This window comes from Pseudomonas sp. ADAK7 (assembly GCF_012935675.1).
Lineage (GTDB): Bacteria > Pseudomonadota > Gammaproteobacteria > Pseudomonadales > Pseudomonadaceae > Aquipseudomonas.
In genome coordinates this window covers 4,638,878-4,752,575 of record NZ_CP052861.1, presented here as the reverse complement: position 1 = coordinate 4,752,575, position 113,698 = coordinate 4,638,878, and the positions used below count along the sequence as shown (strand labels likewise).

The following is a 113,698-nucleotide window of genomic DNA, read 5'->3' as shown; positions in this document are numbered from 1 at the left end:
TTCAAGGATTTCGCCATGAAGCGCCTGATCTCTTCCCTTGCCGCGCTCCTCGCGGTTGCCTGCCTTGTGTCGGCCTGTGGTCAAAAAGGCCCGCTGTACCTGCCTGACGACTCTCAGGATCCTGCCGAGCAAGCTCAATCCTCGCAAAAGCAGCCGTCCAAAGCACACAAGCACGACGTCTACCAATAATAAGGGAACGCCATGGACGCTTTTAATTACCGTGACGGTGAGCTGTTCGCGGAAGGCGTGGCCCTGTCCGCCATCGCCGAACGCTTCGGCACGCCGACCTACGTCTACTCCCGCGCCCACATCGAAGCCCAGTACCTGGCGTATGCCGATGCCCTGGCCGGCGTGCCGCACCTGGTATGTTTTGCGGTCAAGGCCAACTCCAACCTCGGTGTACTGAATGTCCTGGCCCGTCTCGGCGCCGGTTTCGACATCGTCTCCCGGGGTGAACTGGAACGCGTGCTGGCCGCTGGCGGCAGCCCGGACAAGATCGTGTTCTCCGGTGTCGGCAAGACCCGTGAAGACATGCGCCGCGCCCTGGAAGTCGGCGTGCATTGCTTCAACGTCGAATCCACCGATGAGCTGGAACGCCTGCAAGTGGTCGCCGCCGAGCTGGGCGTTCGCGCGCCGATCTCGCTGCGCGTGAACCCGGACGTCGATGCCGGCACCCACCCGTACATTTCCACCGGTCTTAAAGAGAACAAGTTCGGCATCGCCATCGCCGACGCCGAAGACGTGTACATCCGCGCTGCGCAATTGCCGAACCTGGAAGTGCTGGGCGTCGACTGCCACATCGGTTCGCAATTGACCAGCCTGCCACCGTTCCTCGATGCGCTCGATCGCCTGCTGGGCTTGATCGATCGCCTGGGTGAATGCGGCATCTACCTGCGCCACATCGACCTCGGTGGCGGCGTCGGCGTGCGTTATCGGGATGAAGAGCCGCCGCTGGTGGCCGACTACATCAAAGCCGTGCGCGAACGCTGCGAAGGTCGCGAACTGGCCCTGGTGTTCGAACCGGGCCGCTACATCGTCGCCAACGCCGGCGTGCTGCTGACCCAGGTCGAGTACCTCAAGCACACCGAGCACAAAGACTTCGCCATCGTCGATGCGGCCATGAACGACCTGATCCGCCCGGCGCTGTACCAGGCCTGGATGGACGTCACCGCCGTGCGCCCGCGCAATACCGCAGCGCGTGCCTACGACATCGTCGGGCCGATCTGCGAGACCGGCGACTTCCTGGCCAAGGAACGTGAACTGGCCCTGGAAGAAGGCGATCTGTTGGCCGTGCATTCGGCCGGTGCCTATGGGTTTGTCATGAGTTCCAACTACAACACCCGCGGCCGCACCGCCGAAGTGTTGGTGGACGGTGATCAGGCATTTGAAGTGCGTCGCCGTGAGACGGTAGCCGAGTTGTTTGCTGGCGAAAGCCTGCTGCCGGAGTAAAACCATGCTGCTGCGTTTTACCAAGATGCACGGCCTGGGCAATGACTTCATGGTCCTCGACCTGGTCAGCCAGCACGCGCACATCCTGCCCAAGCACGCCAAGCAATGGGGCGATCGGCACACTGGCATCGGTTTCGACCAGTTGCTGATCGTCGAAGCACCGAGCAATCCGGACGTGGATTTCCGTTACCGGATCTTCAACTCCGACGGTTCCGAAGTGGAACAGTGCGGCAACGGTGCGCGCTGCTTCGCCCGCTTCGTGCTCGACAAGCGCCTGACCGCCAAGCGGCAGATTCGCGTCGAGACCAAAAGCGGCATCATCGAACTGGATATCCGCAGCGACGGCCAGATCAGCGTCGACATGGGCGCACCGCGCCTGGTGCCGGCCGACATTCCGTTCGAAGCCGAAGGCCAGGCCTTGAGCTATCAGCTCGAAGTCGACGGCAACACGGTGGAACTGGCGGCGGTATCGATGGGCAACCCCCACGCCGTGCTGCGGGTCAGCGACATCAATAACGCACCGGTGCATGAGCTGGGCCCGAAGATCGAACACCATCCGCGCTTCCCAGCGCGGGTCAATGTCGGTTTTCTCCAGGTCATCGACCGCAACCGTGCGCAGCTGCGCGTCTGGGAACGCGGGGCTGGGGAAACCCAGGCTTGCGGCACCGGCGCCTGTGCTGCGGCGGTGGCCGCGATCAGCCAGGGGTGGATGGATTCGCCGCTATTGATCGACCTGCCCGGCGGGCGTCTGTCCATTGAATGGGCAGGCCCTGGCCAACCCGTCTTGATGACGGGTCCGGCAGTTCGCGTATATGAAGGACAAGTGCGTCTTTGAGAGAGCCAAATCCATGAAAGACAAGCCTCAGGTTCCCGCCCTACAGCCCGACGAATCCCCTTCCGAAAGCCTCGAGGCGGCGGCGATTGCCGCGTACCTGGAGGCTCATCCGGATTTCTTCGTCGAGCACGAAGAACTGCTCCCGGCCTTGCGCATTCCCCACCAGCGCGGTGACACCGTGTCGCTGGTGGAACGCCAGATGACCATCCTGCGCGACCGCAACATCGAGTTGCGCCATCGTCTTTCGCACTTGATGGACGTGGCTCGCGACAACGATCGCCTGTTCGACAAGACCCGTCGCCTGATCCTCGCGCTGATGGACGCCGCCAGCCTGGAAGACGTGGTGATCAGCGTCGAAGACAGCCTGCGCCAGGATTTCCAGGTGCCCTTTGTCAGCCTGATTCTGCTGGGTGATAACCCGATGCCGGTCGGCCGCTGGGTCACTCACGCCGAAGCGCAAACCGCCATCGGCGGCCTGCTCTCGGAAGATAAAAGCGTCAGCGGCAGCCTGCGTGAGCACGAACTGGACTTCCTGTTCGGTGAAGAACAGCGCAAGCAGATCGGTTCCACGGCCGTCGTCGCCATCAGCCACCAAGGCATCCACGGCGTCCTGGCCATCGCCAGCCGCGATCCGCAGCACTACAAAAGCTCGGTGGGCACGCTGTTCCTGAGCTACATCGCCGAAGTCATGGGCCGTGTACTGCCTCGGGTCAACAACTCCCTACGCTCGGTACGCTGATCGTGGAACGACAACTGGACGCTTACTGCGAACACCTGCGCAGTGAGCGGCAGGTGTCGCCGCATACGCTGTACGCCTACCGCCGCGACCTCGACAAAGTGCTCGGCTGGTGCGTCAAACAGAACATCGACAGCTGGGCCGCACTGGATATCCAGCGCCTGCGCAGCCTGATCGCGCGCCTGCATTCCCAGGGGCAATCGTCCCGCAGCCTGGCGCGATTGCTGTCGGCGGTGCGTGGGCTTTATCACTACCTGAATCGCGAAGGCCTGTGCGACCACGACCCGGCCAACGGCCTGGCACCGCCCAAGGGCGAACGTCGCTTGCCGAAAACCCTCGACACTGACCGGGCGCTGCAACTGCTGGAAGGTGCGGTCGAGGATGACTTTCTGGCGCGGCGGGATCAGGCGATTCTGGAGTTGTTCTATTCCTCGGGTTTGCGCCTTTCGGAGCTGACCGGGCTGAATCTGGATCAGCTCGATCTGGCCGACGGCATGGTCCAGGTGCTCGGCAAGGGCAGCAAGACCCGGCTGCTGCCAGTAGGCAAAAAGGCTCGCGAAGCGCTGGAGTTGTGGCTGCCATTGCGCGCCATGACCAATCCGGCGGACGACGCGGTGTTTGTCAGCCAGCAAGGCCGGCGCCTCGGCCCACGGGCGATTCAGGTGCGGGTCAAGGCTGCCGGCGAACGCGAGCTGGGACAAAACCTGCACCCGCACATGCTGCGGCACTCCTTTGCCAGCCACTTGCTGGAGTCCTCACAAGACCTGCGCGCGGTGCAGGAACTGCTCGGCCACTCGGACATCAAGACCACCCAGATTTACACCCACCTGGACTTCCAGCACCTGGCAACGGTCTACGACAGCGCCCATCCACGGGCCAAACGCATCAAAGGCGATGAGTCATGAGAATCCAGTTGATCACCTTCGACCTCGACGACACCCTGTGGGACACCGCCCCGGTGATCGTCAGCGCCGAAGCCATGTTGCGCGAATGGCTGACCGAACATGCGCCAAAGTTGGGCGCAGTGCCGGTGGAACATTTGTGGGGCATTCGTGAGCGGGTGTTGAGCAACGAACCTGGCTTGAAGCATCGCATCAGTGCCCTGCGTCGGCGCGTGCTGTTCCATGCGCTGGAAGATGCTGGTTACGATCACGAACAGGCTTCTGACCTGGCAGATCAGAGTTTCGAAGTGTTTTTGCATGCCCGGCATCAACTGCAGATCTTCCCGGAAGTGCAGCCGACCCTGGAAGCGCTGGCCAACCATTACGCTCTCGGCGTGGTCACCAATGGCAATGCCGATGTGCGTCGCCTGGGGTTGGCGGACTATTTCAAGTTTGCGTTGTGCGCCGAAGACATCGGCATCGCCAAGCCGGATGCGCGACTGTTTCATGAGGCCTTGCAGCGTGGCGGTGCGACGGCCGAGACGGCGGTGCACATTGGCGATCATCCGGGCGATGACATTGCCGGCGCCCAACAGGCAGGCTTGCGCGCGATCTGGTTCAACCCGACGGGCAAGGCCTGGGAAGCGGATCACTTGCCGGATGCGGAGATTCGCAGCCTGACGGATTTGCCGGCGTTGCTCGCGCGCTGGAACGCCGCCTCCGCCTGACCTACCGCTATCGCGAGCAAGCTTTGCTCCTACGGCGTGGTGCCACGCCTTTTGTTTCGCTCATGAAAAAGCCCGCAGCGACGGCGGGCTTTTTCAGCAAGCAAGCCAGTAGCAGGCGCTTAGATAGGCCGGCTGCCGTACTTGTTGTCAGGCTTCTTGGGCGGATCGGCGACCACGTTGGCCTCCACTTCCTGCACCTTGCCACCTTTGGCCAGGAACTCTTCCATGGCCTTGGCCAGGGCGTCGCGTTCCTTGTTTTTGGCTTCGACGCTTGGCAGCTCATCGACTGACACAGCAGCCTTGGCCTTGCCTTTGGCGGTCGGAGCCGGCGTTTCACCGCCGTCGTCGTCAGCAACGTCTTCCGCTGCTGCTTCCAAGCCTTCTTCGGCCTCGTCTTCGTCGCCTACTTCGAGGTCGTCGTTTTCCAGATCATCGTCGCTCATGTTCTACCTCATGACTTGCGAAAAGCAGATTAGTTATAGCCCAGCTTCGCCATCTGTCGAAGGCTGCCGGAAAAAATTCTACAACCGCTGGCAACCAGCGGTTTATGCCCCTTCACCGTGCACGGTGGCGAGGACTTTACGGGCACCGCCAAAATCACGGTGCTCGCCCAGATAAACACCTTGCCAGGTTCCCAACGCCAGTCGGCCTGCCGAGATCGGCAAACTGAGCTGACAGCCAAGCACGCTGGCCTTGAAGTGCGCCGGGAGGTCGTCCAGGCCTTCGTCGTTATGCTCATAGCCGTCTGTTCCTTGTGGGATCAGACGATTGAAAAATCGTTCGAAGTCGCGACGTACCGCCGGATCGGCGTTCTCGTTGATGGTCAACGACGCCGAGGTATGCTGCAGCCACAAATGCAACAGACCGACCCGACACGCCTTGAGTTCAGGCAAGCCGGCGAGTAACTCGTCCGTTACCAGATGAAAGCCCCGAGGCCTTGCCCGCAGGGTAATCAGAGTCTGTTGCCACATACAGTTCTCCGCACGTTCGGGGCGCATTCTAGCGCGCTCTGGGAAAAAACAAAGGCCCTAATATTCCTGCATTGCTGTAAGTTTTTCGCCCCAGAAAAACCCTCGTCGTAAACACGACTTAAGCCGTAGGAAAAAACCTTTCAGCTACCTCTTTAATGACAAATCCCGGACAAAAAAATGCCCGGCAAGCCGGGCAAGTTTTTTTCTGCGCGTCTTACAAGTTGTAGCCGCGTTCGTTGTGTTGTGCCAGATCGAGGCCGACCGCTTCTTCTTCCTCGGTCACACGCAGACCCATGACGGCGTCCAGGACCTTGAGAATGATGAAGGTGACGATCGCGGTGTAGATCACCGTGAAGCCCACGCCTTTGGTTTGAATCCAGACTTGTGCGGCGATGTCGGTAACGGTGCCGAAGCCACCCAGGGACGGTGCAGCGAACACACCGGTCAGGATCGCGCCGAGAATACCGCCGATACCGTGCACACCGAAGGCGTCCAGGGAGTCGTCATAGCCGAGTTTGCGTTTCAGGGTGGTGGCGCAGAAGAAGCACACCACGCCAGCGGCCAGGCCGATAACCAGCGCGCCCATCGGGCCCACGGTGCCAGCGGCCGGGGTGATTGCCACCAGACCGGCGACCACACCCGAAGCGATGCCCAGTGCACTTGGTTTACCGTGGGTGATCCACTCGGCGAACATCCAGCCCAGTGCAGCGGCGGCGGTTGCGATCTGGGTGACCAGCATCGCCATACCGGCAGTGCCGTTGGCCGCAGCAGCAGAGCCGGCGTTGAAGCCGAACCAGCCGACCCACAACATGGCCGCGCCCATCAGGGTGTAACCGAGGTTATGCGGAGCCATCGGGGTGGTCGGGAAGCCTTTGCGCTTGCCCAGTACCAGGCAGCAGATCAGACCGGCCACACCGGCGTTGATGTGCACCACGGTGCCGCCCGCGAAGTCGAGCACGCCCCAGTCCCACAACAGGCCGCCGTTACCGGACCAGACCATGTGCGCAATCGGTGCGTAAACCAGGGTGAACCAGATGCCCATGAAGATCAGCATCGCGGAGAATTTCATCCGCTCGGCGAAGGCACCGACGATCAGCGCCGGGGTGATGATGGCGAAGGTCATCTGGAAGGTCACGAACACCGCTTCAGGGAACAGCGCGGCCGGACCGGTGATGCTGGCTGGCGTGACACCGGCGAGGAACGCCTTGCCCATGCCGCCGAAGAACGAGTTGAAATTGACGACGCCCTGCTCCATGCCGGTGGTGTCGAACGCAACGCTGTAGCCATAAATGACCCACAGGATGCTGATCAGACCGGTAATGGCGAAGCACTGCATCATCACGGAAAGAATGTTTTTGGAACGAACCATGCCGCCGTAGAACAGCGCAAGGCCCGGAATGGTCATGAACAGCACGAGGGCTGTCGAGGTCAACATCCAGGCGGTGTCGCCGGAATTGAGGACTGGGGCCGCCACTTCGTCTGCCGCCATAGCCAGGCTGGGCATTACGAGGGACAACAGGGCTCCTAGCCCTGCGAATTTACGCAGAGTCATATTGTTTTCTCCTGGGGCGTTGGGTGTGTGGCGGCTTAGATTGCGTCGGTATCGGTTTCGCCGGTACGGATGCGAATCGCCTGTTCCAGATTGACCACGAAGATCTTGCCGTCACCGATCTTGCCGGTGTTGGCTGCCTTGGTTATCGCCTCGATAACCCGGTCAAGATCCTTGTCGTCAATGGCGACATCAATCTTCACCTTGGGCAGAAAATCGACCACGTACTCCGCGCCGCGATACAGCTCGGTGTGACCCTTCTGCCGACCGAAGCCTTTGACTTCAGTAACGGTAATGCCCTGCACGCCGATCTCGGACAACGACTCGCGTACATCGTCCAGTTTGAACGGCTTGATGATGGCAGTGACTAGCTTCATGAAAACTCTCTCCCGAATTGGTGGACTTGCCCCAGGAAAACAAACCCGTCTCAAGTCTAAGCGCAGTGCCTGGCTTTGTAACGCATCGTCGGCCCAACCTGCCCGTCCGACGCCAGCTAACCACTCCGTACGAAACTTCCCCGTTTCGTGTGGCGCACTGCATTCGTCACAGCGACTGCATCAGTGCATGGGTCAAGGGTGACTAAGCAGAAAGCTTGCCATCTCGCCAAAACCCACTGAATTCAATCTCTTGGCCGCTGCTGCAAGCCACTTCCCACCAACACCGATGACATTACGCACAACAACAGTGCGCTGCCGTCCGTCCGCCTGCGCGAAAAGCGTGCATCCCTGCCTGCGGATTTGACTATAGACACTGCGTGGTACACTGCCCGCCATTGTTTCCAGGACCTTTCCCATGCTCGCGCCCAAAGACTTCCTCGACGCCCTGAGCGGCACCGCCTCCCGCCTCTTTAGCGGCGAAACCCCGCTGCCGAAAAGCGAAATCGAAAGCCAGTTCAAGGCGTTGCTGCAGAGCGGCTTCAGCAAACTGGATCTGGTGAGCCGGGAAGAGTTTGATAGCCAGATGGTGGTGCTCGCACGCACTCGGGCACGGCTGGAAAGCCTTGAAGCGAAGGTCGCTGAGCTGGAAGCGAAGCTCAACCCGCCTGCCGACGCGGAGTAACTGATCGTTCCCACGCTCCGCGTGGGAATGCCGCCAGGGACGCTCCGCGTTCCGCTTTGTATATGTCCTGTAGGAGCTGCCGAAGGCTGCGATCTTTTGATCTCCAGCCTCGCAACAATCTCGGCAACGTCCTACAAAGATCACTACCGCCGTCCGATAGCGTCGCAAAGCGCCGGGTCCTAAGCTCATTCTCAGCTGACTTATTCAGCACTGGGTTTGGCGACCTGGAACCAAGCTATGCACGCAACCACATCCGATTATGGGTATCTCTCCCAATTCGAAATATGGCGGCTGCGTGTGGGAGACCTTCGGGTCTGCCGGTATTCGCTTGGCCGGTTCGCCAACCCGCACGCAGCTGCCACCCTTATTGTTTGGCGACGATAAGTGGCAGTGATCTATCAAGCGAATTTGAGAACTGTTTATGGACGACAACTATCTAGTCCCCCACGTCTTCACCCGCCACAAACTCCACCTCCACGCCCTCCTCCTCCAAAACCAACCCTGGTTCAGCGCCCGCGACCTCGGCCGCCTCCTGCGCCTCTACCTCGACGAACGCGCCGTGCGCAAACTCGACCCCGACCAACACCAAACCCTGCAAATGCTCATCCACGGCACCATCGAAAACACCCTGCTCATCAGCGAATCCGGTGTTTACGCACTCCTGATCTACCACTACTGCCCCGAATACCGAGGCCTGCGCGAATGGCTGACCCACGACGTAGTCCCAGCCCTCAGAGACGCCCAGCAACCGACCTCAGCCGAACGTCCGATTTTGAGCCTGCTGAACTGGCCAGAGATGTCGTTGAGCTTGCTGCACTGGAATAACCAGCCGTGGATTCGGTTGCAGGATGTCCCGCATATGCTGCCGGAGGGTGAGCGGCCACGGCGTGCGGTGAATGCGCCTTGGTGGAAGCGCGCTTCCCGGGTGTTGCAGTCCCTTTAACAACAATCTGCACCACACAAACTGTGTCTGTATGTCTGTTGGCAGCATTAGCCCACAACTAACGCTGCCATTTCCTACATCCGACCGCTTTTAATCTAACGCCCTTCAATAACCTAAGTACGGTCCTACAGAATGCGGCTCCCGCGCCTGATTACGTGACCACACTCCAGCCCTTTATCTTTCATCGTCCCGATCCCAACAGAACACGAACGATGAGAAGAAAAGGAAAGGGTACGGCGCTCCGCGACCAGACTCTTAAATCGAATGCACGCAAGCTAGCGCACAAAGCCTTCATCAAGGACTGTGCAGCTCAAGGTCTAGAGATAGATACGTCGGTGATAAGTTTTGATCCTATTACCTCTGTTGCGATTGATGCCTCTCATCAGTGGACAGAGGCAGTCATATATCCGTGGGATAGCATCCCGGACTGGAAGTGTAAGGACGCCAAGGGTTTCGATTTGGCGATCTGGTATTCACAGAAGCTATGTGGCCTGTGCTATGCGACCCCAAGAAGAAGTACTGTCTGCGTAAAGATCATCCTTTTACAGGGGCACCCAGACAAAACCCATCCACTTCGCGGGTGGATCGCCCAAATGGCGCTATTGGCGGCAGAGTTTTACGCGCGGATGCTGGGGTGCAAAGAGATCGAGATACAAGATCCTGACGCTAACGTTGTCTCCTACTATCAGGAGTTCGGATTCAATTTTGACGAGACCAACCGCCTTGTCATTTACGTGGATGGCCAATAACATCAACTCATGATCCAGACACACGAGGTGTCTATGAACCAGAAAAAACGAAAGGCTAAGCTGTTATTAGTTTATGAGCTTCATGCCGAGGCGCTCCGCCTTGCCGGTACTGTGTCTGCAAATCAACGACGCTTTCTTGAAGTCGGTGCAGCTCGTGGCAAAGAACTTGAGCCTCCGGGCCTGCTTGCCGGTGTGAGAGCCTGAACCCAGTCGCGGAGGACAGAGTCAGACGCTTGCCGGGATGATCAAATTTGCATAGGCTTCCCGTCGTGGGTGTATTTGTTGAGGAAGCGCAGGCCTCGGCCTCACCGAAGCCTGCAAATAAAAAACCGCCAACTCAAGGCGGTTTTTTTTCGCCTCCGATTCAGCTTTCGCCAACATCCTTCATCGATCCAGGCAACGTCCTACAACAACCTCATCCCGCGACTGATTACGTCGGCACTCCCCTCTCCCTTACGCTTCCCCCATCAGGAAGACACTCGCAACATCCTGCGAAAGTTTGGCACCTGCGCCGCCGCACGACCCGGCTACCCTTCTAAAACCGCAGGAAGCGGTTCCCGTGAAGCTCAAGGAATGACCATGTCCCTCTCCATCGTCCATAGCCGCGCCCAGATTGGTGTCGATGCGCCCGCCGTTACCGTAGAAGTCCACTTGGCCAACGGCTTACCGTCGCTGACGATGGTCGGTTTGCCCGAAGCGGCGGTGAAGGAAAGCAAGGACCGGGTGCGTAGCGCGATCATCAATTCCGGCCTGCAATTTCCGGCGCGACGGATCACGCTGAACCTCGCCCCGGCGGATTTGCCGAAGGATGGCGGGCGGTTTGATTTGGCGATTGCGCTGGGGATTCTGTCGGCCAGTGTGCAGGTGCCGACGTTGACCCTGGATGACGTGGAATGCCTCGGGGAGTTGGCACTGTCGGGCGCGGTGCGGGCGGTTCGCGGTGTGTTGCCGGCCGCGTTGGCAGCGCGCAAGGCCGGGCGGACGTTGGTGGTGCCGCGGGCGAATGCCGAAGAAGCGTGCCTGGCGTCAGGGTTGAAGGTGATTGCGGTGGATCATTTGCTTCAAGCGGTGGCGCACTTCAATGGCCATACGCCCGTGGAACCCTACGTTTCCGATGGCTTGTTGTACGCCAGCAAACCCTATCCCGACTTGAATGAAGTGCAGGGACAACTCTCTGCCAAGCGAGCGCTGCTGATTGCGGCGGCGGGCGCTCATAACTTGCTGTTCAGTGGGCCGCCGGGCACGGGGAAAACCTTGCTGGCGAGTCGTTTACCGGGACTATTGCCACCCTTGGCCGAGACGGAAGCGTTGGAAGTCGCTGCGATACAGTCAGTCGTCAGTTGTATGCCGCTGAGCCATTGGCCACAACGACCGTTTCGCCAACCGCACCACTCTGCGTCAGGCCCGGCGCTGGTCGGTGGCGGCTCAAAACCTCAACCCGGCGAAATCACCCTCGCCCACCATGGCGTGCTGTTTCTGGACGAACTCCCGGAGTTTGATCGCAAGGTATTGGAGGTTCTGAGAGAGCCACTGGAGTCCGGCCACATCGTGATTTCCCGCGCCAAGGACCGCGTGCGCTTCCCGGCGCGCTTCCAACTGGTAGCCGCGATGAACCCCTGCCCCTGTGGATATCTTGGCGAACCCAGCGGCAAATGCAGTTGCACACCGGATATGGTCCAGCGCTACCGCAACAAACTCTCCGGGCCGCTGTTGGATCGCATCGATCTGCACCTGACCGTCGCTCGAGAAGCCACGGCGTTGAATCCTTTGCCCAAACCCGGTGATGACACCGCCACCGCCGCCAAACGGGTCGCCGACGCAAGGGAGCGGCAACACAAACGCCAAGGCTGCGCCAATGCGTTCCTCGATCTGCCGGGCCTGCGCAGGCACTGCAAGTTATCCACAGCCGATGAAAACTGGCTGGAATCAGCTTGCGAACGACTGACGTTGTCACTGCGAGCAGCGCACCGACTGCTCAAGGTAGCCCGAACCCTGGCGGACCTTGAGCAAGTCGATGGCATTACCCGCGAGCATCTGGCCGAAGCGCTGCAATATCGGCCCACAGCGAGCTGACCGTGATCACTCCTTCGTCAAATCCACCAACGGCGCCTGCCTTACCTCAGTCGCCCGTCCACCCTGAATTTCATTCACCCGCGTCAACGCCTTATCCACAGCCCCTTTATCCGCCAACAAGCTGTAGCGAATCTGGAACTGTTTCTGCTCCTTCACCCCAATCGTCGGCACCAAACCCAGTGGCCGTTGATACCGGCGGTTGTAGGAAAAACTCGTCCCCGGCTCAAGCCCGGTGACATACCCCTGCCCTTGGGTATCGGTGTTTTTCCACAGGGAGAACACCGGCAACTGCTGGGTATTGAAACCAACCGACACCCCAAGGCTACCGGCCTTATTGTGCAGCACAGTCAGCGTGTCGCCCTTGGCATCGCCATACGGCACGACGTTGTAAACGGTTTCGTCGTAATCCTTGGTCGGCGCGCGGTAGGTTTGCCAGTCCGGCAAGTCGCCCTTGGCCTTGTCGTTGAATGGCGAGACCTGCTTCACCGGCGCGGCGAAGCGGGCGCCCTGTTCCAGGAACGGGGTGCTGAAGTTGCTGTGGTAGAGCGCCTGGTATTCCTTTGGATAGTCGCCGTTGTTGGTTAATGTGTCATTGAGGGCAAACGCAACACTGCCGGGCTCGGTGACCAGTTCGGTGAGCACCGAGAAGTCGACTTTCTTGAACGCCTGTTCCTTCAATTCGCCGCGCAGGCTGATGGCGTACGGTGGTTTTTCGTCGATGTGCAGGGTGACTTTGCTGGCCGGGATGTTGGCGGCGCGGCCGTGCAGGGTCAGCAGTTCGCCATTGTCCATGCCGGGGTGGCCGACCCATTCGTAGCCGCAGCGGGCGACGAGTTCGTTGAAACCTTCCAGCCAGCCCAGGCCGCCGCGACCATTGAGTTCGATAAAGGACGGATTGACCACGTCCTTGACCGGCGAATCCCAACCCATGCGCACATTGCCTACAGACGCTTGCAGGACGTTCATCCCGCGAGTCGGCACCACCGAGAGTTTCAGCGTGCCGTTGTCGATGTCGACGATGCTGACGCCCTCCTGCCGACCACCGTGCAAGGTGCGCAGGGTCACGGAGAAGGGCTTGTCGGTTTTCACCCCCAGTTGTTGGCTGGTGATTTGCCAGTTCTGCGCGGCTTTGTCGGTGTCGAGCAGGACGTAGTCCCAGGCCATGGCGTGGGAGGCAGTAGAGAGCGCACTGAGCGCTACGATGAGTTTGAGCGGGGACATGAGCGATGCCTTTCTTGGAGTTGTGGCATTTTTATAGTCTTGCAGAAACGATTCAGCAAGCTTAAAAACACCAACAACCAAGGCAATCGCCTAAAAGACGTTGATTCGGGGTTTGGGGATGAAACGAAAGTTGGGGTGATGCCATCGTGGGCAAGCCTTGCTCCTACAGACTCAAGGCTTGCCTTTTGATGTCAGCGGAACCGGTCAACCTCTTGGCGCAAGCCTGCCGCCAGCGATTCCAGCTCTTTGGCGGTGATCGCCAGATTCGACACAACTTCGCGCTGCTCGCTGTTGGCCAGGGCAATGCTTTGCAGGTTGCTGCTGAGCAAGGTCGCGGTGCTGCTCTGTTCCTGGGTCGCAGTGGTGATCGCCGCGAACTGCTGACCTGCCGAACGACTCTGCTCATCAATCCGCGCCAGGGCCGACGCGACGTTGGCATTACGCGACAGGCCTTCCTGCATCAGTACATTGCCCTGCTCCATGGTGCTGATGGCGTTGCCGGTTTCCTGCTGGATGCTCTGGATCATCCCGGAGATTTCATCCGTGGCTTCACGGGTACGCGACGCCAGGTTGCGCACCTCATCCGCGACTACGGCAAAACCACGCCCCTGCTCGCCGGCCCGAGCCGCTTCGATGGCCGCGTTGAGCGCCAGCAGGTTGGTCTGGTCGGCAATCGCGGTAATTACCCCGACGATCCCGCCGATTTCCTGGGAGCGCTGGCCGAGGGTGTTGATCACCGTCGCGGTGCTGTTCAGTGCGCCAGCGATTTGCTCCAGTGAAGAAGAAGCTTCCTGCATCGACGTACGACCAATCTGGGTTTGCTGTGCGTTTTCCTGAGCCATGCGCTGGGTGTTGCCCATGTTGTCGGCGATGTTCAGGGAAGTGGCGCTGAATTCTTCCACGGCGCCGGCCATGCTGGTGATTTCGCCGGACTGCTGCTCCATCCCTTCATAGGCACCGCCTGACAAACCGGACAAGGCCTGGGCGCGGCTGTTGACCTCTTCCGAGGCCTTGCGGATGTGTTCGACCATGGTCGACAGGGCCTGGCTCATCTGGTTGAACGCACGCGCCAACTGGCCGATTTCATCGTGACTCGACACGTTCAGACGCACGCTCAAATCACCGGCGCCCAAAGCTTCGGCCTGACGCACCAGATCGCCCAGCGGAGCCAGTTTGCTGCGCAACAGCCAGACCGCCGAACCCACTGCAATCAACATGGCCAACAAACTGCCGATGGCCAGTTGAATGCCCACGCTCCACGTCACGGCGCTGATTTCGTCTTGCGGCATGCTCGCCACGACCGACCATGGGCCGCCCTCGAACGGCACCGCGACGCTGTAGAACTCCTCGGATTTGTCGCTCCAGAACTCACCTTTGCCCGGCGTCTTCGCCAGTGCCGCGATGGCCGGGACTGCTTTGTCTAGTGCTTCCACGCCAGCAATCGGCACCAGCCATTTGTTTTGTTCGTCGAGCAGCGCCAGGGAGCCGGTCTGGCCGATGCGGAAGCGCTTGAGGTTTTCAAACTGCGCGTTCTGCGCGTCGGTGTAATCGAATCCTACGAACAACACGGCAATCACCTTACCGCCGCTGTCACGTACGGGGGTGTACTGGGTCATGTAGGAACGTTCGAACAACAAGGCGCGACCGACATAGCTCTGCCCCGCGATCAAGCGCGCGTAGGCCGGGTGGGCGTGATCGAGCAAGGTGCCGATGGCCCGAGTGCCGTCCTGCTTGCTCAGGGAGGTGCTGACCCGAACGAAGTCTTCGCCGCTGCGCACGAACAAGGTCGCGACGCCGGCAGTCATTTGCTTGAACTCGTCGACTTCCTTGAAGTTGTTGTTCAACACTTCGCCGCCCAGGTGCAAGCCCGGGGTTTGCACGCCCGCCACGGTCACCGGCTCATCCGGGTGCACGCTGAGGCCGGCGCTGAAGCGCTTCTCGAACAGACCGCTGAGACGCTGGGTGCTTTCGCGTAGCGTGCCGTGGAATGTGCTCAATTGGTCAGCGAGCAAGCGGGCCTCACTGGCCAGGTGCTCTTCGCGGGTGGCAAGGTTGGCGGTGTCCAGCGAGCGCAGGGCGAACACGGTGCTGCCGCTGATGACAATCGCCAGGATCACGGCAAGCGCGAGACCAAGCTGTGAGGCGATCCGGGCACGGGGTTGAGACATGACAGCTCCTGGCCAAGCGACCGGGATCCTCCTTGATCCGGCTCTACGCTCAGCAAAATTTCGAATAATGGGAATAACGCGAAACCGGCACGAAGGTTCCACTAGCAGATTTTCGGCGGCAAACCTGAATACTTGAGTGATTAACCCGGTTATAGCGCATGGCCACTATATCGTTTCAGCTCAACCGTTCAACATCCGGCAGTTCCATGGCCCGCACTTCTCCTTGCAGGAAATCGCTGAGCCGCCGCATGCGCTCACCGCCGGGGCGGGTTTTCGGCCAGACCAGGTAATATTTCTCACCGCTGGCAACGGCAGTCGGCCACGGCAAACTCAGACGACCCTGTGCCACATCCTCGGCCACCATCAGCAAATCCCCCATCGACACGCCATAACCCCGGGCGGCGGCGATCATGCCCAACTCCAGCGTGTCGAACACCTGCCCGCCCTTGAGCGACACCTGATCGGCCAGGCCCATGCGCTCCAGCCAGTTGCGCCAGTCGCGGCGGTCCGGTGCCGGGTGCAGCAGTTCGGTGGTAGCCAGCCGAGCGACGTCCCAGGGTTGGTCGTCCAGCAAATTGGGGGCGCCCACCGGGATCAGCTCTTCCGGGAACAGCAGCGTCGTCTCCCAATCCGGTGGGAAATTTCCTCGGCTGAGGATCACCGCGCAATCGAACGGTTCGTGGTTGAAGTCGACGGTGTCGATGTCCATCCAGGCGCTGGTCAGTTGCACTTCGTTGCCCGGTTGCAGATGCCGGAAACGGCTGAGCCTTGCGAGTAGCCAGCGCATGGTCAGGGTCGACGGGGCTTTCATGCGCAGGATGTCGTCTTCGGCGCGCAAGGTGTTGCAGGCACGCTCCAGGGCGGTGAAACCTTCACGAATGCCGGGCAGGATCAACCGCGCCGACTCGGTCAATTGCAGGTTGCGCCCGCTGCGGTGAAACAGCCGACAGGCGAAATGCTCTTCGAGCGTACGAATATGCCGACTGACCGCACTTTGGGTAATCGACAGTTCTTCGGCCGCGCGGGTAAACGAGCTGTGCCGCGCCGCCGCTTCGAATGCGCGCAGGGCATACAAGGGAGGCAGCCGACGTGACATGGAGAAAGCTCCTATAGCGGGATGAGGCCAACTTATCAGAAAGCTCGCTGGATGAGTTTTAATCATGCCACCCATCCTTTTTATCCCTTTGTGCAAACCCCGCAGAGCGCCGAGAATCGAGCCTTTCCTGTTTACTCTGCCAATGGAGCGTGATGACCATGCAGCATCCAGCACGTACCGAACTCTGGGCCATCCTGCGGCTGGCGGGGCCGTTGATTGCCTCGCAGTTGGCGCACATGTTGATGGTCCTCACCGACACCCTGATGATGGCGCGCCTGAGTCCCGAGGCACTGGCCGGCGGTGGCCTGGGCGCGGCGACTTACTCGTTCGTGTCGATTTTCTGCATCGGCGTGATCGCGGCGGTCGGTACGTTGGTGGCGATTCGTAAGGGCGCCAACGACATCGTCGGCGCCGCGCGGCTGACTCAGGCCGGTTTGTGGCTCGCTTGGTTGATGGCGCTGGTGGCCGGTTTGCTGCTGTGGAACCTCAAACCGGTGCTGCTGCTGTTTGGCCAGACCGAAACCAACGTGCACTCCGCCGGGCTGTTCCTGACGTTCCTGCCGTTCGCTTTGCCCGGCTACCTGAGTTTTATGGCCCTGCGCGGCTTCACCAGCGCCATCGGCCGGGCAACACCGGTGATGGTGATCAGCCTGTGCGGCACCGTGGCCAACTTCGTCCTCAACTACGCGTTTATCACCGGGATGTTCGGCTTGCCGAAAATGGGCCTGGTGGGGATCGGCCTGGTGACCGCGATTGTTGCCAACCTGATGGCCGTGGCGCTGGCGCTGCATATTCGGCGGCATCCGGCCTACGACGCTTATCCATTGCGCCAAGGCCTGTCGCGGCCGAACCGCCAGTACCTGAAAGAACTGTGGCGCCTGGGCCTGCCCATCGGCGGCACTTACGCGGTGGAAGTCGGGTTGTTCGCCTTTGCGGCGCTGTGCATGGGCACCATGGGCAGTACGCAACTGGCGGCGCACCAGATTGCCCTGCAGATTGTGTCGGTGGCGTTCATGGTACCGGCGGGGTTGTCGTATGCGATCACCATGCGCATCGGCCAGCACTACGGTGCCGGGCAACTGCTGGATGCGCGGCTGTCCGGCCGGGTCGGGATCGCGTTTGGCGGTGCTTCGATGCTGGCCTTCGCCATGGTCTTCTGGCTGTTGCCGAATCAGTTGATCGGCTTGTTCCTCGACCATAACGACCCGGCGTTTCGCCCGGTCATCGACCTGGCTGTGAGCCTGTTGGCGGTGGCAGCGTGGTTCGAGCTGTTCGACGGCACGCAAACCATCGCCATGGGCTGCATTCGCGGGCTCAAGGATGCCAAGACCACGTTTTTGGTGGGTTTGGGTTGCTACTGGCTGATCGGCGCGCCGGCGGCGTGGATGATGGCGTTCAATTTGAACTGGGGGCCGACGGGCGTCTGGTGGGGCTTGGCGCTGGGGCTGGCGTGTGCGGCCGTAAGCCTGACGCTGGCGTTTGAATGGAAGATGAAGCGGATGATTCGGCGTGAGCCTGCGCCGCAGCAGCGTTTCGAGGTCCCTCAGCCAGACTGAGATCCCGTGTAGGAGCGAGGCTTGCCCGCGAAGGCGTCGTGTCAGTTGACAACGATGTCGACTGACACGACGCCTTCGCGGGCAAGCCTCGCTCCTACAGGTTTTGCGTTAGCTCACGATTTCGAGGGCGGGCTGCTGGCTGGAACCGAAGGTCAGGTATTCAACCAACTCCGCCAACGGCAACGGCTTGCTGATCAAATACCCCTGCACCTGATCACAGCCAAAGCCGCGCAACAAATCCAGCTGCTCCGGCGTTTCCACGCCCTCGGCCACCACTTCCAGGTTGAGGTTGTGCGCCAGGTTGATCATCGCGTGCACCAGTTTGCGGTTCTCTTCCCGTTCTTCCATGCCGCCGACAAAACTCTTGTCGACCTTGAGCAAGGTGATCGGCAGGCTGTTGAGGTGCACGAACGACGAGAACCCGGTGCCGAAATCGTCGAGGGAGAAACGCACGCCGAGGCGTCCGAGGGCATCCATGGTCTGCTTGACCAGATCGCTGCGGCGCATCACCGCGGTTTCGGTCAGTTCGAATTCCAGCCATTGCGCTTCGACGCCGCGCTCGGTGATCAGCCGGCTCAACGTCGACAACAACTGGCTGTCCTGAAACTGCCGGAACGACAGGTTGATCGCCATGTGCAACGCCGGCAAACCCCGCTCGCGCAACGCCTGCATGTCGCGCAGGGCCCGGGAAATCACCCAGTAACCCAGCGGCACGATCAAGCCACTTTGCTCGGCCAGCGGTACAAACTCGCTCGGCGGCAGCAAGCCCCGCTCGGCGTGACGCCAGCGCACCAGGGCTTCGAGGCCAACGATCTGGCCGTCCTCAAGGTTCAGGCGTGGCTGGTAATGCAGTTCCAGCTCATCGCGACGCAAGGCCCGGCGCAGTTCGCTTTCGAGGTCGGCGATGCTGCGGGCGTTACGGTTGATGCGTTCGTTGAAGATGTGAAAGGTGCAGCCCTGAGTGCTCTTGGCCTGCTGCATGGCGATGTGCGCGTGCCACATCAATGGATCGGCACCGGCCTGGGCCCGGGCGTGGGCAATCCCGAGGCTGGAGCCGATCAACAGGCTTTCGCCGTCGATCCAGTATGGCTCGGACAGCGCCTCGGTTATGCGTTCGGCCATCCATTCGGCCCGTTGCGGTGCGCGGCGGGTGTCGATCAGCAAGGCGAATTCATCGCTGCCGAGGCGCGCCAGTTGATCGCCGGCCTCGAGCTGGCTTTTCAGCCGCGCGACCACTTGCAGGATCAGTCGGTCACCCGCCTGATGACCGAGGGCGTCGTTGGCGTGACGGAAGTTGTCGAGATCGAGGTGCCCGAGGGCCAGGCCACGACCGTCGTGTTCCGCCAAGCGTGCCGCAAGCAAGGTCTGGAAACCCTGGCGGTTGGCGATGCCGGTCAGCGGGTCTTGTTCGGCCAGGCGTTGCAGGGTGTTTTCCAGCACGCCGCGTTCGCGCACATGGCGCAGGCAACGGCGCAACATGCCGGGGTCGAGCAGATCACGCACCAGCCAGTCACTCACACCGTCGGGCGGGGTCAGCGGCTCGTGCTCGAGCAGCAACACCGTCGGCAGGCTGCAACGGCCAGGCAGAGGCTGAAGGGTCGGGATCGTCAACAACACCGCGCTGCGGTTGTCATCGAACAGACTGCTGACCGACTCCCAACTCGGGGCGCTGATCAGCACTGCCGAGCTCCCCATTGGAGCCAGACACTCGCGCAACAACGCTGCCCACGCCGGCTCTTCGGCCAGTAGCAGCAAACGCAAGGGTTCGACAGGCGTAGACAAGCTAGCTCCCTAGACTCTGCAATGATGTAGGCGGCGGGCATTATGCCGCGCCGGTAACCAATGACCAAATGACATCGGTTATCAAACACGGCTGTGCATCTGGAATACGAACATTAGCCGCAAATTCTCCGCGCATCCTGCGTGAAAGTAACAAAACCGGCAAATAGAGATCGCGTGCTGCGTCACAAGTCGGAGAGAGCAGCACAATTCGCTGAGCCTGTTAAAATGCCGGCCCATTTCGCAAATGACTCCCTGATTCCGTATGTCCCGACTCAATCCCCGGCAGCAAGAAGCCGTGAACTACGTCGGCGGCCCTCTATTGGTGCTCGCCGGTGCAGGCTCCGGCAAGACCAGCGTGATCACGCGCAAGATCGCGCACTTGATCCAAAACTGCGGCATCCGTGCCCAGTACATCGTCGCCATGACCTTTACCAACAAGGCCGCGCGGGAGATGAAGGAACGGGTCGGCACCCTGCTCAAGGGCGGCGAAGGCCGTGGCCTGACCGTGTGCACCTTCCACAACCTGGGCCTGAACATCATCCGCAAGGAACACGTGCGGCTGGGCTACAAGCCGGGCTTCTCGATCTTTGACGAGACTGACGTCAAAGCCTTGATGACCGACATCATGCAGAAGGAATACGCGGGCGACGACGGCGTCGACGAGATCAAGAACATGATCGGCTCGTGGAAAAACGACCTGATCCTGCCGCCCGAAGCCCTGGAAAACGCACGCAACCCCAAGGAACAGACCGCCGCCATCGTCTACACCCACTACCAGCGCACGCTGAAAGCGTTCAACGCGGTGGACTTCGACGACCTGATCCTGCTGCCGGTAAAGCTGTTCCAGGAACACGCCGACATCCTCGAAAAGTGGCAGAACAAGGTCCGCTACCTGCTGGTGGACGAATACCAGGACACCAACGCCAGCCAGTATTTGCTGGTGAAGCTGCTGATCGGCACACGCAACCAGTTCACCGTGGTCGGCGACGATGACCAATCGATCTACGCCTGGCGCGGCGCCCGCCCGGAAAACCTGATGTTGCTCAAGGACGATTACCCGTCCCTGAAAGTCGTCATGCTTGAGCAGAACTACCGCTCCACCAGCCGCATCCTGCGTTGCGCCAACGTGCTGATCTCGAACAACCCCCACGAGTTTGAAAAACAACTGTGGAGCGAGATGGGCCACGGCGACGAAATCCGCGTGATCCGCTGCCGCAACGAAGACGCCGAAGCCGAGCGCGTGGCCGTCGAGTTGCTGACCCTGCACCTGCGCACCGACCGGCCGTACAGCGACTTTGCGATCCTGTATCGCGGGAACTACCAGGCCAAGCTGATCGAGCTGAAGCTGCAACACCACCAGATTCCTTACCGACTTTCCGGCGGCAACAGCTTTTTCGGACGCCAGGAAGTGAAAGACCTGATGGCCTACTTCCGCCTGATCGTGAACCCGGATGACGACAACGCCTTCCTGCGGGTGATCAACGTGCCGCGTCGGGAAATCGGTTCGACCACCCTGGAAAAGCTCGGCAACTACGCCACCGAACGCAAGATCTCGATGTACGCCGCCACCGACGAAATCGGCTTGGGCGAGCATCTGGACACGCGCTTCACCGATCGCCTGTCGCGCTTCAAGCGCTTCATGGACAAGGTCCGCGAGCAGTGCGCCGGCGAAGACCCGATCTCGGCCCTGCGCAGCATGGTCATGGACATCGACTACGAGAACTGGCTGCGCACCAACAGTTCCAGCGACAAAGCCGCCGATTACCGCATGGGTAACGTCTGGTTCCTGATCGAGGCGTTGAAAAACACCCTGGAGAAAGACGAAGAAGGCGAGATGACCGTCGAAGACGCCATCGGCAAACTGGTATTGCGCGACATGCTCGAACGTCAGCAGGAAGAGGAAGACGGCGCCGAAGGCGTGCAGATGATGACCTTGCACGCCTCCAAGGGCCTGGAATTTCCCTACGTGTTCATCATGGGCATGGAAGAGGAAATCCTCCCGCACCGCTCCAGCATCGAAGCCGACACCATCGAAGAAGAACGCCGCTTGGCCTACGTCGGGATTACCCGCGCACGCCAGACGCTGGCCTTCACCTTCGCCGCCAAGCGTAAGCAGTACGGCGAGATCATCGACTGCGCGCCGAGCCGCTTCCTCGATGAACTGCCGCCGGACGACCTGGCCTGGGAAGGCAACGACGACACCCCCGTTGAAGTCAAAGCCGTTCGCGGCAATACCGCATTGGCGGATATACGCGCGATGTTAAAGCGCTAGAATCGACTACTTTTTAACCAGCCCTGGACGCACAGGCGTCCTTAGAGGAAAGCTTCATGGAAGCACTGCACAAGAAAATTCGCGAAGAAGGCATCGTGCTTTCCGATCAGGTCCTGAAAGTCGACGCCTTTCTGAACCACCAGATCGACCCGGCCCTGATGAAGCTGATCGGCGACGAATTCGCCACGCTGTTCAAGGATTCGGGCATCACCAAGATCGTCACCATCGAAGCCTCGGGCATTGCCCCGGCGATCATGACCGGCCTGAACCTCGGCGTGCCGGTGATCTTCGCCCGCAAACACCAGTCCCTGACCCTGACTGAAAACCTGCTGTCGGCGACCGTTTACTCGTTCACCAAGCAGACCGAAAGCACCGTGGCGATCTCCCCGCGCCACCTGACCAGCAGCGACCGCGTGCTGATCATCGACGACTTTTTGGCTAACGGTAAGGCGTCCCAGGCGCTGATCTCGATCATCAAGCAGGCTGGCGCGACGGTTGCCGGTTTGGGGATCGTGATCGAGAAGTCGTTCCAGGGCGGGCGGGCGGAACTGGATGCGCAGGGTTATCGCGTTGAGTCGCTGGCTCGGGTGCAATCCCTGGCTGGCGGCGTCGTGACCTTCATCGAGTAACCCTACACCGTCCATGATCGTTCCCACGCTCCGCGTGGGAATGCAGCCCGGGACGCTCCGCGTCCCATCCAAGCCGAACGCGGAGCGTCCGAAGTGGCATTCCCACGCAGAGCGTGGGAACGATCAGGCTTGCGCGGTGGCCTTGAGGCCCGTAAGCAACAACCGCTGAAACAAATCCTCCTTCAGCCCTTCCGGCTTCTCCAGTTGCATCCGCTCCAGATGCTCCGGGTATTGCGAAGCCTCCGGCGCATCCAGCGCAGCCTTGCCCAATTCCAGAATCTCGCTCAGCTTGAACTTGCTCTTCAACCAGTTCAGCGCCCGCAACACGTCCCGCTCCACCTCAGTGAAATCACAGCCCAGCGGATACTCTGGAAACAGGTTCGGGTGTCGCGCCTGAATGGCCTGCAAACGTTGCGGATTATTGTCGGCAAATCGCGGATCGAGGCGGAAATTCTTCGGCAGCTTGCCAACGTTCTGCGCCTGTTCGATCAACCCCGGCTGAAAGCGTGAATCGCTGATATTGAGCAACGCCTCGATCACCGCCGAATCGGTTTTGCCGCGCAAATCGGCGATGCCGTATTCGGTGACCACGATGTCCCGCAGGTGCCGTGGGATCGTGCAGTGGCCATACTCCCAGACAATGTTCGAACTGACCTCCCCGCCCGACTCGCGCCAACTGCGCAGGATCAGCACCGAACGCGCGCCTTCCAGCGCATGGCCCTGGGCGACGAAGTTGTACTGCCCGCCGACGCCGCTGAGCACCCGCCCGTCCTCCAGTTGATCCGCCACGCCGGCGCCCATCAGGGTCATGGTGAACACGGTGTTGATAAATCGCGCATCCAGGCGCTGCAAACGCTTGAGTTCTTCCTGACCGTACAACTCGTTGATGTAGCTGATGCGGGTCATGTTGAATTCGAGGCGTTTGCTCTGAGGAAAGTCGCGCAGGCGCTCGTAGAAACTGCGCGGCCCGAGGAAGAACCCGCCGTGCACCGAGATGCCGTCTGTTTGCGCGGCCTCGTCGAGGGTGCCGTCGTTGGCCTGTTGCTGGGTCGGCACATCCGGGTAAACCTTGCGCCGGATGATTCCGGCATCGGCCAGCACCAGCAAGCCGTTGACGAACATTTCGCTGCAACCGTATAGACCCGTGGCGAAGGGATCGACGCCGCCTTCGCGATCTATGAGTTGCGCCCATTGGCTGAGATTCAGATCCGCCAACAACGCTTTGTACCCGGCGTTATCGGCCTGGCGTGCGAGCAACGCCGCGGTCAACGCATCGCCCATGGAGCCGATGCCGATTTGCAGCGTGCCGCCATCGCGCACCAACGTACTGGCGTGCAGACCGATGAAATGATCCTGGAATCCCACCGGCATGTTCGGCGTGGAGAACAGTGTGGTGTTGTCTTTCTCGTCGATCAGCAGGTCGAACGCGTCCATGCCGACTTCGGCATCACCGGGCATGTAGGGCAAATCGTTGTGGACCTGGCCCACCAGCAGGATCGTCTCCCCCGCTTCTCGCCGTTTGGCGATCATCGGAAACAGATCGAGGGTGATGTCCGGGTTGCAGCTCAGGCTCAGCCGATCGGGATGTTCGCTATGGCTGGCCACCAATTGCGCCACCAGGTTCAAACCGGCGGCATTGATGTCCCGGGCGGCGTGGCTGTAATTGCTGCTGACGTAGTCCTGCTGGGCTTGGGCGCTGTGCAACAGGCTGCCGGGCTGCATGAAGAACTGCTGGATCTGGATGTTGGATGGCAGGCTGTCCCGTTGCAGTTCAGCGAGAAAATCCAGCTCCGGGTAATCGCCGAAAACCCGTTCGATGAAGGGTTCGAGAAAGCGCTTCTGCAGACCATCGCCCAATGCGGGACGACCGAGGCACAGGGCGGTGTAGATCGTCAGCCGCCGCTCGGGCAGTTGCGCGATGCGCTGGAACAGCGCATTGACGAAGTGGTTGGGTTTGCCCAACCCCAGGGGCAGGCCCATGTGAATATGCGCCGGCAACCGTGCCAGGACGTCATCGACCGCTTGCTCGATAGAACACAGCTGCACCATCTGATCCTCCCTTACATTCCGTGAATTGGGGTTGGACCGAGCTTGTCGGGCCTTTGCTGCAAAGAATAGTCCCCAAGGGTAAATCGCAGACACAAAAAAGCCGCTCGCAAGCGGCTTTTTCGCTGAAGATGAAGGCTTATTTCAGGCCGGACATCTTCTCGATTGCACCCTTCAGCTCAGGATCGGAGCAGTCGGCGCAGGTGCCTTTTGGCGGCATGGAATTGATACCGGAGATCGCTTTCGCGAGCAGGCCGTCAACACCACCTTCCTTCTTGGAGCGCTCGCCCCAGGCCGCCGCGTCACCAATTTTCGGTGCACCCAACAGGCCGGTACCGTGGCAAGCGTTGCAATGTTTTGCAATCACTTCATCAGGGGTCTTGGCCCCACCGCCGCCTGCCGAAGCAGCGACTTCCATCCCTTTGCACTCTTGACCCGTTACACAGACCTGGCCGACTGGCTCAAGGCGCTTGGCGATGTCGTCATTCGTTGCAGCTTGTGCGCTCACAGCCCAAAGGGCCAATACAGTTGCTGGTGCAGCCAGCATTTTCATAATTAGGTTCACGCGTTCACCCTCAATGGTGGCTATTCACGCCCACGGCCACGGTTCGCAGGCGGGCGCAAGTATAACGGCAAGCCCGCCACACTGAAACAACCCCAAAGTCGAAGGGGTCTTGTTGTGTGGCGTAAAACGGTTCGGGCGCCTTCGCAGTGCTGGCAGGACGCCTCTTTTCTTAGAAATTCGCTGGCGTGGCTGCGCTGATTAGTCGCGCAGGCGCGTCGAACGGATTCCGGAAACGGTGCGGCTTGGTACTTTCAAAGTAGTAGCTGTCGCCGGCTTCGAGCACAAAAGTTTCAGCGCCGACCACCAATTCCAGCCGACCTTCCACCAGAATCCCGGTTTCCTCGCCCTCATGGGTAAGCATCTCGTCACCGGTATCGGCGCCTGGCGGGTAGATTTCGTTGAGGAACGCGATGGCCCGGCTTGGGTGCGCCCGGCCGACCAGCTTCATGGTCACGGCACCGTCGGAAATATCGATCAGCTCGTTGGCCTTGTAGACGATCTGGGTCGGTTTTTCCTGCAGGATCTCTTCGGAAAAGAACTCGACCATGGACATGGGAATCCCGCCCAACACTTTGCGCAGCGAACTGATCGAGGGGCTGACGCTGTTCTTCTCGATCATCGAAATGGTGCTGTTGGTGACACCCGCGCGCTTGGCGAGCTCACGCTGCGAAAGACCTTTGAGCTTACGGATGGATTGCAGTCGTTCACCGACGTCCAATGCTGGAGCCTCCAAGGATTCAGGTTGTAGAAATATTGAGCGTTATCATGGCGACAGCGTTCAGTATTTACAACACTTTGGCCTGAATCCTGTTCGGCGCGGCGACTTCCGGCGCGCGGTGCTTCGGCTCAAGCCCCGGAATAGAGCAGCGGCACCCGGCGCAGGTTGCAGAAGATCTGGTACGGAATCGTGTCGGCGGCCATGGCCACTTCGCTGGCCAGGATGTTTTTGCCCCACAACTCGACGGTCGAACCGAGGCCGGCTTGCGGCACATCGGTCAGGTCGATGCAGAGCATGTCCATCGATACCCGGCCAAGCAATTGACTGCGCTGCCCGGCGACCAACACCGGCGTGCCGGTCGGCGCGTGACGCGGGTAGCCGTCGGCATAACCCATGGCGACCACGCCAATGCGCATCGGCTTCTGGGTGATGAATTTGGCGCCATAGCCAACCGGTTCGCCGGCCGGCAGTTCGCGCACACAGATGACTTTCGATTCGAGGGTCATCACCGGTTGCAGGCGCGACGCCACGGCGTTGGCTTCTTCAAACGGCGTCGCACCGTAGAGCATGATGCCCGGGCGTACCCAATCGCTTGGAATCTGCGGCCAACCGAGCACCGCCGGCGAGTTGCGCAGACTGACCTCGGCGGACAAACCCTGGCGTGCAGCCTCGAATACCGCGACCTGCTCGGCACTGGCCTGTTCGTGCAGCTCATCGGCGCGGGCGAAGTGGCTCATCAGCACGATTTTCGCCACTTTGCCGCTGGCCAGCAGCCGTTGATACGCGGCCTGGTAATCCTTTGGATGCAAGCCAACCCGGTGCATGCCTGAGTCGAGCTTGAGCCAGACCGTGATCGGCTTGCTCAGCGAGGCTTTCTCGATCGCTTCGAGTTGCCACAGCGAATGCACCACACACCAGAAGTCATGTTCGACGATCAGCGACAGCTCATCGGCTTCGAAAAAGCCTTCCAGCAACAACACCGGCGCCTTGATACCGGCGGCGCGCAGCTCCAGCGCTTCTTCGATACAGGCCACGGCAAAGCCGTCCGTCTCGGCTTCCAGCGCCTGGGCGCAACGCACCGCGCCATGGCCGTAGGCATCGGCCTTGATCACCGCGAGGGCCTTGGCCCCCGGCGTGACTTCACGGGCGATCTGGTAGTTGTGACGCAGGGCTTGAAGGTCGATCAGGGCACGGGCAGGACGCATGGCGGCAGACTTCTAGGCGGTCATGGGAATAAAAAACCGGCGCTGGCTGACGGCGTAAACCGCCAACAGCACCGGGAGAGGGATCGTTACAAGCGGTTAAGGCAGTGCGGCAACCACTGACAGCTCAACCAGGATTTCCGGTTCGCACAGCTTCGATTCAACCGTAGCGCGGGCCGGGGCGACGCCTTTTGGCAGCCACTTGTCCCACACCGCGTTCATGCCGGCGAAATCCGCGTCGATGTCTTTCAGGTAAATCGTCACCGACAGTAGGTGGCTCTTGTCGGTGCCGGCCAGATCAAGCAAACGCTCGATATTGGCCAAAGTTTCTCGGGTCTGCTGTTCAATCCCGGCGCTCATGTCATCGCCGACCTGCCCGGACAGGTACACCGTACCGTTATGGGCGACGATCTGACTCATACGTTCATTGGTGAGCTGGCGCTGGATTGCCATGTTTTGCGGACTCCTTGATTTTGCTGCCATAACGGGAAATATCGAGGCCTTCGGCGCTGATCTGCGGCGTTTTCTTCGCCATCAGGTCAGCCAGCAAACGACCGGAACCGCAAGCCATGGTCCAACCGAGGGTGCCGTGGCCAGTGTTCAGGAACAGGTTGCTGAACGGGGTCGCGCCAACGATCGGCGTGCCGTCCGGGGTGGTCGGACGCAGGCCGGTCCAGAAACTCGCCTGGGCCAGGTCGCCGCCCTGAGGATAGAGGTCGTTGACGATCATCTCCAGGGTTTCGCGTCGACGCGGGTTCAGCGACAGGTCAAAACCGGCGATTTCCGCCATGCCGCCAACGCGGATGCGGTTGTCGAAACGGGTGATCGCGACCTTGTAGGTCTCGTCGAGAATAGTCGAAGTCGGGGCCATCGCCGGGTTGGTGATCGGCACGGTCAGCGAGTAACCCTTGAGCGGATAGACCGGGGCCTTGATGCCCAGCGGCTTGAGCAGTTGCGGCGAGTAGCTGCCAAGGGCCAGGACGTAGCGATCAGCGGTTTCCAGCTTGCCGTCGATCCACACACCGTTGATGCGATCACCGGCGTAGTCGAGACGCTGGATGTCCTGGCCATAGCGGAACTCCACACCCAGCTTCACGGCCATTTCGGCCAGGCGGGTGGTGAAGATCTGGCAGTCGCCGGTCTGGTCGTTCGGCAGGCGCAGGGCACCGGCGAGGATGTCGGTGACAGCGGCCAGGGCCGGTTCAACCCGGGCAATGCCGGCGCGATCGAGCAGTTCGAACGGCACACCGGATGCTTTCAGCACGGCGATGTCTTTCGCGGCGTTGTCGAGCTGGGCCTGGGTGCGGAACAGTTGGGTCGTACCGAGGCTGCGGCCTTCGTAGGCAATGCCGGTTTCGGCGCGCAATTCGTCGAGGCAGTCACGGCTGTATTCGGACAGGCGGACCATGCGCTCTTTGTTCACCGCATAACGGTTGGCGGTGCAGTTGCGCAGCATCTGCGCCATCCACAGGTATTGGTCGATGTCGGCGGTGGCCTTGATCGCCAGCGGCGCGTGGCGCTGCAACAGCCACTTGATGGCCTTGAGCGGCACACCCGGCGCGGCCCACGGCGAGGCATAACCCGGCGAGACCTGCCCGGCGTTGGCGAAACTGGTCTCCATGGCAGCGGCCGGCTGCCGGTCCACCACCACCACTTCAAATCCGGCACGGGCCAGATAGTAAGCACTGGCGGTACCGATGACGCCGCTACCCAAGACCATAACGCGCATTTTCATATCCCTCATCGCGGCGTACCGCTGACGTGTGTTGTGCAAACCGAAGATGTGGGCAGTTTAAAAAAGATTAGCCAGTGCTTTTCACTATATAAGTGCCTATATTTGGCGACAATTCTCGGCAAAAACCCTTTTCACGGAGGCGCATCCCCTATGCGTACCAACACTCAGACCAAACGTGAGCTGGACAAGATCGACCGCAACATCCTGCGGATCCTGCAAGCGGACGGGCGCATCTCCTTCACCGAGCTGGGGGAAAAGGTCGGCCTGTCGACCACGCCCTGCACCGAGCGGGTCCGTCGGCTGGAGCGCGAAGGGATCATCATGGGCTACAACGCCCGCCTGAATCCGCAGCATCTGAAGGGTAGCCTGCTGGTGTTTGTCGAGATCAGCCTCGACTACAAATCCGGCGATACTTTCGAAGAGTTCCGACGCGCGGTGCTGAAATTACCCCATGTGCTGGAGTGCCATTTGGTGTCGGGGGACTTTGATTATCTGGTGAAAGCGCGGATTTCCGAGATGGCTTCGTACCGCAAATTGCTCGGCGATATCTTGCTCAAGCTGCCGCATGTGCGCGAATCCAAGAGCTATATCGTGATGGAAGAGGTGAAAGAGAGTTTGTGTTTGCCGATTCCGGATTGAGCCCAGCGGATCGTTCCCACGCTCTGCGTGGGTATGCAGCCCGGGACGCTCTGCGTCCCAAAAGCCGAACGCGGAGCGTCCGTTGAGGCATTCCCACGCAGAGCGTGGGAACGATCACACGAGGACTTGCCGGGTACTGGCCATGTACTCATGAATCTGCTTCTCCACCCGAGGATGAATCAGCTCCACCGGCCCGCGCCCGTTGGGGCATGGCAAGGTCTTGGTGGTGCCGAACAGGCGGCAGATCAGCGGCCGCTCGTCATACACGGTGCATCCGTTCGGCCCCAGGTGTACGCAGTTGAGTTCGTCCATCGCCGCATCCTGCTCGGCGCGGGTCTTGCGCGGCAGGCGCGACATTTCTTCCGGTGAGGTGGTGACCGGACCACAGCAGTCATGGCAGCCCGGCACGCACTCGAACGAGGGGATTTGCTGGCGCAGGGTGCGAATTTTCTGACTGTTGCAGCTCATCGAAACGGTGACCAAAAGCGGAATAGACCGGGATTCTGACGCATCCGGCCCATTCCATACAGCCGCAACCGACCAGTGTTGCTCGCGTCGAAAGGTCCGGCTTATGCTCCGTCCACTTTTTCAAACACAACAATCGGGAACACACGCATGAATGCCCCTGCCCGACACACCGCCTCTTATTACGCCGCCAGCAGCCTGCCGCAGCCCGAGCATCCACTGCTTCAGGGCGAGTTGACGGCGGATGTGTGCGTGGTCGGCGGCGGGTTCTCCGGGCTGAACACCGCGTTGGAACTGGCCGAACGCGGCCTCAGCGTGGTGCTGCTGGAAGCACACAAGATTGGCTGGGGCGCCAGCGGCCGTAACGGTGGGCAATTGATTCGCGGTGTCGGCCATGGCCTCGATCAGTTCGCCAACGTCATCGGTGCCGACGGCGTACGTCAGATGAAACTCATGGGCCTGGAAGCGGTGGAAATCGTCCGACAGCGGGTCGAGCGTTTTCAGATCCCCTGCGACTTGACTTGGGGCTACTGCGACCTCGCCAATAAACCCCGCGACCTCGAAGGTTTCGCCGAAGACGTCGCAGAACTGCGCAGTCTCGGTTACCGCTACGAAACCCGCCTGCTGCAAGCCAACGAAATGCATTCAGTGGTGGGCTCAGACCGTTACGTCGGTGGCTTGATCGACATGGGTTCCGGGCATTTGCATCCACTGAACCTGGCGCTCGGCGAAGCGGCAGCTGCGCAGCAATTGGGCGTCAAACTGTTCGAGCAATCGGCGGTCACCCGCATCGATTACGGCGGCGAAGTGAAAGTCCATACCGCCCAGGGTTCGGTCCGCGCGAAGACTCTGGTGCTGGGCTGCAACGCCTACCTCAACGGCCTCAACCCCGAACTCAGCGGCAAAGTACTGCCCGCCGGCAGCTACATCATCGCCACCGAGCCGTTGAGCGAAGAACAGGCGCACGCCCTGCTGCCGCAGAACATGGCGGTCTGCGACCAGCGCGTGGCACTGGATTACTACCGGCTTTCGGCAGATCGGCGCTTGCTGTTCGGTGGCGCTTGCCACTATTCAGGTCGGGACCCGAAAGACATCGCCGCGTATATGCGGCCGAAGATGCTGGAAGTGTTTCCGCAACTGGCCGGGGTGAAGATCGATTATCAATGGGGCGGCATGATCGGCATCGGCGCCAATCGCTTGCCGCAGATTGGCCGACTCAAGGATCAGCCGAATGTGTATTACGCCCAGGCGTATTCCGGGCATGGGGTGAATGCCACGCACCTGGCGGGCAAGCTGTTGGCTGAAGCCATCAGCGGCCAGCACAGTGGCGGGTTCGATCTGTTTGCCCAGGTGCCGCACATCACCTTCCCCGGCGGCCGGCATTTGCGTTCGCCGTTGTTGGCGCTGGGAATGTTGTGGCATCGGATGAAAGAGTTGGTTTGAGATCGTTCCCACGCTCCTGCGTGGGAACGATCATGACTAAATCCGCCAGAACGGCTTAAGCCCCTCCGCCAACGCCTCCTCCCGACTCAACCCGACATCCCGCAGTTGCTCCGGGGTCAGGTTCAGCAACGCCTTGCGCGTGTGCAGACGATGCCAGAACAGGTCCCAGCGACTGAGGCAGGACGGTGCGTTGCGCAGGGACGCCTCACGGGTGCCGTGGTTCTGCCCTGCCGCCAGTTCCTGACTGTGTAACGTCAGCCGCACATCGCTCAAGCCGTTCATGTTGATCGCTCCTGTTTACTTGGGTAGCCAGAGGTTTCATCATGCGCGGACGGCGAAAAGCATTACAGATTCAAAGCCACTGTATTATTTCCATACAGATTTAGCGCTCTAAGGTCTGAATCACGTATTTTTGCCCCATCTGTACCGGTTAACCGAATCACCTGCATCGAGGCTGCGCCATGACCCTTTACGTCAATCTCGCCGAATTGCTCGGCACGCGGATCGAACAGGGCTTCTATCGCCCCGGCGACCGGCTGCCCTCAGTCCGGGCGTTAAGTGTCGAGCACGGGGTCAGCCTGAGTACGGTGCAACAGGCTTATCGGGTGCTGGAAGACAGCGGGCTGGCAACGCCGAAACCCAAATCCGGCTACTTCGTGCCGGTCAGCCGCGAGCTCCCGGAACTGCCCGCCGTCGGCCGTCCGGCGCAACGCCCGGTGGATATTTCCCAGTGGGATCAGGTGCTGGAATTGATCCGCGCCGTGCCGCGCAAAGACGTGGTGCAACTCGGTCGCGGCATGCCGGACATCACCACGCCGACCATGAAGCCGCTGCTGCGCGGGCTGGCGCAGATCAGTCGGCGCCAGGACATGCCCGGCCTGTATTACGACAACATCCACGGCAACCTCGAACTGCGCGAACAGATCGCCCGGCTAATGCTCGATTCCGGCTGTCAATTAAGCGCCGCAGACCTGGTGATCACCACCGGTTGCCACGAAGCGCTGTCCACCAGCATCCGCTCCATCTGCGACCCCGGCGATATCGTCGCGGTGGATTCACCGAGCTTCCACGGCGCCATGCAGACCCTCAAGGGCCTGGGCCTGAAAGCTCTGGAAATTCCTACCGACCCGATCACCGGCATCAGCCTCGATGCGCTGGAGCTGGCCCTGGAACAATGGCCGATCAAGGCCATACAGTTGACCCCCAACTGCAACAACCCCTTGGGCTACATCATGCCGGAGGCGCGCAAACGGGCCTTGTTGAACCTGGCACAGCGCTTCGACGTGGCGATCATCGAGGACGATGTGTATGGCGAACTGGCCTACACCTACCCGCGCCCGCGCACGATCAAATCCTTCGATGAAGACGGCCGCGTGCTGCTGTGCAGTTCCTTTTCCAAGACCCTGGCGCCGGGGCTGCGTATCGGTTGGGTCGCACCGGGGCGCTATCTGGAACGGGTGCTGCACATGAAATACATCAGCACCGGCTCCACCGCACCGCAAGCGCAGATCGCTATCGCCGATTTCCTCAAGGGCGGGCACTTCGAGCCGCATTTGCGGCGGATGCGCAGCCAATACCAGCGCAATCGCGACATGATGATCGATTGGGTCACACGCTACTTCCCCGCCGGCACCCGGGCCAGTCGTCCACAGGGCAGTTTCATGCTGTGGGTCGAACTGCCGGAAGGCTTCGATACCTTGAAACTGAATCGTGCGTTGCACGACCAAGGCGTACAGATTGCCGTCGGCAGCATCTTTTCGGCCTCGGGCAAGTACCGCAATTGCTTGCGCATGAACTATGCCGCCAAGCCGACGCCGCAGATCGAGGATGCCGTGCGCAAGGTCGGCGCTGCGGCGATCAAACTGTTGGCGGACACGCCAAGTGATGGCTAACCCGCCCGGCAAACCACCTCGACGGTAGAGTAAGGCATGGACGATTCGGGGAGCCCGGAAGGGTCGACTTGCAAATGGCAGGGCTGGTCATCAGGCAGCATCACTTGCAGTCGAACTTCATCGGGCACATCGGCCAGGTACACCAGACCGGCGTCCACCACGCTGGTCAGGTACTCGCCCTGGCTGCCATATACCGATGCGCCTTTGGGTACCCAGTCACCCTCGGCTGTGCGTACGTGGAGCATCAACCGGCGTACCGAGCCCACGCTGAAATCCAGTCGCGGTACTGCGCCACGCCCGGCCTCGACCTCTTGATAGCCATTGAGCACGTCGAGGTGACGCGGCAGGCTGACGGTGTCGATTTCAATACGACTGGTCTGGTAAGCCGGCAGACTCGCCGCCACTGCCCGCCCGCCGCCATCCGTCCATACCGGGCCTTGCGGCGTGCTGACCTTGACCCCGGCGGCCTCGCCGACCTTGAGCAGGCCGAAAGTGTCACGCAGCGGATAGGGTGACGGCGTCAGCCCTTCTTCGTGGATCGCCAGGCCGCCGCGGAGCGTGAGGTCATAACTGCTGGTGCCGACGCCACTGCGCGAATAACCAAGATCAACGCTGGTGTAACGGGGCAAGGCATTAAGGCGTGCGTTGAAGTCGGTCCGACCATTGTCAGAGCGGTCTGCGCCGAGGCTGTAGCCCAAGGTATCGTTGACCTGTTCTGAGTAACGGGCACCGGTTCGCAGCCCGCTTCGCTCATCATGGCGCCCGTAGGTATTGAGGCTTCGGTTGCGCCCAAGGGGCACGCTGAGACTGGCATAGAGGCCCGTACCACGGGCATCGTCGCCGCTGTCGCGCTGCACACTCAACGACAGATTCGCACCCGTGAACGCCCGTGACCACGAGGCGCTGACACGCGAACGATCCTGCCCACCGCCCACCGCGTACCGGGTCAATGCTCCGGAAAACGCCCCCCATCGCGAGTCGGAATGCCTCAACGATGCCCCCCATTGGCGCTCGGAGCGGCTATCGATGTCGTCGGCAAACGACGCCAGTCCGGTGTCGGCCAAGTGTCGAAAGCCTTGGCTACGCTGGCCCGCCGTCAAACTGGCGGACAAGTTGGAGCTCAATGCCGCGCTTAACGTGGCCTGCCATTCCTGGCCCTGGCCGATTTGCGGAGTGCGCGAACTCAACTGTTGAACGCTCACCAGCGAGCTTCGCGTCAGCGCCTGCTGTACACCCCAGCCCAGGGATTGATATTGGCTCGCGCCCATCAATCCACCACTTAACTGAGTCGCAGGCCCCCACTGCCAGTCCTTGCTCACGGCCAAAAATGACGGCGCATCGCGCTCATCTCCGGCGAAACGTCGAACCTTGCCTGCCGCAATCCCATAACCGGGCAATGCCCCGACGCTGACGGGGCGCACGTTCGCCGCCGGCACGCGAAAGTCGCGTTGCTCGCCGCTCTCCTCGAACACGCTGACCTCAAGGTCCAGGCGATTGCTGAGCAACGGCAAGTCGCGCAGGACAAATGGCCCGCTGGGGACGAGGGTGGTGTAGATCACTACGCCACTCTGGCGCACTTCGACCCGTGCCGGTGAATAGGCCAGTCCTTGCACCTGCGTCCCGGCGCCGAGGCTTTCGCCGGTCCGAGACGCGAGGGCCGTTTCCGGAAGGATCTGCAGACCGGTGAACGCCTCTCCGGCAAACAGCGATGAACGCATGTTGAGCTGACCCAACTGCACGTTGGCCTGAAAGCGTTCCCAGGTCCGCGAAGCCTGGGTGTACAGCGTCTCGAAACGCTCCACACCCTGAAACGAGGTGTAGTTTTGCCGGCTGCGCACCACCCAATCGCCTGCGTTGAAACCCAACTCGGTACCCAGGTTGCGGAATTGGCTGGATTGCCCGGCGGCGGAACTTGTGAGCATTAGCGCGTCGTAGTTGAACAACCCGGCCGTACCGCCCGTGGCCCAGGTTCGCGGATGAGGCGCTGACGGGAGCAGCCACTCGGTTGGCACCCGTAACTGCACTTGCTGCTTGCCCGGATCGAGCTGAACCTGCACACCCGCCAGACCATCGATAGCCCGTAAACACTGCGTGCTGTCAGCGCTCAAGGGCAAACCCGATGGCGCGGCAATCCGGGCCTGATCTAGCAGATTCGAATCGAAGCACAACTGCCCCTCTTCATCGAAGGTCGCCACAACATGCCCCGAAGGTGCGCCATTGACCTGCAGCGCCACTCGACTGCGTCCTGCCGAAAAGCGTGGCGCGCGACCAAAGTGCTCAGCGACTTTCGGATCAATGCCGCGCGCCTTGAGCACCGACTGATCGAACTCGGTGAGCGCCTCTCCCCAGGCTTTTTCCATCGACACCGTGACCAGAATGAAACCACCGGCCAGATACCAGCCGCCGCCACGGCTCACTCACGCAAACTCAGCGGCGCATCGTAGCTGCCAACGGCAAACCCATAGGTCGTCGCGGGAAACAGCCGTACATGCGTGCCCAGGATTGACGGTGCCCCGAGGCTCAGCACCTCGCCCGGCAAGATATAGGTGCGACCCAAATCCAGCGTCGCACCACCGGGAATCAGGTTCACCGACCTGGCCAGCCGAACCACATAGGGGCTGGGATTGCTGACCTGTAGATGAGTGCCGGCGCCCGCCCAGACCAACCGCTTCCAGGGCATGCGCTCCACCGCAAGATTGGCCGGACGCAGGATGACCGGGATGTTCTGCCGGATCCCCAGGCTGACATGCGCATCGCTCGTGCTCTGCCGAGGCTTGATACCTTCCAGCACCACACGCTTGAGCCGTTCGGTTTCCAGGGGTTTGGCGCTACGCAGGATGAATCGCACTTGCTGGCTCTGACCCGGTTCCACTCGCGCCACTGGCGGATTCAGCAACAACAGAGGCTCGTCATCCTCGGCGATATGCTCGATTGAGCTGTACAGCAACGCGGGTTGATCGTCGGAGTTCCTGACGTTCAGGGTTGCCTCGCCCAGCGCCTGATCGACCACCACCACCGGCGTTTCCGGAATCATTCCGGCGGCATGGGTACTCGGATTCGTGAACAACAGGCACAACGTCGCGACAGCGCCGAGCGCTGTGAAAGGTTTAAGAGGGTGCATGAAAGTCTCCAAAAGACATCGACCGACCCTGTAAACACAGCGCCAGTCGAGGCCCGGTAATGCAATGGCATCCTGCCAGTGACCGTTTTTCAGGCAAGCCACCGCCCAGGTTCGCGCCAGGCGAACCCCGTCAATCAGGCAGGTTCAGAGCACAGTGACGCAGTGGTTGCGTCGGCTCAGAGGTAATACACGTCAAACGTGACCGAACCATCGAGCTGGAACTCGTCGGTGGTCGGTGGCAGTTCGGAAGTGGCGCGAATGGCCGCCGCCACTTTCATCGGGAATGTGTGCAGACGGGCAGCGGCCGGACCGGTTGCAGCACTCGGCCCCCAGGAATAGGAGATTGGCGCATTGGACACCAACCCGCTGACTGGAACGCGCCATACCGGATTATCCGGCGAACGCACCAGGAACATCTGTGGGTTGCCATCGGTCAATGGTTGACCGGTCAATAGACCGAATCCACCGATACCAACACCCTGGGTACTGCCCAGACCGTAGTAAAGATCGTTATTGGTGCGACCATTGAACGTCAGGCCCGGCACCTTGGTGGCGCCACGATTATCGGTGACGGCGATTTCCACCGCAGCCGGCGCATCGCAAGCGATCTTCAGGGTGATATCCCGTGGCGGCAAATCGTTTTGCGAGGTCGGGTTCAAGGTGGCGGCAAAGATACGACCCAGATCGACGTTACTACCGCCAGCAAAGGCCGGAATGCACGACGTCGGGATGACCGTGCCGGAGACCGTCAGATCTACACTGGCTGCTTGAACCGCAAAAGGCACCAATGCGACGACTAATGCACCTACCAATTTAGTTTTTTTCATCATCACTTACCTGTGAAATAGCTGGAAACATTGGAGCCCAAGAGCGTTCAAGAAAAACCCTGCTGCCTCTTGCTGCACCAAATGCCCGGCGATCATTCCTGTTTTTGTAGGACTTTTATGTAGGAAAAGGAGGCAAATAGAAGTGGCTTTATCTGCGGGATCTGTAATTTCTGAAAGCTCGCGGAGAACTATCTGACAACCAGAAACCTTTACCTCCTGCAAAAGTGATGAATCACAATGACGTGCCATACTTCGGCCTTTGCAATCACCTGAGACGATCCGATTTGAGAGTCAGTCCGGCCCTGCCCTTCGCGCTGTTGCTCGCCTTGCTGCTTAATGGCTGTGCGAGCCTCGACGCCTCCCGCGAGCCCAGCCAGGCATTGCCTGCGGCCAATTCGGCGTTCGGTCGCTCAATCCAGGCCCAAGCCGCGCCACACGAAGGGCAATCGGGATTTCGCCTGCTCTCCAACAGTACCGAAGCCTTCATGGCCCGGGCCGAGCTGATCCGCAACGCACAAACCAGCCTCGACTTGCAGTACTACATCGTCCACGACGGCATCAGCACGCGCATGCTGGTCGAGGAACTGCTCAAGGCTGCCGATCGTGGCGTGCGGGTGCGGATCCTGCTCGATGACACCACCAGCGATGGCCTGGACCAGATCATTGCGACGCTGGCCGCGCATCCGCAGATTCAGATACGACTGTTCAACCCGCTACATCTGGGTCGCAGCACTGGCGTAACGCGGACCATGGGCCGCTTGTTCGACCTGTCGCTGCAACACCGGCGCATGCACAACAAGCTGTGGCTGGCGGATAACAGCGTGGCCATCGTCGGCGGGCGCAATCTGGGCGATGAGTATTTCGATGCCGAGCCCAACCTGAATTTCACCGACATCGACATGCTCAGTGTCGGGCCGGTCGCCGAGCAGCTCGGGCACAGTTTCGACCAGTACTGGAACAGCGCCCTGAGCAAGCCGATCGACGAATTCCTCTCCAGCAAACCGACGGCCAAGGACCTGCAAAACACCCGCACGCGCCTGGAAGAATCCCTGGAAGAAACCCGCAAACAAAACCACGCGCTGTATCAACAGCTAATGATCTACGACAAGCACCCGCGCCTGGACATCTGGCGCCGAGAGCTGATCTGGGCCTGGAACCAGGCATTGTGGGACGCGCCGAGCAAGGTGCTGGCCAAGGGCGAGCCTGACCCGCAATTGCTGCTGACCACGCAATTGGCGCCGGAGTTGAGGGGCGTGAGCAAAGAGCTGATCATGATTTCAGCCTACTTTGTGCCCGGTCAACCCGGCCTGGTGTACCTGACCGGACGCGCCGATGCCGGCGTGACGGTGAGCTTGCTGACCAACTCACTGGAAGCCACCGATGTACCGGCGGTGCACGGTGGCTATGCGCCGTATCGCAAGGCGTTGCTGGAGCATGGCGTGAAGCTGTTCGAATTGCGCCGCCAGCCCGGTGAGGGTGGCGGTAGCGGGCCGCATCTGTTCCGGCGTTCGGCTTATCAGGGCTCGGATTCGAGCTTGCACAGCAAGGCGATGATCTTTGATCAGCAGAAATCGTTTATCGGCTCATTCAACTTCGACCCGCGTTCGGTGCTGTGGAACACCGAAGTCGGCGTGCTGGTCGACAGCCCGGAACTGGCCGCGCATGTACGTGAATTGGCCCTGCAAGGCATGGCGCCGCCACTGAGTTATGAGGCGAAACTGGAAGCTGGCAAGGTCGTCTGGGTAACCGAGGACGATGGCAAGTTGCATACCCTGACGAAAGAGCCGGGCAGCCTGTGGCGCCGGTTTAATGCGTGGTTCAGCACCACCGTCGGCCTGGAGCGGATGTTGTAGCTCACATCGCCAAGATCGCTGCCGAAGGCTGCGATCTTTTGATCTATGCCGGCTCGGCCACCGCGCCAAACGCCCCCTGACGCATCAGCAAAACCACCAACCCCAACGCCCCCACCGCCATCAGCAACGGCAACGCATGCCCGCTGATCCACTGGCTACCCGCCCCGGCCGCTAACGGTCCGACCAGGCAACCAATGCCCCACAACTGTGCGATATGGGCATTGGCCCGCACCAGCGCATCGTCGCGGTAGCGCTCGCCAATCAAAATCAGCGACAAGGTGAACAACCCACCGGCACTCGCACCGAACAGCACCCACAGCGGCCAGATCAACAACGTATCGATCAACAGTGGAATCGCCAGGCTCGACAGCATCAGCACCACCGCGCAACCCGTGAACAAACTGCGCCGGGACAGCCGATCCGCCAGCGCACCGATGGGCAGTTGCAGCAAGGCATCGCCGACCACCACGGTACTGACCATCGCCAGGGCGATTTCCGCAGTGAAACCCTGACGCAGGCAATACACCGGCAGCAAGGTCAGGATCATCGCTTCGAACGCGGCGAACAGCGACACCGCCCAGGCAATCGCCGGCAACCCGCGGCAGAAGGTCCATAAATCGCCAAATGTCACGCTGCTGGCTTCACTGCTCGGCGCACCGCTACGGCCCAGCAGCAACAACGGCGCTGTCAGCAGCAAGCCGACGCCGACCCAGAAACCGTAATCGTGCTCGGTGCCCAGCGCGCCCAACAGCAACGGTCCGCCCAGTTGGCTCAAGGCATAACTGCTGCCATACAACGCCACCAGCCGCCCGCGCCACTTTTCGACCACCAGTTGGTTGATCCAGCTTTCACCGAGGATAAACACCAGGGTCAGAATCACCCCGATCATCAGGCGCAACACCAACCAGATCGGATAACTCGGCAACAGCGCCAGCAAACCGATGGACACCGCGCCGGCCCACAGGCACAGGCGCATCAGATTAGCCGTGCCGAAATGCGCGGCCAGATGACTGGAAATCTTCGCCCCCAGCAGCACGCCAATGGCCGGCATCGCCGCCATCACACCAATTGCAAACGAACCGTAACCCCAGCTTTCCAGGCGAAACGACACCAGCGGCATGCTGACACCCAGGGCCAGGCCGACACTCAAGACAGACGCCAACACGGCGAAATAAGTCGCCCAACGCATGTTCCACGCTCCTGTGGATATTATTTTTCAAACAACAGAGACGACACAGCCGGAGCTTTCCCTGAGGAAAGTCCGGCTGCGGCGACAGACCTGTGGTACCGCGGCGCCCCGCCCTACGCGATCTCCATAGGAGCGAGGCTTGCCCGCGAAAGCGTCATCAGCAACACCACAGGCTTTAGCGACTTACAGCTTGATCCAGGTCGCCTTCAGTTCGGTGTACTTGTCGAACGCGTGCAGCGACTTGTCGCGACCGTTGCCCGACTGTTTGAAACCACCGAACGGTGCCGTCATGTCGCCGCCGTCATACTGGTTGACCCATACACTACCGGCACGCAGCGCCTTGGCGGTCAGGTGTGCCTTGGAGATGTCCTTGGTCCATACCGCTGCGGCCAGGCCGTACGGCGTGTCGTTGGCAATCGCGATGGCTTCTTCGGCAGTGTCGAAAGCGATGACCGACAACACTGGGCCAAAGATCTCTTCCTGGGCGATTTTCATCGCGTTGTTCACGCCATCGAAAATCGTCGGCTCAACGTAGGTGCCACCGGTTTCCTGAAGAATGCGTTTGCCGCCCGCCACCAGTTTGGCGCCGTCGGTGTGGCCGGATTCGATGTAAGACAGCACGGTATTCATCTGCTGGGTGTCCACCAGCGCGCCGACGTTGGTCGCCGGATCCAGCGGATTGCCTGGCTTCCAGGTTTTCAGCGCTTCGATGACCAGCGGCAGGAAGGTGTCCTTGATCGAACGCTCGACTAACAGGCGCGAACCGGCGGTGCAGACTTCGCCCTGGTTGAAGGCGATGGCGCTGGCGGCGGATTCGGCGGCAGCTTGCAGGTCCGGAGCATCGGCGAACACGATGTTCGGGCTCTTGCCGCCGGCTTCGAGCCAGACGCGCTTCATGTTCGATTCGCCGGAGTAGATCAGCAACTGCTTGGCGATCTTGGTCGAACCGGTGAACACCAGGGTGTCCACGTCGTTGTGCAGGGCCAGGGCCTTGCCGACGGTGTGGCCGTAGCCTGGCAGCACGTTGAGCACGCCTTTCGGGATACCGGCTTCAACAGCCAGCGCGGCGATGCGGATGGCGGTCAGTGGGGATTTTTCCGACGGCTTGAGGATCACCGAGTTACCGGTGGAAAGCGCCGGGCCGAGTTTCCAGCAGGCCATCATCAACGGGAAGTTCCACGGCACGATGGCGCCGACGACGCCCACAGGCTCGCGGGTTACCAGACCCAATTGGTCATGGGGAGTCGCGGCCACTTCGTCGTAGATCTTGTCGATGGCTTCGCCGCTCCAGCTCAGGGCTTGCGCCGCGCCGGGAACGTCGATGTACAGGGAATCGCTGATCGGCTTGCCCATGTCCAGGGTTTCAAGCAGGGCCAACTCTTCGGCGTGCTGCTTGAGCAGGCCGGCAAAACGAATCATGGTGGCTTTGCGTTTGGTCGGCGCCAGGCGTGACCAGACGCCGGAATTGAAGGTGGCGCGGGCGTTTTCCACGGCGCGCTGGGCGTCGGCGGCGTCACAGCTGGCAATCTTGCCCAGCAGACGGCCATCGACCGGGCTGATGCACTCGAAGGTCTCACTGGAGACGGCATCGGTGTATTCGCCATTGATGTAGGCACGGCCTTCGATCTTCAGATCGCGAGCCCGTTGTTCCCAGTCGGCACGAGTCAGGGTGGTCATTCGAGTGTCCTCCTCTTGTTGAATACGAGTGCCCCAGCGTTGGTCGCGGGTGCAGTCAGGAATTCTGCCCGGCCAGCCTGCTATCGGCCCAAGGCACCTGCCACCCTAAACCAGTGGCCGGGGTTGTTTCAATATATTTGACACAAGGTCGGCAAACGGCCTTGCAGTGTTCATTTTAATAAACATAGACTTTGGCCTTTCCAGCCACATACGCCGCAATCACGGGGGATTAGAACAAAATGAATATCCAGGATGTCGTCGACTTCAACCAAGCCACCACCCAGCCCGATCGCTATCGGCCGGACCCGGCGAAAGTCCTCAAGGGCGACCCCGAGCAAGCGGTGTACAACCACTACAACAGCCCCTGCGGGCAGATGAGCGCCGGCGTGTGGGAAGGCGAAATCGGCCAGTGGCTGGTGAATTACACCGAGCATGAATACTGCGAAATCGTTCAGGGCGTGTCAGTGCTGCGCGACAACGATGGCAACAGCAAGACGTTGCGGGTGGGTGATCGCTTTGTGATCCCGGCAGGCTTTCGCGGAACCTGGGAAGTGCTGGAAGCGTGCCGCAAGATTTATGTGGTGTTTGAACAGAAGGCTTGAGTCGAAACAGACGGTGACGATACCAGCAGGACACGGGCTGTCCTTCTGAGCGAAGCTTGCGGGCCGCGCCGAGTCATTCAACGTCAAGGTCAGTGGCGACACAGGATGTGTTGCCAGGTTTTGACCCTCGAGCGCCTTAACACTTGAACAAGCAAGGATGCATCATGACTGCCCAATGCAATATCAACGCCGCAACATTCGCCATCGGCCAAGTAGCCACCCCTGAAACCCTGGACGCCATTCGCCTGGCTGCCGGTGTGCAGAAACATCGCCTGGAACGGCCCGAGGATATGTTCAACCTCTTGCCCAAGCCTGATCGCGTAAGGGTGCTGGTCAACGACCGCAATGAAGTGCTGGAACTCATCTGCGGTTAAAGCGAAACCATCAAGCAACAAAAAAGGCCCGTATCTCGCGATACGGGCCTTTTTTGTAAGAGAGAAAGATCAATTACTTGATCTTGCCTTCTTTGTACATCACGTGCTTACGAACGCGCGGATCGAACATGCGCTTTTCGAGCTTGTCCGGAGTAGTACGCTTGTTCTTGTCGGTAGTGTAGAAGTGACCAGTACCGGCGCTAGAAATCATTCGAATCAATTCACGCATGATTAGCTCCCTTAGATCTTGCCGGCTTTGCGGATTTCGGCCAGCACGACAGTGATGCCACGCTTGTCGATAATACGCATGCCTTTGGCAGATACGCGCAGACGCACGAAACGTTTCTCTTCTTCAACCCAGAAGCGGTGATGCTGCAGGTTCGGCAGGAAACGACGACGGGTTTTGTTGTTTGCGTGGGAAATGTTATTCCCAGTCACCGGACCCTTACCGGTAACTTGACAGACTCTCGACATGCCTCAGCCCTCTAAAACCACATGCCCAACCCGGCATGGGTTGGCCGCTTAATCTCTCAGTCATTTGGCGCCAGGCGCCGCGTTTCTTTAGAGGTCTTACCGGCTACACCTACAGTGAAGGAACCGGGCCCCTAGAAAAGAGCGCTGCTTTATACCAGAAAGACCAGAGAGCAACAACATTCAGTGTGCGATGAATTCACAAAAAGCCCATTTTCCGGGCTACGAGCGCCTTGGACAAAGGCTATCGTCGATGGCGACCGCTCGTCGCAGAACATCGGCCAACACGCCAATCCAGGGCTTCGTGAAACCGCGCACACCCAAATAAGGCGCCTATAGTCGCCCCAAAATGAAAATGGGGATAGTCATTTGCAAAAGAGCCCACTAGGGTAGGCCTTTTCCAGACTGCACTTGCAGATGGGCCTTCGATCTGTAAAGGAATCCGACCATGCGCCTCGCTGCCCTACCGCTGCTGCTTGCCCCACTGCTACTGAGCCCGCTGGCCCAAGCCGCCGCCCTGACCGTCTGCACCGAGGCCAGCCCTGAAGGGTTCGACGTGGTGCAATACAACTCGCTGACCACCACCAACGCCTCGGCCGATGTACTGATGAATCGCCTGGTGGACTTCGATACCGCCAGCGGCAAAGTGGTCGCAAGCCTCGCGGACAGCTGGGAAGTCTCGCCCGACGGCCTGAGCTACGTCTTCAAATTGCACCCGCAGGTGAAATTCCACAAAACCGACTACTTCAGCCCGACCCGCGAGCTGAGCGCCGAAGACGTGAAATTCAGCTTCGACCGCATGCTCGACCCGGCACACCCGTGGCACAAAGTCGCCCAGAGCGGCTTCCCCCATGCCCAGTCGATGCAACTGCCGGCACTGATCAAAAAGATCGACGCCCTCGACCCTCTGACCGTGCGCTTCACCCTCGATCATCCGGATTCGACCTTCCTCGCCACGTTGAGCATGGGCTTCGCCTCGATCTATTCGGCCGAGTACGCCGACAAACTGCTGAAGGCCGGCACCCCGGAAAAGCTCAACAGCCAGCCGATCGGCAGCGGCCCGTTCGTCTTTACTCGCTTCCAGAAGGACGCGTCGATTCGCTACAAGGCCAACCCGGACTACTTCGGCGGCAAGCCGTCGGTGGACCCGCTGATCTTCGCCATCACCCCGGACGCCAACGTGCGCCTGCAGAAATTGCGTCGCAACGAGTGCCAGATCGCCCTGTCGCCCAAGCCGCTGGATGTGGTGGCCGCCAAGCAGGAGCCGACGCTGAAAGTGGAAAAGACTGACGCGTTCATGACCGCTTTCGTCGGCATCAACAGCCAGCATCCGCCGCTGGACAAGCCTGAAGTGCGTCAGGCGATCAACCTCGCGTTCGACAAAGCCAACTACCTAAAAGCCGTGTTCGAAGACACCGCCGAAGCCGCCAACGGCCCTTATCCGCCGAACACCTGGAGTTACGCCAAAGGCCTGCCGGGCTATCCGCACGACGTGGCCAAGGCCAAGGCATTGATGGCCAAAGCCGGGCTCAAGGACGGTTTCCAGACCACCATCTGGACCCGTCCTTCCGGCAGTTTGCTGAACCCCAACCCGAGCCTCGGCGCGCAGTTGCTGCAATCTGACTTGGCGGAAATCGGCATTCAGGCCGAAATCCGCGTGATCGAATGGGGCGAACTGATCCGTCGCGCCAAGGCCGGCGAGCATGACCTGCTGTTCATGGGCTGGGCTGGCGACAACGGTGACCCGGACAACTTCCTCACGCCGCAGTTTTCCTGCGCCGCGGTCAAGTCTGGCACCAACTTCGCCCGTTACTGCAACCAGGACCTGGACAAGCTGATCAGCGCCGGCAAGACCACCAGCGAACAAGGCGTGCGCACCAAGCTGTATGAACAGGCTCAGGCGCAGATTCAGCAACAGGCGTTGTGGCTGCCGCTGGCGCATCCGACTGCGTTCGCGTTGACGCGCAAGGATGTGCAGGGTTACTCGGTCAGCCCGTTTGGCCGCCAGGATTACTCGAAGGTCAATCTCAAGTAACCCCCCTGTAGCTGCCGAGTGAAACGAGGCTGCGATCTTTTGACCTGAAAAACAAAATCAAAAGATCGCAGCCTTCGGCAGCTTCTACGGGTGGAGAAGGCCAGCCAAGGTTTACATCCAGCCGTACTCGGCCATGGACAGCGGATCCCCATCCCCAACGATAAAGTGATCAAGCACCCGCACATCAATCAGCTCCAGCGCCTCTTGCAGGCGCTTGGTCAGCATTCGATCAGCCTGGCTGGGGTCGGTGTTACCCGACGGGTGGTTGTGGCACAGGATCAGCGCTGCGGCGTTGTGCGCCAGGGCCCGCTTGACCACTTGGCGCGGATACACGCTGGTGTTATCGATGGAGCCGCGAAACAGCGTTTCAAACGTCAGCACCCGGTGCTTTGAATCCAGAAACAGGCAACCGAACACCTCGTGGGGTTCATGGCGGAGCATGGCCTTGAGGTAATCACGTACCGCCACCGGGCTCTCCAGCACCGAATCCCGGCGCAAGCGCTCGGCCAGGTGCCGCCGGGCCATCTCCAGCACTGCCTGCAACTGCGCGAATTTCGCCGGCCCCAGGCCCAGTTGCCCGCTGAAGGTCCGCAGATCGGCCTCCAGCAAGGTGCGCAGACTGCCGAATTGACTCAACAAGTGTCTCGCCAGATCCACCGCGCTTTTGCCGGACACGCCGGTCCGTAGAAAGATGGCCAGTAGCTCGGCATCAGAAAGACTCGCCGAACCCTGCTCAAGAAGCTTCTCCCGCGGCCGCTCTGCCGCCGGCCAATCACGAATACTCATAACACCTCCCTGGTCTGTGGGCGCCGCTGTTCCGTAGCGGTCGCTGTGATATCGTAGCCCATCTTTTTTGCGGGCGATTTCACTCCTGGGGAGGGGGGTTCGCCACGCAGTCATCAACGAAATGAAAGGCAGACCTATGCAGCGGCTGTATCGGAAACGCATCGTTCTGGGCGTCGGCGGCGGCATTGCTGCCTACAAGAGCGCCGACCTGGTTCGCCGCCTGATCGACCAGGGCGCCGAAGTGCGCGTGGTCATGACCCGTGGCGGCAGCGAGTTCATCACCCCGCTGACCATGCAAGCCTTGTCCGGCCATCCGGTCCACCTCGACCTGCTGGACCCCGCGGCCGAAGCCGCCATGGGCCACATCGAGCTGGCCAAATGGGCCGACCTGGTGCTGATCGCCCCCGCCACGGCGGACCTGATCGCCCGTCTGGCCCAAGGCATTGCCAATGACCTGCTGACCACGCTGGTGCTGGCCACCGACGCGGTGGTCGCCGTGGCACCGGCGATGAATCAGGCTATGTGGCGCGATCCAGCCACCCAGGCCAACCTGCAAATCCTCGAAAGCCGCGGCATCAAATCCTTCGGCCCAGCCTCGGGCAGCCAGGCCTGTGGCGACGTCGGCATGGGCCGCATGCTCGAAGCCACCGACCTCGCCCAATGCGCGGCGGACTGCTTCCAGCGCCAGGCGCTCACCGGCAAACACGTGCTGATTACCGCCGGCCCAACCCAGGAAAACATCGACCCGGTGCGCTACATCACCAACCACAGCTCCGGGAAAATGGGCTTTGCTCTGGCCGAAGCCGCGGTGGAAGCCGGCGCCCGCGTGACGCTGATCACCGGCCCGGTGCACTTGCCGACTCCGGATCGCGTGACGCGCATCGACGTGGTCAGTGCCCGCGACATGCTCGCCGCCTGTGAAGCCGCGATCCCTTGCGACTTGTTTATCGCCTCGGCAGCGGTCGCGGACTACCGCCCGGAAGTCGTCGCACCACAGAAACTCAAGAAAGATCCTACGAACGGCGACGGCTTGTTGCTACAGATGGTGCGCAACCCAGACATCCTGGCCACCATCGCGACTCGCCCCGACCGTCCGTTCAGTGTCGGTTTCGCTGCCGAAACCGAACACTTGCTCGATTACGCTGCACGCAAGTTGAAAGACAAAAACCTCGATTTGATCGTCGCCAACGACGTCGCCAACCCGAGCATTGGCTTCAACAGCGAAGAAAACGCCTGCAGCGTGATCGACCGCCAGCTCCACGCCACACTTTTCGCCCAGACCAGCAAGAGCAAGATTGCTCGCCAGCTGATCACTTTTATCGCCGACCGTCTGAACCAGGTTTAATTTACATGCACGCTTTGCAAGCCAAGATCCTCGACCCCCGCATCGGCACCGACTTCCCGCTGCCGCAGTACGCCACCCCCGGCTCCGCCGGCCTCGACCTGCGCGCCATGCTGGAAAAAGACACCGTGATCAAGCCGGGCGAAACCCTGCTGATCCCGACCGGCCTGTCGGTCTACATCGGCGACCCGGGCCTGGCGGCGCTGATCCTGCCGCGCTCCGGCCTGGGCCATAAGCACGGCATCGTGCTGGGTAACCTGGTTGGCCTGATCGACTCCGACTACCAGGGTCCGCTGATGGTTTCGTGCTGGAACCGCAGCGACAAGGATTTCACCCTTGAAGTGGGCGAACGTCTGGCTCAGCTAGTTTTGGTTCCTGTGGTTCAGGCGCACTTCGAGATGGTTGAAGAGTTCGTCGAAACTGAGCGCGGTGCTGGTGGTTTCGGGCATTCGGGTAGCCATTGATCCGATAAATACACCTTTGTGGCGAGCGAGCTTGCTCGCGCTGGGCTGCGTAGCGGCCCCAAGATTCGGTGAGTGCTGCGCACTCAAGCGGGAGCAAGCTCCCTCGCCACAAGTGCTTTATATGCTCGAAATTGCACAGCCGTCATCTGGAAGGTTTACCACTGAAAATCAAGGGATTGGCCGGTCAAGTGCGCGCTGAAACCGGGGTCATGGCCTTTGCACACCACGAACTCTCTGTGGAAAACACCGTCATACCCTTCAGTTTGTGCCTGCCAACGAGTCATTCCCCGGCAGGTCCAGTCACTTTCGAAATGGAGCAATCCCACAGATGAGCAGTCCAGCCCAAGTCGCACCCAAGTTCCCCGACAGCATCTTCCGCGCCTACGATATTCGCGGCACCGTCCCGGAATTCTTGAACGGTGAAACCGCTTACTGGCTCGGCCGTGCCATCGGCGCCCAGAGCCTGGCTCAGGACGAACCCAACGTTTCCGTCGGTCGCGACGGCCGCCTCTCTGGCCCGGAACTGGTCGAACGCCTGATTCAAGGTCTGGCCGACAGCGGTTGCCACGTCAGCGACGTCGGCCTGGTGCCAACGCCTGCGCTGTATTACGCCGCCAACGTACTGGCCGGCAAATCCGGGGTGATGCTCACCGGCAGCCACAACCCGTCGAATTACAACGGTTTCAAGATCGTCATTGCCGGCGACACCTTGGCCAACGAACAGATCCAGGCCCTGCACGAACGCCTCAAGACCAACAACCTGACCAGCGGCAAGGGCAGCATCACCAAGGTCGAGATCCTCGACCGCTACAACACCGAAATCGTCCAGGACATCAAACTGGCTCGCCGCCTGAAAGTCGTGGTCGACTGCGGTAACGGCGCGGCCGGCGTGATCGCCCCGCAACTGATCGAAGCCCTGAACTGCGAAGTCATCCCGTTGTTCTGCGACGTCGACGGCAATTTCCCGAACCACCACCCGGACCCGGGCAAGCCTGAAAACCTCGTGGACTTGATCGCCAAGGTCAAGGAAACCAACGCTGACCTGGGCCTGGCTTTCGACGGCGACGGCGACCGCGTCGGCGTGGTGACCAACACCGGCAGCATCGTCTACCCGGACCGCCTGCTGATGCTGTTCGCCCGTGACGTGCTGGCGCGCAACGCTGACGCGGAAATCATCTTCGACGTCAAATGCACACGCCGCCTGACCCCGCTGATCAAGGAATACGGCGGTCGTCCGCTAATGTGGAAGACCGGTCACTCGTTGATCAAAAAGAAAATGAAACAAACCGGCGCCCTGTTGGCCGGCGAAATGAGCGGGCACATCTTCTTCAAGGAGCGCTGGTTCGGTTTCGACGACGGCATTTACAGCGCCGCGCGGCTGCTGGAGATCCTCAGCAAGGAAAAATCCACCGCGGAGGAGCTGTTTGCGACCTTCCCGAACGATATTTCTACGCCTGAAATCAATATCCATGTGACCGAAGAGAGCAAATTCAGCATCATTGATGCTCTGCACGACGCGAAGTGGGGCGAAGGCGCCGACCTGACCACCATCGACGGCGTGCGAGTCGACTACGCCAAAGGCTGGGGCCTGGTGCGCGCGTCCAACACCACACCGGTGCTGGTGCTGCGTTTCGAGGCTGATGACGAGGCTGAACTGCAACGCATCAAGGACGTGTTCAAAGTCCAGTTGAAGCGTGTTGCCCCTGATCTCCAACTACCGTTTTGATCTTCTGATTCACCCGGAGCCCTGAATGACCCTCGAACGCGAAGCCGCCGCCAACACCGCCAAGGTCCTGTCCGAAGCGCTGCCTTACATTCGCCGCTATGTCGGCAAGACGCTGGTGATCAAATACGGCGGCAACGCGATGGAAAGCGAGGAGCTGAAAACTGGCTTCGCCCGCGACATCGTGCTGATGAAAGCCGTGGGCATCAACCCGGTGGTGGTTCACGGCGGCGGCCCGCAAATCGGCGACCTGCTCAAGCGTCTGTCGATCGAGAGCCACTTCATCGATGGCATGCGCGTGACTGACGCGCAGACCATGGACGTGGTGGAAATGGTCCTCGGCGGCCAGGTGAACAAGGACATCGTCAACCTGATCAACCGTCATGGCGGCAGCGCCATCGGCCTGACCGGTAAAGACGCCGAGCTGATTCGTGCGAAGAAACTCACCGTTACCCGCCAGACGCCGGAGATGACCCAACCGGAAATCATCGACATCGGCCAGGTGGGCGAAGTGGTCGGCATCAACACCGACCTGCTGAACCTGCTGGTCAAAGGCGATTTCATCCCGGTGATTGCGCCAATCGGCGTCGGCGCCAACGGCGAGTCGTACAACATCAACGCTGACCTGGTGGCCGGTAAAGTGGCCGAAGCGCTGAAAGCTGAAAAGCTGATGCTGCTGACCAACATCGCCGGCCTGATGGACAAGCAAGGCACGGTCCTCACCGGCCTGACCACCCAGCAAGTCGACGACCTGATTGCCGACGGCACAATCTACGGCGGCATGCTGCCGAAGATCCGTTGCGCGCTGGAAGCGGTACAGGGCGGTGTGGGCAGCTCATTGATCATTGACGGTCGGGTGCCGAATGCGATTCTGCTGGAGATCTTCACCGATACCGGTGTGGGTACATTGATCAGTAATCGCAAGCGTCCCTGATTTGTAAAGATCAAGAGATCGCAGCCTTCGGCGGCTCCTACAGGGATTTTGGAATCCTCTGTAGGAACTGACGAAGGCTGCGATCTTTTTTTGCCCGCAGGAAATGCCTGACGCCAATGCAGGAAGTGTCTGACATCGAGAAAGAAGCAATCTGCCTAGGATCTTCCCTGTATCCACAGGAGATTTTCCCTATGCAAAAAGATTACGTACCTTACGGCAGTGATGTATCACCAGGCACTTACGAGTGCGTGGACTGCGGCCACCAGTATTCGAATCAGGCCAAAACATCGATGCCGCCCTGCCCGCAACTTCGTAAAACCGCGCACATTAGCCATGGTTGGAAAATTCTGACCGGCCAAGGCGACGCCGTGATTGATCCATATCCTGAGAAAGCCGAAAAACCTGCCGGGATCAAACAAGTCGAAACCTCCAGCCCTGCCAGCAAAAAATAACTTCGGAGGCGCTGAGCCATGCAGATCTCGTTCACGATCGACGCCCAGGCTTTCGAGCAGGAGCAAAAGGGACCGGTCAAAAAGACCCTGAAAATTTCCGACGCCGAAATCGCTCACGCCTTACAGCGTATCGCCAAGGCGAGCCTGACCGAATACTTGAAAATGCTGGTCGAGGGCGGCATGCCGAGCCGGGCCGATGAAGCGAAGCAGGATCGCCTGCTGTATCTGATTCAAAGCTACTTCGGGCAAACCCTGCCGACTGAGTCTCAGATCTCGACGATTTTCCAGCTGACCCAGAGCCAAAGTAAAACCTTACTGAAAAACACGGTTTCGCGCTTTCGCAATCAGCTGGACGAGATCTTGCGGCACAGCATGCGTGCGGTGATCGAGTCTGCGGAACACGCGCAAACGGTGTACCTGGTGGTGATCAGTTCGGATGTCATCCGTGATGAACTGAACATGCTGATCACGCAAAACGAGCCGACCTTCAAACCCATTACCAAGCGCAAAGGCAGTGCCGGGCAATTCGAGATCAGCGAAGACTCCCACGCGCTGTTGTGCCAGACGCTGGGCCTGAATGCCGTTCAGTGACATCGTCGCGGTCAGTGGCTTGCTGCTGACCCTGACCACCTTCATGTTCAATCTGGCATGGCCCAAGCTGCATGAAGCGCTGGAGCTGGATGAAGCGCTATCGGGGCCGCTGGCCAGAAGGCGTAGCAGGGCAAAGGTGATGAATGTCTTGCTCGCCTGCGCACTGCCCCTGACCTGCGCTTTTGCAGCGCTGTTTTACGTCAACCTTCCGGCCGCTGTACGGATTATGGCCAGCAGTAAGCTGGATCTGTGGGATTTTGATGTGGATCGCACGCTTTATGTATTAGTCGTTTTAGCGTTGTTGGTATTTGCGCTATTCAACCTGAGATTGGCGCTGAAACTGGTAGGCAAATGGCGAAGGCTGCGCTGAAGACATAAAAAAGACCCCGCTCAGCCAGGCTGAGCGGGGTCTTTTTTTTTGCTTGCGATCCTGTAGGAGCGAGGCTTGCCCGCGAAGGCAATCTGACAGTCACCTCATCGCTGAATGTGACGACGCCTTCGCGGTCAAGCCTCGCTCCTACAAGTTCGCGTTGTTACACGCCGAACTGAGCGCGGTAGGCTTCTACGGCAGGCAAATGCTGCTTGAGCTGCGGATCATCGGCCAGGAATTCCAGCACCTGGTTCAGCGAAACAATGCTGATCACCGGAATCTTGAAGTCACGCTCCACTTCCTGGATCGCCGACAACTCACCGTTGCCGCGCTCCTGACGGTTCAGGGCGATCAGCACACCAGCGGCTTTGGCGCCGTCCTGGGAAGCGATGATCTGCATCACTTCACGGATGGCGGTGCCGGCGGTGATCACGTCGTCGATGATCAGCACATCGCCGGTCAACGGCGCGCCGACCAGGCTGCCGCCTTCGCCGTGAGCCTTGGCTTCCTTGCGGTTGAAGCACCATGGCAGGTCACGGCCATGGTGTTCGGCCAATGCCACGGCAGTGGTCGCCGCCAACGGGATGCCTTTGTACGCCGGGCCAAACAGAACGTCGAAGGGAATACCGCTCTCGACGATGGCTGCCGCGTAGAAACGACCCAGCTGCGCCAGGGCCGAACCGCTGTTGAAAAGGCCGGCATTGAAGAAGTAAGGACTGGTGCGCCCGGACTTCAGGGTGAACTCACCGAAGCGCAAAACGCCGCGATCGATGGCAAAACGAATGAAATCGCGCTGATACGCTTGCATGAAAAAAACCCCAAATACCACGGATTTAGCTAATTAGGTTGACGCCGTGTATCATACACGCACGCGATTTTTGGGGCCATTTATGCGGATCATCAGTGTGAACGTCAATGGTATTCAGGCTGCAGTGGAGCGAGGTTTGCTCAGTTGGCTGCAAGCACAGAATGCCGACGTCATCTGCCTGCAGGACACCCGCGCCTCCGCCTTTGAACTGGACGATCCAGCCTTCCAACTGGATGGCTACTTCCTTTATGCCTGCGAAGCCGAAGTTCCCGCCCAGGGTGGCGTGGCTTTGTATTCGCGGTTGCAACCGAAGGCAGTCATCAGCGGTCTCGGCTTCGAGACGGCCGACCGCTACGGGCGCTACCTGCAAGCCGATTTCGATAAGGTCAGCATCGCGACCTTGCTGCTCCCTTCGGGGCAGAATGGCGATGAAGACTTGAACCAGAAGTTCAAGCTAATGGACGATTTCGCCCGTTATCTGGATAAACAGCGACGCAAACGTCGCGAGTACATTTATTGTGGCTCGCTGTACGTGGCGCAACAGAAGCTGGATATCAAGAACTGGCGCGACAGCCAGCAATCCCCGGGCTTCCTGGCACCTGAACGTGCCTGGATGGACGAGATTGTCGGCAATATGGGTTATGTCGATGCCCTGCGCGAAGTCAGCCGTGAAGGCGACCAGTACAGCTGGTGGCCGGACAACGAACAGGCTGAGATGCTCAACCTGGGCTGGCGTTTCGACTACCAGTTGCTGACCCCAGGCCTGCGCCGCTTTGTACGCAGCGCACGCCTGCCACGTCAGCCACGGTTCTCGCAACACGCACCGCTGATCGTGGACTACGACTGGACGCTGACTATCTAAGCGTCGATTCGCCGATAAAAAAATGCCCGTATCGCAAGATACGGGCATTTTTTATGCACCCGTCGACGCAGCCCGAACCTCAGGCAACGGCAAAAAACGGCAACGCAAGGTACAGCTTGATCACGATGACATTAATGATGTCGATGAAGAACGCACCCACCATGGGCACCACGAGAAACGCTATCTGCGAAGGCCCGTAGCGCTGCGTCACCGCCTGCATGTTAGCGATGGCCGTGGGTGTGGCACCCAGCCCGAAACCGCAGTGCCCTGCCGCCAACACCGCCGCATCGTAGTTACTGCCCATGATTCTGAACGTCACGAAAATCGCAAACAGCGCCATGACCAATGCTTGAGCAGCCAGAATGATGAAGATCGGCAAGGCCAGTGCCGCCAGGTCCCACAGTTTGAGCGACATCAAGGCAATCGCCAGAAACAGCGACAGGCTGACATTCCCCAGCACCGAGACTTCACGCTCGAATACCTGATACAAGCCCAACGCTGAAAGCCCATTGCGTAAAACGACACCCACGAACAAGACGCAAACGAACGTCGGCAATTCAAGTGCCGTTCCTTGCAGCCAGCCATTCAGAAGATTGCCGGCCAATAAGCTGACCGCGATCAGAGCGAGTGTTTCGATAAACGAAAATGGCGTAATCGAGCGCTCTTTGTTCGGCTGCTCAAAGCCCTTTGGCAACTGTGGTGTTTCCTGAGGGTGGCAGCCAGGCACTTGAACACGCTTGATCAGCAGACGAGCGACCGGACCACCAATCAAGCCACCCAACACCAGGCCGAACGTCGCAGACGCAATCGCCAGCTCGGAGGCCGACGCCAGACCGTACTTCTCGCTGAACACCGTCCCCCACGCGGCACCTGTACCGTGACCGCCCGACAACGTAATCGAACCGGTCAGCAGTCCCATCAAAGGATCGAGCCCGAGCATTTTTGCGAGGCCGATGCCCATGGCATTCTGGACGATCAGCAGTCCGGCCACTGCCAGCAGAAAAACGCCCACTGCGCGACCGCCCTTCTTCAGGCTGGCGAAGTCCGCACTCAAGCCGATCGTGGCAAAAAAAGCCAACATCAACGGTGTCTGTAATGAAGTATCGAAGCGGAGTTCAATATCAAACGTTCGTAATACGAGAAGAGCCAAGGCAACCAACAAGCCGCCGGCGACGGGTTCAGGGATATTGTAATTACGTAAAAAACCAACACGTGTAACAAGTCCGCGCCCCAGTAAAAGTACTAAGGAGGCGGCCACAAGCGTTCCATAAAAATCGAGCTGAATCATTGGGATTATTCTTGGCTATATATATTCAGAGGCGAACTTTTTACCTGCGCACGCCTCTTGAACCGGCTGAGTTTCTCAACACTGATTGCTTGAAATTCAAGGACCTTCGATGGCTTGAATATGTCGAAATATTTCTTAGTGAATATAACGTGGGGCAACTCTATCAACCGTAAAGTCTCATTGCCAAGGACGCAGCCGATGTTGAGGCATTACAGTTGTGACTAAAGATGTAAGAGTGATCGTTGATAAAGAACTGCGGCGCAGTTATCACCCGCCCCGTGCGCCAGCGATGTTAATTGAACTGCAGAAATACAAATGCCCTGACAAGTCAGGGCATTTGTTTTACAGCGTTCAATGCAAGGCGGGCCTGCCCGGATTGATCATTACTTGATCACCCGCCAAGTGAACGGATACCGATAAGGCACCCCTTCATTGGCTTTCACGCCAGCGATGATCGTCAGCACCAACGCGCCGATGGCGATCAGGCCAAGCAGGAAGAACCCGATGACCACCAACATCAAAAAGAACGAGAGGGTCGCGGCGATGGCGACGGTGATCTGAAAATTGAGCGCTTCCTTGCCCTGCGCATCAATAAACGGATCACTCTCGCGCTTCATCTGCCAGAGAATCAGCGGGCCGATCAGCGTACCAAACGGAATCCAGATCCCCAGCAAGGCGGACAAGTGACAAAACATCGCCCACTGACGAACCTCCTGGCTCGGCGTGGGTAGCAATTGCTGATCACTCATGGCGTCCTCCTTGGTGTGGAAAGGTCCGATCAGTCAGCCAGTGCGGCTTTCTGCAGCTCGAAAATCTCGTTCATGCCTTTCTTGGCCAGTTCCAGCATGGCGTTCAGCTCTTCCGGCTGGAACGGCGCGCCTTCGGCAGTGCCCTGGACTTCGATGAAGCCACCGGTGCTGGTCATGACGACGTTCAGGTCAGTCTCGGCAGCCGAGTCTTCCAGATAGTCGAGGTCAAGCACAGGCTCGCCCTGGTACATGCCGACCGAAACGGCCGCGATCATTTGCTTGAGCGGGTCGCCGCCTTTCAGGCCGCCGCGCTTCTTGATCACTTTCAAAGCATCGACCAGCGCAACCATGGCGCCGGTGATGGACGCGGTACGGGTGCCGCCGTCAGCCTGGATCACGTCGCAATCGACGTACAGGGTGACATCGCCCAGCTTCGACATGTCCAGCGCAGCGCGCAGGGAACGGCCGATCAGACGCTGGATTTCCAGAGTGCGGCCGCCTTGCTTGCCGCGGCTCGCTTCACGCTGGTTACGCTCGCCAGTGGCGCGCGGCAGCATGCCGTATTCAGCGGTCAACCAGCCTTGGCCCTGACCTTTGAGGAAACGTGGCACGCCATTCTCGACGCTGACGGTGCAGATGACTTTGGTATCACCGAACTCGACCAGCACAGAACCCTCGGCGTGTTTGGTGTAGTTGCGGGTAATGCGGATCGAGCGGAGCTGATCGGCAACGCGACCACTTGGACGTTTCATAGGGAATACCTGTACGGGGGACGGAAAACTGCGGAGCATTATAGAGCCGCCAGCAACGACTGGGCACTTCTAAAAAATCCGGCCGACGGTTGAAGGCGCAGATAAGTGCCTAACCGACGGCCTGCAGCCCTTTGTCACAGCGTGTGTTTGGGCGCATCCGCCCCACTGCGCTACAATCCTGCGCCTTTGCTGCCAGTCGGCTTACATTCATTGATATCGGGTCCGCGAAGCTCAACTGTTCGCGTCGGCCTGCATTGCGAGGTACCTCCATGGTGCACAGCATGACCGCCTTCGCCCGCGTCGAAAAAGCCGGCGCCCAAGGCACCCTGAGCTGGGAGCTGCGCTCGGTCAACAGCCGCTACCTGGAGCCGCACCTGCGCCTGCCGGAATCCTTTCGCGACCTCGAAGGCGCGGTCCGCGAAGCGCTGCGCCAGGGCATTTCCCGAGGCAAACTGGAATGCACCCTGCGTTTCACTGAAGAAAGCACCGGCAAAACCCTGCAAATAGATCGCGAGCGCGCTTCGCAACTGGTTGCCGCCGCCGAGACGATCTCCGGCCTGATCAAGAACCCGGCCGCGCTGAACCCACTGGAAGTCCTGGCCTGGCCTGGCGTCCTGGTCGGCGACGCGACTGATCCGCAAGCCTTGAATGCCGAAGCACTGGCGCTGTTCACCCAGGGCTTGAAAGAGTTGAAGGCTGGCCGCGAGCGCGAAGGCGCGGAGCTGGCACGCCTGATCAACGAGCGCCTGACCTCCATTGAAGAAGACGTCGTGACCCTGCGCGAGCTCGTTCCGCAGATGCTCGCCACCCAGCGCCAGAAAGTCCTCGACCGCTTTGCCGACATGAAAGCCGAGATGGACCCACAGCGGCTGGAGCAGGAAATGGTCATGCTCGCGCAAAAGAGCGACGTCGCCGAAGAACTGGATCGCCTGAGCACTCACATCCTCGAAGTTCGCCGGGTGCTCAAGTCCGGCGGTGCGGCCGGTCGGCGCCTGGACTTCCTGATGCAGGAACTCAACCGCGAAGCCAACACACTGGGCTCCAAAGCCTTCGATCCGCGCAGCACCACGGCTGCGGTCAACCTCAAAGTGTTGATCGAGCAGATGCGCGAACAAGTACAGAATATTGAGTAAGGCCACCCCGACATGACCCACAGCACCGGCACCCTGTACATCATTTCCGCCCCTTCGGGCGCGGGCAAGAGCAGCCTGGTCAAGGCCCTGACCGACTCCGACCCGGAGATTCGCGTCTCGGTTTCCCACACCACCCGCGCTATGCGCCCCGGTGAAGTGGACGGCGTGAACTATCACTTCGTCTCGCGCGAAGCGTTTGTGAAGATGGGCGAACACGGCGACTTCCTGGAGCGCGCCGAAGTGTTCGGCAACCTCTACGGCACCTCGCAAAGCCACTTGCAGCAGACCCTGGACGCAGGCCACGACCTGATCCTGGAAATCGACTGGCAAGGCGCCGAGCAAGTGCGCAAGTTGATGCCACAAGCCCGCTCGATCTTCATTCTGCCGCCGTCCCTGGAAGCCTTGCACCAGCGCCTGACCAATCGCGGCCAGGACAGCGACGAGATCATCGACGGCCGGATGCGTGAAGCCGTCAGCGAGATGAGCCACTACGTCGACTACGACTACCTGATCATCAACGACGATTTTGCCCACGCCCTGCACGACCTGAAGGCGATTTTCCGTGCAAATCAGCTGCATCAGAAGCGTCAGCAGCAGCGTAACGGAAAACTTTTGGCTGAATTGCTCGGCTAAACAGCTCTTCCCAAAACCGCTGCAAGGGCTTTACATTGGCACTTGCAGCGCGTCGAAGGGCTTGGTCAAAAAATCAGCGCTTCCCTAATCGCTGGTGATTTTTTAAACTGTTGAGTCCGCTCGCCCAACCGGGCAGCGCGCATATTGCATTCGCTCCGAGGAATACCATGGCCCGCGTAACCGTTGAAGACTGCCTGAACCACGTGGAAAACCGTTTTGAGCTGGTCATGCTGTCCACCAAACGTGCCCGTCAACTGGCCACCGGCGGCAAAGAGCCACTGGTTCAGTGGGAAAACGACAAGCCTACCGTTGTAGCGCTGCGTGAAATCGCTGAAGGCCTGATGAGCTATGAGTTCATCGCCAATGCTGAAATCGTCGAAGACGAACCGCTGTTCGCAGCGTTCGAGGACGAGTCCAACGAGGCCGTCTAAGCCTATGCCTGGTCGACGTAGCACGGCGCGGGGTCACAGCGAACGGCAGGAGTCATCATGCCGAGCATAGACGCCCTCGCCGATCGCTTATCGACCTACCTCGGCAAGGACCAGGTCAACCTGGTCCGCCGAGCGTATTTCTACGCCGAACAAGCCCACGACGGCCAACGCCGCCGCAGCGGCGAGGCGTACGTCACGCATCCTCTTGCGGTGGCGAATATTCTTGCCGACATGCACATGGACCATCAGAGTTTGATGGCGGCGATGCTGCATGACGTGATCGAAGACACCGGGATTGCCAAGGAAGCGCTGCAAGCGCAGTTCGGCGAAACCGTGGCCGAACTGGTCGATGGGGTCAGCAAACTGACCCAGATGAACTTCGAGACCAAAGCCGAAGCCCAGGCCGAAAACTTCCAGAAAATGGCCATGGCCATGGCCCGCGACATTCGCGTGATCCTGGTCAAGCTGGCCGACCGCCTGCACAACATGCGCACGCTGGAAGTGCTGTCCGGCGAAAAACGCCGACGCATCGCCAAGGAAACCCTGGAAATCTATGCGCCCATCGCCAACCGGCTGGGCATGCACGCCATCCGCATAGAATTCGAAGACCTCGGCTTCAAGGCCATGCACCCGATGCGTTCCGCGCGGATCAACCAGGCCGTCAAGCGCGCCCGGGGCAACCGCAAGGAAATCGTCAACAAGATCGAAGAGTCCCTGAGCCACTGCCTGGCGATTGATGAAATCCAGGGCGAAGTCAGCGGGCGCCAGAAACACCTCTACGGCATCTACAAGAAAATGCGCGGCAAGCGTCGGGCCTTCAACGAAATCATGGACGTCTACGCGTTCCGGATCATCGTCGACAAGGTCGATACCTGCTACCGCGTGCTGGGTGCTGTGCATAATTTGTACAAACCGTTGCCGGGTCGCTTCAAGGATTACATCGCGATCCCCAAGGCCAACGGCTATCAGTCGCTGCACACCACGCTGTTCGGCATGCACGGTGTACCGATCGAGATCCAGATCCGCACCCGTGAAATGGAAGAGATGGCCAACAACGGCATCGCTGCCCATTGGCTGTACAAATCCAGCGGCGACGAGCAGCCCAAAGGCACTCACGCCCGCGCCCGCCAGTGGGTAAAAGGCGTGCTGGAAATGCAGCAACGCGCCGGCAACTCGCTGGAATTCATCGAAAGCGTGAAGATCGACCTGTTCCCGGACGAGGTCTACGTGTTCACGCCTAAAGGCCGGATCATGGAGCTGCCCAAAGGCTCCACGGCGGTCGATTTCGCCTACGCGGTGCACACCGATGTCGGCAACAGCTGCATCGCCTGCCGGATCAATCGTCGTCTCGCACCGCTGTCCGAACCGCTGCAAAGCGGTTCCACGGTCGAGATCGTCAGCGCCCCCGGTGCACGGCCGAACCCGGCGTGGCTCAACTTCGTGGTCACCGGCAAGGCACGCACGCACATCCGCCACGCGCTGAAACTGCAACGCCGCTCCGAATCCATCAGCCTCGGCGAACGCCTGCTGAACAAAGTGCTCAACGGCTTCGACAGCACCCTGGAAAAAGTCCCGGCCGAGCGCGTCAAGGCGATGCTCACCGAATACCGCCTGGAACTGATCGAAGACTTGCTCGAAGACATCGGTCTGGGCAACCGCATGGCCTATGTGGTCGCCCGCCGCCTGCTGGGCGAAGGCGAACAACTGCCGAGCGCCGAAGGTCCGCTGGCGATTCGCGGTACCGAAGGCCTGGTGCTCAGCTACGCCAAATGTTGCACGCCGATCCCGGGCGACCCGATTGTCGGGCACCTGTCCGCGGGCAAAGGCATGGTTGTGCACCTGGACAACTGCCGCAACATCAGCGAAATCCGCCACAACCCGGAAAAATGCATCCAGCTCTCGTGGGCCAAGGATGTCACCGGCGAATTCAACGTCGAGCTGCGCGTCGAACTGGAACATCAGCGCGGCCTGATCGCCCTGTTGGCCAGCAGCGTCAACGCGGCCGACGGCAATATCGAAAAAATCAGCATGGACGAACGCGATGGTCGCATCAGCGTGGTCCAACTGGTGGTCAGCGTGCACGACCGTGTGCACCTGGCCCGCGTGATCAAGAAACTGCGCGCCTTGACCGGGGTGATTCGCATCACCCGCATGCGCGCGTAGCCCATCCATTACAAGGAGTCATTCATGACCAAGACTGTTATCACCAGCGACAAAGCCCCGGCCGCCATCGGCACTTATTCCCAGGCGATCAAGGCTGGCAATACCGTCTACATGTCGGGTCAGATTCCCCTGGACCCAAAAACCATGGAACTGGTCGAAGGCTTCGAAGCCCAGACCGTCCAGGTGTTCGAGAACCTCAAGGCCGTGGCTGAAGCCGCCGGCGGTTCGTTCAAGGACATCGTCAAACTGAACATCTTCCTCACCGACCTGAGCCACTTCGCCAAGGTCAACGAGATCATGGGCAAATACTTTGACCAACCCTACCCTGCCCGCGCCGCCATCGGCGTTGCAGCCCTGCCAAAGGGTTCGCAGGTAGAAATGGACGCTATTCTGGTCATCGAGTAACACATCCGGCGCAGCCTCCCAGGCTGCGCCGTTTTCGTTTTGAAAGGATTCCACCATGCGCAAAGCGCTTGCCCTCTCCTTGCTCGCCGTTTTCCTCGGCGGCTGCGCCAGCAATCCTGCCGACAGTGATATCAGCGGCACCTGGATCAACCAGGTGGCCATCGATGCTGCCTCCAAGGGCGGCCCTCTGCGCGAAGCGCTCCAGGCATACGGTCCGAACCTGGAATGGGACGTCAACACCAAGGCCAACCAGGCCCGCTACACCAACGGTTTTGAAAACGTCGAAGGCAAGTTGCTGGCCGATGAGTCCGGCGCCTGGAAAGTCGACTTCTATGGCAGCTCCGCCAGCGAGTTGCGACGCGACGGCAAGCAATTGAGCCAGGTCGCGAACGACAACGAACCCGCGCAAGTCTTCGACCGTGCCTTGATTCCGGTCCCGGAAGGCGCGCCGATTGGCGCCAGCTTCGAACGCGCGCTGTACACGGCCTACATGGGCGGCAGCTGGTCCATCGTCAACGGTCAGGGTGAAGGCAGCACCGTGCAATTTCAGGCGGATGGCCAAGTGGCCGGCCTGCCAGGCGCGGATCGTTATGCCCTGTGCCTGGCGGGTGATTGCGCGTCGATGAGCGGCGGCAACGACAATATGTGGCTGCAGCAGAACGGCCAGGGCAACACCTGGATCTTTGCGCGTAAAGGCAAGGAACTGGAGATTTTTCAGGCTGTGAACACGGCGCAGGCGGATGAAATGCCTCAGTTCACGCCGGGTGATCGCAAGTGGTTGCTGGAAAAGCAGTAAGACCAACGCAAAACCAATTGTAGGAGCGCGGCTTGCCCGCGAAAGCGATGTAACAGTCAACATAGAGGTTGGATGTTATGACGCCTTCGCGGGCAAACCTCGCTCCTACAGTTGTTTTGGGGTATTTGAAAAGTATCAGCGGCCTTCGAGAATGGCAGCGTAGCCTTCGCGATAACTCGGATACTTTGGTGCCCAGCCCAGCGCTTTCGCCCGGGCATTACTGCAACGCTTGCTACCCGTGCGGCGCACGCTCTCGTCCTCGGCCCACTCGGTCACGCCCAGATACTCACGCAACCAGCCCACCACTTCCGCCAGTGGCGCAGGCGCGTCGTCGACACCTATATAGACGTCATCCAGCACCGTCCCTCGCTGATCCGCCTCCAGCAAATGCGCCATCAACCCCGCCGCGTCGTCCGAGTGAATGCGGTTGCCATACAGCGGCGGATCAACAGCCACGCGATAACCGCGACGAACCTGAGTCAGCAGAAACTCTCGGCCCGGCCCGTAGATCCCGGTCAAACGCACGATGCTCGCCGGGATTCCGCTATTGAGTGCAATCTGCTCGGCTTCCAGCATCACCCGCCCTGAATAGCCCGCTGCCACGGTCGGCGAATTCTCGTCGACCCATTCGCCCTCTTGCTGGCCATAAACACTGCTGCTGGACACGAATAGCAGCCGATTGGGCACTTGCCCATAGTCACCGAGCCACTCCAGCACGTGCTGCAAACCCTGAATATAAGCGGCGCGGTAACCGGCCTCATCGTGATCGGTGGCTGCCGCGCAATACACGAGGTAATCCACCGCACCGATTGGCCAGGTGTCCGGGCAGTCTTTATTGAACAGGTCGCCGGCAACGCCAATCACACCTTCAGGCAGGCGCGAGACATCACGCCGCAAGCCGTGAACCTCCCACCCCAAAGCTAGCAATTGCGTGGCCAGACGACTGCCGACATCACCGCAGCCGGCGATCAAAACAGATGGCGCGGACATCAGAAAACTCCCTCAGGAAAGGTACAGACTAGCGCCCGTATAGGACGAGCGGCTAGCAATGGAGGAAAAAAAGAGACGCTATTACTTCTGTTAACAAGAATTACTTGCAATAATGCCGACCACTTTTGTTCTCGGCCTTACGAGGCCTGGAAGAACATTTACCCTATTTTTCTCTCAGGTCCGGCCAGCATGACACGCAATCAATTCCCCGCTTCGCCAACCAAACGACCTCGCGCCTGGAGCGCTGTGGCCGCCCTGCTGCTCAGCCTGATGCTGGCGCCTGTCGCCGCTTTCGCTGATGCACAAGCGCCAGCCACCCCGGCCGCCGCCGCTGCGCCAGCCCCGGCTGATCATGCCGCTCCCGCCGTAGCACCTGCCGCAACTGACCCAGCCCAGGCCGTGGATGCCAACGCCGAAAACGCGCCAGAAGTCCTCGAACCTGACAACTCCCTGGGCATGGCCCACGACCTGTCGCCATGGGGCATGTACCAGAACGCCGATATTATCGTGAAAATCGTGATGATCGGCCTGGCCATCGCCTCGATCATCACCTGGACCATCTGGATCGCCAAGGGCTTCGAGCTGATGGGCGCCAAGCGTCGTCTGCGCACCGAAATCGTCCACCTGAAAAAAGCCACCACCCTTAAAGAAGCCAGCGTCACCGCGACCAAGCAAGGCACCCTCGCCCATCTGCTGGTCCACGACGCCCTGGAAGAAATGCGCTTGTCGGCCAACAGCCGCGAGAAAGAAGGCATCAAGGAACGTGTCGCCTTCCGTCTTGAGCGTCTGGTTGCCGCCTGCGGTCGCAACATGAGCAGCGGCACCGGCGTACTCGCCACCATCGGCTCCACCGCGCCATTCGTGGGTCTGTTCGGCACCGTGTGGGGCATCATGAACAGCTTCATCGGCATCGCCAAAACCCAGACCACCAACCTCGCCGTAGTCGCTCCCGGCATCGCCGAAGCCCTGCTGGCCACCGCGCTGGGCCTGGTTGCCGCGATCCCTGCCGTGGTCATCTACAACGTTTTCGCCCGCTCCATCGCCGGTTACAAGGCGCAGGTGTCGGACGCCTCTGCTGAAGTCCTGTTGCTGGTCAGCCGTGATCTGGATCACCTGCCGACCGCTGAGCGCTCCACGCAACCCCACGTGGTCAAAGTAGGGTAATCAGCCATGGGCTTGCATTTGAAAGAAGGCGCAGACGACGATCTGGCCGAGAACCACGAAATCAACGTCACACCGTTTATCGACGTGATGCTGGTGCTGTTGATCATCTTCATGGTGGCCGCGCCGTTGGCCACCGTGGACATCAAGGTCGATCTGCCGGCCTCCAGCGCCAAACCGGCGCCACGGCCAGAGAAACCGGTATTCCTCAGCGTAAAAGCTGACCAGCGCCTGTTCCTCGGTGAAGACGAAGTGAAGGCCGAAGCACTCGGCGCCACCCTCGACGCCAGGACCAAGGGCAAGAAAGACACGACGATCTTCTTCCAGGCCGATAAAGGCGTGGATTACGGCGACCTGATGAGCGTGATGGACAACCTGCGCTCCGCCGGTTACCTGAAGGTGGGTCTGGTCGGGCTTGAGACGGCAGTCAAGAAATGATCACGACGCGCCATAAGCTGACGCGTTACAGCGGGAGCCTGGCCGTGGTGCTGGGCGTCCATGCGCTGGCCATTGCGCTGGCGGTGAACTGGACGGCGCGTCCGCCGATCGAGTTGCCTCCACAGGCAATGATGGTCGAGTTGGCGCCGGTCCCGGCCCCGCCACCGCCGGCACCGCCGAAGGTCATCACGCCGCCGCAGCCACCGGCTCCGGTGGAAGAGCTGCCGATCCCGAAACTGGCGGAAGTGCCGAAGGCCGAGATCGCCGTGCCGAAACCGGTCAAACCCAAGCCCAAGCCGCAACCGCCCAAGCCGGTGGAGAAAAAGCCGGAGCCGCCGAAGGAAAAACCGTCCGAGGAAAAACCGAGCGACGCGCAACCGACCCAGGCCCCGACCGAGAAATCCGCACAGCCAGCGCCGGGGCCGTCGCCCGCGCAGCAGGCCGCCAAGGCCAGTTGGCAAGGCACCCTGCTCGCTCACTTGGCCAAGTACAAAAAGTACCCGGCCAGTGCCCAGTCCCGGGGCAAGGAAGGGCTGAACCGTCTGCGCTTTGTGGTCGATGCTGAAGGCAATGTGTTGTCGTTCGAACTGGTAGGCCGTTCCGGCAACGCCGATCTGGACCGGGCGACCCTGGACATGATCAAACGTGCCCAGCCGCTGCCCAAGCCACCGGCCGACATGCTGAACAACGGCTCGATCGAAATCGTTGCACCGTTTGTTTATTCACTGGAAAAACGCCGGCGCTAAACAACACACGGCACCTGTAGGAGCGAAGCTTGCTCGCGAAGAGGCCATCACATCCAACATCCATGTTGGCTGATAAACCGCTTTCGCGAGCAAGCTTCGCTCCTACAGGGTTATGCAGCAGCCATAAAGGCACCGAAAGGTGCCTTTTGCCTATCCGCCAGCGGCAAACCCGAATTGCCCTGTGTCACTCAGCACACTCTCTCTGATAACGTGCGTCTATCGATTGCAGCCGGTATGCTTGGCCCGCAACTTCATGGACGCTCGCTATGACTCTTACAGAATTACGCTACATCGTTACCCTCGCCCAAGAGCAGCACTTCGGTCACGCGGCCGAGCGTTGCCACGTCAGCCAACCGACCCTGTCGGTGGGCGTGAAAAAGCTTGAAGACGAACTCGGTGTGCTGATTTTCGAGCGCAGCAAGAGCGCCGTGCGCCTGACCCCGGTCGGCGAAGGCATCGTGGCCCAGGCGCAAAAAGTCCTGGAGCAGGCCCAAGGCATTCGCGAACTGGCCCAGGCCGGCAAGAACCAGCTGACCGCGCCGCTGAAAGTCGGCGCGATCTACACCGTCGGCCCGTACCTGTTCCCGCACCTGATCCCGCAACTGCACCGCGTCGCCCCGCAGATGCCGTTGTACATCGAAGAAAACTTCACCCACGTGCTGCGCGACAAACTGCGCAACGGCGAGCTCGACGCGATCATCATCGCCCTGCCGTTCAACGAAGCCGACGTGCTCACCCTGCCGCTCTACGACGAGCCGTTCTACGTCCTGATGCCAGCCCAGCACCCGTGGACCCAGAAAGAAACCATCGACGCCGCCCTGCTCAACGACAAGAGCCTGCTGCTGCTCGGCGAAGGCCACTGCTTCCGCGATCAAGTGCTGGAAGCCTGCCCAACCCTGGGCAAAGGCAATGACGGCGCCAAACACACCACGGTCGAGTCCAGCTCCCTGGAAACCATCCGCCACATGGTCGCCTCCGGCCTAGGCATTTCGATCCTGCCGCTGTCGGCGGTGGACAGCCACCACTACGCCCCAGGCGTGATCGCCGTGCGCCCACTGTCGCCGCCGGTGCCGTTCCGCACCGTGGCCATCGCCTGGCGCGCCAGCTTCCCGCGGCCGAAGGCGATTGAAATCCTCGCTGACTCCATTCGCCTGTGCTCGGTGGCCAAGCCACAAGCGCCGGTGGTGGCCGGTTAAGTCGCTGCCATGACCGAGTTGTCGCAAGTGTCGGTGACGGCACTCAAGGGTGTCGGTGAAGCCATGGCCGAGAAATTGGCCAAGGTCGGCCTGGAGAATCTCCAGGACGTGCTGTTTCACCTGCCGCTGCGCTATCAGGACCGCACCCGAGTGGTCCCGATCGGTCACTTGCGACCCGGTCAGGATGCCGTGATCGAAGGCACCGTCAGCGGCGCCGACGTGGTCATGGGCCGTCGTCGCAGCCTCGTGGTGCGGATTCAAGATGGCACCGGCGGCCTCAGCCTGCGCTTCTACCATTTCAGCAACGCCCAGAAAGAAGGCCTGAAACGCGGCACGCGGATTCGCTGCTACGGCGAAGCACGGCCCGGGGCGTCGGGACTGGAAATCTACCACCCGGAATACCGCGCCATCACCGGTGACGAACCGCCGCCCGTGGATGAAACCCTGACCCCGGTTTACCCGCTGACCGAAGGCCTGACCCAACAGCGTCTGCGCCAACTGTGCATGCAAACCCTGACCCTGCTCGGCCCCAGCAGCCTGCCCGACTGGCTGCCGACCGAACTGGCCCGGGACTATCAACTGGCGCCGCTGGCCGACGCGATCCGCTACCTGCATCACCCGCCCGCCGATGCCGACGTCGACGAACTCGCCCTCGGCCATCACTGGGCCCAGCATCGCTTGGCTTTCGAAGAACTGCTGACCCATCAACTGTCCCAGCAGCGTCTGCGCGAAAGCATGCGTTCCCTGCGCGCGCCGGCGATGCCCAAAGCCACCAAGCTGCCAGCCAAGTACCTGGCCAATCTCGGCTTCACGCCGACTGGCGCCCAGCAACGGGTCGGCAACGAAATCGCCTACGACCTCAGTCAGCACGAACCGATGCTGCGCCTGATCCAGGGCGACGTCGGCGCCGGCAAGACCGTGGTCGCCGCCCTGGCCGCGTTGCAAGCGCTGGAGGCGGGTTATCAGGTTGCCTTGATGGCGCCGACCGAGATCCTCGCCGAGCAGCACTTCATCACCTTCAAGCGCTGGCTCGAACCGCTGGGCATCGAAGTCGCGTGGCTGGCCGGCAAGCTCAAGGGCAAGAACCGCGTCGCCGCGCTCGAGCAGATCGCCAACGGTGCGCCGATGGTGGTCGGCACCCACGCCTTGTTCCAGGAAGAAGTGCAGTTCAAGAACCTGGCCCTGGCGATCATCGACGAACAACACCGCTTCGGCGTCCAGCAGCGTCTGGCGCTGCGGCAGAAAGGCGTTGGCGGACGGATGTGTCCGCATCAACTGATCATGACCGCCACGCCGATTCCACGGACGCTGGCCATGAGCGCTTACGCCGACCTTGATACTTCTATCCTCGACGAACTGCCGCCCGGTCGAACTCCGGTCAACACCGTGCTGGTCACCGATACCCGGCGCGTCGAAGTCATCGAGCGGGTGCGCGGTGCCTGCGCCGAAGGGCGGCAGGCGTATTGGGTCTGCACGCTGATCGAAGAATCCGAAGAGCTGACCTGCCAGGCCGCAGAAACCACTTACGAAGACCTCACTGCCGCCCTCGGCGAGTTGAAGGTCGGGTTGATTCACGGGCGCATGAAGCCTGTCGAGAAAGCCGCGGTCATGGCCGAATTCAAGGCCGGCAACCTGCAACTGCTGGTCGCCACCACGGTGATCGAAGTCGGCGTGGACGTGCCCAACGCCAGCCTGATGATCATCGAAAACCCCGAACGCCTCGGTCTGGCGCAACTGCACCAGTTGCGCGGTCGTGTCGGTCGGGGCAGCGCCGCCAGTCACTGTGTGCTGCTTTATCATCCGCCGCTGTCACAGATCGGTCGCCAACGCCTGGGCATCATGCGCGAAACCAACGACGGTTTTGTCATCGCCGAAAAAGACCTCGAACTGCGCGGCCCCGGTGAAATGCTCGGCACGCGCCAGACCGGGCTCCTGCAATTCAAGGTCGCGGACCTGATGCGCGACGCCGATCTACTGCCGGCCGTGCGCGATGCGGCGCAGGCGCTGCTGGAACGCTGGCCCGATCATGTCAGCCCGTTACTCGATCGCTGGCTGCGCCACGGGCAGCAATACGGCCAAGTGTGAGCACTGTCGCAGTTTCTGGACCATGGGTTTAAACAAGGTGGTTATACTCCTGCCATTGTTTGCAAACGGATACAGACCATGACTGACGCTGCCCTCGTCCCCGAAACCCCGCACGCTCCGTCTGTAATTCGGCTACTGCTCGGCAAGTTGGGCATCGCCTACGAAGAAGTCCTCGACCATCACGGCCTCAACGCCGCGCGTAAAGTGCAGGCGGTTTTGCTGGATGATGCGGTCGGCGCGCTCATGGTGCTGTTCCCGCAGAGTCAGTTGCTGGACCTCAATCGCCTCGCCGAACTGACGGGCCGCCGACTGACTGCCGTCTCGACCGAACGCCTGGAGAAGATGCTCGGCAAACACAGCCTGAGCCTGCTGCCCGGCCTGCCGGCGCTGACCAGTTCGCCCTGCCTGTACGAAGAAAGCCTGCTGCGCGAACCAAAGTTGCTGATCAACTCCGGCGAGCCGAATGTGTTGCTGGAAATCACCAGCGAAGCCTTCAAGAGCATGCTGACCAAGGCCAGTGCCGCCAATTTCGGCGAAGCCCTGACCAGCATCCGCCCGAACCTCGACCGCCCCGATGATGACCGCGAGGAAATCACCCAGGCCGTTCAGGCGTTCACCGCGCGACGCATCCAGCAACGCCTGGAAGCCACCATCGAAATTCCACCGCTGGCCGAAACCGCGCAGAAAATCATCAAACTGCGGGTCGACCCCAACGCCACCATCGACGACATCACCGGCGTCGTCGAAACCGACCCGGCCCTGGCCGCGCAAGTCGTGAGCTGGGCCGCGTCGCCGTACTACGCCTCGCCGGGCAAGATTCGTTCGGTGGAAGATGCGATCGTCCGTGTGCTCGGCTTCGACCTGGTGATCAACCTGGCCCTGGGCCTGGCCCTCGGCAAGACCTTGAGCCTGCCGAAAGACCACCCGCAACACACCACGCCGTACTGGCAGCAATCGATCTACACCGCCGCCGTCATCGAAGGCCTGACCCGCGCCATGCCCCGGGCCCAGCGCCCGGAAGCCGGCCTGACCTACCTCGCCGGGCTGCTGCACAACTTCGGCTACCTGCTGCTGGCCCACGTCTTCCCGCCGCACTTCTCGCTGATCTGCCGCCACCTGGAGGTCAACCCGCACCTGTGCCACAGCTATGTCGAGCAACACTTGCTGGGCATCAGCCGCGAACAGATCGGTTCCTGGTTGATGCGTTATTGGGATATGCCGGATGAGCTGGCCACCGCGCTACGCTTCCAGCACGACCCGGGTTATGACGGCGCGTATGCCGAGTACCCGAACCTGGTGTGCCTGGCCGTGCGTTTGCTACGCAGTCGCGGGATTGGCTCGGGGCCGGATGAAGACATCCCCGATGCGCTGCTGGAGCGCGTAGGTTTGACTCGCGACAAGGCCAACGACGTGGTCAGCAAAGTGCTTGAAGCCGAAGTGCTGCTGCGCGAACTCGCCTCGCAATTCACCCAGGCCTGAAAGCTTCGCGGGCAAGCCTCGCTCCTACGGATCACCTAATCCTGTAGGAGCAAGGCTTGCCCGCGAAGAATCCAACTCGATCTAATGCCCTACCCCAGATAACGCAGGATATTCCCCGGCAACGGCTGCGGACCAAAGGCAACATAACCGCACACCACAATCTTGTTGTCTGGCATCACCACACTTCCCCGGAAGATATCGATCGCTCTCTCATCGTTGAACTCAACCCAGCCACCCTCTCCAAATGCAGGATCCAATGTGCCGTCAAGCCGGTAGCGCGCTGCGATCAATGCGCTCTTATCCCCCAGAGAACCGCTACCTGCTTGTCCTGCCACAATAATGGCGATCACGTTCCCTTGCTGATCCTTCTGGAAAGCACTCCGTCGCCACGACGCCCCATGCTCCGGAAACTCGGAGATCAGAGGACGTCCGTTATTGAAGACGATGTTGAAGCTGCCACTGGGATTCAAAACAACAATCAGTCCTTTACGCTTGCGGTCCGCCTCTGCCGAACCTGTCGCGATAATTCCGCCGTCCGGGCGCAAGGTCATTGAGCCAAGATCAAGCCACTGATCCTTATCGACAATCGTCACAACCCCGTCTTTGTTGTCGCCATAGTCTTTATCAACGTTGCCATTCTGGTCATATCGAATCACATAGGCGTCGGGCCATTCACCTTCGCTTTCCCTAGCAAAATCCCCACACACCAGTACTTTACCGTCCTCCTGAACCGCCACGCCGGAAGCGTAATTCCAGTAATGGCTGATTTTTTTCTCTTCGACCAGCAAGAAGCCTTTCCCGGCAAAAGTTTCATCCAGAGAGCCGTCCTGATTCAATCGCAGCACAATCCCTCTGGAATAGTTGAAGGCAAACATCACAGTACTGACCAAGAGAATTTTGCCATCCACCTGGCTGACCACAGAAACACCGGCGTCCTGCGCTCCTTCGGAGACTTTTACAGCGTAATTGCCGGCCTGACGCTGGGCCATAAGCTTGGCGCCCGCCCCTGCTTTCGGCCCCAGAAGCTCATAGATATTGATCAGGACCTTGCCATCTTTTTTCTCACCGAAGGAGGTGTCCAGACGACCATCCTGAAGCTGCCGTACCACAGCGAGCTCCTCCCCGCGAACCGGATGCTCCGCCATACCGGTGATCAGCCATCCGCCATTGGCCTGTGGACGCAAATTACTCGGCGAAAACCAGGTACCGTCAGCGAAAGGGATTTCGACAATACCGTGACGGCCAAACGACGTATCGAGTGAACCGTCTTCATGCAGCCGAGCCACTTTCGCCGGCGATTCCTGATTGATCGTTGTACCCAAAGCGACGAGCAACTGGTTCCCGGGGAGAGGAAGGATTGCGCCTGGGATGCTGCCAACAACATCATGAAATGGCGTCGAAACTACACCATCATGTCCAAAAGCAGGGTCGAGGGTTCCTGCTGCTTTAACTTTTGACTGATTCATAACCGCGCTCCATCGTGGGTAGGTCCGGCAAGGGACATCGACCCCAGTGAAGCACGGAGACATACATAAAAACGCCTGTCAGAAATAACAGATCAGCCGTCTTTTAAAGCCATATCACTGGCTTTTTGAGCCGTCGCTTTGCTACTTAACGATTGGCTACCACCTTCTTTTTCGGCTTCAAATACTTGGTCAACCCCTGGAACCAGATCACCAGCGCCGGGTTGCCCTTGATCTGAATCGACTTGTCCTGAATCCCCGTCATAAACGCCAACTGCTTGTTCTTCGCCTGCATCGTGGCAAAGCCATACGCCGCGTCTTTAAAGGCAATCGCAAACGCCGGCTCGGCATACATGCCGGACTTGCTGGTGATGCGCTGATCCTTCACCCGGAAATGCCGCGCCACTTTCCCGTCCAGGGTCTGTAGCTGAAACACCAGTTCCTTGTCGCCCAACTGCTGTTGAAACGCAGGATTAGTCCGACTGGCCTTACCCATCAACAAACCCAGCATCCACAGAAGAAAACGAAATTTCATGCGCACAGCCTCAAATAAAAATGAACGGCCGGCGCAGTGTAGCGGCTTCAGACGATATCGACACTATTGCCTTGTGTTTGCAGAAGATGATGCGGTTTTTGCTGTCAATGACTGCCAAGTCACGCTTTTCAATTGAAGATATGAACGCCTCCACGGTCCACGATCAACGATTGATCGGCAATTGAAAACGCATCCGCTGCCCGCATAGATCCAGGTCTTCTCGGAACAGACCGTAAGCCATCTCACAATGGCCTGCCACGTAGTGCTGCCAAATCGGATCAACCAGCACCTCGCCTGCCAGACGTTCCGCCGCTGCCTCCTTCGTCATGGCCTTGTCCTTACCCACCATCGCCAGAGTTGCGTTGTAGAAACCATCGTTGGTCATTCCTGTCTGCAAATAGATCAATTCGTTCAACCGGCCATTGGTGGTGTGCAGCAAACAGGACCACTTTTTGAGTGCCGCCGTCTCACCCGCCTCAGCCTTTTGATAAAGCGTTTCGCAGTATTCCTCCTTGAACTTCACCCAACTGCGCTGCACATCAACCAACAACTTCCTGTTGTCCGGGGCCAAGCTGGCCTGCGCTTTTTTGTATTGATCGTTCAATGCCGCGTCGAGTGAATCGAAGATTTCTTGACTGCAGATCAACCAATCCGGCGTCTCAAAACTGTCGACATTGCAGTTCGGCTGGGCGAAAGCCGAGAACATGGACGCCGCCAGGACCACGCCTGCGAAATTCACAAACGCCTTCTTGCATCCGTTCATTCCACCACTCCACTGCTACGCTCAGCCACCCGCGCAGGAATCTTTAACGCCTTGCCCGCGTCGGTCATCAACGCGGCGTATTTCTTGTAAGCCTGCGCCGCCAGCGCTTTATTCTTCAGGCCCCAGTAACTGTCCGCGAGGTTCAGATAAGCCACGGTACGCGTGGGATTTCGGGCAATCACGGCGTCCAGCAACTCGATGGACTCTTGGTAATAACCTGTTTCACCCAATAGAAACCCCACGTCGTTAGACCAGCCGGGTAACTGAGGAAAGTCATACTTTTGCGCGATGTAGTTGTCCGGATCGCATTGACCTGCGTTGTCGTACATCAGGAAGCTTCCCATCACCTCCAAGACCGCTCCGGTCTGCCCTTTTCGATACAGCGCCAACGCCTTGTCGAGCTGTTCCGCGACGTCCGTCATCATCAATTTTTTGTAATCGCCGCCCGCTTGAATGCGCAACTCAGACAACTGCTCAAACAGCTTGCGGCCATCGAAAGATGCCAAAGACATTTCTCCGATCAGGCTTTTGGGGACTTCTTCAACACTGACAAGCGAGTGATCACAGGACTCGTTGTTGACCACCTGCAATACGTTTTTCAGCTCGAACTGCCTGGAGTTTTTGTTGTAGCGAAACACCAGGTTGAAGTTATAAACGGCGTTATCTTCTTCGCTGCTGACCAGTACAAGGGCGTTCCCGGCTTCGGCAGAGGACTGCTTGACCGACACGGTGTCACCTTGCAGATCGATGACCTTCAGCACGCCAGCCGGGTTGTTGATGATGTGGACGCTGAAGATGTCACTCATGGCCGAGGAGTATTGGCTCTTGATCAACGGCAATGCTTTGGTGGTATCCAGCAGGATGTCGTTGCCGGCGCCGTGTTCAGGTGTGATCTGCAGGCGGCGGAAGTCTGCCCCGACATCACCGGACAGCACAGATACGTTTTGACGGGATGCGTCACCCAATAAACTGGCCTGTTGCTGTTTGATCACTGTTGGCGAGTTGGAACTGGGTTGCGTGACCTTGCCCGTACTTTGCGAAGCCGTTTCTTTCAAGGGCAGCGCGCAGCCGGAATCACACGCCAACTTCAAAAGCTCAGGCTCGTCCGTCCCCTCGAACACATAAGTTGCCGCGCCATTGCGTTGTCCGTCGCTGTACACCGGCACACTGACCGCCAGCGAACCGGCCTTCGAAGAGGCCGGAGTTTGATCCGCAACCGTTACCACGCTAGCTTCAACGTCTTTGCAAAGGGCTTCGGTGGCCGAATCCAAGAGTCCCCGCCCCGCCTGCGCGCCCAACTTCGCGCTGACCGCACGGCAGTCATAGCCATGCCAGTAAGGGCCCGATTGCATCGAGATATCCTGGGAAAAAATATAGAGATGGTTCAGGACGACTTCTTTGCCGTCATAACTGAAGACCACCCAACGGCGAGATTTAGCGGAAGAGTAATTCTCACTGTCCAGAATGTACTGCCTGCCGAATCGATACAGCGAGTTGGTAAACATCGCGCCGGTATATTCCGCGTCGTCGAACAGTCGCTTTCCTGAGCTGGCATCTAAGATGTAGCCGTCAGCGTCCAGGGCCAATGAACAACTGCCGGGCGCCTTGCCATAAGGCTCACAGCGGGTTGCGTGCGAGAAAACCGACTCAGCAGCACCCGCGCCAAAGCTCAATAACACCATCAAGAACATTGAAATCTTCAAGGTAAACAGCTTCACCACTGACACCCCTTCTCAGCAGAAGTCTCAATCAACGGGTGATGATCAAACTCAAACCGTTTCTTGGTTTTGGCATTGGTGTAGGACATGCCGTAAATCAGCGCACCTTGGCGAACCATGACGTATTCACCCGTGACGGCGCCGCCCACGACTTCGACCCATGTAGTGGTGAACTGAAGAGGCCGGCCCTCGGCCATTTCTTCTTGCTCGGTACGTTTGAACACCAGCGGGATCGACTCTTTAGACGTCCCATACTTGGCCCCCGCCCCGCTCCACTTGGCGGCCTCATCACGGTAGATCCTGAACTCCAGTTTTATGTTTTTGCCTTCCAGGGATTTAAAACAGTCAATTTCCGTTCCCACTTCGCTGTGAGCGAATGCGGGGAAGGCCAGCAACATCAGCGTCAATAACTTTTTCAATGACAACTCCCTTGTTTTGACCAATCCCGCACCCTTGCGTCCCGCCCGATCAAGGCTGCCCATAAGTAATCCTTTTTACCGCCGGGCTTTCCTCGCGAAGGTCTTTCGCGGTCACGCCGTAGGCTTTGATCAACGCTTCAGATGAGCCTTTGGAGCCAAACGACCGGTAAGCATTGCTGTAGGCATACATTTCCAACTTGCCCGCCGTTGAGTAATAACCGTGCCATTCCGGGCAAGCGTTACAACCGCCGTAGCCACCAATGGCGACCAGGCTGCCCTTGGTTCCTTTGAGGCAATCCATCGCCACCACCACATTGGCCAACATCGGCGTGGTTGCGCCGGCGGTGGTCAATTGGGATACCCGGCCGATTTGGCGTCGGAGCACTTTGCCGTTGATGTTAATGGTCTGGTCGGAGCACACCGGGAGCAGGTGTTCTTGATCGTTCTGCACCGTCACCGACCGACAAGACGAAACCACTGCCACTTCGACGCCACCGCATTGCATGACATCGCGTTGGATGTAGGCATCCGATGGGGCGGCAAAAACTGCCAGTGTGAACAGCGCTGAAACACTACCCGCGAAAAACCTGATTAAGCGCTGCATCCCTTTCATCCTTGTCCGTTCTTCGAACCTGTCCAGTCGTTGCCGAATCGCTTAGGCGTCGGTGATTTTCAACAGCCGGAATTCGTTGTTCACAAACTCGTAATAGCGCGTTCGGTAGCGATTTTTCAGCTGTTTACCCTTCAGGTCTTCTTCGGTGTCGACGGTGATGCCGTAGACGATGATCAAGTTGCTGTCGGGCCGGTAGGACAGCGCCAGCGCGTTGCCGTCGTAGGCATTCGGCAGACCCGTGGCGATTTCGCCCGTCTGCGCATCCAGCATCTCGACACACATCGTGCTGCCGCCACAGCCCATCCGGTGCAGAACGTAGTGCCCGGCGAAATTGACCTTGCCGGCGAGGGCTTGTGCGCGATCTTTATCCATCCGTTGGTTGCTGTTTTCGTACGGCACCGGGGCGTGGTTTGGGCCGGCAAACACTTCGGTGACCTTGAAAACTTTGAAGGATGGCTCGGCGGCGAAGGATAAAGAGGTTGCACCGGCCAGGATGCAGCCCAATAAAATCGACAGTCCTTTCATGTTGTAACTCCTGAGCAATCCGATTACTCCCATTGGCAACCTTTCTCCAAAGAGACTTCAGTGGGTGCATAAAAAAATCCGTATTCCTTACCGCCATGGCCTGTCCGGGCTCACTTCTTCAGATTCGCTGTCGGTTAAAACCAGAGGAATCGCCACACCGGAGGAAGCGTACTTAACAAACCCTCCGTGCCATTTGTTCGTTTCGTCGTAATAGGTTCGCAGCTCGAAATTCACCGGGCTCGACTCACCTGTCCCAAAACAATAGATTTCCGACATCACCTCGCACTGAGCCGTCAACGGCAGCACGCCAATCACCAACAGCAGGCATCTTTTCACTTCAAATCCCTTGAAATAACCCGCCTTCAAATCGAAAAATCCTGCACTTCATCCAGTCCCCAACACCCCTCAAAACTGAACCGGTAAATCACCTGATAACCCGTATCCGGCTTTTGCAGTTTCACCGTCGCCGACGTGTCGCTCTTGTCCACGATCTCTAGCGTCAGCCCTTGCATCTCGCGCGCCTTCGCCTCGAGGATCAGCGGAAATACCAGTTCACTGCGATCCAGCAACGTGCTGACCTGCTGCGGCTCGGGCTCTGCATCCACCGTAATCAGCTTCTTCATCGGGACACGGGTGAAGGCTTTTTGACTGGCCGTGCTTTCCATGAAGTCGGCTAAAAACACTGAGAAATCCTGCGAAGGGCAAGCCAACGCCTGGGCTTGCTCGACCGGTTCCGGCATCAGGCAGGGCTTGGCCGGGTCAACCTGTATGCCTTGAGCGCTCAACTGCTCTGCGTGGGTGCGTGAATCTTCCTGCCCCATGTTGGCCGCCGCCAAGTAACAGGCCAGTGCCCGTTGCGAATCCTGAATGCCCAGGGTGCCACGCTGAAAGGCACTGCCAAGGTCGTTGAGCGCATAGGGCGCACCTTGCGCGGCAGACCTTTTCAGCGCCGCCAGGGATTTGGCCGGGTCGGCGCAAGGGCGCGGGTCGCCGTACTCGCCTTCGTCGCAATAAAACCCGGACAGCGCATGGCTGGCCTGGGCGAGCGTTCGGGAACCTTGCGTATAAAGCTCGAGAATTTTGCTGTTGTCCAGGCGCGGCGCCTGTCCCGAGAGGCTGACCGACGCGGCCGCATAAGCAGCCTGGTCGTTACCTTGGGCGGCACCGTCCAGGTAACTGTCCAGGGACGAAACATACAATTGCACATCGGCCGGATACCCCGACTCGTTCGTCAGCTTGTCATACAGCGCCCCTCGCTTGAGGGCGCGGGCACCCGGCGCAGCGCGCAGTTCCCCTTGTTGCTCGGACAGCACCTTTTCCAGCGACCAGTCTTCGACCCGCACCAATTTCCAGCAGTCGCCGAACTTGAACGTGAAGACCTTCAGCACTTCGCCTTTGCGGTCGCGGACGAACACATAGTTGGGCAACTGAACCTGCAAACTCAGCCCGGATTTCGCGATGTAATCCGCCGACAGCTCGGTCAACGATCGCGGCGCCAGCGTCGGCACCTGCCGTTGCACCACCCGGGGTTTCGACCCGGTGGAGACCACCGACAGCTCTATTACCGGCGAAGCGACAAAGGCTGGCTGCGTGTCCACATTCGCCGTAAACGCGGTGACGAACTCCGCAAAATTGGCGCTGGGGCATTGCACCGCACCCGACTCCGCCGCGAACGCCGCCGACGACATCACCAGCGCCAACCACACCAGGCACCCACGCTTCAAACCCGCCACTAGAGAATACCTTTTCATCAAAAAATCACTTCACCAACGTCAGCTCACCATCGCGATACAACACCTCACACCCCAGCCACGCCACGTCGACTTGAGGCAACACCGCCGAAGGTTTGCGCAGTTCACGCAACAAGGTCGAGCCGTGGGACAAGCGCCCGCCCATGCGCGCAATCACCGCTCGCGCCGCCTGGTAGTGCGCGTGGCGGCCGGGGTCCAGGGTGTCTTCGAGCAAAATGTCGTCGCCGAGAATGCCTTGTACCTGCCCCGGATAAATCATGAAACCCGTCGCCTGTTCGGCGCCTTCGCGCCCGTCCTGCCAGAAGCTGCCGTCGCGGCTGCGAATGTCTGGATGCGGCGCGAACCAATGCATTCGATCCGCCATCGGCATGGCGTGATGCAGGCGGAAGAACACCCGCATCAGGTTGTCGCGATACCACTCGCGCACTTGCAGGTAGTAACCGCGCAGCCCCGGCAGTCCGGTCGAATGGGCTACACGAATAAGCCCCGACCATTGCGGGAAGGCTTGCAACGGCAGATCGGTCGGCGCCGGGCGTGGCGTGGCGGGATCAGTTTCCCAGGGCAGTCGATGCGGGCTGTTTTCAAGGTCGTCATACGCTGTCGGCGGCCGGCCCAGCAGATCGCCGCCGCTGCTGGCCAGCGAGGTGGCGATGCATAGGTTGCCTTGAACCACGAACACATAGAACCGGGTGAACCAGTCGGCCAGTTGTTGGCCGTCAGCGCCTTGGGCGATCAGTCCGGACAGTTCGTCGTCGAAGCGGCGCAAGCGCTGTTCCAACTTCAGCAAATGCCCGCGCGCGATGCGCTGCATGCGCAGGAACAACGGCAACGAACGCAGCATTCGCAGCGGTCGCCACGGCAAGTGCGGTGTCGCGCCGCCGACTTCACCGGCATAGCTGCTGGCGGAAATGCCCCAGTCGGCCAGCCGCGCGAGAAACAGGTCGTTATTGATGTACGAAGCGCCGCCAAACACCGCGGTAAACGGCTCGTTATCCTGCAGCACCCGCGAATCCCAACGCGCCATGATCGCCGGAATACTCGCCGCCGCACGTCGCTGCGCGTACTCCACAAAAACACTCGGTTGTGGCGGCAGAATCTCGGCGATGTTGGCGGCGGTCAGGTGCCGACGCCAGCCGTAATCGCTGATCGGCCGGTATTGCAGCAACCAGAGTTGCTGGCCATCCCAAGCCCATTCGACGTCGCCGGGCACATAGTGAAAGACCCGCAACACGCCTTGCAGAAAGCGCCACAACAGATCCGCCGTCAGGCCATGGGAGGGCTTGAACGTGTCACTGCTCCACGAATCGCCGAGGCGGGAAATGATCGCGCGCTCGGGGCTGACCTGACCGTCGGCCAACGACTCGAGATGACCTTCAACCCACTCCAGTTCCACCGACAGATGCCGCACAAACCCGATCCCGGACACCTTGGGCGTGATGAAGCGCTGCACCACCACTTCTTCCACGCCCGCCGTGCTTAATTCGGCAATGCGCGCCGGCACGTTGGACGTCGGTTCGCGCAGGAACGTGGTGCTCAACCCGGCATTCGCCGCATCGGCCTGATCCTCGCCGTAACTGGAAGAGCGCACAGCCCAAGTGGCCTCCGGCTGGCTGGCAAGAAACGCCGGCAAACGCGGATCATCGCAATCGTTGAGCGACAGCGCCGGCGGCACCGCTTGCCCGGCCAATTCGGCCAGACGCAAGCGACCGCCCTTGGTGTGCGCGACGAATCCGCATTCACCCGATTCCAGCCACGCGGCGAACTCGGCCGGCGCGTCGATCCACGGGTAATGGCCCCAGCCGGTTTTCAGGCAGATCGTCAGATCTGCGCGAGCCAGAATCGCCGACCACGCGGCAGCTTGCGCGATGCCGAGCACGTTGTCCTGATCGCCCCACACCAGCTCGACCGGGTCGGTGATCCACTCCAACAGCGGCAACGCCGTGTCGGCGCGCACCAGGTCCCAGTGCGGCACAAACGCGCGGCAGCGTGCGTATCCGGCGCCCATGCGCTGGTACTGCGCGGGCGTCCAGGTCTGGTTGGAGAACTTGTGCGCGAACACGGCGGGTTTGTTGGACAGCAACCAGTGAATGGTCTTGCGAATCGGCAGCGGCGACATCAACGCCGGCAACCGTCGCTGCCACAAAAATGCGCCGACCGGCGCCAGCAACACGCTGCGGCAAAAGTGCCCCGGCTGACGTTGCAGCGCGTGCAACACCAGCAGCGCATTGACCCCGACCGCCATGATCGCGCTGCCTTCAACCGTCATCGCCAGCAACGCTTGAGCGTACGCCGTAAGGTCTTCGCACGGCGCCCGTGGATTGTTGCCGAACCCCGGCAGTTCCAGCGGCACCACGTGGTAGCGCTGAAGGTGCGGCAGCGCGTCATCCCACCATTCGGCGGCGCTACCGTTGCCGGCCAGCAGGTACATCACAGGCTTGCTCATGGACAATCCTCAGGTCAGGTCGCGCAGGGCAGCGTCGAGGGTCGGGTAACGGAAGGTGTAGCCGGCCTCGGTCAATCGGCTCGGCACCACCCGTTGCCCATCGAAAAACAACTGCGCCATCTCGCCGGCCAGTACGCGTACGGGCGCGGCGGGAATGTGGAACCACACCGGGCGCTTCAGGGCTTTACCGACGCGGCTGGCAAACACGGCCTGACTCACCGCATCCGGCGCCACCAGGTTGTACGTGCCGCTCAAACTGTCGTCTTCGAAAGCACGGGCGATCACTTGAATCACATCGTCGCGATGCACCCAACTCATGATCTGCTGCCCATCGCCCATACGCCCGCCGAAACCCAGGCGAAACGGAATCAGCAACGGCAACAACGCGCCGCCCGGGCCGAACACCACACCCAAACGCAGCACTACCTGACGCACGCCGAACTCGGTAGCCGGTTGCGCGGCGGCTTCCCACTGGGCGCATAACTCGGCCATGAAACCGTCGCCCTTGCTCGCGCCTTCATCCAGGCTTTCGCTGGCATCGCGCACGCCGTAGAAACCGATGGCCGAGGCCTGCACCCACAGCGCTGGTTTATGCTTGGCGTTCTTCAGCCAGGTCATCAGCGCTTCGGTGGTATTGACTCGACTGGCGATCAATTGCGCCTGGCGTTTCTCACTCCAGCGCGGCCCGGCAACCGGCGCGCCCGCGAGGTTGATCACCACGTCGAACGTCTCGTTGTAGCCGAGTTTGCTCAGCGAACGCACGCACCGGGCGCGACCATCAAACAGGTACGCCGCTTTCAACGGATCGCGCGCCAACACACTGACCGTATGACCTGCGTCGAGCAGTTGATTGACCAGCACTTCGCCGATAAACCCGGTGCCACCGGTCACCAGCACGCGCTTGTAAGTGCCACCCGCGAACGGGTTCGACGGTTTGCCTTCGCGCTGCATGCGCAACGCCGCCAAACCATCGCGAATCCCCGAAGCCGTCACGCCAATCGCAAACAACGTCAACAACCAACCACGCCAGCCGAAATCAATCGCGGTCAGCCCTGTCGGCAGGCTCGCCCACTGCGCCAGTTGCACGCCGTACAGCGCAAAAAACGCCCCGCCATTCACCGCCAGCACGGTGTGCATGATCCGCTCGATGGCCGGCAGTTTGCGGCTGCGGTCCTCGACCACGAAATCCCACAGCGTCAGGCAAATTTCCAGGGCAAACAGCAGCGCAATCACAATCGCCCACGTGCCCTGGAACGCCAGATGCGCCATGCCCAGGAACAGAACCCCGTAGAAACACGAGCGCAGCGCATGGATCGACAACTCCAGCCGCGCACTGTGCCGATACGGCAGCGCGACGGTCAGTTCGTGGTGATAGATCGTATCCAGTGCACCCAGAATCGCCTGGGCAATCAGCAGCGCTACCGCCCAATCCAGAAGAGAAAAATCAGGCATGGTCAGTGTCACTCGGTGGGGTGTTTGAAGAGGCGGTGCGGCGGTCGTGGCGATAGAGCCAGATCAGCGGCGGCAATAAAGTCAGTAGCGCGAAGCCGTCGATCCACAGGTTCACCCACAGCTGCGCCGTCAGGGAGAACCACATGTCTTGCGGCGCCCACAGCACAATGCCGGCGATCAACCAGCCCCAGGCCATGGGACTTTTCAGGCGATTGCCGATGCGCACGAGACCGAGCATGTAGAGCGAATAGCTTTGCAGCGTGGCGCCGAACACGGCGAGCCACCACAGTTGCTGCTCGCGGGCAGCGCGCGGTGGCAGGTCCGTCCAGAAGGCGTAGTCGACGTTTTGCAGGTAGACGTCGAGCCATCCCGAAGGGCCGACCCAGGTCAGCACGATACTGACCAGCAGATGCACCAGCGCGGCGGCGGATAGCCAAGCAACCAGGGCTTGGCGAAGGGTATTTGAGGGGACTGGCATTCCGTGTCCTGAGGGCTTCCTTGAGGGGGGCAAGTCTAAAGGAAATTGGGGACAGATTTATTTATTAATGGCAGTGGCGAGCCTGTTAATACTCAATGTTGAGCGACTTCGCCGGCACCCAGCCGACCGTCTTGACCTTGCCGATAAACGTCACCTGAAAGTACAAACCCTCGTCGCTCCGAACATAGTCATTCAACGTTACGCTGTCGCCGCGTACCAGATAGGCCTTTCGCTGAGTAAAAACCGCTTCATCGTTCTTGTTCAGCAAGTAAACCTTTGCACTGGCAATAGTTGCGTCAACCGGCTGACCCGTTGCTTCGCTGATGATGTCGGGCACTGCACAAGCGTCTTCACCCTCACACATTTGCTGCTTGCCGAGGCGCTCCGCAAACCACTCGCGTTTCTCGCAAGGGAAGTAATCCTTGCTCTCAAAACATAAGGTATCGGTGTAATTCGTGGGTCCGTCCTTGTAGTAGCTGATGATTTGATTATTGGTAAATTCCGGGTTGGTGATGGTCTTGACGGCGGAAGGCTTGAAACGGTTCTGCTGCGGATCAAAGACGAACAGCGAAAAACTTTCATTCACCTCGTTCTCGGCATACTTGATGGCCATGACGCACAGCCCTGAATCAGCGTCCGAACCGAAGTAAGCATCAAGCGCTTCGGTTTGCCCATCGGCATTCAGGCTGTAACTTTCACCGTTCTGCGCAATGACGCTGATGACGTCATTTTTCAGCTGCAACGTGCTGTGATCGCCAATGCACGGCCCCACTACTTTCTGCTCGCCTTGGGGTTGTACGGTCACGCGTTGAAAATCGGCAGCGTTCGCCATCGTAATAAAACAGCCTGCCAGCAACACCAGGATTAAGTTTTTCATCTGTTTTACTGCGCCCCGTTCCTTGAAATATCGATCAGCAACCACCGGCATCACCGCATTGCACCCAACCCCGAATGGATTTGCCCTTGGGGGTTTTGAACAGGATCTTGACCCAACCCGCCTCAACCCCTTCCTGCAACACCGAATCACCCTGGATCAAATACATCTTCGTCACGTCGGCTAAAACCGGCGAACTGTAGATGGAGGTTTTCTTGTTGATCGTGAGCGTTACTTTGTCTCCCGCTGCCCAGTGTTTATAAGCGGCGGAATTGAGTTTGGCGACGATGGCATCGGCGGTTTTATAGGGGAACGTGTAGACCAATTCTTCGGAGTCGAAATCGCGCACGATATCGCCGCCATTGCCGAAGTAGTTCGACAGTTGCTCATCCCTCACATAGCCCTTCGCCGTAGGGGAATACGCGTGAACGGTATAGTACTCGCCCAAATAATTAACGCCGGTATCGGCTCTGATTCCGACGGCATGAATGACGAACAGCATCGGCTCGGCGTCGGGTTTGGCCTGAGCGAAGAAAGCCGCTTGTACGCGCCCGGTGGCCGCCAGAAATGGCAGGCCGCCGATGTTCGTCTTTTTACCGTCGGCGCAATTTACGAAATCGATGTCGATGGCTTTTTCGTCGGGGTCTTGGGATTCGTTTTCGGGGAGTTTGATGTAGTTGAAAACGATAGCGCCTGAATCGGTGTTGAGTGCTGGGGATGCTTCACTTTTTGGGAGGTCGCAGGTGATTCCGGCGAGGAGTTTTTTCAGGCTCGAGACACCCTCTTCATAAAAGGTGTTGCACTGCGAAACCACGACAAAACCCTGGGCTGTTTCTGCTTGAAGTGTGTTGCAGACTAATGAGAACCCCTCAACATCATCCGGGCCAGGGTAGATAACGTTTTTCATGTCCAACAGCGCCCAGCCTTGCTGCTGCATTAACGCTTTGGCGGTGGGCGCAGCGTCCGAAAATTCCTGGAGTTCTTCAGCGTGAGGCACTTCGATCAGCTTGTTGTAACGCCGCGCACTGTCGATTCCGACAACCGCCAAAATGTCCTGCAGGTTTTTCCCGGAGACGATGAAGGTGGGCAGGTTATCGAAGACATTGGTCGACTCGGGGTTGTTGCGGGGCACGAGTTTCAGGATGTTCACGCCCCCTTCTTCAGCGCAGCTCGCGACCTTCAGATCTGTTTGCGGGACTTCGAACGGGCAAGGTGAGTTTTTAGCGAATGCATGCACGCTGCCCAGGAACAGGCTCAGTACAAAAGCAGCCTTCAGCGCTGCGCCGAAGCCGCGCTGTTTCAAAAAACAATCCATGTCGATCACTCAAAAAGCCTTTGTTTAACCTGTTCGGGGGTCATGTTTAAAAACGGTCGATCATCCGCTGACATTGACTGCAACACCATCGGATTTTTCCTTCAATACGTAGGGGTGTTCGTGAACTAGGCGGACGGTGTTCATGCCGATAATCTTTGTTCGTCACCGCCAAATCGGTGACTCGGACGTGCAAGTCCGATCCAGGTGCACAATCGATAATGGCAATTCATCGAGCGTTTTCTTATGCTCGCGGATCGTTATGGCGGTTGTGCGTCGGAGACCCTCGGGTCTGCCGGGTTCCTGGACCGGTCTTGCACACCAACGCACAACTGCCACCTCTTTCGAAGTGCAAAGCGAAACGGTGTCAGTCTCTTAAATTCCAGGAGATACATCGATGATCAAGCCAACACCGAATCCCCCAGACGACTTATCCACATCCCCCTACGAATCCCACGATTCCAGAAAACTCCACGAAGCCGCCGAACGCGCCCTCGACTACCACCTCGGCCCGAAACCCGACGCGAAACCCAAAACCAGGCCCCGCAAAGGTGCCCTGTTCAACGTCAGCCCCGAACTCCACACCGAAACCCTCCTGGCCAACGCGTCCGAAGACCTGCTGTCCATCAGCGCCATCGCTGCAGACCTGGCGGATGACGTGGAAGGCTCACGCCGCTCGGTAGCCTTGGCGTTGAGCCGACTGGCGGACGGAGTGCATTTGTTGGTGGAGCGAGCGCTGGATCAAATTGATTCGCCAGATCCTGAGGGACATCGGGCCGCCGCGTAGTAAAAGTACGAAGGGGACTTAATGTCCCCTTCTTGCTGCGGCGTAATACGATCAGCCAGCCCCAACCTCACACGTACCATCCTGAAGATCAGGCATCATGTTTTTCCCCTTCGACAGATACCAATCAGCTAGCTCGCTGCTTGAGCAAAAAGCGTTTTTCTCAGCATCGAAATACAGCGCCACGATGTGGTTCACCATCGCGCCACGGTTGGGCAGGAAAACCTCCAACTCGTACACAACATCCGGCAGCGCAGCTTTCCTGTCGGATTTCAGCTTCGGCGGGCCTTTAAACTTGCAGGGCACGTTCGAAAACACCTCGCCCAGAACACCGCCCTGATAGGTATAAATCGAACAACTACCTTTCGAGTCTTCATACGCCACCGCCCCGACAACACTCCCCTTCCAACTCACCGAACCGTTTGGTATCAGGCGAAGCTCCTGCGCCGACATATGATTTTCCAATTCGATGGCGGCGACCATGGCAGCGGGCAATGAGGGTGATACTTTCAGAGCGGAAGGCGCGGCGTTAGCGGACACACTCTCCAACTCCTCGCTTCGTTCCTTAACGCGCTTCGGGATTTTTTGCTTCTTGCCCGACAACTCCATTAATTCCGAGTATTTCTTGTAATGTCCCAACGCAATCCGCTTTTCATCTCGGCCCCAATAGGCGTCAGCCAGATTGAGATACGCAACTGCACGCTCAGGACTATTAGAGATCACTTTTTCAAGTAACCAAATAGAATCCTCGTTAAACCCAGCTTGCTGCCAGTAGTAAGCAATATCATTGTAAAGCTGCTGATCAGACTTAGAATAACCATTGAGCTTTATATAACGCTCAACAAATGAGCGCTTGGGGAAGCCGCGAAAATGCTTTTCATCAAGATAAAGTCGAGCCGTAGCGTTCTTAAACTCGATTAACGCTTCAGTTTTGATACTTAACTCAAGTCGCTGAACGAGTTCTTTTTTTGTTTTACAGTCAGCGGTGTCGCACGAATTCGGCATCCCTGAATCATCAACCACGTAACAATAAGGTTGAGGGGCACTTGGTATTTTGCGCAATCTAACCAGCTCCCCTTGAGACTCTGACGATATTGAACAATAAGGTACCAAGCCAAAGATATCTGACACTCCTGCCTTGTTTTTTTCAAACTCTGCAGGAGTTAATATTTGACTCGCATCAACCAGGACAACAGACGAGTCGTCAGACTGGTTGATAAGCCAAAAGGTATTTTCTTGCGATGTACAGTTACATTCGCAACTGAGCACATACTTATCAGAACGCATATCCCATCTGGTCTTAGCCGTTTCTCCCAAGCCACAATAATTATCAACCGAGGTAACAGTACAAACGTTTGAGTCTGGATCGCAATTAAGATTTCGAGCATCGGCCAAAACCTGTCCAGCGAATAAAACTAGAAAGGCCCCTAACGCGATTGACTTCGTACCTACCATGTATTACCCCGAATTATTTGTAAATTCTCACTAAAAAGGAAATATATTTATTTCTCAATATACAAATGATCAGCCTGACCCACAAATAATTCTGCGCCTTTTAATTTCCGAATCACTTTTTCTAAGGGGTGTTGTAGTTATCTGGAAAGGTACCATCTAAATAATTAGATCGATCGAGACTCATTTTGGCGACGCAGATGTTCACTGTCACCTCATAAGCTGGCATCGCCTCATCATACTCAAAAGCTTCTATAGCGCAATTAGTGTCCCGCATCTTCAACCAAGCCAATTGCGAAGCTTTCAACTTAACCAAAAATTTCGCTCCCAGCTCAGCATCTCTTTGATATTGAGCGTTCACCCTAGCTATAAGCCGTTTGTAGCTTACATTCAGCTTCGAATCAGCAGAATTCTTTTCCTGTTTAACACATAAATTAAATTCCAAAGTTGATGCAACACCGCCACAAATATTTTCACTTGCAAAAACAAAGACTGGACAAACCAAGTAAACAAATAACAAAAGCGATTTCATAGCCATCCTGCCGATGATTTGTTCAGGCAATTGGTTCTTTGCCAAGTCGACTCATGCCGCGAATTTCACAGAGACAGATTATTTATCGAAGGCTAGAAACTCAGTCTATCCAATAATAAGTCTGTCCCTTTTCAGCCTAAAAAATATACCTCGCATTTCACTTTCGAACATCAGCTCCGCTCTCCAACCCTTTTCGGGATCTTCGTAGATCTTCCAGATTGCTGCATCAAGGCACTGTATTTTTTGTAATTTTCCGCAGAGAGTTCTTTAAAACTTGCTCCCCAGTAGGCATCTGCTAAATTCAAATACGCGACCGCTCTATCTGGAGCTCCCGAAACAACCATTTTTAATAACTCAATTGCTTCAGCATAATAACCAGCCTCAGAAAATAAGAAGCCAACATCGTTCGACCACCCCGCCATGCGTGGGTAGTAATATTTTTCCACTATATAAGAATCCGGAGCACAACTATCACTTGAACCACCTTCAGCCAACATAGCTCCCACTAACTCTTTAAGCTTTTCTTTATCTCCAACCTTAAATGCTGCTAACGCCTTTTCAAAGTTTGATATCACGGAGACTGAAAATAGTTTTTCACTATTAATTTGTGCGGCATTAACATCCAAACGCAATTTTTTTAGATATTCAAACGCTTTAGCGCCATCGAACTGCTCAAATGGTACAGACATCAATTTATTTAAAGGTAGCGCATAAACGCTCATTACTGACCTGTCACACTCACTATTACTATTGACCAAAAGAACTTTAGTCACCACAACTTTTTTCAACAATGCATCATATTGAAACTGTATATTAAAATTAGACTCAGCATTACCATCTTCCTTTGTAGCTAAATTAACTATATCGCCAGACTTGGAAGGCGCATAATTATAAAGTGTATCCTCCCCCTGCACACCTGTAATACTAACTAATTTTTCTGCACCGTGGACCACAGAAACGTCGAACCCGTCGAAACTTGCTGGAGAGTAATCATTTTTTATATTTGGCAGCGCAAAGGGAGCTTTGCTTATAATGGATTGCTTTCCATCCTTTTCAGCAACAAGAGCCAAAATTCTGCCAGAACTGTCACCTCCATCCAAAACCAACAGTTTTTGCCGATTTAAATTTGAAATCAACTCGACATCAAACTCTTTTATCACCTTCCATTCTGAAAGCGCATCTGAATCCTGGGCAGCCCACGCCAACGAATTGCCGAGCATAAAAAACAAAATGAACACGACTCTAACTTTTCTAAATAGACTACTCACTGCCCAATCTCCTGATATATGGCGGTAAAATTATTCCGACGATTGATATAGCTTGTTTCAGGAGTATGCAAATTAACAACCTAAGTTATTTTATTTGTAGAAACGATGGTCAAGTAAAGAAGTAAAGGGGACGGAATTATTTATCCATTGACGCTGAATCAGACAAACCAAAATACCTGGAAGCAGCCTTGGACGATAAATATTTTTGCACCTGCAAAGCAAAGACCAATGCAGGAGTAACACATTCTTTTTCTAGAACCCACTCGTTTGGCGAATCCTTCTCTAGTTCATCAGAGATTTTCACCAACGAATCGCCATCCATTTCAACCACACAGCTACCATAGGTGCTGGCAAACAATTTTGTGGCGTTGTCATTATTTTCCAGCAGAGACTGGTAAGTCAGTGACTTCAAAGGAACGGCTGGCTTCTGATAAAAAGTACCGACTAACGCAATTTGATCCGCACTTGAAATGGTCTCTTCTCGCGAGAACACAAACTGCCCGTCTTTAAAATTACTTATGATATTTCTAAGATAGCAAACACTACTTGAGGGACTGCAGAAACGATATCTAATAGAGATATCCCCATCCACCACTGACAGCCCTTGAAAAACTTCCAATCCGCCACTATTTTTTAAAGTTCTCGGTATGAGATTTTCATTTTTTAAAATCTCCTTGCCGCCAGAATGAACAGTGAGTTCGTAAAATTCGGCGTTACTATCGACGAGTCTTATCTGATCTATATTTCCGTCCCCCGTCACATTTCGGTTAATCACGATAAAATCGGAGGCATTCGCAACACTAATGTAACTAATGAGCAAAGCAAAAATAGAAATGCCTTTATCGAAGTATTTTTTCATCTGCCCAGATTTTGACGAACTGATCTGCATAAATAAATCTGTCACCTTTTCCATTTAACCAAGACCGTCAACGCGCTGAAAAAAGGACATATTTATCATCAAACAATGGCCGATCCTATTCCGTAAATAAATCTGTCTCCTTTTTCCACTTTTTCCAGCCCCCTTTTTCCACCTATTTTTGGTCTCTTAACGCATTACCACTGACAACCAGACTCTATCGGAGCTTTTATTTGAGTATTATTTGAAAATGAGTACTGTTTGCCATTTGATCCTTTTTTGTACGCCATAGAAACTACGCTATTCCCTTGAGTAACCATCGTATACTCGCCTGTAATTTTTCCATCTACTATTTCCAACCATACTGTGCTATCTCGAACCGGCATTTGAGGATCTAATTCTTCCAAGTCGGTATATTTAACAACAAGGGATATTGGTTCTTTTGATGTTAAGTATTTCACCGAAGCACCGGACCACTTAGAAAGTGCGTCGTAATAAATTCTAAGTTCAAACTTTACCTGGCTTTCTTGAGATAGCTCAAAACAAAAATTTTCAACGGTTACCTGGCAATATGCCGTCAGAGGAAAAAGACACAACGACAACGACAAAAATAGCTTCTTCATATGATATTCCTTATTAAGGTTTCTGATGCTCTAGAGAAACGTCCATCGTGTGCGTCCCCAAATAGTAACTACTCTCCAGGCCCGTAGCCACATTGGCCATCACTTAAATCCGGCGGGTATTTCTTATCGCTATTCTGATACCAATCAGACAAAGAATCGCTGAGGCAATATGTAGCCTTTTGCTCGTCAAAATATAAAGCGATCATTTCGTCAGTCATTGCACCGCGATTAGGGAGGTACAATTTAATTTTATACAAGATATCAGGCATGGAAGTATTTCTTGATTCATTTACGTCTGCCGGACCTTTGAACTCACAGGGAACTCCATTAAACAATGAAAATAAGATGTTGCCGGTATATTTATAAACTGAGCAACTCTTCTGCTCACCCTTGATAGAAATAGAAACTAAATATTCACTCCCCCATTTCAAGGCACCTCCACTTTCAATTTTCACCTTATTCACGGAAGTAGCATTTCTTTCTGATATAGCACCCAACATCACTTTCGGAAGTTCAGGCGCTAGTAGAATTTTTTCATTTGCATTAGCGCAACAACCGTTTGCAAAGCTCAACAGCAAAAAGATCACAAAATTTTTCATGAAGTCTTACTCATTGAATAGTTCATTTTTACAGTCTGACGCGGGGTCGTAAAAGTCTCAGCAACAGTAGTTTCCAGCGAATCACTCAAATAACGGTATATATATTTCGCATAAGCCTGCCTTTCGTGATAACCGTTACCACCGCCGTTGACTGCAACGGATACCGCACCGACAATTTCAGGAGTCATCCCTTTATCACATGTACGATTTATATTTATGGCACCACTAGCGCTTTTAACTACTTTTGATACCCAGTAGAACCCTCCGCTATCACACGCATTATAAGGCCGGCTTTCTATAAGCTGAGGATCGTAACGGGGCGACCAGCGTTTTGGAATGCCAGTAACTTGACCATTTTGGGGACTAACAGGATCTCCCCAGTAATGGGTAGATGTCGCTGTAATTCTATCATCTTCATAATGATTATTTACTGGCTCGGGAAGAGATCGTACGGTCCTGTATTCCCCATACGATTCGTAGTTCCCAGCCCATGTCAACTGCATGATACCGCGACCATAAAAGACACTGTAATACTGAGCCTTTGGAATGTTAGGGTTTGGATGCCCAGTGCCGTATTCGCGAACTACCCTCCAGCGGTTTGTTTCCAACATAGTCTGAGCAAGAAAGTGAGATTGTCTTAAAGCACCTGTAATGACGTACCTCAAAGCCGTTTTATTTAGTTCTATATAGTATTTACTTAATCTAGTCTTAGCCCGAGCGTGTGAAATCTCATAGTTGTCTCCACCTGAAGTATTTACAATCCATGTGTTCCCCGTATGATCATAAAAATGATACTTCGGTACCGTATATGCGATTTCATCTAAACTGAGCCATGAGCATTTTCTAAATAAGGAAACAAAAGATCTTGGAGGAAAATGCCAATGCTTGTTTTCAATACTTGGTATACCTGCTTCCTCCCAAAAACCTAACGCTTGCTGGTGGGCTTTTAGTTTCTGATACTTATCCTGTGCCATTGGACCGCCATCACACACTTTCAGTAACCAGCCGTAGCGAGCATCGAAATCGTTCTTACTCCATTCAGTTGGAAATTTGCAGATGAAATTATTTATCATTCTTTGAACATCAGGATGTTGCAGCTTGACCTTATTTGAATTTCGCTCAGCCACATATCTCTCCGACAAGCTTAGTTTGTCCTCTGGAGAGAGTGCTGCATAGGCAGGAGATGAGGCAATACTTATCGCATCGGTTCTATCAGATACTACTTTGCTTGCATCTAGATCCAATAAACCTCGAATGAACTGCGATTGGCAATGGCTGTCGGCGTCAGTATCATCATCAATAAGTCGCCACCCCATCCAATGAGGAAAGTCAGCATCACTAAACTTGGTAACTGACATATGGTTAAAATCCACCCAGCCTACTTTATTTGTCTCTCCTGTCTTGCCAGGAAATTTTATTGCCCTCCAGTGAGCCGCGTCGGAAGGCTGTAGTTGATCATTGCCTAAAACCCTTCCGAACCGCAAAAGCTCATACCCAGCACTAGGCGACTGAGGGTAGATTTTTTTAGACTTATTATAAAGATTGTACTCGTAATCAATCTCTTCCTCTTGCACTCCTATCTCCATGCCAGAGCGTGTAATAGAAGTCAGGCGGCACTGTCCATTGGCATAACTCATACGGACAAAAAAACCATCTTGGAGCTCTAAAGCCATAGCCCAATCATAACCACCCACTAAAGGGGTTGAGGATGTAGAAGATGAGGGCGAGCCACCTTCTTGAATTGGAGGCGGACCAGCGGACATAGCAGGACATTGATAAACAACAGGAGAGCTATTCTGTGAGCTAACACGATTAGTCGGTGCGCTTTGATAAGCTCTAACTTCAGGAGGTATAAAAAAATACATATCCCCCCAACAACTATCAGTTCTTCCGCTCGCAGTCTGATAATTTAAGTCTCGTGCGGTTCGACCAGTAAAATTCGCGATCTGACTTTGATCAGCGATTACCTCAAAATGAATCCTTCCCTTTTCACCATAAATACTTCCTGCATCGCCAATAGAGTCTTTACGATAAATCACCTTACCTTTTTGTGGACTGGCCACGTTGATTTTCGAAAGATGCATGTAAATGGAATAAAAAACGACTGTAGCTTTCGTACCTTCGCCTATCTCCGTCTCATGCCGAATAACAACACACCCGTCATCAGTCCATTTATCACGGTAACGCAGTGGGTGATTCGGATCGGTACTCTCAGGCGTCGGATTGCGAAAATAAGCCAGCGTACCATCAGAGATAGCGCGTACAGGCAAAGCATTCTGACCATCCTTCGGAGCAGTCAGGTGCATGCCACCATGCCAATTAAGATCAAAACTCAGCGGATATCCACCATCGCCAGGAACGCCGCCAACCATGGCGCGCGCCAAAAATGCCTCATCGGTTTCTCCTGCAACTGGAGCGGGAATAAAGGGAGGGCTAATAATCATTTTGAAAAATCCTTGTCCATGTTGGCGCTTGTTGTTCCGTTCATAGCGAGAAGGGGTAATCGACTGTAGGTTTGAGTTTTTCCGGCGGCGCATTCAACAACGCCTCATCCATCAAACTCCCCGCCTTATCCTGATCCGCAGCCCCCGGCAGCACCGGCGGCTTTATCCCGATCCCCGTGCCCGAGCCCGCCGACCCACCCGCATTTATCTTCACCACCGGCCCAACCACCGTAATCCCACCAGCATCCAGCTTGATGAAACTCCCCCCGGCCTTAACCGTCAGCTCCATCCCCGCCTCAATAACAATCTTGTCCCCAGCCTTCAGATGAATCTCTTTCCCGGCACTGGTCAGTTGTGCCGTCCCGAGCTTCACATGCTGGCTCTGCCCAATCGTCAGGTGATCGTCCATCCGCGCTTCGATCTTGCGGTCGGCAACGGTGGTGCGGTGTTCTTCGGCTTTGAGTTCGGTGTAGGTGTTTTTCTCGACGGTGTCGTGGCGTTCGTTGCCGACGCGGATTTTTTGGTCGTGTTCGATGTTTTCATCCCAGTCTCGCTGGGCATGCAGGTAGATCTGTTCCGCGCCTTTTTTGTCTTCGATTCGCAGTTCGTTGTAGCCACCGCCCCCCGGTGAGCTGAGGGTTTTGAAGACGGTGCGGGTTTTGTTGGCGGGCAGTTCGTAGGGGACCTGGTTTTCCTTGTGGTACAGGCAGCCGGTCACCAGGGGTTGGTCGGGGTCGCCTTCGAGGAAGGTGACGAGGACTTCCATGCCGATGCGCGGGATGGTGATGGCGCCGTAGCGGTCGCCGGCCCAACTGGAAGAGACGCGCATCCAGCAGCTGGTTTTGTCGTAGGCCTGGCCTTCGCGGTCCCAGTGGAATTGGACCTTGATGCGGCCGTACTGGTCGCAGTGGATTTCTTCGCCTTTGGGGCCGGTGACCAGGGCTGTTTGGCTGCCGAGGACGCGGGGTTTGGGGTGTTGCAGCGCCGGGCGGTAGAACACGCTCCACGGCGTGACGAGGAAGCGGTTGCGGTAGCCCTGGTGGAAGTCGTCTTTGTTGTCGGTGGTGTCGCTGGTCACCGATTCTTCGAGGACTTGTGGCTGTTTGCCTTCGTGGAGGATTTCGGTGAGCAGCCAGAGGTCGTTCCACTCGGTGCGCGGGTGGTCGGAGAGTTCCAGGAAGTGGCCGCTGACCAATCGGGTCTGGTCGCCGTGGCCTTCGGCTTGCTGATAGTCGGCGCGGTGGCGTTCGAGGGCACGTTGGCTGAGGAACTTGCCGCGCGCGCGGTCGATGAAGCGGCCGGGGTAGTCGTAGTCTTCCAGGTCCGGCTCGGTGCTGTCGCCTTCGGGTTTGTAGGCGGACTCCAGTTGCAGGCGCGGTTTTTCGAAGTCGTAGTCGCGGCGGGTGACGCGGCCGGTGCGGGTTTCCAGGCGCAGTTTGAAGCCTTTGATCACCGGTTCTGCGGCGACCATGCCGCTGCCTTGCACATACGCCGTTGGCTGGCCGAGTTTGGGGAACACGGTCTGGTCATCGCCGAACACCAGCAAATGCCCTTTTGGCGTGTGCTGGAAGTGGTAGTGAATGCCTTCTTCTTCGCACAGGCGCTGGACGAAATGCAGGTCGGTTTCGTCGTACTGCACGCAGTAATCACGGTCCGGGCAGGTAACGCTCAACTGGAAGTTGTAGGCGTTGCCCTTGATGCCGTGTTCTTCGAGGATCAGCGCGATGATTTTCGGCGCTGACATCTGCTGGTAGATGCGCTGGTTGGTGCGGTGGTGCAGGTATTGCAGCTGCGGCACCAGGGAGATTTTGTAGCGGGTCAGGCGTTTGCCGGCATCGCCCTGGGCGACGCGGTAGATCTGGCCGTGGATGCCGGAGCCTTGCGGGTCGAACGCCAGGAACGCCTGTTTGTGCAGGAGTTTTTCCAGGTCCAGGTCGGGGTTTTCGCTGACCAGTTCCACTTCGATGCGATAGGGCTGGCTGATGCCTTCGGTGCCGGTGAACGACAGCACTTGCAGGTCGCCCACGTAGTCTTCAACGGTCAGGCTGAAGTGCGTTTCGTTAGCTGGGTTGAACATTGGTCGATCCCTGTTCGAGTGTCATCCGTTACGCCGAGAGACGCAGGCGTTGCAGCCAGGACGAGGTGGCGCCCATGGCGTCGCGTAATTGAGCGGCGCTGACCGTGCGATCAGCCGCGTTGAAGGTCAGCGCGTTACGCAACGCTGGCCAGCAGTGTTTCGGTAGGTTCTTCGGTGCGTGCAGTTCGCGCTCGAGGCGTTCGTCGCGGGCCTGGGTCGAAGGCAAGCGGCGGAACGGGTGTTTGCCGCCCGCCAGTTCGTAGAGCACGCAAGCGACGCCGTAGACGTCGGCGCTGGCGGTCAGCGGCTGGCCTTCGAGCAGTTCCGGCGCGGCGTAGCCGGGGGTCCAGGCGTTAAAGCGGCTGCGGCTAAGGTGCGGCAGGCCGGGCAAGATGCCCTCCTCGGCCTGGCCGAGGCCGAAGTCGAACAGGCGCACGCCCTCCTCGCTGAGCATCACGTTGCTCGGCTTCATGTCGCCGTGCAGCACGCCGCGAGCGTGGGCATAGGCCAGCGCGTCGAGCAGCGGCAGCGCGATGTCGCGCAGTTCGTTCCACGGCAGGCCCAGTGGCCGCTCGCAGAGTAATTTGTCCAGGGTCAGGCCACGCATGAGTTCCATGGTGATGAAGGCGCGCTGGCAGTCGGTGTCGACTTCAAAGGTGTGGAAGCGCAGCACGTTGTCGTGGCGCAGGCGTCGGGTCAGGGCGAACTCGCTGTAGAGCAAGGCACTGGCATCCGGCGATTCGGCAAATTCTTCGCTGAGGATTTTCAGCGCGATGTAAGGGTCGGGATCGCCGAACTGTTCGTTCAGCAAGTCCCGTGCGCGGTAAACCGCGCCCATGCCACCGGCACCGAGCAGGCGCTCGATGCGGTAACGCCCGCCCAGCACGTCGGGCAATTCACCGACGCTGGCCCGTGTGGGCGCCAGTGCAGGTTCAGCCTGATGAGATTTGGCGAACGCAAAGTAGGTCAGGTTGTTGTCCTGCTCTTCGCTCACCAGCAGGTCGTCGATCGGTCGCATGAGTTCAGTCATTGGCGGATCACCACGGCAGTCAGGTTGTCCCGGGCCGCGCCACGCAGAGCGCCGTCGAACAAACGCTCCAGCGCAACGTGCGGAGCGGTCAGGCTCAGGGCGTTGCCCAAGGCATCGCTGCTGAGCCCTTGGTACAAACCGTCGCTGCACAACAGGAATGTATCGCCGGGGTAAACCTCGAGTTCGAGCACGTCCAGCGTCAGCACATCGGCCGCCCCGACCGCACGGGTCAGGGCATGGGCCGAAGGATGGGCGCGGGCGTCTTCGAGGCTCATGTTTTGCTCGTCGATCAGTTGCTGTTGCAGCGAATGGTCCTTGGACAGCTGATACAAGCGCTGGCCACGCCACATATAGCAGCGGCTGTCGCCGGCCCAGATGCAGGCCGCGCGACTGCCTTCCACCAGCAGCGCCACCACGGTGCTGCCCATGATGCTGTCGTGGCGCTCGGCGGTGACGGTCAACTCCTGACCCAAGCGGCGGTTGATCCAGTGCAAGCACTGGCGAATGCCCTTGAGTCGTTCGTCGAAGTCGTCCTGCACCGGCAATTCCGCCAGGCTGGCGACGATCAACTGGCTGGCGATGTCGCCACCCTGATGACCGCCCATGCCGTCCGCGACCACCCACAGCCCCTGCTGTGGCAAGTCGAGAAAGGCATCTTCGTTGCGCGCCCGAACCTTGCCAGGATCGGTACGCGCAGCGCTGCGCCAGGAACTGGCAACCGGCATCAGAGTTGCACCGGCATACGGAAGGTCCGCAGCACGCCCATGTCGAACGGGTTCGGCGTGCGTTGGCTCGACAGCAGGTAGTTGGCGCGCAGGCCACCCACGTCCGCTTTGAGCACCAGCACGTCGCGACCATTCAGGTACTCGGTCTGCATCAGGTCGAACAGACGGAACAGCGACCAAGGGCCAGTGTTCTTTTCGATACCGATCGGGCGGCCGGCCATTTTGTCGAGGACCAGGCTGGTGCGACCGTCTTCAGCATCGGTCGGCCATTTGAACGACACCGGCACGATCGGGCCGTGACGGTATTCGATGGTCTTGTCGCCAAACTTGAACTCGGAACGGCTGACAGCCGGGTCCAGGGTGTACGGCTCCAGTTTGAATTGCACCTGCGGCTCGGCCGGGTTTTCGGCGAAGAAGCTTTGGCGAATGGTTTGCGCCGCCGCCATCTGGTCGAGGTAGACCTTGGAGATCGGCAGGCTGTGACCATCGACACTGCGCATGCGGTAGTTGCCCGGATCGCCGCTGACGAAGGGACGCATGTAGGTGTCGAAGAAACGGTCGTTGATGCCTTGAGCCTTGAAGAACTCGCGGAAGTCGCTGATCGCCACGTCGCTGGTGCTGTGGGCGCTGAACGGATAACGCTTGTTGATCGCTTTGCCGTAGAAGCTGTACAGCTCGCTCTGGTAGCGCTGGTTCAGGTACTGGTAGGAATCGTTGAGCACCAGACGCCAGGTGTCTTCGGCCAGCACGTTGAACCAGACACTGACCGGACGCGGCAAACGGTTGGACGCATTGCGCAGGTTGCTCAGCGCATCACGCTGGCCGCCCATGCGGGTCTTGGCCATTTCGAACGCAGCCTGCTCCGGCGAACTGGCGCGCGCCAGGCTGGCCACTTGCAGTTGCAGGTCGTTGAGCGCTTGCAATGCAGGGGTCAAATCAGCGGCCGGGCCGTTGTTGTCATCCAGCAGACGGTGCAGTGGTTCGAAGCGCCGTTGCAGGGATTTCTTCGCGGTGTCTGGCAGGTTCTTGGTCGCAGCCATGTCCGAGGCTTTGTCCGCTGCGGCAGCTGCCAGTTTGCCGACTTTGCCCAACTTGCCTTTCTGATCAGCCAGTGCGCCAGCGGCATCTGCCGCTTGATCAACGGGATCGGCTTCTGCCGGGAACCGGGTGTTCTCGCGCACTTCCACCAGCAGTTGCAGGACTGGGGAGTTGGCCGAGGTCAGGCCCGCCAGTTGTTCGGCGCCCTCGCTGAAATCGCTGATCGGTGGCAGCGCAACCTGGCCGACGGCTTCACTCCAGAAGTTGGCGTAGTCGCGGAAGTACAGTTGCTCCAGTTCGACCATCAGGCGACGCAAGTCCATGCCGCTGATGCCCGAGCCTTCGCCCAGCACCCAGTTGTCGCGCAGGATATCGGTGACCAGCGCCGAGCCCTGGATCGAGAAGTACTGCTGATAGCCCTGTTGGGTGTAGAACCCTGGGATCACGTAGTCGGTGCCGACAAACAGCGCCGCTTGCGGGCCCATGTGTTGGCTCAAACGGTATTCCGGCAGGTTGCGGGCCTGCTCGCGGAGCATCCGGTAAACCACGTTGGCCAGGGACTCGCTACGCAAGACCTGACGCGCCTGGGCCACCAGTTGATCGTTGAGCGGGTAGATAAACGGCTGCTGCAGCAAACGCTCGAAGTGCGTGTTCAAACCGTTCTGCACCGCGGTGTTGCCGGCGTAACGCGTGGACCAGTCGGTAGCGACCCAATCCTTGAGCCAGCCTGCATCGCGGCGATCCTTCATGTTCAGCATCAGGTACGCACGCAGGCTGTTGAGCAAGCGCTCGCGGTCCTGCATGTTGGCGCGGATCTGCCCTTCGAGCAGGGTCGCGACCCGTGGCAGCAGTTGCGCCTGAAGCTCACGCTCGTAGGCTGCTTTCACTACCGGGTTGGACTCTTCGCCCTGGTACAGACCGCCGCGCTCGTGGTAACTCACGTCACCCTTGTTCGGGAAGACCTGGGTCGCCGCGTAGCTGGTGTCGAGGGTCTTGAGCACGGCCATGGAGTCGTCACGCGCGGTCAGTGCCGAGCGCGATTGCGTCCAGTTTTGTGCCAGGTTACGCAGGTTTTCCAGACGCTCGTAGTTGGCGGAGAAACCGCCGGCCCACAGCATGCCGAACAACGCCAAAGCCGCCAATGCGCCTACGTACAAGGCACGCTGGCCCCAGTGGATGCGGCTGCGTTCGCGCTTGTCCAGGCCCGCCAGATCGGCTTCCGGGAAAATCACGCGGCTGAGCAAATGGTGGATGAAGCGCGAACGGCCACTGCGTAAAGTCGGCAGCACGCCAGCGTTCAGCCCCAGATTGGCGCCGATGCCGGCGGTGGTCTGGTCCATTTCTTGAGTCAGGTGCGGTGCGCTGGTCAGGTAGAAACCGCGCAACTGGCTGACACGCTGGTAGCGGTTGCCGGTGAACGCCATGTCGACGAACAGGCACAGGCGCTCGCCGATCTGCCCCAGTTGATGCGGGAAGTCGAGGATGCGGCCACGGCGCTGGGTGTCGCGCTCCTGGTGCATGCGCATGATCACTTGGCTGTTCAGGCGACGCAGCAGCTCTTCGAACTCGGCGCGCAGCACGGCGACATCGGTGCCGCTCTGCTCTTTGCGGAAGCTGGTGCCGAGCACCTGATCGCTTTCTTCGCGGGTCAGTTGATCGAAGAACTCGTCGAAACCGAGCAGCTTGTCAGCCTTGCTCAGCACCAGATAAATCGGCACGTCGACGTGCAGTTTCTGATGCACGTCTTGCAAACGGGCACGCACCTGACGCGCGAGCGTGTCGAGGTCTTGCTCGCTGCCGCCCAGCAGGGTTTCCACCGGAATGGTCACCAGCACGCCGTTCAACGGTCGGTTGCGGCGACGCTTGCGCAGCAGGTCGAGCAAGGTGCTCCAGGCGCTGCCATCGACTTCGGCATCCGGCTGGGTCAGGTAGCGGCCAGCGGTGTCGATCAGCACGCCGTGGTCGGCGAAGTACCAGTCGCAATGACGGGTGCCGAGGGTGTCGCGGGTCAGTTTGCGGTCGATCTTGTTGATCGGAAACTCAAGGCCCGAGAAGTCCAGCAGACTGGTCTTGCCGCTGCTTTGTGGACCGATCAGCAAGTACCAGGGCAAATCACTGCGCCAGCGCTCACTGCGACCGCGATACAGGCTCGACGTCTTCAGGGTTTTCAGCGCGTCTTTGAAACGCACCTTCAACTCTTTCTGCTCTTCGTCGATCTGCTCTTCACGGCGGATACGATCCTGGCCGTCTTCGGTGTCTTCGACAGCCTTTTTGCGCACACCGGCGCGCCAGCTGACGAAGACCATGGTCAGGCCCCAGATCAGGAACAGCACACTGATGGTCAGCAAGCGGGAGGTCGAACCTTCCCAGAACTTGTAGTCATCCACCGCCAGCAGCGGCCCGACGAACCACACCAGCAGCGCGACGAACAGCACCACCAGCAAGGTCCAGACCCAGGTCTTGCGCAAGAATGCGCCGACTTTCTTGAAAAACTTTTTCATCACACGTCCCTGTTTACGGCTGCGACTGCGACTGGACCGCTGCCGGATCTAGCTGCTGATAAGGTTGCAGAACGGTTTCGCGTTGCTCGCCCAGTACCCAGGCAAAACCCGAATACATCACCACCAGGCACACCACGGTGAACAGCACCACCATCCACGCTGGCACGATGCGCACCAGGCTGCGGCGCTGATCGTTCAAGCCTTCCCAATGCGGTGACAGCTCACGGGGCACGTCGCCGCGCAGTTGACGAATCTGGCGATACAAGGCGTCGCGGATGCCTTCGAGCTCGAGCATGCCGCGGGCTTGCACCCGGTACTTGCCTTCGAAACCCAGGGACAGGCACAAGTACATCAGCTCCAGCATCGGCAGGTGCTTGACCGGGTTTTTCGACAGGCGATCCAGCAGCTGGAAGAACTTCTCGCCGCCGAAGGTTTCGTTGTGGAAGCTGCTGAGCAGGCTCATTTGCGACCACTCGCTTTCGTTGCCCCACGGCGTGGTCACGACGGCTTCGTCGACCACGGTGCAGAGCACGTAACGGGCGGCCATCACCTGGCTGCTTTCGGCGCCGTTGTGCAGCGCGCGCACTTCAAACAGCTTCAGCGCGGAGGTCAGTCGCTCGTTGAGTGCGTACATGTCTTCGCGGGTGTCGCTGTGCTTGAGGCGCACCACTTCCGACAACAGGTCAGACGCGGCGGCCACCAGCGAATTGAGGCTGATGTTGAACGCTTCGGCCGGGCGCAAACGCGCGGCGTAGATCATGCGTTCTTCGAGCTGTTCGAAACGCGGCGGCGCGGCGAAATCTGTCAGTGGACTCTGCGCCGGGCCGTGGCCCTGGCGATCGAGCAGGACGGTTTTATCGTCCTGGTTGTATTCCGTGTCCTTGATCATGTCGGTCAGTTCCTGATGGCCCAGAATTTCAGTTCAAGCTCGGCAAATTCGCCGGACACGTGGAACGCGAAGCCGCCGGAGCGCTCGAGTTGTGCCAGGTCTTCGGAACTGAGTTCGAGGATGAAATAGGTTTTGTTGGAGTGGAACGCGATCTGCCGCGGGGCCACCGGCAACGGTTTAACCTTGATGCCTGGCAGATGCAGGTTGACCAGTTGGCGAATGCGCTCCACCGGGCCGACCTTGAGGTGCGCCGGCAAGCGGTGGCGCAGTTCTTCGGAATCGCAGTTGGCACTGGCCGCGAGCACGAACGACGCCGAGCCCAGCAGTTTGTGGTCGTGCAACGGCGAGACGATGATCCCGTACTGACGCGCTTGCAGCACCAGTTCGATGGCGTGCTGTTCGAGCACCATCGACAGCACCTGACGAATCGCTTCCATCAGTTTGCGGAAGCTCGCGCCCTGGTCGCTGTGCTGGTAACGGCTGTCCAGGCGCGGGCGTTTGCTGTCGCTGGAGAACGTCGCCAAGTCACCGAGCATGGTCAGCAGCGTGCGGTACAACTCTTCCGGGTGAACCTGCTCCAGGCCGAGGTAGTGACGCAGCAGCAGTTCGGTGCGGTTGATCAGTTGCAGCATCATGAAGTCGCCGACTTCCGCGCCACCGACCTTGCCGTTGGAACGGATCCGGTCGGCGATGGTGTCGCCCCGGTGGCCGAGCATGCTGATCACTTCTTTGAGGCACGACAGCAGGTAGCTGGACGAATGCGCCTGGATGTAGGTCGGCACGAAGTCCGGGTCGAGGCTGATCACGCCGTCGGGCGTGGTGTCGAGCACTTCGCAGATCTTCAGCTTCACGTAAGCCTGATCGCTCTGCTGCTCGCCGAGCAACAACTTGAAGTCTGGACGGGCGCAGCTGACCTGGCTGGCGGAGTCGTCGCCGGCGTTGGAGTCAGCCACTTCTGACTCGTACGCGGTGTAGCGCGCCAGCACGTCGGATTGCTCCGGGCGACGGGCTTCGATGTGGTTACCGGTGACCAGCGGCAGCGCCAGGTAGATCGGCGTGTTGCCGGTGTTCGGCGGTACGTCCAGGGCCAACGGCTCGGTGTTGCCGCCCAGTTCGAACAGGCTGCCGTCCGGCAGAATCCCCGAGGCCTGGCTGATCACCAGTTTGCCCATGTTGAGGAACTGCAAGTCGATGTCCAGGTTCAGGAAACCCCAGGTGTAGCTGCCCAGCAACTGGGTGCGGGTCTTCATCTGGTGGTCGTAATAGCGATCGTTGTGCTGGAAGTGCTGCGGACGCAGCAGCATGCCTTCCTGCCAAATGACTTTATGGGAGTTCATGATCAGTCAACCGCCTTGGCGAGCGTTTCATTGGTGTTGCGGATGCCAGCCTGGTCGAGGGTCAGGTCAGCCTCGGTGAGTTCCACCGGGGTGAGTTGCACCGTGTAGCGCCATTTGGTTTCCGGCAGGTCGCGGTAGGCAGCGAGGACGCCGACGTAACGGCTGCCCTCCTCCACGCTGAGCTTGAGCTCCACGGATTCGCCCGGACGCAGTTCCAGCTCTTCGCTGGCCACCAGGTCCGGGGCCAGGGATTCCTTGGCGCGCTCGTACAGACTGAAGAAGTCAGCGTTCTCGAAGGTCACCGGGTGCTTGAGCTCGAACAGGCGCACCACGATCGGCGACGGACGCCCATTGAGGTCCGGGTTCAGCTGGTCGCTGGCGGTCAACTTCAGGTTGAGTTTGGTCACGGTGGAATACGGCGACAGCGACGAGCAGCCGGCCAGCAGCACCAGGGCCGTCAGCGCAGTCAGCGTCTTGAAAAAAGCGGTCGAGCAGCGAGACATGCGCATCATCCTTGGTGGTCGGTGTGTAGGGTGGAAATCAGGCGGATCTGTTCTTCGTAAGCCTGGGCAAAGTCGCGGGCCAACAGGCGCTCGCTCCAGTCATCGTCCTGGCGCAGGGCCTGGTGATAACGGCCGTAGGCTCTCCAGCGGCTGCCGGAGGTGGCGAGGATCGGTTTGTTGTCGCGCTCGAAACGCAAGGTCAACTGCTCAGGCGAGAAGTGTTCCAGCGTGCCGCGCACCGCTGCGCGGCTGGCGGTCAGCAACGCCACCTGGTGCGCCTGCAAATCGCGGAACGAGCGGGAGATCGCCTGCTCGGCCGGCATCTGCCCCGGCTTGTTTGGCTGCAGCAAAATCTCCAGCGCTTCACCCGGATCCACGGCAAATTTCAGCGGATTTTTCTGGTTACCCTGAACCAGGGTCTGGGCCAGGCGCAATTCGTTTTTCAACTCGCTGCGGGTGCGCAGGCTCTGTTGCAAGCCGCCGACGCTTTGGCGCAGCAGACGCGCAGCGTGCAGCGCCAAGGCTTCGCGGGCGTCGTGGTCGAGGCCTTTGAGGTCCACACCCAGCGCGGCACCGAAGTGCTCCCAAAAACCATCGCTCTGACGCTCCACGGCTTTCGGTGCCGGGGCTGGCGCAGGTTCGGCCGGGGCGTCGATCAGCTCCGGCACCATCAAGCTTTCCATGTCGATACGCGCATAGTCCGCGCGTTGACGGGTGTCCTCGGGCGCGTTACGCGGGGAGATCAGTTCGTCGATTTCCGAGTACACGCGCTCCTGCTGGTCGAGGGCATTCATCGGGTCGAGGTCGAGGAACGCATCGTCAGGAATAATGCTGCCCGCGGCCTGCGGACGGCCGACTTCGACGTCGAAGGTCGCCGGATCGCGCACCAGCCGCGCACGGATCTCAAAGTCACCCAGCACGTAGGTGCTGCCGTGTTCGATTCGCACCGCTTCACCCTTGCGCAGGCGCGCGCCGCTCTGCCCATCCTGAACACCGTTGCTGCTGGTGTCGGTCAGGAAGAAAGTGCCTTCGCGGTAGCTGATGTCCACATGGTGGTTGGACAGGTGACGCTTGCGGTCCGGGATGATCCAGTCGCAATCCTCGCCCCGGCCAATCACGCCACCGGCCTGTTTGAAGGTCTTCTGGCACAAATCCGTGGGCACGAACTGCTTGGTGTTCAGCATTTCGAAAACCAGTTCCATGATGATGCTCCTTGCGGTCACTTGCCGCGATTGACCGCCTGCGGATCACCCAATGGGCGATAGGTGTTGTCGTTGAATTTGTAATTGCCGCTGCAGCCGCCGAGGCCGCATAGAACGACGAGGGTCAGCAGGACGGCTTGCCAGTGACGAACAGACATCAGAGGGACTCCAGAGGTAGACAAAGTACAAAGCGCCGACCCTTGCGGGTGGCGCTGTCAGAAGCGAATAAGGTGAAGCCAAGGGCTCTGGCACAAGGCCTCTGTGGCGAGGGAGCTTGCTCCCGCCCGGCTGCGAAGCAGTCGTAAAACAGCAGACGCGGTTTGACTGACACACCGCGTCGCAGAGTTTTGGGGCTGCTGCGCAGCCCAGCGGGAGCAAGCTCCCTCGCCACAGGGAATTCGCGAGCCACAGGTGGCATTCCAATCCGAGCCCGGAAGTTGAGATCAGCCATCGAAGTCACCCAAATTGATATTCAAGCGCCCAAGGCGATACAGCAGCGTGCGACGCGGCAACCCGAGTTCACGGGCGGCAAGGGTCTGGTTGCCGTCGTTTTTGCGCAGGCAATCGAGCAGCAGGCTGCGCTCGACCTGCTCCAGGCGTTCGCGCAGGTTCAAGCCGCTGTTGTCTTCCGGCATGGCTTCCATGCGCAGGGAAAAATGCTCGGCCAGCAACTCGCCGCCCTCGCACAGCAGCACCGCGCGTTCGACCAGGCCTTTGAGTTCGCGCACGTTGCCGGGGAAGGCGTAACCGGACAGGTGATCCAGCGCCGCTTCGGACCAACGCACCGCATCCCGCTGCAAGAACGCGCAGGCCTTTTCGGCGAAGTGCCGGGCCAGGTCGAGGATATCGCCTTCGCGCTGACGCAGGGCCGGCAACTCGATCGGGAATTGCGCGAGGCGGTAGTACAAGTCCTCGCGGAATTTGCCTTCGTTGACCAGCACCGCCAGATCCCGGTGCGTCGCGGCGATGATGCGCACGTCGATTTTGTGGGTGTCGTTGGAACCCAGCGGCCGGATCTCGCCTTCCTGCAACACGCGCAACAGCTTGGCTTGCAGGGACAACGGCATGTCGCCGATTTCATCGAGCAGCAAAGTGCCGCCGTTGGCCGCATCGAACAGCCCCGCGCGGTCACGATCAGCGCCGGTGAACGCGCCTTTGCGGTAGCCGAACAGTTCGCTTTCCAGCAGGTTCTCGGGGAACGCCGCGCAGTTCTGCACGATGAACGCCTGGGAACGGCGCGGGCCGCAGTCGTGAATCGCCCGCGCGACCACTTCCTTGCCAGTGCCGGTTTCGCCGCGCAACAGCACGGTGTACGGGCTGTGCAGAACTTTGCTGATCAGCGAATAAGTCTGGCGCATGGCCGCACTTTTACCGATCAAGCCATAGCCGCTGACACTCGGAGCACCACGGGTGACCGGCGCGGCGGCACTTGCAGGCTGGCGCAGGCGTTGCAGCAGATGCAGTTGGCCGAGCACGAACGAACCCAGTTGCCCGAGGGAATCGGCAAAGCCTTGCAGGGCGATGTGCCGGGGACTGGCGCACAGCAGCAAGCCTTCGACAGCCTTCTGCTGATTGACCAGCGGCACGCACAACAGCGACTGCCAAGGCGTGGCCTGCAGCGGCAGGAAACTGGTTTCGTGCAGGCTGCCGCTCAACTCGCTGAGGCACACCACGCGGTTCTGGCACAGGGCGAATTGCAGCAGTTGTTCACCGGTGTAATCCGCCGGCAGGCTCGCCGCGCCCTGGAGTTGCAGGGTGCCATTGAGGCACTCGGCGTTCATGCCCAGGCAAGTGTGGGTCGCGTCCAACAGGTACAACTGGGTCAACTCGCAACCACTGAGCTCGGCCAAACCGCGCACGAAGTCACCCAGCAGCGCAGTACCGTCCGCCGCCCGCGACAGGCTGGCGAATTGCGCCAGCAAGGCTTCGGCGTAGACCAGTGGTTGCGGCACTTGAGTGAACATCACACCCACCTCAGGCGAACTCGCAAATCACGCTGGCGTTGCCGTCGAGCGTTGCGTGAACGCGCTTGAGGCTTTCACCGGTGGCCATCGCATCGAGCAAGCGGTCGGCCACCAGCGGCAGCACGTGCAGGTCGAGCAAATGATCAATCAGGCGCGCGCCGCTGTCGCTTTGGGTGCAGCGTTCGGACAGGTGATCGACGAGGTTCTGGCACCAGGTGAAATCCAGCTGACGACGGTTGAGGCGCTCGCCCAAACGGCCGAGTTTGATTTCGATCAGCTCGCGCAATACCGGGCCGCCCACCGGGAAGTAAGGAATCACGCGCATCCGCGCCAGCAATGCTGGTTTGAAGTGCTTGCTGAGTACCGGGCGAATGGTTTCTTCGAGGACTTCGGCACTCGGCCGCTCACCGTTTTCGCAGAGTTCGGCGATGAGGTCGCTGCCCAGGTTCGAGGTCATCAGGATCAACGTGTTGCGGAAGTCGATCTCGCGCCCTTCGCCGTCGTTGGCCACGCCTTTATCGAAGATTTGGTAGAACAGGTTGAGCACGTCCGGGTCGGCCTTCTCGACTTCATCGAGCAGCACGACGGAGTACGGCTTCTGCCGCACCGCTTCGGTGAGCATGCCGCCCTCGCCGTAACCGACGTAGCCTGGCGGCGCACCGATCAGGCGCGAGACGGTGTGCTTCTCCTGGAACTCGGACATGTTGATGGTGGTGATAAAACGATCACCGCCGTACAGCAAGTCGGCGAGGGCCAGCGCGGTTTCGGTCTTGCCGACGCCGCTCGGGCCGACCAGCAGGAACACGCCGACTGGAGCATCGGGTTTGTTCAGGCCGGCGGCAGTGGCGCGCATCGAGCGATCCAGCGCGTGGACGGCTTGTTCCTGACCACGGATGCGCACGCGCAGGTCGGTGGCGAAGCTTGCAACCTTGGCATTGTGCTCGCGGGCCAGTTGCGCCAAGGGCACGCCGGTCCAGGCGCTGATCACTTCAGCCACCAGACGCGGGCAGACTTCGAAACTCACCAGCCGTTCTTTGACTTGCAGCGCTGTCAGGGTTTTGTGGGTTTCGTTGAGCGCGGCTTCCAGGGACGCGACGCTTTGTGATTCATCCACCGGCACTTCGAGGGTTTCGAGGACGGTACCTTCGGCGTCTTCTTCAATCGTGACGGTTGGCTCGACGGCAACGGCGACCCGGGCCTTGGCCAATTGCTGACGCAAGTCCAGCAGGCGCTCAGCCAGTTCTTTCTGTTCAGTCCACAGGGCTTCCAGCGCGACGCTTTCGTCTTCGGCTTCTTCCAGACGCGCTTCCAGTGCCTCCAGCGCTTCGTGATCGATCAGCAAACCCGCTTCGGCATCACGGCGCAGGGCCTGGCGCTGACGGCCACCTTCAGCCAGTTCGCCACGCAGGCGTTCCAGGCTTTCCGGGGCGGCGGCGAGGCTGATGCGGACGCGGGCGCAGGCGGTGTCGAGCACGTCGACAGCCTTGTCCGGCAGCTGACGACCCGCCAGATAACGGGCGGACAACTCGGCAGCGGCGACAACAGCGTCATCACGCAGGTAGATGCCGTGGCTCTTCTCGTAGACCTGAGCCAGACCACGGAGGATGGTCACTGCTTCGCTGACGGTCGGTTCGTGCAGTTGCACCGGTTGGAAACGACGGGCCAGGGCCGGGTCTTTCTCGAAGTACTTCTTGTACTCCGCCCACGTGGTGGCGGCGATGGTGCGCAACTCGCCACGGGCCAGGGCTGGCTTGAGCAGGTTGGCCGCGTCCGAACCGCCGGCATTGCCGCCCGCGCCGATCAGGGTGTGGGCTTCGTCGATGAAGATGATGATCGGTTTTGGCGAGGCTTTGACTTCGTCGATCACGCCTTTGAGGCGACGTTCGAATTCACCTTTGACGCTGGCACCGGCCTGCAACAGGCCCATGTCCAGGGACAGCAGCTCAACGCCTTTCAACACTTGCGGCACTTCACCGGCCGCAATGCGCGAGGCAAGGCCTTCGACGATCGCGGTTTTACCGACGCCGGCTTCACCGACCACGATCGGGTTGTTTTTGCGGCGACGGGCGAGGATGTCGATCATCTGGCGGATCGCGCCATCGCGGCACAGCACCGGGTCGAGTTTGCCGTCGCGGGCCTGTTGGGTCAGGTTGTGGGTGAAGCGCTGCAACAGCGATTCGCCCGGCACGGACGTTTTGCCGCTGGCCGGTTGTTCTTTTTGCGACAGGGCAAATTCTTTCAGGCGCTCGATGTTCAGCTTGGCCAGCAATGCCTGGTAGCGGCTGCCGGCATAGCGCATCGGGTTGCGCAACAACGCGAGGATCAACGCCGCTTGCTCGACCTGGGTCTGGCCCAGTTCAAGGTTGGCCACCAGCAAGGCGTCTTGCAGCCATTGCACCAGTTCCGGGGCGAACACCGGGTTGCGCGAGGCGCTGTGCTCGACCCGCGATTGCAGGGCGGCGCTCAGTTCGCCGGCATCCACTTCGGCATCTTGCAGCGCACGTGCGAGCAGCCCTTGTGGACGCTCCAGCAAGCCCAGCAGCAGGTCTTCGACGAGGATCTTGCTGCCGCCACGGGCGACGCAACGCTCGGCCGAGCTTTCCAGGTCACGACGGGTTTCGGCGTCCAGCGCCTGAATCAGTTGTTGCAGGTCTACGTTGCTCATGGGTCATCTGTCCTTAATGAATTTTGCTGCCGAGGGTCACCACGCCGTCCGCTTTTTCGCGGCCGAGCCAACTGGTCCACCCCAGGCGACAGGCGTTCTGCTCACCGATTCGCAGTTCGCGGATTTCTTCCTGGCGCAGCACCAGGCGAATGTCGTAATCAAGCGGGTCACGCAGGGTGAACCGCACCAGCGCACACAGCGGCTGGTAGCCGAAACCGATCGGCAGGAATTCGTGAAAACGCAGCCAGTCGAGCTCCCGGATGTGAATGCGGAATTTGCCGCTGCGGTCGCGCACGTGCTCGCCGAGTACCAGGTCTTCGGCGAGCATGCTGTTGGCGCGGCCCAAACGATTGCGCTGCTCGTCGAGGATTTCCACGCGACGCTCGATGCACTGCTCGATGGTCAGTTCGGCGTGCTTGAAGTAGTACCGCAACACCGCTTCGATCAACGCCGCCGAGTGCGCGCGCAAACTGAGCAACCCGAGGTACGGCAGCAGGCGTTTCCAGTTCAGTTCCTTGGCCTTGCGGATCTCTTCGCCGCCCAGACCGATCAACGCAAACAGCTGCGCGGAGAACGGGTCGAGGGCGCCGCTCTCGAAGCTGGCGCGGTAGCGGTACTTGCGCCAGATCGGCAGCATCAGCCGTTGCAGGCGATGGTGGAACAGGTCGAGGAAGTTGCGCGTCGGGTTGCCGTCTTCGCTGTCGCCCAAGGCTTGTTCGCCGTAGAACGCCGGCAGCGGCGAACCGGAACCGACCAGGCCGATCAGGTTGAAACGCATGCGCGCGCGCAGGTGCCCGTGCTCGGTGAAAAACTCCACGCGATCAACGTCACTGCCAGGGAAACCCAGGCTCGGGTTGGCCTGGAATTCCAGCTGGTCGTACAAGTCGTCCTGGCTCAGGTGCGGGTGGGCCTCGCGCAGCCGGTCAACCACCAGCAGCACGGCCTGAAACAGCGAGTACTCGCGTATTCCTCGGGTCAGCCCGCTTAAAGCAGGGGCTGAAGGCCCATACGTGGTGTCCATTGGTACACCTCTCCCTGTGTGCTTTTTACGCGCAGCTCGTGGTACGAATTGAGACTGGCGTAAAGCGCGAAAAACTCGTTAAGAACCGAAGCGAAAACGAACAGGTCGCCCTCGCCGATATACCCTTCCGGGTCGATGGTCAGCTCGGTGCGCAATCCGCGAACCGGCAACCCTCGGTGCAATCTGTCGACGTGCTGGTGCTTGATCGACTTGAGCCCGCCCAGCAGGCGTTTGCTGACTTTTTCTGCGTGTTGGTCGTAGTAACGCGGCAGGTCGTAGGTTTCGAGAATTACCTTCAACGCGTTGACGTCGGCCAGCGACAGGTAGTTAAGCGACATGTTGCTGATCAGCTTCCAGAGGAAGTCACGGTTCAGCGGCGGCGCGTAACTCGGCGTGGCCGGGGTGATGTTGCGGAAACTCAGGAACTCCGGCGTCTCTTCGCAGGCCTGGCTGATGTCGCCGAGCTTGAGCTTGCGCGGCAGGTTCTGGTTGGTGCACATCAACTCGATCGACAGGGTTTCGTGGGCTTCGGTGTGGCGGATGCCGAAGCTCAGGTAGGTGTCGAGGCCGTCGTGCAACGAGGACGAACGCTGGCGGATGCTGTAGTGCGGACGGCTGTTGGGCACGTCGAAACTCGGGTCGTGCTCGAAGGATTCGAACGGCACGTATTCCTGATACCCGAGGCCGCCCGGCTTCCAGCCCGTCACTGTTTCGACGGAGAACACACCGCAGCTTTCCAGATCGAACTCGGCCGGCAGCAGCAAGTATTCGTCTTGCTTGCCATCGAGGCGGATCGGCAACGCATCATGTTTGAACAAGTTGACGATGGGCGTGCAGTACAACTTCACATTGTCCAGAGTCGGACGCAGGCGCTGAATGCCACTCTTGCGAATGTCGAAGCGCAATTCGAGGCCGCGCACTTGCTTGAGGGTGTCTTCAGGCAGCGCCTTGAGCAGGTCCAAACCGTTGATATCGACGAACAGGAATTTGTCCTGGAAGGCGAAGTATTCCTGCAAGTAGCGGTAGCCGCGGAAGGTGTTCAGCGGATATGGGATCAACGCTTCTTCTTCGGCAAAACCCACCGGTTGCACGCGGTCGCCGGGCATCTTGAACGCCATCGGCGTGCCGTTGACGCCATTGATGGGTTTGCCGGCGCCGTCGAGCGGGATCAGCTCGATGCCTTCGAGGTTGCGCAGCAGGCTCAAATAGAGCATCTGGCTGATGTAGCGCTCGCCGGCAAAGTGCAGGCGCAAGCGGCTCAGTTCCAGCTCACCGAGGTGACCGTCGGCGCTCATCTCCAGACGCAGGCTCAGCAGCGAACCGTCGCCCTTCACCGAGTAATTCAGTGCGGCGAGGTCCAGCGGCAGGACTTCGGTCGGGTAGCAGGTACGGAAGCGGCAGCGCACATCATCGATCGGTACGCTTTCCACCGGCGTATCGCGCTCGACCATCAACGCCGGCCCGGAACGCTTCAACGGGTCGAACTGCAAAATGCTGAACGCCGGCAGCGGCCGCATGTAGTTGGGCCACAGCAGGTGCATCAGCGAATGGCTGAGTTCCGGTAGCTCGTCATCGAGTTTCTGGCGTAGGCGCCCGGTCAGGAAAGCGAAGCCCTCAAGCAACCGCTCCACGTCCGGATCCCGTCCGGCCTGGCCCAGGAAAGGCGCCAACGCCGGGCTACGCTCGGCGAATCGACGACCCAACTGGCGAAGTGCGGTGAGCTCGCTTTGGTAGTAGTGGTTAAAGGACACGGGTTACCTGCCTGGTATGAAATCTCATGAATAAAACGTCCTGTAGAGCGCAACCGTCAGCCCGGAAATGACATAGCCGACGACCAGCAGGTAGGGCAAAAACGCCACCCACATCACCATCATTCCAAGCCCGGCGAGGTGCCCAAAAAGCAAAAAACCCAGCCCGCTGATCACCCATGGCGCCGCGTAAAAAGGGATGAACATCAGCGGCGCGAGCCAGATTTTCTTCACGATCTGTTGTTCGGTTGTCCTGCTCAGCTTTCGCGTTGCCCACGCGGCAAAAACGATATAGGCCAGGGACCCGAACCAGAGGACGTGGATCGTCAGGAACTGCTCCCAGTTGAATGCCGTCGGGTTCCACACCGTCGATTCGAGATAAATCAGAACCTCGAACGCGATGATCGGCACCCAGAGGGCGGCGCCCAGGAACAGGCGTCGGTTCAGACTGATCACTGGCGAACACCTGCGCTCGGGGTTTGTCCGGTGCGGCGATTCCACAACCTCTGGGCCCAACGCAATTCGATGACTTGCGTCGTCAGAATCGCCATGAACGTGACAGAACCCTGGGCCACGCCGTAGAACAACGCCCGCAGCGGATTCTCGGGCATCATCCAGAGCAGGATGAAACCCACCATCACGCTCAGTAACAGCAGCTTGGCCAACAGGTTCGGAATCAACGCGACGATCAAATTGACGGTCACAAAGATATAAAAGAGTGCGTGGCTGGCCCCGCCAATCGCGACGCCCCGGGTGGTGAACCCACCGTTGAATGCTTTATAGGCATGCACGACCGCGTCATTCAGGATCGCGTAAGCCAGACAGCCAAGGCTGTGGATCAATACGCTGATTAGAATTCGGCTCGGGGTGTTCATGCCGGGCTCACCGAGGAGTAACAGGTGCCGGCGACTTCGATCGCGACCAGGGAAACCAGGATCATGAACGACAGCGCACGATGCAGCCGCGACTGGCGCAGCCGTCGGCTGATCGCCGTGACCACCAACAACAGGCTCAGTATCGCGAGGCCGCCGAACAGATTACTGTCGGCCACGTACATCAGGTAACCACGCATCTCATCCGAGACGTTGATCATGGGCAAAAGACTCCATCCTTGAGTGTCCAGATACGGTGATCGCCATCGCGCTCACGCTTGATGCCAAGCAGGGCGTAGCGTATGTCGCCCGCACTGAAAAGACGCGTTTGTTCAGATCCTTTGACGGTCAGCGCGAAATTGTAATCGACCTGTATGTCGCCGTCTTCGTCGTAAGACAGGTAACTGGCCACGGCGTACTGCTTGCCCGGTGCAAGGACGCGCGGCTCCATCAGCGGCAACCAGTTGCTGGCATTCTTCGATTGAATCTGCAGCGGCACGCCGCAGGTATTCAACAGGTCAATTTCGTAGATGTACGTCAGTTGAGTCGTGCAGCCGACCAACGACAGATATCCCGCTGCCAACACTGACGCCACGAAGGAGCGAAGGCTCATCGACGAGTCCCTCCTTTGTTCGGTGTCATGGGCAGGTACGAGTCGACATAGAGGTACTCGCCATCAGCACTGTTGACCCGCGCCATCGTCAGCGGCTTGCCGTCAGGGGTCTGGAACCGGATCCAGCCCTCGCTGTTGAGACCACCGCTTTCATGCCGCACCTGCACAAAGTAATCCGGCGGATTGGACCGGGTGATCTCGATGAAGAAGCCGCCATCCGGCCCCCCGCGCCATACCGCATCGGGGTGATCCGGCAGCACGGGCGTTGAAGAGTTGGATGG

109 protein-coding genes and 1 pseudogene (1 of these 110 only partly in view) are annotated in these 113,698 nt (G+C 59.0%); 42 read left to right on the top strand and 68 right to left on the bottom strand.

The features are described 5' to 3' along the window. Window positions 1–15: 15 nt before the first annotated feature. From lptM to HKK53_RS21745, 6 genes are read left to right on the top strand one after another with little or no spacing between them, the layout of a single operon-like run. Complete coding sequence (gene lptM, locus HKK53_RS21770; protein WP_075946461.1) at window positions 16–189, top strand: LPS translocon maturation chaperone LptM; 174 nt, start codon at window positions 16–18, stop codon at window positions 187–189. Between the two features lie 12 nt (window positions 190–201). Continuing rightward, window positions 202–1,449 (top strand): diaminopimelate decarboxylase, encoded by a 1,248-nt coding sequence (gene lysA, locus HKK53_RS21765; protein ID WP_169372527.1) that lies wholly within the window; start codon window positions 202–204, stop codon window positions 1,447–1,449. 4 nt (window positions 1,450–1,453) lie between these two features. Next, on the top strand, window positions 1,454–2,284 hold the full coding sequence (gene dapF / locus HKK53_RS21760; protein WP_133835432.1) for a diaminopimelate epimerase: 831 nt from the start codon (window positions 1,454–1,456) through the stop codon (window positions 2,282–2,284). Window positions 2,285–2,297: 13 nt separating this feature from the next. After that, window positions 2,298–3,023 carry a DUF484 family protein gene (locus HKK53_RS21755; protein ID WP_133835431.1) on the top strand — a complete coding sequence of 242 codons (726 nt, stop codon included), beginning with the start codon at window positions 2,298–2,300 and terminating at the stop codon, window positions 3,021–3,023. A gap of 2 nt (window positions 3,024–3,025) precedes the next feature. Beyond that, entirely contained in the window at window positions 3,026–3,925 is a 900-nt protein-coding gene (xerC, locus tag HKK53_RS21750; RefSeq protein WP_169372526.1) for a tyrosine recombinase XerC, read from the top strand. Then, the gene (locus HKK53_RS21745) at window positions 3,922–4,629 is read left to right on the top strand and encodes an HAD family hydrolase (protein WP_169372525.1); all 708 of its coding nucleotides are present in this window, start codon (window positions 3,922–3,924) and stop codon (window positions 4,627–4,629) included. Before xerC ends, HKK53_RS21745 begins: the two co-directional genes overlap by 4 nt. A gap of 119 nt (window positions 4,630–4,748) precedes the next feature. Here HKK53_RS21745 and sutA read toward each other — a convergent pair whose 3' ends face one another. The 4 genes from sutA to glnK all read right to left on the bottom strand — a co-directional run bounded on the left by sutA (window position 4,749) and on the right by glnK (window position 7,526). Continuing rightward, a complete protein-coding gene (gene sutA / locus HKK53_RS21740; RefSeq protein ID WP_054048518.1) occupies window positions 4,749–5,072 on the bottom strand; it encodes a transcriptional regulator SutA in 324 nt (107 codons plus the stop codon). Window positions 5,073–5,174: 102 nt separating this feature from the next. Continuing rightward, window positions 5,175–5,600, bottom strand: coding sequence for a secondary thiamine-phosphate synthase enzyme YjbQ (locus HKK53_RS21735; RefSeq protein WP_033060691.1), 426 nt, complete (start codon window positions 5,598–5,600; stop codon window positions 5,175–5,177). Window positions 5,601–5,814: 214 nt separating this feature from the next. Beyond that, window positions 5,815–7,152 carry an ammonium transporter gene (locus HKK53_RS21730; protein ID WP_169372524.1) on the bottom strand — a complete coding sequence of 446 codons (1,338 nt, stop codon included), beginning with the start codon at window positions 7,150–7,152 and terminating at the stop codon, window positions 5,815–5,817. Between the two features lie 35 nt (window positions 7,153–7,187). Then, window positions 7,188–7,526, bottom strand: coding sequence for a P-II family nitrogen regulator (gene glnK / locus HKK53_RS21725; protein WP_002555808.1), 339 nt, complete (start codon window positions 7,524–7,526; stop codon window positions 7,188–7,190). A gap of 415 nt (window positions 7,527–7,941) precedes the next feature. On the opposite strand from glnK, the gene HKK53_RS21720 reads away from it, so the two are divergent. The 5 genes from HKK53_RS21720 (at window position 7,942) to HKK53_RS21700 (ending at window position 11,973) form a co-directional block, all read left to right on the top strand. Next, window positions 7,942–8,208, top strand: coding sequence for an accessory factor UbiK family protein (locus HKK53_RS21720; RefSeq protein ID WP_169372523.1), 267 nt, complete (start codon window positions 7,942–7,944; stop codon window positions 8,206–8,208). Window positions 8,209–8,629: 421 nt separating this feature from the next. Further along, window positions 8,630–9,151 carry a BRO-N domain-containing protein gene (locus tag HKK53_RS21715; protein ID WP_169372522.1) on the top strand — a complete coding sequence of 174 codons (522 nt, stop codon included), beginning with the start codon at window positions 8,630–8,632 and terminating at the stop codon, window positions 9,149–9,151. 212 nt (window positions 9,152–9,363) lie between these two features. Then, complete coding sequence (locus HKK53_RS21710) at window positions 9,364–9,900, top strand: N-acetyltransferase (protein WP_169374277.1); 537 nt, start codon at window positions 9,364–9,366, stop codon at window positions 9,898–9,900. A 33-nt stretch (window positions 9,901–9,933) separates the two neighbouring features. Beyond that, window positions 9,934–10,104 carry a hypothetical protein gene (locus tag HKK53_RS21705; RefSeq protein ID WP_169372521.1) on the top strand — a complete coding sequence of 57 codons (171 nt, stop codon included), beginning with the start codon at window positions 9,934–9,936 and terminating at the stop codon, window positions 10,102–10,104. 375 nt (window positions 10,105–10,479) lie between these two features. Continuing rightward, the gene (locus HKK53_RS21700; RefSeq protein ID WP_169372520.1) at window positions 10,480–11,973 is read left to right on the top strand and encodes a YifB family Mg chelatase-like AAA ATPase; all 1,494 of its coding nucleotides are present in this window, start codon (window positions 10,480–10,482) and stop codon (window positions 11,971–11,973) included. Between the two features lie 6 nt (window positions 11,974–11,979). Here HKK53_RS21700 and HKK53_RS21695 read toward each other — a convergent pair whose 3' ends face one another. The 3 genes from HKK53_RS21695 to HKK53_RS21685 form a co-directional block, all read right to left on the bottom strand. After that, on the bottom strand, window positions 11,980–13,194 hold the full coding sequence (locus HKK53_RS21695; RefSeq protein WP_169372519.1) for an aldose 1-epimerase family protein: 1,215 nt from the start codon (window positions 13,192–13,194) through the stop codon (window positions 11,980–11,982). Window positions 13,195–13,385: 191 nt separating this feature from the next. Then, entirely contained in the window at window positions 13,386–15,362 is a 1,977-nt protein-coding gene (locus HKK53_RS21690; RefSeq protein WP_169372518.1) for a methyl-accepting chemotaxis protein, read from the bottom strand. A gap of 175 nt (window positions 15,363–15,537) precedes the next feature. Beyond that, a complete protein-coding gene (locus HKK53_RS21685) occupies window positions 15,538–16,458 on the bottom strand; it encodes a LysR substrate-binding domain-containing protein (RefSeq protein ID WP_169372517.1) in 921 nt (306 codons plus the stop codon). Window positions 16,459–16,616: 158 nt separating this feature from the next. On the opposite strand from HKK53_RS21685, the gene HKK53_RS21680 reads away from it, so the two are divergent. Next, window positions 16,617–18,014 (top strand): NorM family multidrug efflux MATE transporter, encoded by a 1,398-nt coding sequence (locus HKK53_RS21680; RefSeq protein WP_169372516.1) that lies wholly within the window; start codon window positions 16,617–16,619, stop codon window positions 18,012–18,014. Between the two features lie 108 nt (window positions 18,015–18,122). On the opposite strand, the gene HKK53_RS21675 is transcribed toward HKK53_RS21680, so the two are convergent. Continuing rightward, window positions 18,123–19,796 carry a putative bifunctional diguanylate cyclase/phosphodiesterase gene (locus HKK53_RS21675; RefSeq protein WP_169372515.1) on the bottom strand — a complete coding sequence of 558 codons (1,674 nt, stop codon included), beginning with the start codon at window positions 19,794–19,796 and terminating at the stop codon, window positions 18,123–18,125. Between the two features lie 262 nt (window positions 19,797–20,058). Between HKK53_RS21675 and rep the strand changes: the two genes are divergently transcribed. Continuing rightward, a complete protein-coding gene (rep, locus tag HKK53_RS21670; protein WP_092276241.1) occupies window positions 20,059–22,068 on the top strand; it encodes a DNA helicase Rep in 2,010 nt (669 codons plus the stop codon). Window positions 22,069–22,124: 56 nt separating this feature from the next. Continuing rightward, window positions 22,125–22,697 carry a xanthine phosphoribosyltransferase gene (locus HKK53_RS21665; protein ID WP_020799401.1) on the top strand — a complete coding sequence of 191 codons (573 nt, stop codon included), beginning with the start codon at window positions 22,125–22,127 and terminating at the stop codon, window positions 22,695–22,697. Window positions 22,698–22,820: 123 nt separating this feature from the next. On the opposite strand, the gene HKK53_RS21660 is transcribed toward HKK53_RS21665, so the two are convergent. From HKK53_RS21660 to dadA, 6 genes are all read right to left on the bottom strand, one after another. Continuing rightward, window positions 22,821–24,746, bottom strand: coding sequence for an acetyl-CoA hydrolase/transferase family protein (locus HKK53_RS21660; protein ID WP_169372514.1), 1,926 nt, complete (start codon window positions 24,744–24,746; stop codon window positions 22,821–22,823). 136 nt (window positions 24,747–24,882) lie between these two features. Then, window positions 24,883–25,296: a c-type cytochrome gene (locus HKK53_RS21655; protein ID WP_178117461.1), complete on the bottom strand. Its 414-nt coding sequence runs from the start codon at window positions 25,294–25,296 to the stop codon at window positions 24,883–24,885. Between the two features lie 181 nt (window positions 25,297–25,477). Beyond that, window positions 25,478–26,026 carry a cupin domain-containing protein gene (locus HKK53_RS21650; protein ID WP_047226150.1) on the bottom strand — a complete coding sequence of 183 codons (549 nt, stop codon included), beginning with the start codon at window positions 26,024–26,026 and terminating at the stop codon, window positions 25,478–25,480. A gap of 128 nt (window positions 26,027–26,154) precedes the next feature. Continuing rightward, complete coding sequence (alr, locus tag HKK53_RS21645) at window positions 26,155–27,231, bottom strand: alanine racemase (RefSeq protein ID WP_169372512.1); 1,077 nt, start codon at window positions 27,229–27,231, stop codon at window positions 26,155–26,157. 96 nt (window positions 27,232–27,327) lie between these two features. Further along, complete coding sequence (locus HKK53_RS21640; RefSeq protein WP_169372511.1) at window positions 27,328–27,681, bottom strand: RidA family protein; 354 nt, start codon at window positions 27,679–27,681, stop codon at window positions 27,328–27,330. Continuing rightward, entirely contained in the window at window positions 27,653–28,957 is a 1,305-nt protein-coding gene (dadA, locus tag HKK53_RS21635) for a D-amino acid dehydrogenase (protein ID WP_169372510.1), read from the bottom strand. Before dadA ends, HKK53_RS21640 begins: the two co-directional genes overlap by 29 nt. A 156-nt stretch (window positions 28,958–29,113) precedes the next feature. Between dadA and HKK53_RS21630 the strand changes: the two genes are divergently transcribed. After that, window positions 29,114–29,602: an Lrp/AsnC ligand binding domain-containing protein gene (locus HKK53_RS21630; RefSeq protein WP_010465173.1), complete on the top strand. Its 489-nt coding sequence runs from the start codon at window positions 29,114–29,116 to the stop codon at window positions 29,600–29,602. Window positions 29,603–29,716: 114 nt separating this feature from the next. Here HKK53_RS21630 and HKK53_RS21625 read toward each other — a convergent pair whose 3' ends face one another. After that, complete coding sequence (locus tag HKK53_RS21625) at window positions 29,717–30,070, bottom strand: YkgJ family cysteine cluster protein (RefSeq protein WP_007947437.1); 354 nt, start codon at window positions 30,068–30,070, stop codon at window positions 29,717–29,719. Window positions 30,071–30,217: 147 nt separating this feature from the next. On the opposite strand from HKK53_RS21625, the gene HKK53_RS21620 reads away from it, so the two are divergent. Continuing rightward, entirely contained in the window at window positions 30,218–31,510 is a 1,293-nt protein-coding gene (locus HKK53_RS21620; RefSeq protein WP_169372509.1) for an NAD(P)/FAD-dependent oxidoreductase, read from the top strand. A 36-nt stretch (window positions 31,511–31,546) separates the two neighbouring features. Here the strand turns inward: HKK53_RS21620 and HKK53_RS21615 are convergent, their stop codons facing one another. Further along, window positions 31,547–31,792 carry a DUF1127 domain-containing protein gene (locus HKK53_RS21615; RefSeq protein ID WP_169372508.1) on the bottom strand — a complete coding sequence of 82 codons (246 nt, stop codon included), beginning with the start codon at window positions 31,790–31,792 and terminating at the stop codon, window positions 31,547–31,549. Window positions 31,793–31,971: 179 nt separating this feature from the next. Between HKK53_RS21615 and HKK53_RS21610 the strand changes: the two genes are divergently transcribed. After that, entirely contained in the window at window positions 31,972–33,402 is a 1,431-nt protein-coding gene (locus tag HKK53_RS21610) for an aminotransferase-like domain-containing protein (protein ID WP_169372507.1), read from the top strand. Here the strand turns inward: HKK53_RS21610 and HKK53_RS21605 are convergent. From HKK53_RS21605 to HKK53_RS21595, 3 genes are all read right to left on the bottom strand, one after another. Further along, entirely contained in the window at window positions 33,399–35,819 is a 2,421-nt protein-coding gene (locus HKK53_RS21605; protein WP_237150591.1) for a fimbria/pilus outer membrane usher protein, read from the bottom strand. The genes HKK53_RS21610 and HKK53_RS21605 overlap by 4 nt on opposite strands. Continuing rightward, window positions 35,816–36,523: a fimbria/pilus chaperone family protein gene (locus HKK53_RS21600; protein ID WP_169372506.1), complete on the bottom strand. Its 708-nt coding sequence runs from the start codon at window positions 36,521–36,523 to the stop codon at window positions 35,816–35,818. Before HKK53_RS21600 ends, HKK53_RS21605 begins: the two co-directional genes overlap by 4 nt. A 176-nt stretch (window positions 36,524–36,699) precedes the next feature. Then, on the bottom strand, window positions 36,700–37,350 hold the full coding sequence (locus HKK53_RS21595; RefSeq protein WP_169372505.1) for a DUF1120 domain-containing protein: 651 nt from the start codon (window positions 37,348–37,350) through the stop codon (window positions 36,700–36,702). Window positions 37,351–37,634: 284 nt separating this feature from the next. Between HKK53_RS21595 and HKK53_RS21590 the strand changes: the two genes are divergently transcribed. Then, window positions 37,635–39,203, top strand: a complete 1,569-nt coding sequence (locus HKK53_RS21590; RefSeq protein WP_169372504.1) for a phospholipase D family protein — start codon at window positions 37,635–37,637, stop codon at window positions 39,201–39,203. A 43-nt stretch (window positions 39,204–39,246) separates the two neighbouring features. On the opposite strand, the gene HKK53_RS21585 is transcribed toward HKK53_RS21590, so the two are convergent. Together HKK53_RS21585 and HKK53_RS21580 are read right to left on the bottom strand one after the other, a co-directional pair. Continuing rightward, complete coding sequence (locus tag HKK53_RS21585; RefSeq protein ID WP_169372503.1) at window positions 39,247–40,392, bottom strand: MFS transporter; 1,146 nt, start codon at window positions 40,390–40,392, stop codon at window positions 39,247–39,249. 183 nt (window positions 40,393–40,575) lie between these two features. After that, the gene (locus HKK53_RS21580) at window positions 40,576–42,069 is read right to left on the bottom strand and encodes an aldehyde dehydrogenase (protein ID WP_054048467.1); all 1,494 of its coding nucleotides are present in this window, start codon (window positions 42,067–42,069) and stop codon (window positions 40,576–40,578) included. Between the two features lie 239 nt (window positions 42,070–42,308). Between HKK53_RS21580 and HKK53_RS21575 the strand changes: the two genes are divergently transcribed. Together HKK53_RS21575 and HKK53_RS21570 are read left to right on the top strand one after the other, a co-directional pair. Next, window positions 42,309–42,671, top strand: coding sequence for a cupin domain-containing protein (locus HKK53_RS21575; protein WP_169372502.1), 363 nt, complete (start codon window positions 42,309–42,311; stop codon window positions 42,669–42,671). Window positions 42,672–42,835: 164 nt separating this feature from the next. Beyond that, complete coding sequence (locus HKK53_RS21570; protein WP_169372501.1) at window positions 42,836–43,045, top strand: hypothetical protein; 210 nt, start codon at window positions 42,836–42,838, stop codon at window positions 43,043–43,045. A gap of 73 nt (window positions 43,046–43,118) precedes the next feature. Here the strand turns inward: HKK53_RS21570 and rpmG are convergent, their stop codons facing one another. After that, a complete protein-coding gene (gene rpmG / locus HKK53_RS21565; RefSeq protein WP_008150173.1) occupies window positions 43,119–43,274 on the bottom strand; it encodes a 50S ribosomal protein L33 in 156 nt (51 codons plus the stop codon). 11 nt (window positions 43,275–43,285) lie between these two features. Next, complete coding sequence (rpmB, locus tag HKK53_RS21560; protein ID WP_007894701.1) at window positions 43,286–43,519, bottom strand: 50S ribosomal protein L28; 234 nt, start codon at window positions 43,517–43,519, stop codon at window positions 43,286–43,288. 445 nt (window positions 43,520–43,964) lie between these two features. Between rpmB and HKK53_RS21555 the strand changes: the two genes are divergently transcribed. Beyond that, window positions 43,965–45,551: an ABC transporter substrate-binding protein gene (locus tag HKK53_RS21555; RefSeq protein WP_169372500.1), complete on the top strand. Its 1,587-nt coding sequence runs from the start codon at window positions 43,965–43,967 to the stop codon at window positions 45,549–45,551. A 111-nt stretch (window positions 45,552–45,662) separates the two neighbouring features. Here the strand turns inward: HKK53_RS21555 and radC are convergent, their stop codons facing one another. Next, a complete protein-coding gene (gene radC / locus HKK53_RS21550) occupies window positions 45,663–46,337 on the bottom strand; it encodes a RadC family protein (RefSeq protein WP_169372499.1) in 675 nt (224 codons plus the stop codon). Between the two features lie 136 nt (window positions 46,338–46,473). Between radC and coaBC the strand changes: the two genes are divergently transcribed. The 7 genes and pseudogenes from coaBC (at window position 46,474) to HKK53_RS21515 (ending at window position 52,213) form a co-directional block, all read left to right on the top strand. After that, window positions 46,474–47,682, top strand: coding sequence for a bifunctional phosphopantothenoylcysteine decarboxylase/phosphopantothenate--cysteine ligase CoaBC (gene coaBC, locus HKK53_RS21545; RefSeq protein WP_169374275.1), 1,209 nt, complete (start codon window positions 46,474–46,476; stop codon window positions 47,680–47,682). 5 nt (window positions 47,683–47,687) lie between these two features. Beyond that, the gene (dut, locus tag HKK53_RS21540; protein ID WP_054048458.1) at window positions 47,688–48,143 is read left to right on the top strand and encodes a dUTP diphosphatase; all 456 of its coding nucleotides are present in this window, start codon (window positions 47,688–47,690) and stop codon (window positions 48,141–48,143) included. A 349-nt stretch (window positions 48,144–48,492) separates the two neighbouring features. Continuing rightward, window positions 48,493–49,869 (top strand): annotated as a pseudogene (locus HKK53_RS21535) (phosphomannomutase/phosphoglucomutase); the annotation flags it as partial. A gap of 25 nt (window positions 49,870–49,894) precedes the next feature. Continuing rightward, window positions 49,895–50,800, top strand: coding sequence for an acetylglutamate kinase (gene argB, locus HKK53_RS21530; protein WP_123403785.1), 906 nt, complete (start codon window positions 49,895–49,897; stop codon window positions 50,798–50,800). Window positions 50,801–50,991: 191 nt separating this feature from the next. Beyond that, window positions 50,992–51,252, top strand: coding sequence for a hypothetical protein (locus HKK53_RS21525; RefSeq protein ID WP_169372497.1), 261 nt, complete (start codon window positions 50,992–50,994; stop codon window positions 51,250–51,252). An 18-nt stretch (window positions 51,253–51,270) separates the two neighbouring features. Next, window positions 51,271–51,843, top strand: coding sequence for a hypothetical protein (locus HKK53_RS21520; RefSeq protein WP_169372496.1), 573 nt, complete (start codon window positions 51,271–51,273; stop codon window positions 51,841–51,843). Continuing rightward, window positions 51,830–52,213 (top strand): hypothetical protein, encoded by a 384-nt coding sequence (locus HKK53_RS21515; protein WP_169372495.1) that lies wholly within the window; start codon window positions 51,830–51,832, stop codon window positions 52,211–52,213. The genes HKK53_RS21520 and HKK53_RS21515 overlap by 14 nt, the downstream gene beginning before the upstream one ends. A gap of 163 nt (window positions 52,214–52,376) precedes the next feature. Here HKK53_RS21515 and pyrE read toward each other — a convergent pair whose 3' ends face one another. Continuing rightward, entirely contained in the window at window positions 52,377–53,021 is a 645-nt protein-coding gene (pyrE, locus tag HKK53_RS21510) for an orotate phosphoribosyltransferase (protein WP_169372494.1), read from the bottom strand. A gap of 82 nt (window positions 53,022–53,103) precedes the next feature. Between pyrE and HKK53_RS21505 the strand changes: the two genes are divergently transcribed. After that, complete coding sequence (locus HKK53_RS21505) at window positions 53,104–53,883, top strand: exodeoxyribonuclease III (RefSeq protein ID WP_007934608.1); 780 nt, start codon at window positions 53,104–53,106, stop codon at window positions 53,881–53,883. Window positions 53,884–53,962: 79 nt separating this feature from the next. On the opposite strand, the gene gltS is transcribed toward HKK53_RS21505, so the two are convergent. The 3 genes from gltS to rph all read right to left on the bottom strand — a co-directional run bounded on the left by gltS (window position 53,963) and on the right by rph (window position 56,672). Then, the gene (gene gltS / locus HKK53_RS21500) at window positions 53,963–55,171 is read right to left on the bottom strand and encodes a sodium/glutamate symporter (RefSeq protein WP_169372493.1); all 1,209 of its coding nucleotides are present in this window, start codon (window positions 55,169–55,171) and stop codon (window positions 53,963–53,965) included. Between the two features lie 383 nt (window positions 55,172–55,554). Further along, window positions 55,555–55,920 (bottom strand): DUF4870 domain-containing protein, encoded by a 366-nt coding sequence (locus tag HKK53_RS21495; protein ID WP_149659481.1) that lies wholly within the window; start codon window positions 55,918–55,920, stop codon window positions 55,555–55,557. Between the two features lie 29 nt (window positions 55,921–55,949). Then, the gene (gene rph, locus HKK53_RS21490; protein ID WP_046030686.1) at window positions 55,950–56,672 is read right to left on the bottom strand and encodes a ribonuclease PH; all 723 of its coding nucleotides are present in this window, start codon (window positions 56,670–56,672) and stop codon (window positions 55,950–55,952) included. Between the two features lie 269 nt (window positions 56,673–56,941). On the opposite strand from rph, the gene HKK53_RS21485 reads away from it, so the two are divergent. The 6 genes from HKK53_RS21485 to HKK53_RS21460 all read left to right on the top strand — a co-directional run bounded on the left by HKK53_RS21485 (window position 56,942) and on the right by HKK53_RS21460 (window position 62,233). After that, window positions 56,942–57,805: a YicC/YloC family endoribonuclease gene (locus HKK53_RS21485; RefSeq protein ID WP_169372492.1), complete on the top strand. Its 864-nt coding sequence runs from the start codon at window positions 56,942–56,944 to the stop codon at window positions 57,803–57,805. 12 nt (window positions 57,806–57,817) lie between these two features. Continuing rightward, the gene (gene gmk / locus HKK53_RS21480; RefSeq protein WP_169372491.1) at window positions 57,818–58,438 is read left to right on the top strand and encodes a guanylate kinase; all 621 of its coding nucleotides are present in this window, start codon (window positions 57,818–57,820) and stop codon (window positions 58,436–58,438) included. A gap of 167 nt (window positions 58,439–58,605) precedes the next feature. Further along, complete coding sequence (gene rpoZ, locus HKK53_RS21475) at window positions 58,606–58,869, top strand: DNA-directed RNA polymerase subunit omega (RefSeq protein WP_007894670.1); 264 nt, start codon at window positions 58,606–58,608, stop codon at window positions 58,867–58,869. Window positions 58,870–58,926: 57 nt separating this feature from the next. Beyond that, on the top strand, window positions 58,927–61,032 hold the full coding sequence (gene spoT, locus HKK53_RS21470) for a bifunctional GTP diphosphokinase/guanosine-3',5'-bis pyrophosphate 3'-pyrophosphohydrolase (protein ID WP_169372490.1): 2,106 nt from the start codon (window positions 58,927–58,929) through the stop codon (window positions 61,030–61,032). 24 nt (window positions 61,033–61,056) lie between these two features. Continuing rightward, window positions 61,057–61,437, top strand: coding sequence for a RidA family protein (locus HKK53_RS21465; RefSeq protein WP_003229509.1), 381 nt, complete (start codon window positions 61,057–61,059; stop codon window positions 61,435–61,437). Window positions 61,438–61,492: 55 nt separating this feature from the next. Continuing rightward, window positions 61,493–62,233 (top strand): hypothetical protein, encoded by a 741-nt coding sequence (locus tag HKK53_RS21460; RefSeq protein WP_169372489.1) that lies wholly within the window; start codon window positions 61,493–61,495, stop codon window positions 62,231–62,233. 135 nt (window positions 62,234–62,368) lie between these two features. Here the strand turns inward: HKK53_RS21460 and HKK53_RS21455 are convergent, their stop codons facing one another. Further along, window positions 62,369–63,223 carry an SDR family oxidoreductase gene (locus HKK53_RS21455; protein WP_169372488.1) on the bottom strand — a complete coding sequence of 285 codons (855 nt, stop codon included), beginning with the start codon at window positions 63,221–63,223 and terminating at the stop codon, window positions 62,369–62,371. Between the two features lie 189 nt (window positions 63,224–63,412). On the opposite strand from HKK53_RS21455, the gene exbB reads away from it, so the two are divergent. The 6 genes from exbB to HKK53_RS21425 all read left to right on the top strand — a co-directional run bounded on the left by exbB (window position 63,413) and on the right by HKK53_RS21425 (window position 70,328). After that, a complete protein-coding gene (gene exbB / locus HKK53_RS21450) occupies window positions 63,413–64,387 on the top strand; it encodes a tonB-system energizer ExbB (protein WP_169372487.1) in 975 nt (324 codons plus the stop codon). A gap of 6 nt (window positions 64,388–64,393) precedes the next feature. Next, window positions 64,394–64,822: a TonB system transport protein ExbD gene (gene exbD, locus HKK53_RS21445; protein WP_008150131.1), complete on the top strand. Its 429-nt coding sequence runs from the start codon at window positions 64,394–64,396 to the stop codon at window positions 64,820–64,822. Further along, window positions 64,819–65,568: an energy transducer TonB family protein gene (locus HKK53_RS21440; protein ID WP_133835383.1), complete on the top strand. Its 750-nt coding sequence runs from the start codon at window positions 64,819–64,821 to the stop codon at window positions 65,566–65,568. The genes exbD and HKK53_RS21440 overlap by 4 nt, the downstream gene beginning before the upstream one ends. A gap of 266 nt (window positions 65,569–65,834) precedes the next feature. Continuing rightward, window positions 65,835–66,764 (top strand): hydrogen peroxide-inducible genes activator, encoded by a 930-nt coding sequence (locus HKK53_RS21435; protein ID WP_123408680.1) that lies wholly within the window; start codon window positions 65,835–65,837, stop codon window positions 66,762–66,764. A gap of 9 nt (window positions 66,765–66,773) precedes the next feature. Further along, on the top strand, window positions 66,774–68,849 hold the full coding sequence (recG, locus tag HKK53_RS21430; protein ID WP_169372486.1) for an ATP-dependent DNA helicase RecG: 2,076 nt from the start codon (window positions 66,774–66,776) through the stop codon (window positions 68,847–68,849). A 78-nt stretch (window positions 68,850–68,927) separates the two neighbouring features. Continuing rightward, window positions 68,928–70,328, top strand: coding sequence for an aminoacyl-tRNA deacylase and HDOD domain-containing protein (locus tag HKK53_RS21425; RefSeq protein ID WP_169372485.1), 1,401 nt, complete (start codon window positions 68,928–68,930; stop codon window positions 70,326–70,328). A gap of 89 nt (window positions 70,329–70,417) precedes the next feature. Here HKK53_RS21425 and HKK53_RS21420 read toward each other — a convergent pair whose 3' ends face one another. The 14 genes from HKK53_RS21420 to HKK53_RS21355 form a co-directional block, all read right to left on the bottom strand. Next, entirely contained in the window at window positions 70,418–71,794 is a 1,377-nt protein-coding gene (locus HKK53_RS21420) for a hypothetical protein (RefSeq protein ID WP_169372484.1), read from the bottom strand. A 145-nt stretch (window positions 71,795–71,939) separates the two neighbouring features. Beyond that, window positions 71,940–72,326 (bottom strand): helicase, encoded by a 387-nt coding sequence (locus HKK53_RS21415; RefSeq protein ID WP_169372483.1) that lies wholly within the window; start codon window positions 72,324–72,326, stop codon window positions 71,940–71,942. Between the two features lie 163 nt (window positions 72,327–72,489). Next, window positions 72,490–73,089, bottom strand: coding sequence for a lysozyme inhibitor LprI family protein (locus HKK53_RS21410; RefSeq protein WP_169372482.1), 600 nt, complete (start codon window positions 73,087–73,089; stop codon window positions 72,490–72,492). After that, window positions 73,086–74,807 (bottom strand): tetratricopeptide repeat protein, encoded by a 1,722-nt coding sequence (locus HKK53_RS32680; protein WP_237150589.1) that lies wholly within the window; start codon window positions 74,805–74,807, stop codon window positions 73,086–73,088. Before HKK53_RS32680 ends, HKK53_RS21410 begins: the two co-directional genes overlap by 4 nt. Further along, entirely contained in the window at window positions 74,804–75,289 is a 486-nt protein-coding gene (locus tag HKK53_RS21400; RefSeq protein WP_311201393.1) for a hypothetical protein, read from the bottom strand. The genes HKK53_RS32680 and HKK53_RS21400 overlap by 4 nt, the downstream gene beginning before the upstream one ends. Further along, the gene (locus HKK53_RS21395) at window positions 75,276–75,830 is read right to left on the bottom strand and encodes a hypothetical protein (RefSeq protein WP_169372481.1); all 555 of its coding nucleotides are present in this window, start codon (window positions 75,828–75,830) and stop codon (window positions 75,276–75,278) included. The genes HKK53_RS21400 and HKK53_RS21395 overlap by 14 nt, the downstream gene beginning before the upstream one ends. A 51-nt stretch (window positions 75,831–75,881) precedes the next feature. Beyond that, window positions 75,882–76,364, bottom strand: a complete 483-nt coding sequence (locus tag HKK53_RS21390; RefSeq protein ID WP_169372480.1) for a hypothetical protein — start codon at window positions 76,362–76,364, stop codon at window positions 75,882–75,884. Window positions 76,365–76,451: 87 nt separating this feature from the next. Further along, on the bottom strand, window positions 76,452–76,730 hold the full coding sequence (locus HKK53_RS21385; protein ID WP_169372479.1) for a hypothetical protein: 279 nt from the start codon (window positions 76,728–76,730) through the stop codon (window positions 76,452–76,454). Further along, window positions 76,727–78,115 carry a tetratricopeptide repeat protein gene (locus HKK53_RS21380; protein ID WP_169372478.1) on the bottom strand — a complete coding sequence of 463 codons (1,389 nt, stop codon included), beginning with the start codon at window positions 78,113–78,115 and terminating at the stop codon, window positions 76,727–76,729. Before HKK53_RS21380 ends, HKK53_RS21385 begins: the two co-directional genes overlap by 4 nt. A 7-nt stretch (window positions 78,116–78,122) precedes the next feature. Then, window positions 78,123–80,558, bottom strand: a complete 2,436-nt coding sequence (locus tag HKK53_RS21375) for an alpha/beta fold hydrolase (RefSeq protein WP_169372477.1) — start codon at window positions 80,556–80,558, stop codon at window positions 78,123–78,125. 9 nt (window positions 80,559–80,567) lie between these two features. Continuing rightward, the gene (locus HKK53_RS21370; RefSeq protein ID WP_169372476.1) at window positions 80,568–82,010 is read right to left on the bottom strand and encodes a TIGR01777 family oxidoreductase; all 1,443 of its coding nucleotides are present in this window, start codon (window positions 82,008–82,010) and stop codon (window positions 80,568–80,570) included. After that, the gene (locus tag HKK53_RS21365; RefSeq protein ID WP_169372475.1) at window positions 82,003–82,488 is read right to left on the bottom strand and encodes a cell division protein; all 486 of its coding nucleotides are present in this window, start codon (window positions 82,486–82,488) and stop codon (window positions 82,003–82,005) included. Before HKK53_RS21365 ends, HKK53_RS21370 begins: the two co-directional genes overlap by 8 nt. Before the next feature lie 85 nt (window positions 82,489–82,573). Beyond that, window positions 82,574–83,416, bottom strand: coding sequence for a hypothetical protein (locus tag HKK53_RS21360; protein ID WP_169372474.1), 843 nt, complete (start codon window positions 83,414–83,416; stop codon window positions 82,574–82,576). Then, a complete protein-coding gene (locus HKK53_RS21355) occupies window positions 83,400–84,677 on the bottom strand; it encodes a hypothetical protein (protein WP_169374273.1) in 1,278 nt (425 codons plus the stop codon). The genes HKK53_RS21360 and HKK53_RS21355 overlap by 17 nt, the downstream gene beginning before the upstream one ends. 394 nt (window positions 84,678–85,071) lie before the next feature. Between HKK53_RS21355 and HKK53_RS21350 the strand changes: the two genes are divergently transcribed. Beyond that, complete coding sequence (locus tag HKK53_RS21350) at window positions 85,072–85,461, top strand: DUF6124 family protein (protein WP_169372473.1); 390 nt, start codon at window positions 85,072–85,074, stop codon at window positions 85,459–85,461. A 51-nt stretch (window positions 85,462–85,512) separates the two neighbouring features. Here HKK53_RS21350 and HKK53_RS21345 read toward each other — a convergent pair whose 3' ends face one another. The 25 genes from HKK53_RS21345 to HKK53_RS21225 all read right to left on the bottom strand — a co-directional run. Further along, window positions 85,513–86,745 (bottom strand): tetratricopeptide repeat protein, encoded by a 1,233-nt coding sequence (locus tag HKK53_RS21345; RefSeq protein WP_169372472.1) that lies wholly within the window; start codon window positions 86,743–86,745, stop codon window positions 85,513–85,515. Window positions 86,746–87,034: 289 nt separating this feature from the next. Continuing rightward, window positions 87,035–87,487, bottom strand: a complete 453-nt coding sequence (locus HKK53_RS21340) for a lysozyme inhibitor LprI family protein (RefSeq protein WP_169372471.1) — start codon at window positions 87,485–87,487, stop codon at window positions 87,035–87,037. A gap of 125 nt (window positions 87,488–87,612) precedes the next feature. Beyond that, window positions 87,613–88,710 carry a tetratricopeptide repeat protein gene (locus HKK53_RS21335; protein WP_169372470.1) on the bottom strand — a complete coding sequence of 366 codons (1,098 nt, stop codon included), beginning with the start codon at window positions 88,708–88,710 and terminating at the stop codon, window positions 87,613–87,615. Between the two features lie 136 nt (window positions 88,711–88,846). Continuing rightward, a complete protein-coding gene (locus HKK53_RS21330; RefSeq protein WP_169372469.1) occupies window positions 88,847–89,623 on the bottom strand; it encodes a hypothetical protein in 777 nt (258 codons plus the stop codon). A 140-nt stretch (window positions 89,624–89,763) separates the two neighbouring features. Then, entirely contained in the window at window positions 89,764–90,189 is a 426-nt protein-coding gene (locus tag HKK53_RS21325) for a hypothetical protein (RefSeq protein ID WP_169372468.1), read from the bottom strand. A 68-nt stretch (window positions 90,190–90,257) separates the two neighbouring features. Then, window positions 90,258–90,788: a hypothetical protein gene (locus tag HKK53_RS21320; RefSeq protein WP_169372467.1), complete on the bottom strand. Its 531-nt coding sequence runs from the start codon at window positions 90,786–90,788 to the stop codon at window positions 90,258–90,260. Continuing rightward, window positions 90,785–93,232 carry a M23 family metallopeptidase gene (locus HKK53_RS21315; RefSeq protein WP_169372466.1) on the bottom strand — a complete coding sequence of 816 codons (2,448 nt, stop codon included), beginning with the start codon at window positions 93,230–93,232 and terminating at the stop codon, window positions 90,785–90,787. The genes HKK53_RS21320 and HKK53_RS21315 overlap by 4 nt, the downstream gene beginning before the upstream one ends. A gap of 40 nt (window positions 93,233–93,272) precedes the next feature. Further along, window positions 93,273–95,309: a type VI secretion system Vgr family protein gene (gene tssI, locus HKK53_RS21310; RefSeq protein ID WP_169372465.1), complete on the bottom strand. Its 2,037-nt coding sequence runs from the start codon at window positions 95,307–95,309 to the stop codon at window positions 93,273–93,275. Between the two features lie 28 nt (window positions 95,310–95,337). Continuing rightward, window positions 95,338–96,339: a serine/threonine-protein kinase gene (locus HKK53_RS21305; RefSeq protein WP_169372464.1), complete on the bottom strand. Its 1,002-nt coding sequence runs from the start codon at window positions 96,337–96,339 to the stop codon at window positions 95,338–95,340. Beyond that, entirely contained in the window at window positions 96,336–97,064 is a 729-nt protein-coding gene (locus tag HKK53_RS21300; protein ID WP_169372463.1) for a PP2C family protein-serine/threonine phosphatase, read from the bottom strand. The genes HKK53_RS21305 and HKK53_RS21300 overlap by 4 nt, the downstream gene beginning before the upstream one ends. Continuing rightward, complete coding sequence (tssM, locus tag HKK53_RS21295) at window positions 97,064–100,603, bottom strand: type VI secretion system membrane subunit TssM (protein WP_169372462.1); 3,540 nt, start codon at window positions 100,601–100,603, stop codon at window positions 97,064–97,066. The genes HKK53_RS21300 and tssM overlap by 1 nt, the downstream gene beginning before the upstream one ends. A gap of 13 nt (window positions 100,604–100,616) precedes the next feature. Continuing rightward, window positions 100,617–101,492: a type IVB secretion system protein IcmH/DotU gene (gene icmH / locus HKK53_RS21290; protein WP_169372461.1), complete on the bottom strand. Its 876-nt coding sequence runs from the start codon at window positions 101,490–101,492 to the stop codon at window positions 100,617–100,619. A 5-nt stretch (window positions 101,493–101,497) separates the two neighbouring features. Further along, window positions 101,498–102,829: a type VI secretion system baseplate subunit TssK gene (gene tssK / locus HKK53_RS21285; RefSeq protein WP_169372460.1), complete on the bottom strand. Its 1,332-nt coding sequence runs from the start codon at window positions 102,827–102,829 to the stop codon at window positions 101,498–101,500. A 2-nt stretch (window positions 102,830–102,831) separates the two neighbouring features. Continuing rightward, window positions 102,832–103,332: a type VI secretion system lipoprotein TssJ gene (tssJ, locus tag HKK53_RS21280; RefSeq protein WP_169372459.1), complete on the bottom strand. Its 501-nt coding sequence runs from the start codon at window positions 103,330–103,332 to the stop codon at window positions 102,832–102,834. Between the two features lie 5 nt (window positions 103,333–103,337). Then, window positions 103,338–104,534: a type VI secretion system-associated FHA domain protein TagH gene (gene tagH / locus HKK53_RS21275; protein ID WP_169372458.1), complete on the bottom strand. Its 1,197-nt coding sequence runs from the start codon at window positions 104,532–104,534 to the stop codon at window positions 103,338–103,340. Between the two features lie 17 nt (window positions 104,535–104,551). Then, entirely contained in the window at window positions 104,552–104,692 is a 141-nt protein-coding gene (locus HKK53_RS21270; RefSeq protein ID WP_008030659.1) for a hypothetical protein, read from the bottom strand. A gap of 285 nt (window positions 104,693–104,977) precedes the next feature. Beyond that, window positions 104,978–106,498 (bottom strand): sigma-54 interaction domain-containing protein, encoded by a 1,521-nt coding sequence (locus HKK53_RS21265; protein WP_169372457.1) that lies wholly within the window; start codon window positions 106,496–106,498, stop codon window positions 104,978–104,980. Between the two features lie 10 nt (window positions 106,499–106,508). Then, window positions 106,509–109,163 carry a type VI secretion system ATPase TssH gene (tssH, locus tag HKK53_RS21260; RefSeq protein ID WP_169405737.1) on the bottom strand — a complete coding sequence of 885 codons (2,655 nt, stop codon included), beginning with the start codon at window positions 109,161–109,163 and terminating at the stop codon, window positions 106,509–106,511. A gap of 13 nt (window positions 109,164–109,176) precedes the next feature. After that, window positions 109,177–110,184, bottom strand: a complete 1,008-nt coding sequence (tssG, locus tag HKK53_RS21255; protein ID WP_169372456.1) for a type VI secretion system baseplate subunit TssG — start codon at window positions 110,182–110,184, stop codon at window positions 109,177–109,179. Then, on the bottom strand, window positions 110,148–111,935 hold the full coding sequence (gene tssF / locus HKK53_RS21250; RefSeq protein WP_169372455.1) for a type VI secretion system baseplate subunit TssF: 1,788 nt from the start codon (window positions 111,933–111,935) through the stop codon (window positions 110,148–110,150). The genes tssG and tssF overlap by 37 nt, the downstream gene beginning before the upstream one ends. A 24-nt stretch (window positions 111,936–111,959) precedes the next feature. After that, entirely contained in the window at window positions 111,960–112,388 is a 429-nt protein-coding gene (locus tag HKK53_RS21245) for a hypothetical protein (RefSeq protein WP_237150587.1), read from the bottom strand. Beyond that, window positions 112,385–112,807: a hypothetical protein gene (locus HKK53_RS21240; RefSeq protein WP_169372454.1), complete on the bottom strand. Its 423-nt coding sequence runs from the start codon at window positions 112,805–112,807 to the stop codon at window positions 112,385–112,387. The genes HKK53_RS21245 and HKK53_RS21240 overlap by 4 nt, the downstream gene beginning before the upstream one ends. Beyond that, complete coding sequence (locus HKK53_RS21235) at window positions 112,804–113,025, bottom strand: hypothetical protein (RefSeq protein ID WP_169372453.1); 222 nt, start codon at window positions 113,023–113,025, stop codon at window positions 112,804–112,806. The genes HKK53_RS21240 and HKK53_RS21235 overlap by 4 nt, the downstream gene beginning before the upstream one ends. Next, window positions 113,022–113,417, bottom strand: coding sequence for a hypothetical protein (locus HKK53_RS21230; RefSeq protein WP_169372452.1), 396 nt, complete (start codon window positions 113,415–113,417; stop codon window positions 113,022–113,024). Before HKK53_RS21230 ends, HKK53_RS21235 begins: the two co-directional genes overlap by 4 nt. Beyond that, on the bottom strand, window positions 113,414–113,698 hold the 3' portion of the coding sequence (locus HKK53_RS21225) for a hypothetical protein (protein WP_169372451.1). The gene runs 102 nt beyond the window's last position; the window shows 285 of its 387 coding nt (coding positions 103–387); its start codon lies off the right edge, out of view; its stop codon occupies window positions 113,414–113,416. The genes HKK53_RS21230 and HKK53_RS21225 overlap by 4 nt, the downstream gene beginning before the upstream one ends.

What these genes read in the sequence shown, in the direction of transcription:
- lptM (WP_075946461.1), top strand. Translation starts at nt 16, where the DNA reads ATGAAGCGCCTGATCTCTTCCCTTGCCGCGCTCCTCGCGGTTGCCTGC.
- lysA (WP_169372527.1), top strand. Translation starts at nt 202, where the DNA reads ATGGACGCTTTTAATTACCGTGACGGTGAGCTGTTCGCGGAAGGCGTG.
- dapF (WP_133835432.1), top strand. Translation starts at nt 1,454, where the DNA reads ATGCTGCTGCGTTTTACCAAGATGCACGGCCTGGGCAATGACTTCATG.
- HKK53_RS21755 (WP_133835431.1), top strand. Translation starts at nt 2,298, where the DNA reads ATGAAAGACAAGCCTCAGGTTCCCGCCCTACAGCCCGACGAATCCCCT.
- HKK53_RS21745 (WP_169372525.1), top strand. Translation starts at nt 3,922, where the DNA reads ATGAGAATCCAGTTGATCACCTTCGACCTCGACGACACCCTGTGGGAC.
- sutA (WP_054048518.1), bottom strand. Translation starts at nt 5,072, where the DNA reads ATGAGCGACGATGATCTGGAAAACGACGACCTCGAAGTAGGCGACGAA.
- HKK53_RS21735 (WP_033060691.1), bottom strand. Translation starts at nt 5,600, where the DNA reads ATGTGGCAACAGACTCTGATTACCCTGCGGGCAAGGCCTCGGGGCTTT.
- HKK53_RS21730 (WP_169372524.1), bottom strand. Translation starts at nt 7,152, where the DNA reads ATGACTCTGCGTAAATTCGCAGGGCTAGGAGCCCTGTTGTCCCTCGTA.
- glnK (WP_002555808.1), bottom strand. Translation starts at nt 7,526, where the DNA reads ATGAAGCTAGTCACTGCCATCATCAAGCCGTTCAAACTGGACGATGTA.
- HKK53_RS21720 (WP_169372523.1), top strand. Translation starts at nt 7,942, where the DNA reads ATGCTCGCGCCCAAAGACTTCCTCGACGCCCTGAGCGGCACCGCCTCC.
- HKK53_RS21715 (WP_169372522.1), top strand. Translation starts at nt 8,630, where the DNA reads ATGGACGACAACTATCTAGTCCCCCACGTCTTCACCCGCCACAAACTC.
- HKK53_RS21710 (WP_169374277.1), top strand. Translation starts at nt 9,364, where the DNA reads ATGAGAAGAAAAGGAAAGGGTACGGCGCTCCGCGACCAGACTCTTAAA.
- HKK53_RS21705 (WP_169372521.1), top strand. Translation starts at nt 9,934, where the DNA reads ATGAACCAGAAAAAACGAAAGGCTAAGCTGTTATTAGTTTATGAGCTT.
- HKK53_RS21700 (WP_169372520.1), top strand. Translation starts at nt 10,480, where the DNA reads ATGTCCCTCTCCATCGTCCATAGCCGCGCCCAGATTGGTGTCGATGCG.
- HKK53_RS21695 (WP_169372519.1), bottom strand. Translation starts at nt 13,194, where the DNA reads ATGTCCCCGCTCAAACTCATCGTAGCGCTCAGTGCGCTCTCTACTGCC.
- HKK53_RS21690 (WP_169372518.1), bottom strand. Translation starts at nt 15,362, where the DNA reads ATGTCTCAACCCCGTGCCCGGATCGCCTCACAGCTTGGTCTCGCGCTT.
- HKK53_RS21685 (WP_169372517.1), bottom strand. Translation starts at nt 16,458, where the DNA reads ATGTCACGTCGGCTGCCTCCCTTGTATGCCCTGCGCGCATTCGAAGCG.
- HKK53_RS21680 (WP_169372516.1), top strand. Translation starts at nt 16,617, where the DNA reads ATGCAGCATCCAGCACGTACCGAACTCTGGGCCATCCTGCGGCTGGCG.
- rep (WP_092276241.1), top strand. Translation starts at nt 20,059, where the DNA reads ATGTCCCGACTCAATCCCCGGCAGCAAGAAGCCGTGAACTACGTCGGC.
- HKK53_RS21665 (WP_020799401.1), top strand. Translation starts at nt 22,125, where the DNA reads ATGGAAGCACTGCACAAGAAAATTCGCGAAGAAGGCATCGTGCTTTCC.
- HKK53_RS21660 (WP_169372514.1), bottom strand. Translation starts at nt 24,746, where the DNA reads ATGGTGCAGCTGTGTTCTATCGAGCAAGCGGTCGATGACGTCCTGGCA.
- HKK53_RS21655 (WP_178117461.1), bottom strand. Translation starts at nt 25,296, where the DNA reads ATGAAAATGCTGGCTGCACCAGCAACTGTATTGGCCCTTTGGGCTGTG.
- alr (WP_169372512.1), bottom strand. Translation starts at nt 27,231, where the DNA reads ATGCGTCCTGCCCGTGCCCTGATCGACCTTCAAGCCCTGCGTCACAAC.
- HKK53_RS21640 (WP_169372511.1), bottom strand. Translation starts at nt 27,681, where the DNA reads ATGGCAATCCAGCGCCAGCTCACCAATGAACGTATGAGTCAGATCGTC.
- dadA (WP_169372510.1), bottom strand. Translation starts at nt 28,957, where the DNA reads ATGCGCGTTATGGTCTTGGGTAGCGGCGTCATCGGTACCGCCAGTGCT.
- HKK53_RS21630 (WP_010465173.1), top strand. Translation starts at nt 29,114, where the DNA reads ATGCGTACCAACACTCAGACCAAACGTGAGCTGGACAAGATCGACCGC.
- HKK53_RS21625 (WP_007947437.1), bottom strand. Translation starts at nt 30,070, where the DNA reads ATGAGCTGCAACAGTCAGAAAATTCGCACCCTGCGCCAGCAAATCCCC.
- HKK53_RS21620 (WP_169372509.1), top strand. Translation starts at nt 30,218, where the DNA reads ATGAATGCCCCTGCCCGACACACCGCCTCTTATTACGCCGCCAGCAGC.
- HKK53_RS21615 (WP_169372508.1), bottom strand. Translation starts at nt 31,792, where the DNA reads ATGAACGGCTTGAGCGATGTGCGGCTGACGTTACACAGTCAGGAACTG.
- HKK53_RS21610 (WP_169372507.1), top strand. Translation starts at nt 31,972, where the DNA reads ATGACCCTTTACGTCAATCTCGCCGAATTGCTCGGCACGCGGATCGAA.
- HKK53_RS21600 (WP_169372506.1), bottom strand. Translation starts at nt 36,523, where the DNA reads ATGCACCCTCTTAAACCTTTCACAGCGCTCGGCGCTGTCGCGACGTTG.
- HKK53_RS21595 (WP_169372505.1), bottom strand. Translation starts at nt 37,350, where the DNA reads ATGAAAAAAACTAAATTGGTAGGTGCATTAGTCGTCGCATTGGTGCCT.
- HKK53_RS21585 (WP_169372503.1), bottom strand. Translation starts at nt 40,392, where the DNA reads ATGCGTTGGGCGACTTATTTCGCCGTGTTGGCGTCTGTCTTGAGTGTC.
- HKK53_RS21580 (WP_054048467.1), bottom strand. Translation starts at nt 42,069, where the DNA reads ATGACCACCCTGACTCGTGCCGACTGGGAACAACGGGCTCGCGATCTG.
- HKK53_RS21575 (WP_169372502.1), top strand. Translation starts at nt 42,309, where the DNA reads ATGAATATCCAGGATGTCGTCGACTTCAACCAAGCCACCACCCAGCCC.
- HKK53_RS21570 (WP_169372501.1), top strand. Translation starts at nt 42,836, where the DNA reads ATGACTGCCCAATGCAATATCAACGCCGCAACATTCGCCATCGGCCAA.
- rpmG (WP_008150173.1), bottom strand. Translation starts at nt 43,274, where the DNA reads ATGCGTGAATTGATTCGAATGATTTCTAGCGCCGGTACTGGTCACTTC.
- rpmB (WP_007894701.1), bottom strand. Translation starts at nt 43,519, where the DNA reads ATGTCGAGAGTCTGTCAAGTTACCGGTAAGGGTCCGGTGACTGGGAAT.
- HKK53_RS21555 (WP_169372500.1), top strand. Translation starts at nt 43,965, where the DNA reads ATGCGCCTCGCTGCCCTACCGCTGCTGCTTGCCCCACTGCTACTGAGC.
- radC (WP_169372499.1), bottom strand. Translation starts at nt 46,337, where the DNA reads ATGAGTATTCGTGATTGGCCGGCGGCAGAGCGGCCGCGGGAGAAGCTT.
- coaBC (WP_169374275.1), top strand. Translation starts at nt 46,474, where the DNA reads ATGCAGCGGCTGTATCGGAAACGCATCGTTCTGGGCGTCGGCGGCGGC.
- dut (WP_054048458.1), top strand. Translation starts at nt 47,688, where the DNA reads ATGCACGCTTTGCAAGCCAAGATCCTCGACCCCCGCATCGGCACCGAC.
- argB (WP_123403785.1), top strand. Translation starts at nt 49,895, where the DNA reads ATGACCCTCGAACGCGAAGCCGCCGCCAACACCGCCAAGGTCCTGTCC.
- HKK53_RS21525 (WP_169372497.1), top strand. Translation starts at nt 50,992, where the DNA reads ATGCAAAAAGATTACGTACCTTACGGCAGTGATGTATCACCAGGCACT.
- HKK53_RS21520 (WP_169372496.1), top strand. Translation starts at nt 51,271, where the DNA reads ATGCAGATCTCGTTCACGATCGACGCCCAGGCTTTCGAGCAGGAGCAA.
- HKK53_RS21515 (WP_169372495.1), top strand. Translation starts at nt 51,830, where the DNA reads ATGCCGTTCAGTGACATCGTCGCGGTCAGTGGCTTGCTGCTGACCCTG.
- pyrE (WP_169372494.1), bottom strand. Translation starts at nt 53,021, where the DNA reads ATGCAAGCGTATCAGCGCGATTTCATTCGTTTTGCCATCGATCGCGGC.
- HKK53_RS21505 (WP_007934608.1), top strand. Translation starts at nt 53,104, where the DNA reads ATGCGGATCATCAGTGTGAACGTCAATGGTATTCAGGCTGCAGTGGAG.
- gltS (WP_169372493.1), bottom strand. Translation starts at nt 55,171, where the DNA reads ATGATTCAGCTCGATTTTTATGGAACGCTTGTGGCCGCCTCCTTAGTA.
- HKK53_RS21495 (WP_149659481.1), bottom strand. Translation starts at nt 55,920, where the DNA reads ATGAGTGATCAGCAATTGCTACCCACGCCGAGCCAGGAGGTTCGTCAG.
- rph (WP_046030686.1), bottom strand. Translation starts at nt 56,672, where the DNA reads ATGAAACGTCCAAGTGGTCGCGTTGCCGATCAGCTCCGCTCGATCCGC.
- HKK53_RS21485 (WP_169372492.1), top strand. Translation starts at nt 56,942, where the DNA reads ATGGTGCACAGCATGACCGCCTTCGCCCGCGTCGAAAAAGCCGGCGCC.
- gmk (WP_169372491.1), top strand. Translation starts at nt 57,818, where the DNA reads ATGACCCACAGCACCGGCACCCTGTACATCATTTCCGCCCCTTCGGGC.
- rpoZ (WP_007894670.1), top strand. Translation starts at nt 58,606, where the DNA reads ATGGCCCGCGTAACCGTTGAAGACTGCCTGAACCACGTGGAAAACCGT.
- spoT (WP_169372490.1), top strand. Translation starts at nt 58,927, where the DNA reads ATGCCGAGCATAGACGCCCTCGCCGATCGCTTATCGACCTACCTCGGC.
- HKK53_RS21465 (WP_003229509.1), top strand. Translation starts at nt 61,057, where the DNA reads ATGACCAAGACTGTTATCACCAGCGACAAAGCCCCGGCCGCCATCGGC.
- HKK53_RS21460 (WP_169372489.1), top strand. Translation starts at nt 61,493, where the DNA reads ATGCGCAAAGCGCTTGCCCTCTCCTTGCTCGCCGTTTTCCTCGGCGGC.
- HKK53_RS21455 (WP_169372488.1), bottom strand. Translation starts at nt 63,223, where the DNA reads ATGTCCGCGCCATCTGTTTTGATCGCCGGCTGCGGTGATGTCGGCAGT.
- exbB (WP_169372487.1), top strand. Translation starts at nt 63,413, where the DNA reads ATGACACGCAATCAATTCCCCGCTTCGCCAACCAAACGACCTCGCGCC.
- exbD (WP_008150131.1), top strand. Translation starts at nt 64,394, where the DNA reads ATGGGCTTGCATTTGAAAGAAGGCGCAGACGACGATCTGGCCGAGAAC.
- HKK53_RS21440 (WP_133835383.1), top strand. Translation starts at nt 64,819, where the DNA reads ATGATCACGACGCGCCATAAGCTGACGCGTTACAGCGGGAGCCTGGCC.
- HKK53_RS21435 (WP_123408680.1), top strand. Translation starts at nt 65,835, where the DNA reads ATGACTCTTACAGAATTACGCTACATCGTTACCCTCGCCCAAGAGCAG.
- recG (WP_169372486.1), top strand. Translation starts at nt 66,774, where the DNA reads ATGACCGAGTTGTCGCAAGTGTCGGTGACGGCACTCAAGGGTGTCGGT.
- HKK53_RS21425 (WP_169372485.1), top strand. Translation starts at nt 68,928, where the DNA reads ATGACTGACGCTGCCCTCGTCCCCGAAACCCCGCACGCTCCGTCTGTA.
- HKK53_RS21420 (WP_169372484.1), bottom strand. Translation starts at nt 71,794, where the DNA reads ATGAATCAGTCAAAAGTTAAAGCAGCAGGAACCCTCGACCCTGCTTTT.
- HKK53_RS21415 (WP_169372483.1), bottom strand. Translation starts at nt 72,326, where the DNA reads ATGAAATTTCGTTTTCTTCTGTGGATGCTGGGTTTGTTGATGGGTAAG.
- HKK53_RS21410 (WP_169372482.1), bottom strand. Translation starts at nt 73,089, where the DNA reads ATGAACGGATGCAAGAAGGCGTTTGTGAATTTCGCAGGCGTGGTCCTG.
- HKK53_RS21400 (WP_311201393.1), bottom strand. Translation starts at nt 75,289, where the DNA reads ATGGGCAGCCTTGATCGGGCGGGACGCAAGGGTGCGGGATTGGTCAAA.
- HKK53_RS21395 (WP_169372481.1), bottom strand. Translation starts at nt 75,830, where the DNA reads ATGCAGCGCTTAATCAGGTTTTTCGCGGGTAGTGTTTCAGCGCTGTTC.
- HKK53_RS21390 (WP_169372480.1), bottom strand. Translation starts at nt 76,364, where the DNA reads ATGAAAGGACTGTCGATTTTATTGGGCTGCATCCTGGCCGGTGCAACC.
- HKK53_RS21380 (WP_169372478.1), bottom strand. Translation starts at nt 78,115, where the DNA reads ATGAAAAGGTATTCTCTAGTGGCGGGTTTGAAGCGTGGGTGCCTGGTG.
- HKK53_RS21375 (WP_169372477.1), bottom strand. Translation starts at nt 80,558, where the DNA reads ATGAGCAAGCCTGTGATGTACCTGCTGGCCGGCAACGGTAGCGCCGCC.
- HKK53_RS21370 (WP_169372476.1), bottom strand. Translation starts at nt 82,010, where the DNA reads ATGCCTGATTTTTCTCTTCTGGATTGGGCGGTAGCGCTGCTGATTGCC.
- HKK53_RS21365 (WP_169372475.1), bottom strand. Translation starts at nt 82,488, where the DNA reads ATGCCAGTCCCCTCAAATACCCTTCGCCAAGCCCTGGTTGCTTGGCTA.
- HKK53_RS21360 (WP_169372474.1), bottom strand. Translation starts at nt 83,416, where the DNA reads ATGCCGGTGGTTGCTGATCGATATTTCAAGGAACGGGGCGCAGTAAAA.
- HKK53_RS21355 (WP_169374273.1), bottom strand. Translation starts at nt 84,677, where the DNA reads ATGGATTGTTTTTTGAAACAGCGCGGCTTCGGCGCAGCGCTGAAGGCT.
- HKK53_RS21350 (WP_169372473.1), top strand. Translation starts at nt 85,072, where the DNA reads ATGATCAAGCCAACACCGAATCCCCCAGACGACTTATCCACATCCCCC.
- HKK53_RS21345 (WP_169372472.1), bottom strand. Translation starts at nt 86,745, where the DNA reads ATGCGTTCTGATAAGTATGTGCTCAGTTGCGAATGTAACTGTACATCG.
- HKK53_RS21330 (WP_169372469.1), bottom strand. Translation starts at nt 89,623, where the DNA reads ATGGAAAAGGTGACAGATTTATTTATGCAGATCAGTTCGTCAAAATCT.
- HKK53_RS21325 (WP_169372468.1), bottom strand. Translation starts at nt 90,189, where the DNA reads ATGAAGAAGCTATTTTTGTCGTTGTCGTTGTGTCTTTTTCCTCTGACG.
- HKK53_RS21320 (WP_169372467.1), bottom strand. Translation starts at nt 90,788, where the DNA reads ATGAAAAATTTTGTGATCTTTTTGCTGTTGAGCTTTGCAAACGGTTGT.
- HKK53_RS21315 (WP_169372466.1), bottom strand. Translation starts at nt 93,232, where the DNA reads ATGATTATTAGCCCTCCCTTTATTCCCGCTCCAGTTGCAGGAGAAACC.
- tssI (WP_169372465.1), bottom strand. Translation starts at nt 95,309, where the DNA reads ATGTTCAACCCAGCTAACGAAACGCACTTCAGCCTGACCGTTGAAGAC.
- HKK53_RS21305 (WP_169372464.1), bottom strand. Translation starts at nt 96,339, where the DNA reads ATGACTGAACTCATGCGACCGATCGACGACCTGCTGGTGAGCGAAGAG.
- HKK53_RS21300 (WP_169372463.1), bottom strand. Translation starts at nt 97,064, where the DNA reads ATGCCGGTTGCCAGTTCCTGGCGCAGCGCTGCGCGTACCGATCCTGGC.
- tssM (WP_169372462.1), bottom strand. Translation starts at nt 100,603, where the DNA reads ATGAAAAAGTTTTTCAAGAAAGTCGGCGCATTCTTGCGCAAGACCTGG.
- icmH (WP_169372461.1), bottom strand. Translation starts at nt 101,492, where the DNA reads ATGATCAAGGACACGGAATACAACCAGGACGATAAAACCGTCCTGCTC.
- tssK (WP_169372460.1), bottom strand. Translation starts at nt 102,829, where the DNA reads ATGAACTCCCATAAAGTCATTTGGCAGGAAGGCATGCTGCTGCGTCCG.
- tssJ (WP_169372459.1), bottom strand. Translation starts at nt 103,332, where the DNA reads ATGTCTCGCTGCTCGACCGCTTTTTTCAAGACGCTGACTGCGCTGACG.
- tagH (WP_169372458.1), bottom strand. Translation starts at nt 104,534, where the DNA reads ATGGAACTGGTTTTCGAAATGCTGAACACCAAGCAGTTCGTGCCCACG.
- HKK53_RS21270 (WP_008030659.1), bottom strand. Translation starts at nt 104,692, where the DNA reads ATGTCTGTTCGTCACTGGCAAGCCGTCCTGCTGACCCTCGTCGTTCTA.
- HKK53_RS21265 (WP_169372457.1), bottom strand. Translation starts at nt 106,498, where the DNA reads ATGTTCACTCAAGTGCCGCAACCACTGGTCTACGCCGAAGCCTTGCTG.
- tssH (WP_169405737.1), bottom strand. Translation starts at nt 109,163, where the DNA reads ATGAGCAACGTAGACCTGCAACAACTGATTCAGGCGCTGGACGCCGAA.
- tssG (WP_169372456.1), bottom strand. Translation starts at nt 110,184, where the DNA reads ATGGACACCACGTATGGGCCTTCAGCCCCTGCTTTAAGCGGGCTGACC.
- HKK53_RS21240 (WP_169372454.1), bottom strand. Translation starts at nt 112,807, where the DNA reads ATGAACACCCCGAGCCGAATTCTAATCAGCGTATTGATCCACAGCCTT.
- HKK53_RS21235 (WP_169372453.1), bottom strand. Translation starts at nt 113,025, where the DNA reads ATGATCAACGTCTCGGATGAGATGCGTGGTTACCTGATGTACGTGGCC.
- HKK53_RS21230 (WP_169372452.1), bottom strand. Translation starts at nt 113,417, where the DNA reads ATGAGCCTTCGCTCCTTCGTGGCGTCAGTGTTGGCAGCGGGATATCTG.